The 115,343-nt window shown below is 69.7% G+C and carries 98 protein-coding genes and 2 pseudogenes (2 of these 100 only partly in view); 50 read left to right on the forward strand and 50 right to left on the reverse strand.

Features of this window, described 5'->3' with window-relative positions; genetic code table 11:
- Positions 1 to 388 carry the final stretch of a helix-turn-helix domain-containing protein gene (locus L324_RS07775; protein WP_201769637.1) on the forward strand. It extends 563 nt beyond the left edge of the window, so 388 of the gene's 951 nt are visible here — the last part of the coding sequence; the start codon falls outside the window, past its left edge; the stop codon is at positions 386 to 388.
- A 403-nt stretch (positions 389 to 791) separates the two neighbouring features.
- Here the strand turns inward: L324_RS07775 and L324_RS07780 are convergent, their stop codons facing one another.
- Entirely contained in the window at positions 792 to 1,970 is a 1,179-nt protein-coding gene (locus L324_RS07780) for an aminotransferase-like domain-containing protein (protein ID WP_235783437.1), read from the reverse strand.
- 148 nt (positions 1,971 to 2,118) lie between these two features.
- The gene (locus tag L324_RS07785) at positions 2,119 to 3,342 is read right to left on the reverse strand and encodes an FAD-binding protein (RefSeq protein WP_037305349.1); all 1,224 of its coding nucleotides are present in this window, start codon (positions 3,340 to 3,342) and stop codon (positions 2,119 to 2,121) included.
- Between the two features lie 107 nt (positions 3,343 to 3,449).
- Here L324_RS07785 and L324_RS07790 point away from each other — a divergent pair, with 107 nt between their 5' ends.
- The 3 genes from L324_RS07790 to L324_RS07800 are packed head-to-tail and all read left to right on the forward strand — an operon-like array spanning position 3,450 to position 6,703.
- Positions 3,450 to 4,682 (forward strand): SLC13 family permease, encoded by a 1,233-nt coding sequence (locus L324_RS07790; RefSeq protein ID WP_173426361.1) that lies wholly within the window; start codon positions 3,450 to 3,452, stop codon positions 4,680 to 4,682.
- 39 nt (positions 4,683 to 4,721) lie between these two features.
- Positions 4,722 to 5,495 (forward strand): IclR family transcriptional regulator, encoded by a 774-nt coding sequence (locus tag L324_RS07795; RefSeq protein ID WP_037305350.1) that lies wholly within the window; start codon positions 4,722 to 4,724, stop codon positions 5,493 to 5,495.
- Between the two features lie 32 nt (positions 5,496 to 5,527).
- Positions 5,528 to 6,703, forward strand: a complete 1,176-nt coding sequence (locus L324_RS07800; RefSeq protein WP_037305351.1) for a 4-hydroxybenzoate 3-monooxygenase — start codon at positions 5,528 to 5,530, stop codon at positions 6,701 to 6,703.
- Here L324_RS07800 and L324_RS43985 read toward each other — a convergent pair.
- Positions 6,676 to 9,564, reverse strand: a complete 2,889-nt coding sequence (locus tag L324_RS43985) for a helix-turn-helix transcriptional regulator (RefSeq protein ID WP_081736228.1) — start codon at positions 9,562 to 9,564, stop codon at positions 6,676 to 6,678. The genes L324_RS07800 and L324_RS43985 overlap by 28 nt on opposite strands.
- A 74-nt stretch (positions 9,565 to 9,638) precedes the next feature.
- On the opposite strand from L324_RS43985, the gene L324_RS07810 reads away from it, so the two are divergent.
- Together L324_RS07810 and L324_RS07815 are read left to right on the forward strand one after the other, a co-directional pair.
- Positions 9,639 to 10,805, forward strand: a complete 1,167-nt coding sequence (locus L324_RS07810; protein ID WP_037305352.1) for an MFS transporter — start codon at positions 9,639 to 9,641, stop codon at positions 10,803 to 10,805.
- Positions 10,802 to 12,151, forward strand: a complete 1,350-nt coding sequence (locus L324_RS07815; RefSeq protein ID WP_037305353.1) for a M20/M25/M40 family metallo-hydrolase — start codon at positions 10,802 to 10,804, stop codon at positions 12,149 to 12,151. The genes L324_RS07810 and L324_RS07815 overlap by 4 nt, the downstream gene beginning before the upstream one ends.
- A 479-nt stretch (positions 12,152 to 12,630) precedes the next feature.
- On the opposite strand, the gene L324_RS07820 is transcribed toward L324_RS07815, so the two are convergent.
- Entirely contained in the window at positions 12,631 to 13,827 is a 1,197-nt protein-coding gene (locus L324_RS07820) for an HNH endonuclease signature motif containing protein (RefSeq protein ID WP_051173738.1), read from the reverse strand.
- Positions 13,828 to 13,944: 117 nt separating this feature from the next.
- Between L324_RS07820 and L324_RS07825 the strand changes: the two genes are divergently transcribed.
- On the forward strand, positions 13,945 to 14,865 hold the full coding sequence (locus L324_RS07825; RefSeq protein WP_037305477.1) for an aminoglycoside phosphotransferase family protein: 921 nt from the start codon (positions 13,945 to 13,947) through the stop codon (positions 14,863 to 14,865).
- Here the strand turns inward: L324_RS07825 and L324_RS07830 are convergent.
- Positions 14,862 to 16,649, reverse strand: coding sequence for a bifunctional sugar phosphate isomerase/epimerase/4-hydroxyphenylpyruvate dioxygenase family protein (locus L324_RS07830; protein WP_037305354.1), 1,788 nt, complete (start codon positions 16,647 to 16,649; stop codon positions 14,862 to 14,864). The genes L324_RS07825 and L324_RS07830 overlap by 4 nt on opposite strands.
- On the reverse strand, positions 16,639 to 17,487 hold the full coding sequence (locus L324_RS07835) for a shikimate dehydrogenase (RefSeq protein ID WP_037305355.1): 849 nt from the start codon (positions 17,485 to 17,487) through the stop codon (positions 16,639 to 16,641). Before L324_RS07835 ends, L324_RS07830 begins: the two co-directional genes overlap by 11 nt.
- Positions 17,488 to 17,613: 126 nt before the next feature.
- Here L324_RS07835 and L324_RS07840 point away from each other — a divergent pair, with 126 nt between their 5' ends.
- Both L324_RS07840 and L324_RS07845 read left to right on the forward strand, forming a co-directional pair.
- Complete coding sequence (locus L324_RS07840) at positions 17,614 to 18,255, forward strand: TetR/AcrR family transcriptional regulator (protein WP_037305356.1); 642 nt, start codon at positions 17,614 to 17,616, stop codon at positions 18,253 to 18,255.
- Between the two features lie 121 nt (positions 18,256 to 18,376).
- A complete protein-coding gene (locus L324_RS07845; protein ID WP_051173740.1) occupies positions 18,377 to 19,684 on the forward strand; it encodes an MFS transporter in 1,308 nt (435 codons plus the stop codon).
- A 7-nt stretch (positions 19,685 to 19,691) separates the two neighbouring features.
- Here the strand turns inward: L324_RS07845 and L324_RS07850 are convergent, their stop codons facing one another.
- Positions 19,692 to 20,267: a TetR/AcrR family transcriptional regulator gene (locus L324_RS07850; protein WP_037305357.1), complete on the reverse strand. Its 576-nt coding sequence runs from the start codon at positions 20,265 to 20,267 to the stop codon at positions 19,692 to 19,694.
- An 82-nt stretch (positions 20,268 to 20,349) separates the two neighbouring features.
- Between L324_RS07850 and L324_RS07855 the strand changes: the two genes are divergently transcribed.
- Positions 20,350 to 21,261, forward strand: a complete 912-nt coding sequence (locus L324_RS07855; RefSeq protein ID WP_037305358.1) for an SDR family NAD(P)-dependent oxidoreductase — start codon at positions 20,350 to 20,352, stop codon at positions 21,259 to 21,261.
- Here the strand turns inward: L324_RS07855 and L324_RS07860 are convergent.
- Both L324_RS07860 and L324_RS07865 read right to left on the reverse strand, forming a co-directional pair.
- The gene (locus L324_RS07860) at positions 21,251 to 22,660 is read right to left on the reverse strand and encodes a PepSY-associated TM helix domain-containing protein (protein ID WP_037305359.1); all 1,410 of its coding nucleotides are present in this window, start codon (positions 22,658 to 22,660) and stop codon (positions 21,251 to 21,253) included. The genes L324_RS07855 and L324_RS07860 overlap by 11 nt on opposite strands.
- Before the next feature lie 115 nt (positions 22,661 to 22,775).
- A complete protein-coding gene (locus tag L324_RS07865; RefSeq protein ID WP_235783438.1) occupies positions 22,776 to 23,321 on the reverse strand; it encodes a hypothetical protein in 546 nt (181 codons plus the stop codon).
- A gap of 59 nt (positions 23,322 to 23,380) precedes the next feature.
- On the opposite strand from L324_RS07865, the gene L324_RS07870 reads away from it, so the two are divergent.
- Positions 23,381 to 24,586 carry an MFS transporter gene (locus tag L324_RS07870; protein ID WP_152546723.1) on the forward strand — a complete coding sequence of 402 codons (1,206 nt, stop codon included), beginning with the start codon at positions 23,381 to 23,383 and terminating at the stop codon, positions 24,584 to 24,586.
- 9 nt (positions 24,587 to 24,595) lie between these two features.
- Positions 24,596 to 24,826: an OsmC family protein gene (locus L324_RS44250; RefSeq protein ID WP_235783439.1), complete on the forward strand. Its 231-nt coding sequence runs from the start codon at positions 24,596 to 24,598 to the stop codon at positions 24,824 to 24,826.
- An 8-nt stretch (positions 24,827 to 24,834) separates the two neighbouring features.
- On the opposite strand, the gene L324_RS07875 is transcribed toward L324_RS44250, so the two are convergent.
- The gene (locus L324_RS07875) at positions 24,835 to 27,546 is read right to left on the reverse strand and encodes a helix-turn-helix transcriptional regulator (RefSeq protein WP_037305361.1); all 2,712 of its coding nucleotides are present in this window, start codon (positions 27,544 to 27,546) and stop codon (positions 24,835 to 24,837) included.
- Between the two features lie 189 nt (positions 27,547 to 27,735).
- Between L324_RS07875 and L324_RS07880 the strand changes: the two are divergent.
- From L324_RS07880 to L324_RS07890, 3 genes and pseudogenes are all read left to right on the forward strand, one after another.
- Positions 27,736 to 27,924: pseudogene (locus tag L324_RS07880) on the forward strand (hypothetical protein); the annotation flags it as partial.
- Positions 27,925 to 28,207: 283 nt separating this feature from the next.
- Complete coding sequence (locus L324_RS07885; RefSeq protein ID WP_037305363.1) at positions 28,208 to 29,548, forward strand: alpha-lytic protease prodomain-containing protein; 1,341 nt, start codon at positions 28,208 to 28,210, stop codon at positions 29,546 to 29,548.
- Positions 29,533 to 30,186 (forward strand): sigma-70 family RNA polymerase sigma factor, encoded by a 654-nt coding sequence (locus L324_RS07890; RefSeq protein ID WP_235783440.1) that lies wholly within the window; start codon positions 29,533 to 29,535, stop codon positions 30,184 to 30,186. The genes L324_RS07885 and L324_RS07890 overlap by 16 nt, the downstream gene beginning before the upstream one ends.
- Before the next feature lie 7 nt (positions 30,187 to 30,193).
- Here L324_RS07890 and L324_RS07895 read toward each other — a convergent pair whose 3' ends face one another.
- Positions 30,194 to 30,439 carry a hypothetical protein gene (locus L324_RS07895; RefSeq protein WP_037305364.1) on the reverse strand — a complete coding sequence of 82 codons (246 nt, stop codon included), beginning with the start codon at positions 30,437 to 30,439 and terminating at the stop codon, positions 30,194 to 30,196.
- 203 nt (positions 30,440 to 30,642) lie between these two features.
- On the opposite strand from L324_RS07895, the gene L324_RS43490 reads away from it, so the two are divergent.
- Both L324_RS43490 and L324_RS07900 read left to right on the forward strand, forming a co-directional pair.
- Complete coding sequence (locus L324_RS43490) at positions 30,643 to 30,810, forward strand: DUF6130 family protein (protein ID WP_268871892.1); 168 nt, start codon at positions 30,643 to 30,645, stop codon at positions 30,808 to 30,810.
- Positions 30,811 to 30,828: 18 nt separating this feature from the next.
- Positions 30,829 to 31,920, forward strand: a complete 1,092-nt coding sequence (locus L324_RS07900; protein WP_037305365.1) for an aldo/keto reductase — start codon at positions 30,829 to 30,831, stop codon at positions 31,918 to 31,920.
- A gap of 37 nt (positions 31,921 to 31,957) precedes the next feature.
- Here the strand turns inward: L324_RS07900 and L324_RS07905 are convergent, their stop codons facing one another.
- Together L324_RS07905 and L324_RS07910 are read right to left on the reverse strand one after the other, a co-directional pair.
- The gene (locus L324_RS07905) at positions 31,958 to 32,248 is read right to left on the reverse strand and encodes a DUF1330 domain-containing protein (protein WP_037305366.1); all 291 of its coding nucleotides are present in this window, start codon (positions 32,246 to 32,248) and stop codon (positions 31,958 to 31,960) included.
- A gap of 979 nt (positions 32,249 to 33,227) precedes the next feature.
- On the reverse strand, positions 33,228 to 34,235 hold the full coding sequence (locus L324_RS07910; RefSeq protein WP_037305367.1) for a hydroxyacid dehydrogenase: 1,008 nt from the start codon (positions 34,233 to 34,235) through the stop codon (positions 33,228 to 33,230).
- Positions 34,236 to 34,414: 179 nt separating this feature from the next.
- Here L324_RS07910 and L324_RS07915 point away from each other — a divergent pair, with 179 nt between their 5' ends.
- The 9 genes from L324_RS07915 to L324_RS07955 all read left to right on the forward strand — a co-directional run bounded on the left by L324_RS07915 (position 34,415) and on the right by L324_RS07955 (position 44,223).
- Entirely contained in the window at positions 34,415 to 35,743 is a 1,329-nt protein-coding gene (locus tag L324_RS07915; RefSeq protein ID WP_037305368.1) for a sugar ABC transporter substrate-binding protein, read from the forward strand.
- Positions 35,740 to 36,696, forward strand: coding sequence for a carbohydrate ABC transporter permease (locus L324_RS07920; RefSeq protein WP_037305369.1), 957 nt, complete (start codon positions 35,740 to 35,742; stop codon positions 36,694 to 36,696). Before L324_RS07915 ends, L324_RS07920 begins: the two co-directional genes overlap by 4 nt.
- Positions 36,693 to 37,559, forward strand: coding sequence for a carbohydrate ABC transporter permease (locus L324_RS07925; protein WP_037305370.1), 867 nt, complete (start codon positions 36,693 to 36,695; stop codon positions 37,557 to 37,559). Before L324_RS07920 ends, L324_RS07925 begins: the two co-directional genes overlap by 4 nt.
- 27 nt (positions 37,560 to 37,586) lie before the next feature.
- Positions 37,587 to 38,888 (forward strand): alpha-L-fucosidase, encoded by a 1,302-nt coding sequence (locus tag L324_RS07930; RefSeq protein ID WP_037305371.1) that lies wholly within the window; start codon positions 37,587 to 37,589, stop codon positions 38,886 to 38,888.
- A 13-nt stretch (positions 38,889 to 38,901) separates the two neighbouring features.
- Positions 38,902 to 40,344 carry a polysaccharide lyase 6 family protein gene (locus tag L324_RS07935; RefSeq protein WP_037305372.1) on the forward strand — a complete coding sequence of 481 codons (1,443 nt, stop codon included), beginning with the start codon at positions 38,902 to 38,904 and terminating at the stop codon, positions 40,342 to 40,344.
- Between the two features lie 67 nt (positions 40,345 to 40,411).
- Positions 40,412 to 41,452: a LacI family DNA-binding transcriptional regulator gene (locus tag L324_RS07940; protein ID WP_037305373.1), complete on the forward strand. Its 1,041-nt coding sequence runs from the start codon at positions 40,412 to 40,414 to the stop codon at positions 41,450 to 41,452.
- The gene (locus tag L324_RS07945) at positions 41,449 to 42,210 is read left to right on the forward strand and encodes a sugar phosphate isomerase/epimerase family protein (protein WP_173426357.1); all 762 of its coding nucleotides are present in this window, start codon (positions 41,449 to 41,451) and stop codon (positions 42,208 to 42,210) included. Before L324_RS07940 ends, L324_RS07945 begins: the two co-directional genes overlap by 4 nt.
- Positions 42,207 to 42,839: an SGNH/GDSL hydrolase family protein gene (locus tag L324_RS07950; RefSeq protein ID WP_037305374.1), complete on the forward strand. Its 633-nt coding sequence runs from the start codon at positions 42,207 to 42,209 to the stop codon at positions 42,837 to 42,839. Before L324_RS07945 ends, L324_RS07950 begins: the two co-directional genes overlap by 4 nt.
- 70 nt (positions 42,840 to 42,909) lie before the next feature.
- A complete protein-coding gene (locus tag L324_RS07955) occupies positions 42,910 to 44,223 on the forward strand; it encodes a protein kinase domain-containing protein (protein WP_037305375.1) in 1,314 nt (437 codons plus the stop codon).
- A gap of 96 nt (positions 44,224 to 44,319) precedes the next feature.
- Here the strand turns inward: L324_RS07955 and L324_RS07960 are convergent, their stop codons facing one another.
- From L324_RS07960 to L324_RS07970, 3 genes are all read right to left on the reverse strand, one after another.
- A complete protein-coding gene (locus L324_RS07960) occupies positions 44,320 to 45,339 on the reverse strand; it encodes a LacI family DNA-binding transcriptional regulator (protein WP_037305376.1) in 1,020 nt (339 codons plus the stop codon).
- A complete protein-coding gene (locus L324_RS07965; RefSeq protein ID WP_037305377.1) occupies positions 45,340 to 45,984 on the reverse strand; it encodes a flavodoxin family protein in 645 nt (214 codons plus the stop codon).
- Between the two features lie 90 nt (positions 45,985 to 46,074).
- Complete coding sequence (locus tag L324_RS07970; protein ID WP_037305378.1) at positions 46,075 to 46,779, reverse strand: alpha/beta fold hydrolase; 705 nt, start codon at positions 46,777 to 46,779, stop codon at positions 46,075 to 46,077.
- Positions 46,780 to 46,905: 126 nt separating this feature from the next.
- Between L324_RS07970 and L324_RS07975 the strand changes: the two genes are divergently transcribed.
- Both L324_RS07975 and L324_RS07980 read left to right on the forward strand, forming a co-directional pair.
- On the forward strand, positions 46,906 to 47,466 hold the full coding sequence (locus L324_RS07975) for a TetR/AcrR family transcriptional regulator (RefSeq protein ID WP_037305379.1): 561 nt from the start codon (positions 46,906 to 46,908) through the stop codon (positions 47,464 to 47,466).
- 124 nt (positions 47,467 to 47,590) lie between these two features.
- Complete coding sequence (locus L324_RS07980; RefSeq protein WP_037305380.1) at positions 47,591 to 49,177, forward strand: AMP-binding protein; 1,587 nt, start codon at positions 47,591 to 47,593, stop codon at positions 49,175 to 49,177.
- A 31-nt stretch (positions 49,178 to 49,208) separates the two neighbouring features.
- On the opposite strand, the gene L324_RS07985 is transcribed toward L324_RS07980, so the two are convergent.
- On the reverse strand, positions 49,209 to 50,594 hold the full coding sequence (locus tag L324_RS07985; protein WP_051173741.1) for a M20 family metallopeptidase: 1,386 nt from the start codon (positions 50,592 to 50,594) through the stop codon (positions 49,209 to 49,211).
- Between the two features lie 187 nt (positions 50,595 to 50,781).
- Here L324_RS07985 and L324_RS07990 point away from each other — a divergent pair, with 187 nt between their 5' ends.
- Together L324_RS07990 and L324_RS07995 are read left to right on the forward strand one after the other, a co-directional pair.
- Positions 50,782 to 53,304, forward strand: coding sequence for a LamG-like jellyroll fold domain-containing protein (locus tag L324_RS07990; protein WP_438938442.1), 2,523 nt, complete (start codon positions 50,782 to 50,784; stop codon positions 53,302 to 53,304).
- A gap of 155 nt (positions 53,305 to 53,459) precedes the next feature.
- On the forward strand, positions 53,460 to 54,500 hold the full coding sequence (locus L324_RS07995; protein WP_037305382.1) for an enoyl-CoA hydratase/isomerase family protein: 1,041 nt from the start codon (positions 53,460 to 53,462) through the stop codon (positions 54,498 to 54,500).
- Here L324_RS07995 and L324_RS08000 read toward each other — a convergent pair.
- The gene (locus L324_RS08000) at positions 54,484 to 55,197 is read right to left on the reverse strand and encodes an SWIM zinc finger family protein (RefSeq protein ID WP_037305383.1); all 714 of its coding nucleotides are present in this window, start codon (positions 55,195 to 55,197) and stop codon (positions 54,484 to 54,486) included. The two genes, L324_RS07995 and L324_RS08000, sit on opposite strands and share 17 nt — an antisense overlap.
- On the reverse strand, positions 55,190 to 58,201 hold the full coding sequence (locus L324_RS08005) for a DEAD/DEAH box helicase (protein WP_037305384.1): 3,012 nt from the start codon (positions 58,199 to 58,201) through the stop codon (positions 55,190 to 55,192). The genes L324_RS08000 and L324_RS08005 overlap by 8 nt, the downstream gene beginning before the upstream one ends.
- A gap of 86 nt (positions 58,202 to 58,287) precedes the next feature.
- Here L324_RS08005 and L324_RS08010 point away from each other — a divergent pair, with 86 nt between their 5' ends.
- Entirely contained in the window at positions 58,288 to 58,914 is a 627-nt protein-coding gene (locus L324_RS08010; RefSeq protein ID WP_037305385.1) for a YaaA family protein, read from the forward strand.
- 6 nt (positions 58,915 to 58,920) lie between these two features.
- Here L324_RS08010 and L324_RS08015 read toward each other — a convergent pair whose 3' ends face one another.
- Positions 58,921 to 59,349 (reverse strand): MarR family winged helix-turn-helix transcriptional regulator, encoded by a 429-nt coding sequence (locus tag L324_RS08015; protein ID WP_037305386.1) that lies wholly within the window; start codon positions 59,347 to 59,349, stop codon positions 58,921 to 58,923.
- 70 nt (positions 59,350 to 59,419) lie between these two features.
- Between L324_RS08015 and L324_RS08020 the strand changes: the two genes are divergently transcribed.
- Positions 59,420 to 60,028 (forward strand): TIGR03086 family metal-binding protein, encoded by a 609-nt coding sequence (locus L324_RS08020; protein ID WP_037305483.1) that lies wholly within the window; start codon positions 59,420 to 59,422, stop codon positions 60,026 to 60,028.
- Here the strand turns inward: L324_RS08020 and L324_RS08025 are convergent.
- Positions 60,010 to 60,882 (reverse strand): alpha/beta fold hydrolase, encoded by an 873-nt coding sequence (locus L324_RS08025; RefSeq protein WP_037305387.1) that lies wholly within the window; start codon positions 60,880 to 60,882, stop codon positions 60,010 to 60,012. The genes L324_RS08020 and L324_RS08025 overlap by 19 nt on opposite strands.
- A gap of 90 nt (positions 60,883 to 60,972) precedes the next feature.
- On the opposite strand from L324_RS08025, the gene L324_RS08030 reads away from it, so the two are divergent.
- A complete protein-coding gene (locus L324_RS08030) occupies positions 60,973 to 61,578 on the forward strand; it encodes a TetR/AcrR family transcriptional regulator (protein WP_037305388.1) in 606 nt (201 codons plus the stop codon).
- Here the strand turns inward: L324_RS08030 and L324_RS08035 are convergent.
- Positions 61,562 to 62,281, reverse strand: coding sequence for a TetR/AcrR family transcriptional regulator (locus tag L324_RS08035; protein WP_037305389.1), 720 nt, complete (start codon positions 62,279 to 62,281; stop codon positions 61,562 to 61,564). The two genes, L324_RS08030 and L324_RS08035, sit on opposite strands and share 17 nt — an antisense overlap.
- Positions 62,282 to 62,364: 83 nt before the next feature.
- On the opposite strand from L324_RS08035, the gene L324_RS08040 reads away from it, so the two are divergent.
- A complete protein-coding gene (locus L324_RS08040) occupies positions 62,365 to 63,831 on the forward strand; it encodes a carotenoid oxygenase family protein (protein WP_037305390.1) in 1,467 nt (488 codons plus the stop codon).
- A 49-nt stretch (positions 63,832 to 63,880) separates the two neighbouring features.
- On the opposite strand, the gene L324_RS08045 is transcribed toward L324_RS08040, so the two are convergent.
- The 9 genes from L324_RS08045 to L324_RS08085 all read right to left on the reverse strand — a co-directional run bounded on the left by L324_RS08045 (position 63,881) and on the right by L324_RS08085 (position 75,773).
- Positions 63,881 to 66,637, reverse strand: coding sequence for a DUF5682 family protein (locus tag L324_RS08045; RefSeq protein ID WP_037305391.1), 2,757 nt, complete (start codon positions 66,635 to 66,637; stop codon positions 63,881 to 63,883).
- On the reverse strand, positions 66,634 to 67,746 hold the full coding sequence (locus L324_RS08050) for an ATP-binding protein (protein ID WP_037305392.1): 1,113 nt from the start codon (positions 67,744 to 67,746) through the stop codon (positions 66,634 to 66,636). The genes L324_RS08045 and L324_RS08050 overlap by 4 nt, the downstream gene beginning before the upstream one ends.
- A 19-nt stretch (positions 67,747 to 67,765) precedes the next feature.
- Positions 67,766 to 69,136 carry a VWA domain-containing protein gene (locus L324_RS08055; RefSeq protein ID WP_037305393.1) on the reverse strand — a complete coding sequence of 457 codons (1,371 nt, stop codon included), beginning with the start codon at positions 69,134 to 69,136 and terminating at the stop codon, positions 67,766 to 67,768.
- On the reverse strand, positions 69,133 to 70,545 hold the full coding sequence (locus L324_RS08060) for a hypothetical protein (protein ID WP_037305394.1): 1,413 nt from the start codon (positions 70,543 to 70,545) through the stop codon (positions 69,133 to 69,135). Before L324_RS08060 ends, L324_RS08055 begins: the two co-directional genes overlap by 4 nt.
- A complete protein-coding gene (locus tag L324_RS08065; RefSeq protein WP_235783441.1) occupies positions 70,515 to 71,018 on the reverse strand; it encodes a hypothetical protein in 504 nt (167 codons plus the stop codon). The genes L324_RS08060 and L324_RS08065 overlap by 31 nt, the downstream gene beginning before the upstream one ends.
- Before the next feature lie 258 nt (positions 71,019 to 71,276).
- Positions 71,277 to 72,653, reverse strand: a complete 1,377-nt coding sequence (locus L324_RS08070; RefSeq protein WP_037305396.1) for a GH1 family beta-glucosidase — start codon at positions 72,651 to 72,653, stop codon at positions 71,277 to 71,279.
- A 17-nt stretch (positions 72,654 to 72,670) separates the two neighbouring features.
- Positions 72,671 to 73,555 (reverse strand): carbohydrate ABC transporter permease, encoded by an 885-nt coding sequence (locus L324_RS08075; RefSeq protein ID WP_037305397.1) that lies wholly within the window; start codon positions 73,553 to 73,555, stop codon positions 72,671 to 72,673.
- An 8-nt stretch (positions 73,556 to 73,563) separates the two neighbouring features.
- On the reverse strand, positions 73,564 to 74,493 hold the full coding sequence (locus tag L324_RS08080; protein WP_037305398.1) for a carbohydrate ABC transporter permease: 930 nt from the start codon (positions 74,491 to 74,493) through the stop codon (positions 73,564 to 73,566).
- On the reverse strand, positions 74,493 to 75,773 hold the full coding sequence (locus tag L324_RS08085; protein WP_037305399.1) for an ABC transporter substrate-binding protein: 1,281 nt from the start codon (positions 75,771 to 75,773) through the stop codon (positions 74,493 to 74,495). The genes L324_RS08080 and L324_RS08085 overlap by 1 nt, the downstream gene beginning before the upstream one ends.
- Before the next feature lie 191 nt (positions 75,774 to 75,964).
- Between L324_RS08085 and L324_RS08090 the strand changes: the two genes are divergently transcribed.
- Positions 75,965 to 77,038: a LacI family DNA-binding transcriptional regulator gene (locus tag L324_RS08090; protein WP_037305400.1), complete on the forward strand. Its 1,074-nt coding sequence runs from the start codon at positions 75,965 to 75,967 to the stop codon at positions 77,036 to 77,038.
- Here the strand turns inward: L324_RS08090 and L324_RS08095 are convergent, their stop codons facing one another.
- From L324_RS08095 to L324_RS08110, 4 genes are read right to left on the reverse strand one after another with little or no spacing between them, the layout of a single operon-like run.
- Entirely contained in the window at positions 77,039 to 77,719 is a 681-nt protein-coding gene (locus tag L324_RS08095; RefSeq protein WP_037305484.1) for a haloacid dehalogenase type II, read from the reverse strand.
- 60 nt (positions 77,720 to 77,779) lie between these two features.
- A complete protein-coding gene (locus tag L324_RS08100; RefSeq protein WP_037305401.1) occupies positions 77,780 to 79,957 on the reverse strand; it encodes a xanthine dehydrogenase family protein molybdopterin-binding subunit in 2,178 nt (725 codons plus the stop codon).
- A complete protein-coding gene (locus tag L324_RS08105) occupies positions 79,957 to 80,916 on the reverse strand; it encodes an FAD binding domain-containing protein (protein ID WP_037305402.1) in 960 nt (319 codons plus the stop codon). The genes L324_RS08100 and L324_RS08105 overlap by 1 nt, the downstream gene beginning before the upstream one ends.
- The gene (locus L324_RS08110) at positions 80,903 to 81,355 is read right to left on the reverse strand and encodes a (2Fe-2S)-binding protein (protein ID WP_037305403.1); all 453 of its coding nucleotides are present in this window, start codon (positions 81,353 to 81,355) and stop codon (positions 80,903 to 80,905) included. The genes L324_RS08105 and L324_RS08110 overlap by 14 nt, the downstream gene beginning before the upstream one ends.
- Before the next feature lie 217 nt (positions 81,356 to 81,572).
- Between L324_RS08110 and L324_RS08115 the strand changes: the two genes are divergently transcribed.
- Positions 81,573 to 82,148 (forward strand): TetR/AcrR family transcriptional regulator, encoded by a 576-nt coding sequence (locus L324_RS08115; RefSeq protein WP_037305404.1) that lies wholly within the window; start codon positions 81,573 to 81,575, stop codon positions 82,146 to 82,148.
- Positions 82,149 to 82,217: 69 nt separating this feature from the next.
- Here the strand turns inward: L324_RS08115 and L324_RS08120 are convergent, their stop codons facing one another.
- Genes L324_RS08120 through L324_RS43495 form a run of 3 tightly spaced genes read right to left on the reverse strand, consistent with a single transcriptional unit; the run spans position 82,218 to position 84,399 of the window.
- Positions 82,218 to 82,979: an ABC transporter permease gene (locus tag L324_RS08120; protein WP_037305405.1), complete on the reverse strand. Its 762-nt coding sequence runs from the start codon at positions 82,977 to 82,979 to the stop codon at positions 82,218 to 82,220.
- Between the two features lie 11 nt (positions 82,980 to 82,990).
- Complete coding sequence (locus L324_RS08125; protein WP_037305406.1) at positions 82,991 to 83,782, reverse strand: ABC transporter ATP-binding protein; 792 nt, start codon at positions 83,780 to 83,782, stop codon at positions 82,991 to 82,993.
- Positions 83,779 to 84,399 (reverse strand): DUF1048 domain-containing protein, encoded by a 621-nt coding sequence (locus L324_RS43495; RefSeq protein WP_235783442.1) that lies wholly within the window; start codon positions 84,397 to 84,399, stop codon positions 83,779 to 83,781. The genes L324_RS08125 and L324_RS43495 overlap by 4 nt, the downstream gene beginning before the upstream one ends.
- 141 nt (positions 84,400 to 84,540) lie before the next feature.
- Here L324_RS43495 and L324_RS08135 point away from each other — a divergent pair, with 141 nt between their 5' ends.
- Entirely contained in the window at positions 84,541 to 85,638 is a 1,098-nt protein-coding gene (locus L324_RS08135; RefSeq protein WP_235783443.1) for a glycoside hydrolase family 5 protein, read from the forward strand.
- Positions 85,639 to 85,834: 196 nt separating this feature from the next.
- On the opposite strand, the gene L324_RS08140 is transcribed toward L324_RS08135, so the two are convergent.
- The 3 genes from L324_RS08140 to L324_RS08150 are packed head-to-tail and all read right to left on the reverse strand — an operon-like array spanning position 85,835 to position 91,015.
- Positions 85,835 to 87,628, reverse strand: a complete 1,794-nt coding sequence (locus L324_RS08140) for a family 43 glycosylhydrolase (RefSeq protein ID WP_201769638.1) — start codon at positions 87,626 to 87,628, stop codon at positions 85,835 to 85,837.
- A 4-nt stretch (positions 87,629 to 87,632) separates the two neighbouring features.
- The gene (locus L324_RS08145; protein WP_051173745.1) at positions 87,633 to 89,000 is read right to left on the reverse strand and encodes a right-handed parallel beta-helix repeat-containing protein; all 1,368 of its coding nucleotides are present in this window, start codon (positions 88,998 to 89,000) and stop codon (positions 87,633 to 87,635) included.
- Positions 88,997 to 91,015, reverse strand: a complete 2,019-nt coding sequence (locus L324_RS08150) for a beta-galactosidase (protein ID WP_037305409.1) — start codon at positions 91,013 to 91,015, stop codon at positions 88,997 to 88,999. Before L324_RS08150 ends, L324_RS08145 begins: the two co-directional genes overlap by 4 nt.
- Positions 91,016 to 91,168: 153 nt before the next feature.
- Between L324_RS08150 and L324_RS08155 the strand changes: the two genes are divergently transcribed.
- The 9 genes and pseudogenes from L324_RS08155 to L324_RS43500 all read left to right on the forward strand — a co-directional run bounded on the left by L324_RS08155 (position 91,169) and on the right by L324_RS43500 (position 100,387).
- Positions 91,169 to 92,467 carry an ABC transporter substrate-binding protein gene (locus L324_RS08155; protein ID WP_037305487.1) on the forward strand — a complete coding sequence of 433 codons (1,299 nt, stop codon included), beginning with the start codon at positions 91,169 to 91,171 and terminating at the stop codon, positions 92,465 to 92,467.
- Positions 92,468 to 92,498: 31 nt separating this feature from the next.
- Positions 92,499 to 93,410, forward strand: coding sequence for a carbohydrate ABC transporter permease (locus tag L324_RS08160; RefSeq protein ID WP_037305410.1), 912 nt, complete (start codon positions 92,499 to 92,501; stop codon positions 93,408 to 93,410).
- Positions 93,407 to 94,267, forward strand: coding sequence for a carbohydrate ABC transporter permease (locus L324_RS08165; RefSeq protein ID WP_037305411.1), 861 nt, complete (start codon positions 93,407 to 93,409; stop codon positions 94,265 to 94,267). Before L324_RS08160 ends, L324_RS08165 begins: the two co-directional genes overlap by 4 nt.
- Before the next feature lie 27 nt (positions 94,268 to 94,294).
- Complete coding sequence (locus tag L324_RS08170) at positions 94,295 to 95,341, forward strand: LacI family DNA-binding transcriptional regulator (protein WP_037305412.1); 1,047 nt, start codon at positions 94,295 to 94,297, stop codon at positions 95,339 to 95,341.
- A 442-nt stretch (positions 95,342 to 95,783) separates the two neighbouring features.
- Positions 95,784 to 96,848, forward strand: coding sequence for a glycosyl hydrolase 53 family protein (locus tag L324_RS08175; protein WP_037305413.1), 1,065 nt, complete (start codon positions 95,784 to 95,786; stop codon positions 96,846 to 96,848).
- Between the two features lie 11 nt (positions 96,849 to 96,859).
- Positions 96,860 to 97,900: a rhamnogalacturonan acetylesterase gene (locus tag L324_RS08180; protein WP_037305414.1), complete on the forward strand. Its 1,041-nt coding sequence runs from the start codon at positions 96,860 to 96,862 to the stop codon at positions 97,898 to 97,900.
- A gap of 35 nt (positions 97,901 to 97,935) precedes the next feature.
- The gene (locus L324_RS08185; RefSeq protein WP_037305415.1) at positions 97,936 to 98,355 is read left to right on the forward strand and encodes a DoxX family protein; all 420 of its coding nucleotides are present in this window, start codon (positions 97,936 to 97,938) and stop codon (positions 98,353 to 98,355) included.
- Positions 98,356 to 98,623: 268 nt separating this feature from the next.
- Positions 98,624 to 99,508, forward strand: coding sequence for an alpha/beta hydrolase family protein (locus L324_RS08190; RefSeq protein ID WP_037305416.1), 885 nt, complete (start codon positions 98,624 to 98,626; stop codon positions 99,506 to 99,508).
- A 229-nt stretch (positions 99,509 to 99,737) separates the two neighbouring features.
- Positions 99,738 to 100,387: pseudogene (locus tag L324_RS43500) on the forward strand (glycoside hydrolase family 43 protein).
- Positions 100,388 to 100,454: 67 nt separating this feature from the next.
- On the opposite strand, the gene L324_RS08200 reads toward L324_RS43500, so the two are convergent.
- Positions 100,455 to 101,171, reverse strand: a complete 717-nt coding sequence (locus tag L324_RS08200) for a S1 family peptidase (RefSeq protein ID WP_037305417.1) — start codon at positions 101,169 to 101,171, stop codon at positions 100,455 to 100,457.
- A 330-nt stretch (positions 101,172 to 101,501) separates the two neighbouring features.
- Between L324_RS08200 and L324_RS08205 the strand changes: the two genes are divergently transcribed.
- Together L324_RS08205 and L324_RS08210 are read left to right on the forward strand one after the other, a co-directional pair.
- A complete protein-coding gene (locus L324_RS08205; protein ID WP_037305418.1) occupies positions 101,502 to 102,197 on the forward strand; it encodes a nitroreductase family protein in 696 nt (231 codons plus the stop codon).
- 172 nt (positions 102,198 to 102,369) lie between these two features.
- Positions 102,370 to 103,752, forward strand: a complete 1,383-nt coding sequence (locus L324_RS08210) for a Gfo/Idh/MocA family protein (RefSeq protein ID WP_037305488.1) — start codon at positions 102,370 to 102,372, stop codon at positions 103,750 to 103,752.
- Between the two features lie 41 nt (positions 103,753 to 103,793).
- Here L324_RS08210 and L324_RS08215 read toward each other — a convergent pair whose 3' ends face one another.
- Entirely contained in the window at positions 103,794 to 104,591 is a 798-nt protein-coding gene (locus L324_RS08215; protein WP_037305419.1) for an adenylate/guanylate cyclase domain-containing protein, read from the reverse strand.
- Positions 104,592 to 104,818: 227 nt separating this feature from the next.
- Between L324_RS08215 and L324_RS08220 the strand changes: the two genes are divergently transcribed.
- Together L324_RS08220 and L324_RS08225 are read left to right on the forward strand one after the other, a co-directional pair.
- Entirely contained in the window at positions 104,819 to 105,415 is a 597-nt protein-coding gene (locus L324_RS08220) for a DUF6801 domain-containing protein (RefSeq protein WP_037305420.1), read from the forward strand.
- Positions 105,416 to 105,493: 78 nt separating this feature from the next.
- On the forward strand, positions 105,494 to 106,309 hold the full coding sequence (locus L324_RS08225) for an MBL fold metallo-hydrolase (protein ID WP_235783444.1): 816 nt from the start codon (positions 105,494 to 105,496) through the stop codon (positions 106,307 to 106,309).
- Here L324_RS08225 and L324_RS08230 read toward each other — a convergent pair.
- From L324_RS08230 to L324_RS08260, 7 genes are all read right to left on the reverse strand, one after another.
- Positions 106,302 to 107,615, reverse strand: coding sequence for an MFS transporter (locus L324_RS08230; RefSeq protein WP_037305421.1), 1,314 nt, complete (start codon positions 107,613 to 107,615; stop codon positions 106,302 to 106,304). The genes L324_RS08225 and L324_RS08230 overlap by 8 nt on opposite strands.
- 21 nt (positions 107,616 to 107,636) lie before the next feature.
- On the reverse strand, positions 107,637 to 108,497 hold the full coding sequence (locus tag L324_RS08235) for a DUF3592 domain-containing protein (protein ID WP_037305422.1): 861 nt from the start codon (positions 108,495 to 108,497) through the stop codon (positions 107,637 to 107,639).
- Positions 108,498 to 108,506: 9 nt separating this feature from the next.
- Positions 108,507 to 109,034, reverse strand: coding sequence for a hypothetical protein (locus L324_RS08240; protein WP_037305423.1), 528 nt, complete (start codon positions 109,032 to 109,034; stop codon positions 108,507 to 108,509).
- 58 nt (positions 109,035 to 109,092) lie between these two features.
- Positions 109,093 to 112,125 (reverse strand): tetratricopeptide repeat protein, encoded by a 3,033-nt coding sequence (locus L324_RS08245; RefSeq protein WP_037305424.1) that lies wholly within the window; start codon positions 112,123 to 112,125, stop codon positions 109,093 to 109,095.
- Between the two features lies 1 nt (position 112,126).
- Positions 112,127 to 113,182, reverse strand: coding sequence for a hypothetical protein (locus L324_RS08250; RefSeq protein WP_037305425.1), 1,056 nt, complete (start codon positions 113,180 to 113,182; stop codon positions 112,127 to 112,129).
- Positions 113,179 to 114,492 (reverse strand): hypothetical protein, encoded by a 1,314-nt coding sequence (locus tag L324_RS08255; protein ID WP_037305426.1) that lies wholly within the window; start codon positions 114,490 to 114,492, stop codon positions 113,179 to 113,181. Before L324_RS08255 ends, L324_RS08250 begins: the two co-directional genes overlap by 4 nt.
- A gap of 104 nt (positions 114,493 to 114,596) precedes the next feature.
- Positions 114,597 to 115,343: the 3' portion of an ATP-binding protein gene (locus L324_RS08260; protein ID WP_051173747.1), read on the reverse strand. It continues 1,275 nt past the right edge of the window; only the last 747 of its 2,022 coding nucleotides appear in the window; its start codon lies off the right edge, out of view; the stop codon is at positions 114,597 to 114,599.

Consider the following 115,343-nt stretch of genomic DNA (forward strand, 5'->3'; position numbering starts at 1 on the left):
TCGCGCGGGCGGGCAGGCCCAGTTCGTCACCGCCCCGGTGCCCGACCAGGACGATCATCCGCTCGGCGGCCTGCTCCCCTGGGTGACCGAACGGCTGGACCGGCCGCTGACCGTCGAAGACCTGGCCCGCCGCGCGAACATGAGTTCCCGCAACCTGGCGCGGCACTTCCGGTCAGCGACCGGGACGACGCCGCTGCGCTGGCTGCTGATCCAGCGCATCCGCCGCGCGCAGGAACTGCTGGAGCGCACCGACGACAGCGTCGACGCCATCGCGGAGGCCACCGGTATGGGCACCGCCACGACCCTGCGACGGCATTTCAACCGGACCGTCGGCGTACCACCGGACAGCTACCGCCGCACCTTCCGGGCCGGGTCTCGTGAGTGGTAATGACGGTTATTGAGGGGTAAGGCAAAGATGTTGTGCCCCGGTGAGCGTCCGGCCTGGCTGGCAGAAGCCGGGCCGCGGCTCCGAGAGACACTCTTCTGAAGACAAGTGTCCGGCTTGGGGCGTTTGTGTGGTTTCGCGGGGTGGTCGTGAGTGGCAAGGAGCGTTAGAACGCTCTTTGCCACTCACGACCCCGTTCAGGAACGTGCATGTAGGCATCAACCGGACGCCGAGTCGCCGCAAACTCCCCTTTGTGGACAGGTCCCGGTCTCGTGAGGGAGTCCCATGTAGGTCGCCAAGTAGTGAAGGCCTCCTTCGCTACCTTGAGGGTAGGCAAGGGGACCTTCACGGCATCGAGTCGATCACGCCCCGTTTGCCTTACCCCTCAATAGAACCGTCGGAGCGACTAGGGCACGAGCGCCTTCGCCAGTCTCCGCAGTCCTTCCGCGATCGTCTCCGGCCCGTGCGCGGCGAACGAGAGCCGCAACGCCGAGCGGTCCGGCTCCCCCACCAGGAACGCCGAGCCGGGCACGAAGGCGACGTCGTGGCGCAACGCCTCGGGCAGCAGCAGGTCGGTGTCCATCCCTTCGGGCAGCGTGACCCAGACGAACATCCCGCCGTCGGGATCGGTCCACGTGGTGCCGGGCGGGGTGATCGCGGGCAGTTCGGCCAGCATCGCGTCCCGGCGCAGGCGGTAGGTCTCGCACAATCTCCGCACGTGCGCGTCGAGATCCGCCGCGGCCAGATATTCGGCGGCGGCCGCCTGGTCGACGGTCGAGGTGTGCAGATCGCTCGCCTGCTTGAGGATCGTGACCCGGCGCAGGAGTTCCCGCGGTGCCCGGAGCCATCCCAGTCGCATCCCCGGGGCGATCACCTTCGAGAAGCTGCCGAGGTAGATGGCCCGCTCGGCGAGTTCCGGACGGGCGGAGATCGGTTCCTCGCGCTCGCCGCGATACCGCAGTTCGTGATACGGATCGTCCTCGACGAGCCAGAACCCGTGGCGTGCGATCACTTCCGCGAGCGCGCGGCGCCGTCCCGGGCTGGTCGTGCGGCCGGACGGATTCGAGAAGGTCGGGACGAGATACAGCAGCGAAGGCCGTTCCCTGGCCGCGATCTCGTCCAGCGCGGCCGGATCGATCCCCTCCGCGTCGCCGGGAACGGGCACGATCCGGGCTTCGGCGAGCTGGAAGCACTGCAACGCGGACAGATAGACCGGTTCTTCCACCAGCACGGTGGCACCGGGATCGAGCAACGCGGTACTCAGCAGCTGAAGTCCCTGCTGCGAACCGGTGGTGATCAGCAGATCGTCCACAGTGGTCGGCAGCCCGCGCCCGGCCAGCCGGTCGGCGAGCAGTCCACGCAGGCGCGGATTGCCCTCCGTCGGCGAATACTGCAGCGCGCGGCGGGCGGACTCGCCGTCGAGCGCCCGGTCGAACGCGGCGCGGAGACCGTCCACATCGAACAGTTCGGGCGCGGGGATCCCGCCGGCGAAGGAGATCACGCCGGGACGGGCGGTGAGCGCGAGCAGGTCTCGCACGGGGGAACTGGTGACGCCGTCCATACGACGGGCGAGGGGAAGGGACATGGCCGCTCCTCGGGAGAACACGGATCCAGGGAATCGACGACTCGGACCACGTTTCGGTCCGCAGGCCAGGTGATCAGCACAGTGCAGCTACCGGGGATCCGCCCGTACGAGCAAGCAACTACGGCCAGGATATCAGCCCGGGATCGGTCTAGCGCTCACCGAAGACGTTCCGTCGCACGAACGGGCTCCGGAACTTGCCGTCCGGGTCCAGTTCGTCGGCCAGCGCGCGGAAATCGGCCAGCTTCGGATAGTCCGCGGGCTGGTCGAAGAGCTTGCCCCAGTGCGGCCGGACCCCGAACGGCGCCAGGCGTTCCTCCATCACCGGAAGCAGCGCGCGGACCGCGTCCTGATCCGGCTGCCAGGTGAAGTGCAGCGCCACCCGGTCACCGCCGTGGAACGGGCTCAGCCACAGCTCGTCCCCCGCGACCGTGCGGATCTCGGAGGTGAGCAGTACGGGCGCGAGCCGGTCGCCGAGGCCGCGCATCGCCTCCATCGCGGCGACGGCGTGCCGGACGGGGACGAAGTACTCGGTCTGCAGTTCGTCGCCGACGCTGGGCGTGAAGTCCAGGCGGAAATGCGGGATCCGTTCGTGCCACGGCCCCGGCACCCCGAGCTGCCGCGTGCAGTTGTCCGCCGGGATCCCCGCCGCGTGCGCCGGATGCCGCGGCCCGTCGGCGGCCTTCGCGCCGAAGAGGTCCGCGCCCGGCCGTCCCGGTCCCTTGACCCAGACCTGGTCGATCGTGTCGCGGGCCCAGTTCGTGAACATGCTGACGCTGTAGCCCGAGTCGTGGATCTCCTCGAAGTGCTCGTACGCCGCGTCCCAGGGCAAGCCGTCGAAGACGTCCTGCCGAAGCTCGAAGGCGGGTACCAGGTCGAGGGTCAGCCGCGTCACCACGCCCAGCGCGCCGAGACCGACGACCACGCCGTCGTGACGGGAGTATGTCCTCACCTCGCCGTCGGCGGTGACCAGGTCCAAACCGGACACGGCCGAGGCGAGGCTCTGGTTGCGCCGTCCGGATCCGTGGGTCGCCGTCGCGACGGTGCCCGCCACCGTGCAATGGGGCAGCGAGGCGAGGTTGGCCAGCGCGAACCCGGCGGCGTGCACCTGGACGGCGACGTCGCCGTAGCGCGCCGCCGCCGGAACCGTGACCGTCGCGGACTCCGCGTCGACGACGGTCTCCGCGTCGAGTCCGGAGAGGTCGAGGTGAAGACCGCCCGGGCAGTCGGCGATGTCGTTGAAGCAGTGCCCGCTGCCGAGCGCCTTGACCGCGGCCGCTCCGGCGACGGCCTCCTGTACCTGTTCGACCGTGCGCGGGCGAAAGATCCGTTCCGCGGTGAAGATCTGATTTCCCGCCCAGTTCGTGTCGCGCACCCGGCCTCTTTCCCTTGCGGTGTCCGGCCGCTCAGCCTACCCAAGCTAGATTGCCCGAGTTCGTTTCACACGGAGGAGGGTGCACCCTGACAGGCATTCCCGGCGAGCTGCTGTCCATCGTGCTCTTGCTGGTGGTCTTGGTCTTCGCGGTGATCCGGCCCCGTGGCCTGCCGGAGGCGGTCGCCGCCATCCCCGCCGCCGTGCTGGTGCTGGCGGCAGGCGCGATCCCGTTCGCCGACGCCGTCGACGAGGTGGCCAGGCTCGGCCCGGTCGTCGGATTCCTCGCCGCGGTCCTCGTATTGGCCCGGTTGTGCGACGACGAAGGCTTGTTCAAGGCGGCCGGTTCGCTCATGGCCCGGGTGAGCCGGGGACGGCCCCGGCGGCTGCTGGCCGCGGTGTTCGCGGTCGCCGCGGCGGTCACCGTGGTGCTCAGCCTGGACGCCACCGTCGTGCTGTTGACCCCGGTCGTGTTCGCCACCGCCGCGAAAATGGGCGCGCGGGCCAAACCGCACGCCTACGCCTGCACGCATCTGGCGAACTCGGCCTCGTTGCTGCTCCCGGTGTCCAATCTCACCAACCTGCTCGCCGTCGCCGCGACCGGGATCTCGTTCCTCCGGTTCACCGCGCTGATGACCTTGCCCTGGCTCGCGGCGGTGCTCACCGAATATCTGGTGTTCCGCCGGTTCTTCGCCGCCGACCTGGCCGCGCGGCCGCGGGGCGCGAAAGAGGCTCCGGCCGCGAAGGTCCCGGCGTTCGTCCTGGTGGTCCTCGGCCTGACGCTGGCCGGATTCGTGATCACGTCCCTGCTGGACCTCAGTCCCGCGTGGGCCGCGTTCGCCGGTGCCGCCGTCCTGGCCTGCCGCGCCCTCGCCCAGCGGCGGACCTCCCCGGTCGCGATCGCGCGCTCGGCGAACATCCCCTTCCTCGCGTTCGTGCTCGCGCTGGCGATCGTGGTCCGCGCCGTGGTCGACAACGGGCTGGCCGGGGCGCTCAGCCATCTGGTGCCGACGTCCAGCTCGTTCCTCGCCCTGCTCGGCGCCGCCGCGGTGGCGGCCGTGCTCGCCAACCTGATCAACAACCTGCCCGCGGTGCTCGTCCTGCTGCCGCTCGCCACGGCGGGCGGGACGCCGGTGGTGCTGGCCGTGCTGATCGGGGTCAACCTCGGGCCGAACCTCACCTACGTCGGTTCCCTGGCCACGCTGTTGTGGCGGCGGATCCTGCACCGGCACGACACCCGGCCCGATCTGAAGGAGTTCACCAAGCTCGGGCTGCTCACCGTGCCGGCGTCCATCGTGCTCGCCGTCGCCGGGCTGTGGCTCGGCCTGGCCGTCCTCCCCTGAGCCCACCGCCGTCCTTCCACTCAGTGAGAGAATGACCGGATGGCCGGGAACCTCTCGACGCCGGGGGCGAGCGTCACGTCACGGGTGTTCGCGCTGCTCGGCGCCTTCGACGTCGACCACCGCGAACTGTCGCTGACCGAACTCGCGAGCCGCGCCTCCCTGCCGCTGCCCACGGCGCACCGCCTCGCCCGCGAACTCGTCGGCTTGGGAGCGCTGGAACGGCGCGAAGATCGCTACGCCGTCGGAAGGCGGCTCTGGGACCTCGGCCTGCTCGCCCCCGTCCAGTTCGAACTCCGCCAGGTCGCGGCGCCGTTCCTGCAGGACCTCTACGGCGCGACCGGCGCCACCGTGCACCTCGCGGAACGGGACGGCGGCCAGGTGCTCTACCTCGACCGGCTTTCCGGGAACGCGTCGGTGCCGGTGATCAGCCGGATCGGCGGGCGGTTGCCGCTGCACGCCACCGGCGTCGGGAAGGTGCTGCTGGCCTGGGCACCCGAGGAGGTCCAGCGCCAGGTACTCGGCTCCTTGACCCGCGTCACGCCGTACACGATCACCCAGCCCGGGCGGCTGCGTGACCAGTTGCGGCGCGTCCGCCGGGAGGGCTTCGCGCAGACCGTCGAGGAGATGAGCCGGGGCGCCTGCTCGGTCGCCGTCCCGATCCGGGCCTCCGCCGCGGGCGACGTCGTCGCGGCACTCGGCCTGGTCGTCCCGGATCTGAGCCGTGGCCGCGCGCGCCTGGTCTCCGCGCTCCAGGTGGCGGCCGCCGGGATCGGCCGGAGCCTGCCGATTTCACTGAGTGAAAGCGCACGCTAGGAGTTCGCCCGCCGCGGGACCAGACTCCGGTCATGCGCACCCCAGTCGCCATCGTCGGCGCCGGCCCCGCCGGACTGCTCCTGTCGCATCTGCTCGATCTGGCGGGGGTCGAGTCGGTGATCGTGGAGACCCGCTCGCGCGAGTACGTCGAGGCGCGGATCCGGGCCGGCATCCTCGAACAGTCCACAGTGGACCTCCTCCGCGAGGCCGGGCTCGCCGGGCGGCTCGATCGCGAAGGCGACGAGCATCGCGGCATCTACCTGCAGTGGCCGGAGGAACGGCACCACCTCGACTTCGTGGACCTGGTCGGGCGCACCGTCACGGTGTACGGGCAGACCGAGGTGACCAAGGATCTCGGCAGAGCGCGTGAGGCGGCCGGGCAGCAGATTCACTACGAGGTCAGCGACACCGCCGTGCACGACCTCGAGACCGACCGGCCCTACGTCACCTTCACCGGCCGGGACGGCACCCCGGAAAGGCTCGACGCCGATGTCGTCGTCGGCTGCGACGGCTCCTTCGGCCCCTGCCGCACCGCGATCCCCGACGCCGCGAAGCAAACCTGGGAACGCACGTACCCGTACTCGTGGCTCGGTGTCCTCGCCGACGTCGCTCCTTCTACCGATGAACTCATCTACGCCTGGCATCCCGACGGTTTCGCCATGCATTCGATGCGCTCGGCCACCGTCAGCAGGCTGTATCTGCAGGTGCCCAACGGCACCGACGTCGGCACGTGGTCCGACGAGCGGATCTGGGAGGCGCTCGCGACCCGGCTCGGCCACGGCCAGGACGGCTGGACGCTCGCGCCCGGGCCGATCACCGACAAGAGCGTGCTGCCGATGCGCAGTTTCGTCCAGCAGCCCATGCGCCACGGCCGCCTGTTCCTGGCGGGCGACGCCGCCCATATCGTGCCGCCGACCGGCGCCAAGGGCCTCAACCTCGCCGTCGCCGACGTCGCCCTCCTCGCCCCCGCCCTCGCGGCTTTGGTGCGGGACAAGGACTCCGCGCTCGCCGACGCCTACTCCGACACCGCGTTGCGCCGGGTCTGGCGGTGTACGCACTTCTCCTGGTGGATGACGACGATGCTGCACCAGTCGGGCGATCCGTTCGACCGGCAGCTGCAGCTCTCGCAACTGCGCTGGCTCGCGCGCAGCCAGGCCGGCCGGGCGGGACTGGCGGAGAACTACGCGGGGCTGCCCATCGGCTTCTGATTCGCCTGGCCCGGATTCCGAGTGCCGCCGGCGGGCAGCAGACCGAGCCGGTGCGCGGTCGTCGCGGCCTGGACGCGGCCCGAAACGTCCAATTTGGACAGGATGTTCGATACGTGGGTGCTGACGGTTTTCGCGGAGATGTAGAGCTCCGCGGCGATCTGGCGGTTGGTCCGCCCTTCGGCGAGCAGCCGCAGCACCTCGATTTCGCGTCCGGTGAGGCTGTGCCGGTCGGGCGTGGGATCGCCGGATTCGGCCGGTGAGACGCGAAGTACCTTGGCCAGCCGGTCGATCTCGGCGCGCAACGGGACGGCGCCGAGCCGGTCGGCGAGCGAGGCGGCGTCCCGGAGGCGGGTGACCGCGTCGGCGTGGGCACCGGCCTCGCCCGCGACCGACGCCGCCTCCAGCAGGGCCCGTGCCTGAGGATAGGGCTCGCCCAGCTCCGCCCAGGCGGTCACGGCGCGGTCCCAGGTGGCCTGCGCGGGTTCGATGGTCGCGGCGAAGGTGAGCCGATGCGCCTGTTGTACCGGACCGCTCGCCGGGACCGTCTCGGCCAGCGACCGCAAGCGGGGGCGAAGCCCGGCCAGCCGGGCCCCCGACACGAGGACCGGCCACAGGTACCGCGGGCTCGCCTCGACCTCCGGCAGGCTCAACGCTTCCGCCACCAGCTCGGCGGCTTCGGCGTGTCGGCGTCCGGCCAGTTCGAGGTCGATTTCCAGCCGGGCGAGGGGCAGCAGGTCCTGGTTGTCGGGGTAGCCGTCGGCGAACACCTCACGGGCGTACGCGCAGGCCGTTCGCGCTCCCGCGAGATCCCCTCTGGCCAGCAGGATCGTGCCGTGCAGCACGGTCAGGTAGGCGTCCAGGCCGGGAATCGGAGGGTGGCCGAGCGCGTGCTCGATCGTTTCGGCCGCCTCGTCCCAGTCTCCGGCCGCGATCAGCGATTCGGCGAGGTTCGCCGCATGGACCGGCCCCGCCGTGCGCACCAGACCGGCGGCCGCGCAGACGGCGAGTCCGGTCCGGGCCACCGAGGCCGCCGCCGCGTACCGGCCCTCGCCTTGCAGTACATCGGCTTCGCGGCGCAACACGTGCAGCAGCGCGGCGTCGTCGGCGAGGTGCCGCGCGGTCGCGGCGGCCTGTGCCAGCTTCGGCAACTGGGCGTCGAGATCGCCCGCCCTGGCGCGGGAGTAGGCCAGGTCGGCCGTGGCCATCACCTCGGCGCGGACATCGCCGAAGCGCCGGGCGGCCGTGATCGCCGCCTCGGCGACCAGCCGCCCCTCCTCCTCTCGCGGCACCGTCAGCAGCCGATAGGAAAGGGCCACCAGTGCCGTCGGCGACGCCGGATCCGTTTCCGGGATCAGCGTGGTCGCGGCGCGCAGGTCCTCGATTCCGCCCGGCCGTCCGAGGGCGTGCCGCAGCTCGCCCCGGCGCATCAGCAATCGTCCCGCCCGGCCCGGCTCGGTCACGGCGTCGGTCCCGGCCAGCAGGGACTCGACGAGAGCGAGCGCGCGGGTCACGTCGCCCGCCGCCGCGGCCGCGTCCGCCGCCGCGCCGACCACCGCGTCGTGTCCGGCGCCGACGTGCTCTTCCGCGGTGGGCACGTGCCGCCACAGCCGCAGAACCTCGGTGAGCAGGTGCAGCTGCTCGGCGTACGCCAGTGACCGGCCGGCCGCCTCGGCGGCGTGCCATGCCGCGATCAGCGCCCGAGCGGGATGTTTGCCGGCGACCGCGCCCCAATGACCCGCCAGCTGCGCACCGGCTCGTCCCGGCGGCGCGAGCGACGGAGCGCGTTCGATGGCTTCGGCGTAGCGCACATGCAGCCGGGCGCGTTCCACGGCCACCAGGTCGTCCTGGACGACCTCGCGGGTCAACGCGTGCCGGAACCGGTAGCCCTCGTCGTCGGCGACGAGCAGGTTCGCCGCGATGGCGGGACGCAACGCGGCCGTCAGCTCTGTCTCGTCGAGTCCGGCGACCGTCGCGAGCAACTCGTGTCCGATGCGGACAGTGCAGACCGAAGCCGCGCGCACGACCTCCTGGCTCGGCGCGGGCAAGAGGGTCAGCGGGGCGGTCAACAGGTCACGAATCGTCTGCGGTACCACGGGACCGCGCTGGCCACGACAGCTCATCAGCGCCTCGACGAACAGCGGATTGCCTTCACTGCGCGCGAAGACGTCGTCGCTGAGATCGACGTCCGGCTCGTGCCCGAGCAACTCCCGCAGCTGGGCCGTCACCCCTCGTCTGGACAGCGGGGAGAGGTCGCACCTGCGGACCCAGCCGATCCTGGCCAGCTCCGACGGCACCAGCCTCGCCGCGTGTGCCCGGTCGAGGCCGGTCCGGCAGGTGAGGACGATGAGCAGGGCGGGTATCGCCCTCTGGTTCCCGACGAGGAACAGGAGCAGTTCCCTGGTCGACCGGTCCGCCCAGTGGATGTCCTCGATCAGGAGCACCGTGGGCCGTTCCTCGGCCAGGACCTGCATCATGAACAGCAGCTGCTCGAACAGTCGCGCCTTGGCCTGTTCCGTGTCCCCGGCGGGCGGCGGCCCCAGCACGGGCAGCAACCGCCCGGTCTCACCGGCCACCCCGCCGGGAAGCCGTCGGAGGACTCCGGTGACGCCCAGTTCACCGACCAGGTCACGCAACAGCGAGGTGAACGGCGCGAACGGGAGGCCGCTTCCACCGAAGTCGAGGCACTCACCGGCCAGTACCCGCGCGCCGTCGTCGAGGGTGGCCGCGAACTCCCCCACCAGTGCCGACTTCCCCACGCCCGCGTCCCCGGCGACCAGCACGGTGACCGGCGCGCCTGCCCGGGTCTCGTCGAAAGCGGCGCGCAGCCCGGCGAGCTCCCGATCTCGTTCCACGACTGCCACGGGCCGAGTCTAAGGATCCGAATAGGGCACTTGCCCGATGCCGGACCGTCCGCGCGCGCCGCAGGCTGGGGCCCATGATCGGCAAGCCCCTTTTCACCACGTTGTCACCGAAGACGAGCAGAGAGCTCGTCACGCTGCTGGTCGCCGCCTTCGGTGCGCTGAGCGGGTTCTACCTGCTGGTGTCGGTTGTCCCGCTGTACACGGCCGATTCGGGAGGCGGCGGGTTCGGCGCCGGGCTCGTCACCGGCGCGATGATGCTGTCCACGGTGGTGACGGAACTCGCGGTGCCGCGGCTGCTGGGGCGGCTCGGCTACCGGAGGGTGCTCGCGCTCGGTCTGCTGCTCCTCGGTGTGCCCGCCCTCGCGTTGATCGCCACCCCGGACACCGCGCTGGTGCTGGCGGTGAGCCTGGTGCGCGGGGCGGGCCTCGGGATCGTGGTGGTCGTCGGAAGCGCGCTCGCCGCCGAACTGTCCCCGGCCCGGCATCGCGGCGAAGGGCTCGCCGTCTACGGCGTCGTGGTGGGTGTGCCGGCGGTCGTGGGACTGCCCGCGGGAATCTGGCTCAGCGAGCGGTTCGGCTTCACCGCCGTGTTCGCCGTCGCCGGGGCGGTTGCCCTGGCGCCGCTGGCCGTGGTGTCGGCGTTGCCGTCGAAATCCGGTGACGTGACCGCGTCCGGCTCGGTGTTCGGCGCCTTCCGCGCGGGTGGCCTTGCCCGGCCGACGGTGATCTTCACCGCGATCACGGTCGGCGCAGGTGTTTTCGCCACCTTTCTGCCGCTGGCCGTATCGGCCGAAGCACGCGGGACGGCGGCCTTCGCGCTCCTCGTCCAGTCGCTGACCATGTCGGCCACCCGCTTCGCCGCGGGCCGGTTCGGGGACAGGCACGGTTCCGGACGGCTGCTCGTTCCGTCCGTGCTCGTCTCGGCCCTGGGCGCCGCCTTGCTGCTGTGGGCGGACGACCCCGTCGCGATGGTCGCCGGGATGGCGCTGTTCGGTGCCGGCTTCGGCGCGGCTCAGAACGTGACGCTGGCCCTGATGATGGAGCGGGTCGGCGCGGCCGACTATGGCCGGACGAGCGCGCTGTGGAACGTGGCCTACGACGCGGGGTTCGGCATCGGCGCGGTCGGTTTCGGGATGCTGGCCGGGCCGTTCGGTTACGGGACGGGGTTCGCGTTCACCGCCGCCGTGGTGCTCGCCGCGCTGGTACCGGCGATGCTCGACCGGAGGGTGGACAAGCCGTGATCGACATCGGCGAGGTGCTGCCCGCGGCGCGTGCGGCACTCGAGGAACTGGTGCGGATCCCGTCGGTGAGCGCGGACCCCACCGAGGACGTCCGGCGCAGCGCCGAACTGACGGCCGCGTTGTTCCGCGGGGTGGGCGAGCCGGAAGTCGAGATCCTCGACGACGTGCCAGGTGGCCGTCCCGCGGTACTGGTCAGGTATCCGGCTCCACCCGGACGGCCGACCGTCCTGCTGTACGCGCACCACGACGTCCAGCCCGCCGGTGAGCTCACGCAGTGGAGCAGCGCGCCTTTCGAACCCGTCGAGCGCGACGGACGGCTGTTCGGCAGGGGCACGGCCGACGACAAGTCCGGGATCGCGGCGCACCTCGCCGCGGTGCTCGCGTTCGAAGGCGATCCTCCGGTAGGTGTCACCGTGCTCGTCGAAGGTGAGGAGGAGATCTCCTCGCCGACGCTCGGCGCGCTGCTCACCCGGCATCGCGACCGGCTCGCCGCCGACCTGATCGTGCTCGCCGACTCCGAGAACCTGGAGCGCGGCACACCGGCCTTCACCACTTCACTGCGCGGTACGGCCGCGTGCGTCGTCGAGCTTCGTACGCTGGCGACCGGTGTGCACTCGGGCGGTTTCGGCGGTCCGGCACCCGACGCGCTCAGCACGCTGTGCAGGCTGCTCGCCACCTTGCACGACGACCACGGCGACGTCGCCGTGGCCAGCCTCGAAACCGGCCCGGTTCCCGAGTACGACTATCCCGTTCCCAGGTATCGCGCCGAAGCGGGCGTGCTCGACGGTGTCGAACTGCAGGGAACGGGCGACCTCGCCGAGCGGTTGTGGGCCAAACCGGCGGTGAGTGTCCTCGCCATCGACGCGCCCCCTGTCGCGACCGCGTCGAACACGCTCATCCCGGTGGCCAGAGCCAAGGTCGGACTGCGGGTGGCCCCTGGCGACGACGCGATCCAGGCCGCCACAGCGCTCGCGGAGCACCTGACCAGGCATACGCCGTGGGGTGCGCGGGTGTCGGTCACCGTCTCGGAAATCGCGCAACCCCACCACGTCGACACCACCCACCCGGCCTACGAGGCGGCGAGACGCGCCTACCGCCGGGCTTATGGCACGGACGTGATCGAAATCGGCAGCGGGGGCAGCATCCCGTTCGTCGCGGAGTTCGCCGCCGCTTTCCCCGCCGCCGCCATCCTGATCACCAGCGCGGGCGCGGACACCGACTCCAACCCGCACGGCATCGACGAGAGCGTGGATCTCGCGGAGTTCGGCCGGGCCTGCCACGCGGAGGCCCTTCTGCTGTCCGAACTTGGTCGCGACCGAGTTCGGCGCGATGGTCGTGGCTTGTGATGAGGACCTTGGGCCTGTGTTCGGCTGGTGCCGGGCCTACAGCTTCGGCAACGTGGGCTTTTTGTCCTAGGGTTTTGAAGTCTCTTCCCGAGGCGGTGGAGCGGGGCTGAGCACCTTTGCCTTACCTGTCAACGACAGCTTGGCGTTGCCGCCCAGCGGCAACGCCCCGACAGGCCCACCGCTCGACGCACGAGATGCACCTCCGATCGGAAACGCGGTCCCGGCAAGCGTTGCCCCTCGTCGCCATTATCCGGCAACCAAAACCTCGACAGCCAACAGCTCGGCGTCGCCGTTCAACGGCAACCGCCAAGGCAACCCCACTCCCCGATGCCTCGCGTACCCGCGTCGAAAATGCGGCCCAGCAGCACAACACCCGCCATTGCCGTTTTCTGGCAACAACTCCCTACCCAACGGCAACGACCAAGGCACCCGGCACCCGTCGCCAATTCCCGGTAACGCCCTCAGCCCCGACGAAGACCTCAAAACGGCGGAGCTTCCGGCCGCGGATCGTGCAGCGGCGGCGGAGTGCTGACGTGGGTCTGCCCAGTGGGCGTGGTGACAGTAAGGCCACCGTCGGCATCGAGGTGATAGATCCAGCCGGGTTCGTCCTTCAACCGGTGGTCACGTTTGCAGTAGGTGACGAGATCGGCGACATTCGTTTCGCCCTGGAACTGCCACGGGATCGAGTGGTCGAGTTCGCAGGTGTGGGCGGCCCGGGTGCAGCCGGGTCTTCGGCACTCGCGATCGCGCACCCGGACGAACTCGGCCGTCGCCGCGTCGGGGCGGTACCGTGTTCTGCCCAGGTCCTGGACCTGGCCGCTGAGGGGGTCGGTGATGATGCGCCGGAGCACGGTGTTCGGCCCGGCGGCGATGTGACGGCCCAGCTCGGCCGGGATGTAACCGTGCCCGGCCATTTTCACCGGATCGTGGTTCAAGCCCAGATACGTGGTGAGATCCATGTACAGGAACACTTCCGTGCGCTCGGAGACGCCACCCTGTCCACCGAGGAGCAGGTCCAGGGCGACGTCGGCGCGGAGCTGGTCCATCGTCCGCTCGTCACCCTGATTCCGCAGGGCGCGGGCTTCGCGGTGGATCCGCTGGTAGGCGGCGGTGACCTTCTCCACCGGACCGTCCCTCACCTCGATCGACGCGACTCCGGCCTCGCCCTGCGCCACGGACAGGCGGCGACCTTCCCGGCGTTCGGCCGCCTTCCTCTCGGCACCGGATCGATCGGCCTTCATCGCCGCGTAGCTCGCCGCTTTCCGGACCTGTTCGCTGTTCTTCTTCGGCAGCCGCGCCTCCAGCGCCGCGTCCGCCACCAGAGAGTCCTCATCGGACAGCCAGGCGGTCGCCTCCGCCACCTTCCCCGCCGCGAAACCGGTCAGCTCACCACGGTCCATCAACGACAACGTCCGCGGCAGACGCGACGTCAACGCCACCCCCGTCGCCACCATGGAACCGGCGAAACCATCCACAAGGGACAGTGCCATCGCCACCTCCTGCACCACACTCCGCACCCCGCCACGTAACTCGCTCAACCGTGACAGCGCCCGGTATCGCACCGCCTCGAGACGCGAGAGTGCGGCGGTCATCTCTTGGGCGATCCGGACGGAATCCTTGTCGTCCATGGACTTCACTGCCTCATTGATCTCCTCCAAACGATCCGGATCGGTCATTTCCTTGAGTACGGCCCAGATTTCGGCCTTCGATGCAGCCACCCGACGAACCTACAACCGACCACCGACAAATCCGTGGCGTCGGACGCCGCCTTGGTGAAGGATGCCCTGGTGTCCCTGAACAGCACCCCTCGTCTCGGCCCTCCGCCGCGGCGCCTGACCGTCGACACGGAACAGGTACGACGGCTCGTCGCCGAGCAGTTCCCGCACTGGGCAGGCCTTCCGATCCGTCCCGTGTCCCGAAGCGGTTGGGACAACCACACATTCCACCTCGGTGACACGATGACGGCACGGTTGCCCAGCGCGGCCGAGTACGCGTTGGCGGTGGAAAAAGAACACCGCTGGCTTCCGTCGCTCGCTCCCCGGTTACCGCTCGCCATTCCCGTTCCGCTGGCCCAAGGCCGGCCCGGCGCGGACTATCCCCACCCCTGGTCGATCTACCACTGGCTCGACGGCGAACCGGCGAGCGCCGGCCGTATCGCCGACCCGGTCCGCTTCGCGGTCGACCTCGCCGGGTTCCTGGCCGCCTTGCAGGACATCGACACCGCCGACGGCCCTCGGCCGGGAGCGCACAACTGGTACCGCGGCGCCACCGTGCGCACCTATGACGGGCAGACCCAGCGCGCGTTGGCGAAGTTGAACCGCGAGATCGACGTCGGACTGGCCCGCGAGATCTGGAAGACCGCGCTGGACGCGCCTTGGAACGGCGTGGAGCGCTGGTTCCACGGTGACGTCGCCGAGGGAAACCTGTTGCTCGAGCAGGGAGAACTGGCCGCCGTCATCGACTTCGGGACCTGCGGTGTCGGCGACCCGGCCTGCGACCTGGCCATCGCGTGGACGCTACTGACAGCGGACGGCCGTCGCGCGTTCCGCGAGCGGCTGCCGGCCGACGAGGCGACCTGGGCACGTGGCCGCGGCTGGGCGCTCTGGAAGACCCTCGTCACCTGTGCCCAGACCTCGGGCCGCACCGACCAGGATGCCCTGAACGCGAGGCGGATCCTCGGCGAGATCTTCTCCGAGTACTCCGCCGCGGGCTAAGCCGGACGAGCACTCCTGGCCAGGCTGAGCCGCCGCTCGCGGTGCGCGGTCATGTACACAGGGGTGTTCACGACGCCGTACCCGCGATAGCCACCGATCCGTTGCACCACCTCGAAGAACACCCTGGAGCCGATCAGTTCGGTGTGGAAGTGCAGGAATTCGCCGTGCTCGTCACGGTCGTACAGCACCGAGTTCTCCCGCAACCGCGTGGAAAACGGCAGATCGAACCGGGCATCGAGATCGTCGTAGTAGTTGCCGGGGATCTCCAGCAAGGGCGCACCGGCCTCCCGCATCGCCTGTGCGACGGCAAGTGCGTCCTCGCAGGCGAAAGCGACGTGCTGCGGCGAAGGAACACCCGGCGCCCACTCCCCTCGTCGCACCAGTGCGCTGTCCAACGTCAAGCGGACCTCCCCCTCGCCGACCGCCCGGCTGCGCACCAGCCCGAACGGCGCCGCGAACTCCGAAACGGGTTCGGGCCGCAGACCCAGCACCGATCGGTAGAACAGCGTCGCCTCGTCGAAGTGATCGAAGGGCTGGGTCAGGGCGACGTGGTCGATGCCGGTGATCCCCATTCCGGCCGGGACAGCCCCGGTGGGAACGAAATCGCGAAGCCAATCATCGTTGCCACAGAAGAAGATCTCGGTCCCGTCCGGCGCGGCGACCGCGGAAAGGGCCGCCTCGTCCGGGCCCTGTTCACGCGGCAGCACGGGCGCGAGCAACGTCTCCGCGCGCCGCGCCGAACCGGCGGGGTCGGCGCTCGTCAACCCGAGCGCGCCGATCGCACCGTCCACTGTGGTCTCGCTCACCAGCACCCGCGCCGCACCCTGCTGCCAGAGCTGCACCGGCTTGGAGCGATGTGTCCCCACCCGCGCGAATCCGAGACTCGCGAGTGCCGCTCCCGGCACGGCGAGTTCCGCGAAGGCGTGCCCGGTCAGCCGTGGCGCCTCGGGAACCTCCAGTGCCCCCACGGATTCCCGCAGCGCCACCAGTGACCGCATGGCGTCGACGGCGGCGGGACGCGGATCCGCCTGCCGGAAGACGTCGTTGAACACCTCCAGTGACAGTGGCCCCGCATACCCCGCCGCCAGCACGTGGCCGGTGAACGCGGCCAGATCGAAGGCGCCCTGCCCGGGGAAGAGCCGGTGATGCCTGCTCCAGTGCAGGACGTCCATGTTCAGGAGCGGCGCGTCGGCCAGCTGCAGGAAGAAGATCTTCTCCCCCGGGATCGTCCGGATCGCGCGGGGATCACTGCGGCGCGACAGGATGTGAAAACTGTCGAGGCACACCCCCAGGGCCGGGTGGTCGGCCCGCCGGACGAGGCGCCAGGCGTGCTCGTAGGTGTTCACGTACCGGCCCCACGCGAGCGCTTCGTAGGCGACCCGGATCCCGCGCTCCCCGGCCACCTCGGCCAGCTCACGCAGCTGCGAGGCGGCGAGTTCGTCGTCATCGACGGCGTCGGGCGAGACCGACGAGCAGACCAGGACGGTCTCCGCCCCGAGTTCGGCCATGAGGTCGAATTTCCTGCTCGCCCGGCGGAGGTTCGACCTCAGCACGTCCGGCGGCACGGCTTCGAAGTCACGGAAAGGCTGGTAGAGATCGATCGTGAGCCCGAGATCGCCACAGAGCCGCCGGATCTCCGACGGCGACCTCCGTGACGCGATCAGGTCGTTCTCGAAGATCTCGACACCGTCGAAACCGGCCGCCGCGGCCGCGGCGAGTTTGTCCTCGAGCGTCCCGGACAGGCACACCGTCGCGATGGCGGTCCGGATCCGGTCACCGGACATGGGCGGGTTTCCCTTCCAGCGCTTCGAAATGCCGGATCATCCGGTCGGCGTCCGGCTCCGCGCCGGTGAACAGGCGGAACGAGTCGGCCGCCTGGAAGACCACCATCCCGCCGCCGTGCAGCGTCCGGCAGCCCCGTTCTCGCGCCAGCTTCAGCAGTTCGGTCTCCAGCGGCCGGTACACGATGTCGGCGACCCACATCCCCGGCCGCAGTGCTCCGGCGGGAACCGGCGAGCCCGGATACGCGGCCATCCCGGTGGGGGTGGCGTGGACGAGACCGTCAGCTGTCCTCAGGTCGTCCAGCGAACCCGCGCGGGCGCGCTCCTCGCCGAACCGCCTCCGCAGTCCGGCCACGAGGATCCCCGCGCGCACGGAGTCGACGTCGTGGACGATCAGCCGTCCGGCGCCGAGGGACAGCAGGGCATGGGCGACGGCCGCGCCGGCGCCGCCCGCCCCCAGCAGGACGACCGTGTCCAGATCCGCGTCGGGCAGGCCTTGGGTGAGATTACGGGCGAAGCCGGTCATGTCGGTGTTGTGCCCGGTCGCCAGCCCTTCGCGGAACACCACCGTGTTGACCGCGCCGAGCGCGGCGGCCTCGGGCGCGATCTCGTCCAGATACGGCAGCACTCGCTGCTTGACCGGATGCGTGATGTTGAGCCCGTCGAAACCCGCGGTCCGCGCGGCGGCCAGCACCTCCCCGATCGGCATCGCCAGCGCGTCGAGGTCGAGCCGCCGGTAGAGATAGCGCAGCCCGAGTTCGTCGGCTTCCCGCTCGTGCAGCGCCGGGCTCAGTGACGGCCCGATGCCGGTGCCGACCAGGCCGATGAGGTAGCTGGTCACCAAGATCCTCCATGGAACGACCCGAATTTAATGTACGAACTAGTGAGTTCACTGTAGCGCGGACAGGCCGGTACGAGAAGGGCTGCGCTAGAGTGGGGCCCCCACCAGCGGTTCGAAGGGAGTCAGGTGGCCGCACCGTCGTCCGAGGTCGAGCGCCAGCGCGACAAGGAACGCACCCGCGCCGAGATCCTCGCGGTGGCCACCAGGGAGTTCGCCGACAAGGGTTACGCCGGCGCGAGAGTGGACGAGATCGCCGCCCGCACCAGCACCACCAAGCGGATGATCTACTACTACTTCGGCGGCAAGGAACAGCTCTACGTCGCCGCGCTGGAACGGGCGTACGCCACCATCCGCGCCCTCGAGCGGGATCTGGACGTCGACCACCTCGAGCCCGAGGAGGCGATCCGGCGGCTGGCCGAGCTGACCTTCGACCACCACGAAGCGAATCCGGACTTCATCCGGCTGGTGAGCATCGAGAACATCCACCACGGCGAGCACATCGCACACTCGGAAGCCTTGTCCGGCATGGCGAATCCAGCCCTCGACGTGCTCACCCGCATCCTCGACCGCGGGCGCGAGGCCGGCCGGTTCCGCGACGACGTCGACGCGCTCGACATCCACATGGTGATCAGCTCGTTCTGCGTGTTCCGCCTCGCGAACCGGCACACCTTCTCCGCGATCTTCGGCCGCGACATGCTCGACCCGAAGCGCCGCGCCCACTACCGCCTGATGCTGGGCGACCTGGTGATCGAGTACCTGACCGCCTGAAACACCCGCTCTTGACAACCGGGGCACCGTCTCGCACGCTGTATTAACTAACTAGATCGTACATTGCTGGATCGCACCTTGGAGCGTCGACGTGGCCCCTCCTTCTCCTGTCACGCAAGGCATGCCCCGCAAAGCCGCACTGGCCGCCTGGATCGGCAGCGCGCTGGAGTACTACGACTTCTTCATCTACGGCACGGCCGCCGCACTGGTGTTCAACAAGGTCTTCTTCCCCGCCTCCTCCCCCGCCACCGGCACGCTGCTCGCGCTGGCCACCTTCGGCGTCGGATACCTCGCCCGCCCGGTCGGCGCGTTCGTGCTCGGGCACGTCGGCGACCGGCTCGGCCGCAAGAAGGTCCTGGTCTTCACGTTGCTGTTGATGGGCGCCACGACATTCCTCGTCGGCTGCCTGCCGACGTACGCCTCCGTCGGTGTGCTCGCACCGATCCTGCTGGTGGTTCTTCGTCTGCTGCAAGGACTTTCGGCCGCCGGCGAGCAGGCGGGCGCCAACTCGATGTCGATGGAACACGCGCCACCGCACCGGCGTGGTTACTACACGAGCTTCACCCTCAGCGGTACGCAGGCCGGCCAGATCCTCGCCACCGCCGTCTTCCTGCCGATCGCCGCGCTCCCGCAGGAGCAGTTGCTCACCTGGGGCTGGCGGATCCCGTTCTGGTGCAGTGCCGTCGTGGTGGTCGTCGGCTTCGTGATCCGGCGCAAGATCGACGAGACCCCGGTGTTCGAACAGAACAGGGCCGAGGTCGCCAAGCTGCCGGTCGCCGTGCTCTTCCGGACACACTGGAAGGACGTGCTCCGCGTGGTCGCCGCGGCCACGATCGCCTCCGTCAGCACGATCTTCACCGTCTACGCGCTCAGCTACGCGGTCAACACCGTCGGACTGGAGCGGGGACCGATCCTGTGGGTCGGCGTGCTGGCCAACGTCGCCGCGCTGCTCGCGATCCCTTTGCTGGCCGGGCTTTCCGACCGGATCGGCCGCAAACCGGTGTTCGTCGCGGGCTGTCTCGCCTGCGCGGTCCTGATCTTCCCGTACCTGTGGTCGATCTCGGGCGGTTCGTACCCGCTGATCTTCGCACTCGGCATCCTGCTGTTCGGGGTGGCCTACAGTGCCGTCAACGGGGTGTGGCCGTCGTTCTACGGCGAGATGTTCAGCGCCAAGGTCCGGCTTTCGGGGATGGCGATCGGCACCCAGATCGGCTTCGCCATCGCCGGGTTCGCCCCGAGTGTGGTGGCCGCGATCGGCTCCGGGAAGGACGACTGGCTCGGCGTCGCCGTCTTCACCGCCGCCGTCTGCCTCCTCAGCGCGACGGCCGCGCTCACCGCACGCGAGACCCACGACGTCCCGACGGAGGATCTCGGCGCGGCGCACGTCCGGCGGGTGAAAGAGCCCGCTTCCGCGACGCGTGGCGGATGAAAGCCGCTCAGAACCCCGGCCAGCCCCGGCGGAGGAAGGCGAAAGCGGCGTCCAGCGCGGCGGACGGATCGGGTTCCGTACCGGCCAGATCCGGGATCTCCAGGACGTAGCGGGCCAGGAGCCGCACGGAGAAGTCGTCTTGGCCCGCCTGTTCGGCGATGACCTTCGCGAGCGCGGCCTCGCAGCCCGTCCACAGCGTCCTGGCGTAGGCACGCAGCGCCGGAGTGGCGATCACGAGGTCCGCGACCCGGCGCGACAGCGGATCGGGATCCGGGTCGAAGGGGCCGCGTGTCGCGAGAAAGTCCCGCAGCGCCTGCAGGATCGAGACGCCCTCGGCGCGGTTTCGCACCGCGGCGGCCAGCGTCTCCTCGCGTTCGGCCCCGTGGCCGAGGATCAGCGCCTCCTTGCCGCCCGGGAAGTGCGCGAACAACGTCGACACCGCCGTGTCGGCGGCGTCCGCGATCTCCGCGACGGTGACGTTGTCGAAGCCCCGCTCCAAAAAGAGGTCGCGCGCGGCCTGCGACAGGGCCTGCCGGGTCGCCGCCTTCTTGCGCTCCCGCCTGCCCGGTTCGGTCTGTCCCATGCCGCCACCTTACATCGGATGCACTTCGAAATCGAAGTGGGTATATATTCGAAGTCACTTCGACTTTTGACCGGGAGCCATCATGACCCACTGGGACGTCCACCACCCGCCTCGCGCCGACGGCAAGACCTTCCTCGTCACCGGCGGCAACGCGGGTATCGGCTACTTCGTCGCCGAACAGCTCGCCGGAACCGGGGCCACCGTGCTCCTCGGCAGCAGGAACGCCGCCAAGGCCGACGCCGCGATGACGTCGATCCGGTCGCGTGTCCCCGACGCGACCCTCGGGCATCTGCCGCTCGACCTCTCCGATCTCTCGTCCCACAAGTCCTCTGTGGACGCTCTGGAGATCGAACGGCTCGACGCCGTCGTCTGCAACGCGGGCGTGCTCCTGGAGGAGCCGCCGAGGCGGGAGACCGCCGAGGGACACGAACTGACGTTCGCCACCAACCATCTCGGGCATTTCGTGCTGGTGCACCACCTGATGCCGTTGCTCGAAGCGGCGACGGCGGGCCGCGTCGTCACCACGGGCAGCTTCGTCGGCAAGTCCGCGGAACTCGACCTGGACGACCTCCAGAGCAAGCGGGACTACCAGCCCAAGCGCACCTACTCGCGTTCGAAGCAGGCGCAGATGCTGTTCGCCTTCGAACTCGACCGGCGGCTGCGCGCGGCCGGGAGCACGGTGCTGAGCGTCGTCGACCATCCGGGCGGCGCGCTCGACTCCCTGACCCCGCCGAGGCCGGTGCACGAGACGCCAGGCGGGCGGAAGTTCCCCGCCGGACTTCTCTTGCAGGGCAAGGAAGCCGGGGCCTGGCCCGCCGTCCGCGCCGTGCTCGACCCGGAGGTGCGCGGCGGTGAGATGTTCGGCCCGCGCGTGTTCGGTCTCCGCGGTGAACCCCGGCGGGAACCGGTTCGCGGGCGGCTGGCCGACACCGAGCTCGCCGCCCGATTGTGGGCGGCGAGCGTCGGCCTCACCGGCGTCGAGGTCACACGGTGACGTCGGTGGAGTCCGCCTTGGCCCGGGATCGCAGGCCCAGCAGCAGGTCCACCACCAGGAACACCAGCAGGCTGATGCCGAACAGCGGCACGAACCAGCCGATCGCCGCGGCGAGGAGGACGAGTCCCGCCACCAGGACGGGCGGCGCCTTTCGCCACTGACCCCGGGGAATGGGCCGCCCGAAGGTCAGGCCGGTTGCCCGGGTCGGCCTGCGCCGCCACCACATCCGGTAGCCGAGTACGACGAGCGTGACCAGGCCGGCGCCGAGCAGGAGCAGCGCGAGCTGGTTGGCCCAGCCGAAGAGCACTCCCATATGCGCGTCGATCCCCCAGCGGGCGAGCTTCGCCATCAGCGGATAGTCGGCGAAGCGGACCTCGCCCAGGATCTGCCCGGTGGTCCCGTCGACCGCGACGGCGTCGACCTGGGTCGGCCAGCTCCGTTCGACCTCCGTCACCTGCCAGGGAGTCCCCGGCTTGGCCGGCAGCCCGATCTCCACGGAAGCCGCGTCGATCCCGGCGGCGCGGGCCGAGGCCAGCACCGCGTCCACGCTCTCGGGCCGGGCGGGGGCGGGTGCGGCCGGAGCGTCCCCGTGTCCAGCGTGCCCGGTGTGCCCCGCGTGCTCGCCGCTCCCCGTCACCTTCAGTGCCGGGGTGGCCCAGCCGAGGGATTCACGCAGCGTCGAGACGTTCTCGCCCGCGTACGCCGACCACGTCAGCCCCGTCGCGGAGAGGAACACCGCGCCGAGCAGTACCCACAGACCGATCGTGCCGTGCCTGCGCACCGACTTCCCGCGGGCGGACTCGGTTTTCGCGGCCTTCTCCGCCTTCTCGGTCCGGCGGGCACGGCGACGGCTCACCCATAACACGAGGCCGCCCAGCGCGACCACCCAGAGCCAGGACGCGGCCAGTTCGCTGTAGAGCCGTCCCGGTTCGCCGAGCAGCAGGTTGCGGTGCAGCTGGTCGAGGACGGTCCGGAACGGCAAGGCGCCGCTGCTGCCGTACGCGACGAGGTCCCCGCGCACCTGGGCGGTGGCGGGGTCGACGAAGATCGCGCGCCGTTCGGACTCACCGAGTCCTGCTTCGTTGAACAGCACCCGGGTCGTGTCGCCCGGCTCGGCGCCGGGCCGGACGGCGGCCAGTTCGCCGCCGGGGTTGGCCGCTTGCGCCGCCTTGACCTGGTCGGCGAGCGAGGCCTGCTTCAGGCCGACGGGCGCCTGAAGCTGGTCGGAGTAGATCCACGACTCCATCTGGGGAGTCGCTGCGTACAGGACGCCGGTCAGCGCCGCGACGAGCACGAACGGCCCGACGAGAACGCCGGCGTAGAAGTGGAGCCGGAGGAACAGCCCGCGCCAGCCGGATGTGCGTGGCGGGCTCGCGGCCTGCTCGGTTTGTGTTGCCATGAGGGAACTCCTGAGGCGTCGGTGGGGAGGCGTGCGCCTGCGCCGCGCGCCGGAACGGTCACGGCGCGCGTGCTGAACCCTGCCGGGACATCGGGTCCTGGCAGGGTTTCGGGGTTCAGGCGAACGACACCGGCGGACCGCGCCGGGAAAGCACGTCCCGCAGGAGCGCCTCACGCGCGGGATGCTTCACCGCGAGCGGGACATGGAGCCGCAGCGGCGCCGTCGCGGGCCGCGGCGTGAGACGGCGCGGGAGCACCGCGGCGATCAACGCGGTCAGCGCGAACAGCGCGTGCTCGGCGCACGCCAGCACCGTGACCACCACCAGGGTCGCGGCGGCGTGCGCGGCCGTCATGAGCAGGCCGCCACCCGGGGTACCGGCATGTTCGGAATGCGACTCCCAGGCCAGGTACGCGAGGGAGCCGTGCATCGCCAGCTGTCCGCCCGCCACCAGGCAGAAGAGGACGAACGGACCGCGCCTGCGCCCCGCGAAGGCGTAGGCCACCCAGCTCAGCAGGGCGACGAGCAGCACGACCACGCCGAGATCCGGGACGCGCCCGCCCGCGCTCAGGTGGGCCCCGGTCGCCAGGACGCCGGTCAGGACCCCCACGGCCACGCCCCGGAGGCGCCGGACCGGGCCTCGGGTCGGGGTGGGTGTGCGCACGGAAGGCAGAGTAGAGCGCGATCGCGCCTTCTGTCGCGTCTCACGGGAGAGGACCTGAAGTGAAATACGCGTTCGCCCGGCTCTGGACCGGCAACACCGCCTCCGGGCTGGCGACCTGGGCACTGCCGTTCATCCTCGGGCTGGCGGTGCTCGAACGGTCGCTCTCGGCCGTCGACCTGGGCATCGTGCTGGCCACCCGGACGGCGGGGTTCCTCGTGGCCGTCCCGGTGGCCGGAGTCCTCGCCGACCGGCACTCCCGCCGTCAGGTCGTGCTCTGGGCCGGCCTCGTCGCGGGTCTGGCCACTCCCCTGATCGCGGCCGGGATGGGCCGGTCCGTTCCGCTGATGGCCACCGCGGCCGCCGTCGTCGGGATCGGCCAGGGCGCGTGCCGCCCGGCGTTCCAGGCCCTGACCGCCGAAGTGATCGCCGAGGACCGGCGTCAGCGGGCCAACGCGGCGATGACCCTGGCCGTGCGGGTCACGACGCTGGTCGCGCCCGGTCTCACCGCGCTGCTCGCCGTCGTCGCCTCGACCCCGGTCCTCGTCATCGGCACCGCCGTGCTGTGGCTGGCCGCGGCGCTGATCCCGCCCCGCGGCACCTTCACGCCGGTCCCTGCCGCCACCAAGAGCCGCTTCGTCGGCGATTTCGCCGACGGGCTCCGTGAGGCTCGCCGTCACCCCTGGTTCCTGGCCGGGCTCGGCGCGCTGACGGCCGTGATCGCGACCGGCTACTCGGCCACTGGTGTCGTGCTGCCCCTGGTCAGCCGCGACCGGTACGACACCGAAGCCGTCCTGGCCGGCGGGCTGACCGCGTACACGGTCGGCGCGCTCGTGGGCGCCGTCGTCATCGCGCGCTGGCGACCGCGGCGGCAGGGCTGGGCGGCGCTGATCGGGCTCGGCTGCTACGGCTTCGCGCCACTGAGCCTGCTGCTGCCGGTGCACCCGGCGTTCGTCATCGCCGCGTACGCCGTCGCGGGGCTGGGCATCGAACTGTTCAACGTCCCGTGGTTCACCGCGACCCAGCGGGAGGTCGAGCCGGGGAAGCTCGCCCGGGTGTCCTCTTTGGACTTCCTGTTCTCCTACGGCCTGGCCCCCGCCGGACTGGCGTTCATCGCGCCCGCGATCGGCGAGTTCGGCGCGGTACCGGTGCTGGCGGTGTGCACGGTGGTCTGTTTCGCCGCACCGGCCGCCGCGGCACTCGTTCCGTCGTCGCGTGACTTCCGGGTGACACGGGTTCCCGCCGCACCGGTCAACGGCCGGTCGTGACGTACAGGAATGACGTCATCCGACGGTCGCCGCGGTCAGCGCCGGATTCCTAAGGCCTTCGGCGGCTCCGGCGACGGCACGAACCCCGGGCAACTGTTCGCCGCCGGCTGGGCGTCGTGCTTCGTCGGCGCCGTTCGCCGGGTCGCGGGCGTCAAGAAGGTGAAGGTGGACGACGCGGGGGAACATCGAGGTCACGCTGGACGCGACGGTCGCGTGAGGTGCCCGGCTCGTGAGTGGTAAAGACGGTTCTAACCGTCTTTACCACTCACGAGACCCAGGGCTCCCTTGAGTTCCGCCCTCGAACTCACGCCCAGCTTCGGGAAGATCCGGTGCAGATGCGTGCCGACCGTCCGGTGGGACAGGTAGAGCCGCTGCCCGATCTCCCGGTTCGTCAGCCCTTCCGCGGCCAGGTGCACGATGCTCAGCTCGTGCGGGGTCAGCTTCTCGCGCGCGTCGGGGCCGCGGTTGGGGCTGGACTCCCCCGCGCTTCGCAGCTCACGGCGCGCGCGTTCGGCCCACGCGGTCATGCCGAGCGCGTCGAACGTCTCCCGCGCGGTGCGCAGATGCGCCCGCGAGTCCACCGCGCGCCGCTGCCGCCGCAGCCACTCGCCGTAGGCCAGGTGCAGCCGCCCGCGTTCGGCGGGCCAGCCGTCCAGCTCCGCCCCCAGCGCGGTCGCGAACAGTTCGTCGCTCGGTTCGAGGACGGCACGGGCGTACCGCAAGCCGATGTGCAGGGCGGGCGCCGGGGTGATCAGGGCGAGCCGTTCCATCTCCGCGACGATCTCGCGCAGGGCCTCGACCTGTCCTGCCCGGATCGCGACCTCGGTGAGCTCCGCGACGAAGTAGACGCGCAGTGCCGGCTGGCAGGCGGGATCGGCGGGATCGAAGAGGCGCCGCAGGTCGGCGAACGCGTCGTCGAAGCGGCCCTCGCTCGACGCGGCGATCCCCCTGGCGAGCCGCACGGTCGCCAGTACCGGCCGGGCACCGGCGGCGAGCGCGGTCCGTTCGGCCTCGTCGGCCAGCGTTCTGGCCTGTTTGTGCTCGCCCCGCAGCGCGGCGATCTCGGCCTGGACCGCGGTGGCGAAGCCGTACATGAACGGCTGCCCGGTCTCCCTGGCGAATTTGGCCGCTTCCGCCGCGACCGGCACGGCCCCGGCGAGATCCCCGAGCCGGACCCTGCTCCACGCCTGGACCGCCAAGGCCCGCGGCAGCAGCCCGAGCCTGCCTTGCGCCCGCAGTCCGGGTGCCGCGGCCGCGGAGAACCGGGCGGCCAGATCGACCGCGCCGACCTGCAGGGCCGCACTGCCGAGAAAGCGGTCGACCTCGGGGTCGGCACCGGTCCCGGCGGCGAGCGCACGCAGCCCGGCGAGCACCTCCCCGGCCCGCTCGAACGGCGCCACGTAGGCGGCGACCGCGACCAGGCGCGGGTCCGAGTTCTCCACCGGGAGACGGTCCGCGACGGCCAGCAGGGTCCGCCGGGTGTCGGCGCCGGGTTCGGTCCAGAAGCACCGCATGGCGGCACCCCACAGCACGCGCATCGCCGGATCCGGCTGCCCGTCCTGCGCGACCGACTCGGCCAGCCGGGCCAGTTCCGCGATCCGCGAGCGGTCCTCGCGGACGCCGTCCTCGAACCCGCTGAGCAACCAGCTCGCCGTCGCCCGTTGCCGGGGCGTGAGTTCTCCGGCGCGGGCCTCCAGGACGAGCCGTTCCGCCGTCTCACGGCCGCCGGATTCCACGGCCAGCTCGGCCGCGCGCAGCAACCGGTCCGCCCGGCGCTCCGGATCGACGCTCATCAGGGCCGCTCGCTCCAGCGCGGCGACGGCGGCCGTCGCTCCGCCGCGGTGCCGCGCGCGGTCGGCGGCGTTCTCCAGTTCCCGTGCGACGTCTTCGTCGGCGCCGGTCGCGGCGGCGGCCAGGTGCCAGGCACGGCGATCCGGCTGCTCGCGGAAGACCTCGGCGAGGCTCAGGTGCGCGCGCCGCCGTTCCTCGGCCGGTACCGAAGCGGGAATGGCCGAGCGCATCAGCGGATGCCGGAACGAGACAGCGCTGGCTTCGAAGTCGATCAGGCGGGCCTCGGCGGCGGGTGCCAGCGCCGACGGCTCGACGTCCTCGCCCAGTAGCGCGCCCGCCGCCGCGAGTGTCCCGGCGAGCGAGCCGGTCTCGCTGAGCGCGGCGACCAGCAAGGTCGTGCGGGCGGGCTCGGGCAGGGCGGTGAACCGGGCACCGAACGTGCGCTCGAGCCGCTGGGTCAGCGGCAGCACGGGATCCGATGCCCTGGTCACGGCCGACGGCAACTCGGTCAGGGCCAGTGGATTGCCGTCGGCTTCGGCGAGGATCCGGGAGCGGACCGGCGAGGCGAGCCCGGGGGCGACGGAGTCGAGCAGCTCCGCCGCCACCTCTCCGGGGAGGCGTTCCAGGTCCATTGAGGACAGTCCCGCGTCACACAGGGGCGACGGCACCCCGTCCCGGACGGTCGCGATCAGGACGATCGGTTCCGTCTCGATCCGCCTCGCCACGAACGCGAGCACGTCGGCGCTCTCGCGGTCCATCCAATGGACGTCGTCGGCGACGATCAGCAGCGGTTTGGCCGCCGCCTCCTCCGAAAGCAGCGTCAGCGCGGCGAGCCCGGCGAGGTACGCGTTCGGCTCGGCCGCTTCGGCCAGCCCCAGCGCCGCCCAGAGCGCGGAACGCAGCGGCGCGGGCAGGGTGTCGGCACCGGCCCGGACTGGATGGAGCAGCTGGTGGAGAGCGGCGTACGGGAAGTTCCGTTCGGCCTCGACACCGGTCGCGCGCAGCACGCGCACTCCCCCGAGCGTCGCCGCGGCGACGACCTCCGCGACGAGAGCCGACTTCCCGGCGCCGGGTTCGCCCTGGATGAGCACACCGCCGCAGCCCGCGGCGGGACCGTCGACGAGCTCACTCAGGTCCTTCAGCTCGGCATCCCGTCCGAAAAGCGGCATGGTGGCGCATTCCTCCCCCGGCCATGGGCGGCCGCCCGTCCGACGATACCCAAACGGTCCGATCTGGACCGGTGATGGTGGCGGCGTCCACAGGATGTAGACGGCGTGTCAACACGACCGGCCTAGCTTCGGGAAAGTGATGAGACGCAAGAAGTTGTTCCTGGCGGCGGCACCGCTGGCCGCCCGGTGCTGTTCCGCCAGTCGGTGCGGGAATACGACGACGTCATCGGGACGTCGGACCCGGATCTGTCGGACTTCCGCCGGGCGGCACGCTGCGGTACCGCCACGTACCGCGGTCACGGTGATCCCGCGGTGGCGTCGAGCTATCGCTGCACCGGCCGCCCCCACCGGTACGACGGGCACTTCCTCATACTGTGAGAAGTTCCGGCGTTCCCTTTGCCATACCCCTCAAAAGTACGGTATTGACGACAGTGGACATCGCGACCGGCCGAATCGGACACGTCCGCGCCGCCCTGGTCCACGGCGCCTGAAACCCTTGCACCGCAACGAAACCACCGGCCCGTCCGGCAGGACCGGCCGCCATATCGCGCTGCGCTCAGCCCGGCCGATATGACCCAAATGGTATGTACCAGTCGCGTGATCCGCCTCGTACGGTCGGGATCGACTCTCCCTCCCCGCCCGTTTCGAGGAAAGCGTTGACATGAACAGAAAGATCCTCGCCGCCACAGCCGCGGCCATCACCGGGGCAGGCTTGATCACCGCCATCGCCCTCACGCCCAGCGCGAGCGCCGGTCAGCAAGCCTCCGCCGGCGACCAGGCCCAGTCCGAAATGCTGGCCGCGATGTCCCGCGATCTGAAGATCAGCCCCGAACAGGCCAAGATCCGGCTCGCGAGCGAGCAGCGCGCCGCGATCGCCGACAACACGCTGAAGAAGCAGCTCGGCATGTCGTACGCCGGGTCGTGGCTGGACGCCACCGGGACCGCGCTGACCGTGGCCGTCACCGACGCCGCCCAGGCCGACCTGGTGCGCGCCGCGGGCGCCACCCCGAAGACCGTCGCCCGCAGCGCCGCCGATCTCGACGCGGCGAAACTGCGGCTGGACGCCAAGTCCACCAAGGCACCGAAGACCGTGCCCGGCTGGTACACCGACGTCGTCACCAACTCGATCGTCGTACTGGCCAACGCCGGTGGCGAGGCCGCCGCGAAGGCGTGGGCCGCGGAGTCCGGTGTGCAGGCCGATCTGGTGCGCGTCGAGACCAGCACGGAGAAGCCGCGGGCGCTGATCGACATCATCGGCGGCAACGCCTACACCTTCGGCTCGGGCCGCTGCTCCATCGGTTTCCCGGTCGAGGGCGGATTCGTGACCGCCGGCCACTGTGGCACCACGGGCACGCGGACCTCGAACCCCAGCGGGACCGTCGCCGGCTCCAGCTTCCCCGGCAACGACTACGCCTGGGTCCGCGCCGACGCCGGCAACACCCCGCGCGCGCTGGTCAACCGCTACCCCGGCACCGTGCCGGTGGCCGGTTCGACCGAGGCCGCGGTGAACTCGTCGGTCTGCCGTTCCGGCTCCACCACGGGCTGGCACTGCGGCACGATCCTGCAGAAGAACACCTCGGTCACCTACCCCGAGGGCACCATCACCGGCCTGACCCGGACCAACGTCTGCGCCGAACCCGGTGACTCGGGCGGTTCGTGGATCACCGGCGACCAGGCGCAGGGCGTCACCTCGGGTGGCTCCGGCAACTGCACCTCCGGCGGCACCATCTACTTCCAGCCGGTCAACGAGATCCTGGGCGTCTACAACCTGCGCCTGATGGTCACCGGCACCCCGCCGTCCAGCACGACCACCACGCCGACCACCACCCCGACCAGCCCGACGACCTCGAACCCGCCGGGCGGCACCTGGGCGCCGTACACCTACTACGGCTCCGGCGCGACCGCCACCTACGGCGGCAGCACCTACCGGGTCATCCAGCCGCACACCTCCATGCCCGGCTGGGAACCGCCGAACGTGCCGGCGCTTTGGGAACTCGCCTGACCTGGACCGCCCCCGGCGAACGCACCTCGCCGGGGGCGGCTCCTCCCCCTGACGACGGCGCACTGACGGCGGATCTGGAGTCCCTCGTCCCCCGTGCCCGCGACGGCGATCCCGCCGCGACCCGGGAGCTGATGGGCATCGTCGAGCCGGTCGTCGCAAGCTATTGCCGGAGCCGGATGGAGGGGACGGACGCGCGCGTGATCGGCGCGGAGGACGTCGCACAGGAGACCTGTCTCGCGGTGCTCACCGCGCTTCCCACCGCCAGGACCACCGGTCGCTCGTTTCTCACCGCCGTCCTCGGGATCGCCGCCCGGAAGGTCGCCGCTGCCTTCCGGAGGCGGGCACGGGACCGCTCGGAACCCACCCCGGACGTACCCGACCGCGCGACGCCCGAGCCCAACGAACCCGAACGGCAGGCCCTCGCCGCCGACGGCCACGACCGGCTGACCCGCCTGATGAGCACCCTTCCCGGACTTCAGCAGGAGATCCTCCGGCTGCGGATCACCGTCGGCATGTCGGCGCCCGAAACAGGTGCGGTCCTGCGGGTCAGCCCTGGACTGGTCCGGGTCGCCCAGCATCGCGCCCTGCACCGGCTCCGCGCGATCCTGAGCGAGGGCGACCCGGGAACAGCCCCGTGATCGGCGTTCAGCGCTGGATACAGTCGAGCCCCAGCCCGAACGTGGTGAGTACGTACTGACAGACGTGCGTCGCGTGCACTTCGTCGGTTTCCAGGCAGCCCACCGGAATGCCCAGCAGATCGACGGCGCACGAGGCGTAGAACAGATTCGGGCTTCCCGGCACCGGGTCCGCGACGGCGGGCGAAGCGGCGACGGCACCCGCCGACACCATGAGCGCGACCGTGGCCGCCAAAGCGGCGATACGAGTCTTCATCGTTCTCTCCTTCTCTTCGGCCCCCGCCTGACGCCATCGGTATTCCCCGCTTGATGTGGCTTCACCTGGCGATCACCGGAAAGTGTCACGGGTGACGTACACCGATGACGTCGTCCGACGGGCGCGGCGGCCCGGCAGGCCCTCCTAGCGTGACCTCATGCCCGTTCTTGGGAAGCTCGCCCTGACCGCCGCCTTCGCTGGTCATCGACGCGGCGTGGCACAGGGCGGACGGCAGCGGCGAGCCCCTCATCATCCAGGCCCTGCCGCCGGGTCCGCACAAGGTGTGGATCGGGCTCGCCGATCCGACCCACAAGATCCTCGACCAGAAGACGGTGAACTTCGTCGTCCCTGTCCACAGTGGACACCACTGAAAGCCTGGAGTTCCTTCCATGACACTGGATCAGTACTATCTGCTCGGCCGGTCCGGCCTGCGCGTCAGCCGGATCGCGCTCGGGACGATGAACTTCGGCACCGGCGGTTTCCATGCCGCGTACGGGAAGACCGAGGACGAGGTCCGCCCGATCTTCCGCAGGTACCTGGAAGCGGGCGGGAACTTCATCGACACCGCGGACTTCTACACCGCGGGCGAGAGCGAAACGATCCTCGGCAGGCTCATCGCCGAGGCGAAGGTGCGCGACCGGGTCGTGCTCACCACCAAGTACACCAACAGCGTCGACCCCGGCGATCCGAACGCGGGCGGCAACGGGCGGAAGCATCTGATCCGGGCCTTGGAGGCGTCGCTGCGGCGGCTGGGCACCGACCACGTCGACCTGTTCCTGCTGCACACCTGGGACCGCATAACGCCGCCGGAAGAGGTGATGCGCACCTTCGACGACCTGGTGCGCGCGGGAAAGATCCGCTACGCCGGACTTTCCGACGTGCCCGCCTGGTACGCCGCGCGAGCACAGACCTTCGCCGAAGCGCACGCGCTGACCCCCGCGGTCAACCTCCAGCTGCCCTACTCTCTCGTGGAGCGGACGATCGAGACCGAACACGTCCCGATGGGCAGGCATCTCGGGCTCGGTATCACCGCGTGGAGCCCCTTGGCGGGCGGTTTTCTCACCGGCAAGTACCGCCGGACCGGCGAGACGCCGTCCGGCGAGGGCAGGCTGAGCGACCCGGGGAACCCCGGGAAATCCTGGACGGACCGGGACTGGGCGCTGCTGAAACCGCTGGAAGAGGTCGCCGGCAAGCTCGGCGTCACGATGGCCCAGGTCGCGATCAACTGGGTCGCGACCCAGCCGGGCATCGCGGCCGCGATCGTCGGGGCCGGCAGCGCGGATCAGCTCGGCAAGAGCATGGCCGCTCTGGACTTCGAGCTGCCGCCGGAGCTGCGCGCGCTCCTCGACGAGGCGAGTGCCGTGCCGCCGGAGTCGGTGTACCGGATGTTCACTCCCGAGTACCAGAACTGGGTGATCAGTCCTGGGGTGCGGGTCGGGGACAAGCCGCAGGGCTACGCGCCCGCTGTGCGGAACTGGTGATCGTCGCCGTTTTGCGGCAACGGCACTGGGCTGCGGCTCAAACGCCTTCGACGATGCGGAAGTCGCGTTCGACGCCGTCGGACAGGGCGATCAGCGCCTGCTGGTAGGCCTCGCTCGCGTGAGCCGCGACGGCCTGTTCGAAGCTGTCGAACTCGATCAGGATGACGCGCTCGGCGACGCCGTCGTCGTGGGCGACGACCTGCCCGCCGCCGACGAGAACCCGTCCACCTGCGGCCTTGACGGCCGGAGCGGCAAGCTTGTTGTAGGCGGCCAGCTTCTCGGGGTCGGAAATGGTGCGGTAGACGCTGACCCAGTAGCCCTTGGCCACGAGAACCTCCAGTGTTCGGAAAGCGCGCGTCCGGGAATGCGCGCTTGGCGCCGGATTCATCGGCGTGAGCGAGCGTACCCGGTGAAGATCATCGGGGTGGGTTGCGGGAAGGTGCCGGTCCGCGACGGGCTTCGAGGGCTGGGTTCGGTCGTTGTTGGGATTGGCCGGTTGGACTTGGCGCGAGCTGACGGCCGTGGTCGTTTTGCGGCAACGGAGCCCGGCTGCACCTGAGCGATCCTGGTTTCCGCTCACCGCGGGCGCAACGTCGAGGACAGGCTGTCTGGCCACACTGCGGGGCTGGGGGCCGTCGCCGTTTCGCGGCAACGGCCCTCGGTCAACCGGACGCCACAGCGCACCGTCTTGAACAACCCGATAAGTCTTGCCGCCCCGGCGCGGGGCTAACGGTCGTAGCCGTTTTCCGGCAACAGACCCGGCTGCACTTGCGGCGCCCCTGGCTTCGCTCACCGCAGACGCAACGCCGAGGACAGGCCATCAAGCCACGCTGCGGGCTGGCGACTGTCGCCATTTTGCGGCAATAGCCCAGACGGACAGTCACCCCAGACACAACGCCTCGGAGCCGCGGGCACAGGCCAAACCGACGGCCGTCGCCGTTTCGCGGCAACAGACCCCGGCCCCCGCCTGGGGCACCCCTGGTCTCCACTCACCGCAGCCACAACACCGAAGACGAGCCATCAAGCCACGCTGCGGCACTGACCGCCGTCGCCATTTCGCGGCAATGGCCCCAGACGACCGGTCACCACAGACACAACGCCTCGGAGCCACGGGCACAGTCCAAAACCGACGGCCGTCGCCATTCCGCGGCAACAAACCAAAGCCAGTGCCCCAGCCCTCGGCCACGAACCCCACACCGCCCAAGCCGCGCGGTATAGGCCGTTATACAAAACCAGCAACACCCACCCAGTCACAGATCACCCGTAGCCACCACGACAGCCCCAGCCGAGCCCACCCCGAAAACGCGTCAGGCCCGCAAATGGGCCCGATCCGGCGCAACAGCGTGCTGAAGCGGCTGCCCAAGCACGAACCGCCGCAGCTCCCGCGCGACGAGTTCACCCATCCGCGCACGCTCCGCACCTAGAGCCCCCGCCAGATGCGGGGTGAGCACCACGTTCGGCAATGTGTAGAGCGGCGAGTCCGGCGCGGGCGGCTCTGGCCAGGTGACGTCGAGGATCGCCGTGAGGTCCGGCCGCTCACCCAGCACGGGGATGACCGACGGCTCGTCGACCACGGCGCCGCGGGCGGTGTTGATCAGGGTCGCGCCGACGCTCATCCCGGCCACGAGCTTCCCGTTCACCAGTCCCTCGGTCTCCGGCAGCAGTGGCGCGTGCAGGCTGACCACCGCACAGGTGCCGAACAGCTCGTCGAGATCCACCAGCCGCACACCGAGATCGGCGGCGGCCGCGGCGTCGACGACGGGGTCGCTCGCCAGCACCTCGACGTCGAAACTCCGCAGGTGGGAGGCGACGAGAGCACCGATCTCGCCGAGGCCGAGCAAGCCGACCTTGGATCGGTACGCCCCGGCGACCCTCGGATCACCCGGGTAGGCCCGCCGTTCGCGGATCTCGCGGGAGATCCGGTGCACCTGTTTCAGTCCCAAGAGGATCTGGGCCAGGGTGAACTCGGCGACGGGGACGGCGTTCGCGGCCGCCGCGGACACGATCGGGATCCCGCGCGCCCAGAACTCGGGCGTGGTCAGGGGCCGGACCGATCCGGCGGCGACGAGCACCGCGCGCAGGTCCGGCGCGTGTCCCAGCAGGCCGGCGTCGAGGACGGGCGCGCCCCAGCCCGAGAGCAGGATTTCGACGCCGTCCAGGGCCTCCGGACGGTCCGCCAGCCGCTCGCGGGTGAGCGGCTCACGCAGGTCCACCAGCGCCCCGATCTCCGCCAGGACGGCCTCGGGGTAAACGTCGTCACGGCGGCGTTCCTCCATCACGAGGAGCGCCGTCGGCCGGTGTTGCAGTTCCGTCATCCCTACCTCCGCGGCGACCATACATCGGATGCTTAGACCGGTCCACGGGCGGTGAGTGCCACGCAGGGGCAAACCCGGCCGATTGAAATTCGTAATCATCGGACCATTGACCCCGGGTCCGGAAAGCGCTTACCGTCCCTGCGGATAGACAGCGTGGTCCACAGTGAACAGGAGAAGCGATGCGGAAATCGCGGTGGATCGGCGTGGGACTCACGGTCTCAGCGCTGGTCCTTTCGGGCTGCTCGGCAGGCCCCGCCGGAACGAACGTCGCGCAGGACACCAAGGCGCCACTGGAACTGTGGACCCGGACGACCCCCGGCGGCGCCGGTGAGCAGGCCACGAAACGGCTCGCGGAAGCCTTCGAGAAGGCCACCGGGTTCAAGGTCCAGGTCACCGCGATCTTCGACGACTTCGAGACGAAGCTGGCCCAGCGCGCCGCCCAGCGCGACCTGCCGGACATCGTGATGAACGACGTCACGCAGGTCGGCACGTTGAAGAGCCAGGGCCTCGTCCGCGAGGTCGAGCAGGGCAAGATCAAGCACGCCTCGGAGCTGACCGAGCAGGCGCTGAAGTCCAACCAGACCCCGGACGGCAAGCTGTACGGCCTGCCCTACAGCGCGCAGGCCTCGGCGCTGCTGATCCGCAGGGACTGGCGCGAAAAGCTCGGCAAGAGCGTGCCGCAAAGCTGGCCCGAACTCGTCGACCTCGCCAAGGCCTTCACCACCGGCGACCCCGACGGCAACGGCAAGAACGACACCGCGGGCCTGAACGCGACGCTGTCGACCAAGCGGGGCTACGCCTCCTGGTACTTCTCCAACTTCCTGTGGGCCGCGGGCGGCGACTTCATCACCGAGGCCGGTGGCGGCAAGTACAAGCCGTCGATGAGCACCCCCGAATCGCTGGCCGCGGTGCAGTGGTTCCGCGACCTCGGCTGCAAGGACAACGTGATCCAGCCCGGTTCGGTCACCATGCCGACCCCGGCGACCAACGAGACCTTCGAAGCGGGCAAGGCCGGGATGTACGTCGTCGGCCCGTACCTGCTGCCGCGGTTCGACAAGGCGCTCGGCAAGGACAAGTACGAGGTCGTCCCGATGCCGAAGGGCGCCAAGAACGCCGACGTCCTGGCTGAGGGGCTGTCGATCTACATGATGGCCGGTTCGCCGAACCAGGCCGGGCAGGACGCCTTCGGTGACTTCGCGATCTCGGCCGACGGCCAGAAGATCGGCATGGAGGGCGACACCGCCTTCATCGTCCAGCTCCCGGTGAACAAGAACGTCGACATCACGCAGGTCCGCCCGGACCCGCGTTGGAAGACCTACGCCGAGATCTACGCCAAGTCCGGCCACTACGCGCCGTCCATCCCGAACTGGACGCCCGTCCGCCAGGACACCGCCGACACGGTCAGCGCGCTCATCGCCGACTGCAAGCTAGACCTCAAGGCCGAACTGGCCAAACTCGACACCAAGCTCACCGCGACCTTGCAGCAACAGGGGATCAGCGCGTCATGACCGTAGATCACGCCAAGCCGGCGGCCGTCGGCGCGGACCGTCCCGCCACCCGGCGGGCGCCCGCGCCGAAGGCCCGCGGGCGCAGCGACCGCGACGGGAAATGGTGGACGCCGTGGCTGTTCCTGGCCCCCGCCCTGATCCTGTTCGTGTACTTCAAGTTCATCCCGATGATCACCGCGGTGACGATGTCCTTCCAGGACGTCCAGCCGTATCTGGGCAACCAGTGGGTCGGTGGGCAGAACTACGGCACCGTCCTCGGTGACGAGGCGTTCCACTCCGCCATCTGGCACACCGTGATCATCGCGGTCGGGCAGACGGTCGGGTCGATGGTCATCGGCCTCGCGCTCGCACTGCTGATGGAGGGCCAGAGCAAGCGGCTGAAGTTCCTGCGCTCGGCGGCGTTCCTGCCGGTGGTGGTACCGATCGCGGTGGTCGCCGAACTCTGGCGGATCATGTACCACCCGACCGAGGACGGGATGCTGAACTCCATCCTCGGCCTGGTCGGGCTGGGACCGTCGGGCTTCATCAACGATCCCGACACGTCGATGGTCTCGGTGATCATCACCGGCATCTGGCGTGGCGCGCCGTACGACATGATGATCTTCCTGGCGGGCCTGGCCGGGATCGACCGCGGTCTCTACGAAGCGGCCACTGTGGACGGTGCCTCCCGCTGGCGCAAGATCCTCCACGTGACGCTGCCGGGCCTGCGGTCGGTGTTCTCGATCCTGTTCGTCCTCGCGGCGATCCGCGGTCTGCGGGTGTTCACCGAGGTGTTCCTGCTGACCAACGGCGGGCCGAACGGCTCGACCGAGGTGGCGATGACCCTGATCTACAAACTCGGCCTGGAACAGAACCGGCTGGGCGTCGGCGCGGCGGGAGCGGTCCTGCTGTTCCTCGCGACGCTCGTGCTGACCCTGTTCGTCCAGGTGCTCCGACGGAGGCGAGACGCATGACCGCGGCCAACGATTCGGCACTCGGCCTCGACGCCGTCAAGTCGCCGGGCGGACGGATCCTGAAGTTCGTCCTGTACGCCCTGCTGCTCCTGGTGTTCGCCGGACCGCTGCTGGCGCTGCTGGTCAGCGCGTTCAACGACGTCTCCGATCCGACGGCGCTGAGCGTCGTCCCGTCGAGCCCCACCCTGGACAACTTCGGCATCGCCTTCGACCTCGGCGTCGGGAAGTACCTGCTCAACTCGTTCCTGGTGGTCGGTTTCGGCCTGCTGCTGCAGGTCATCGTCTCGGTGCTGGCCGGATACGCGTTGGCGCGCAAGAAGTTCCGGTTCATGACCTTCGTGCTGGTCGCGATCCTGGCGACGCTGATGCTGCCGGAGGAGATCCTCGCGATCCCGCTCTCGCTGATCCTGTCGGATCTTCCGGTGGTGCATTTCAACCTGATCGGCAGCCTCGCGGGCATGATCGTGCCGCTGGGCGCGTGGGCCTTCTCGATCCTGGTGATGACCGAGTTCATGAAGGACGTCCCGCGTGAACTCGAAGAGGCCGCCCGGATCGACGGCGCCGGAGATCTGCGGATCTTCGCGCAGATCATCCTGCCGATGTGCAAACCCGCGCTCGGCGTGATCGGCGTCTTCGGCTTCACCATGATCTGGGATCAGTACCTGCTGCCGCTGCTGGTGTCGACCGACGCGTCGACCTACACCCTGCCGCTGGCCCTGCGGACACTGCGGATCGACACGAACGTCACGCCGGGCGTGATCATGGCCGCGTCGCTGCTGGCGCTGCTCCCGTCGGTCGCCGCGTTCCTGTTCTTCCAGCGTTCGTTCGTCCGCGGGCTCGCCTCGGGCGCGCTCAAGGGCTGACCGAGACAATCAAGGAGCGATACTGAAGTGAGTTCCACCGCCTGGTTCACCCACGACCGGTTCGGGATGTTCGTCCACTGGGGACTGTATTCGCTGGCCGCCCGGCACGAATGGGTGCAGAACCGCGAAGAACTGACCGACGAGCAGTACCGCGTCTACTTCGACCACTTCGAACCGGACAAGTACGACCCGCGTTCCTGGGCGCGGGCCGCGAAGACCGCGGGCATGACCTACGTCGTGCTCACCACCAAGCACCACGACGGTTTCTGCCTGTGGGACAGCGATCTCACCGACTTCAAGGTGACGAACACGCCGTATGGCAAGGATCTGCTCGGCCCGTTCGTCGACGCCTGCCATGAAGAAGGCTTGAAGGTCGGCTTCTACCATTCGCTGATCGACTGGCACCACCCGGCTTTCCCCGTCGACGGCACCCATCCCCGCCGTGACGACGCGGAGTACATCGCCGCGCACCAGTACGCCGACATCGCCGAATACCGGCTCTATCTCCACGGTCAGGTCCGCGAGCTGCTCACCCGCTTCGGCACGATCGACTACCTGTTCTTCGACTTCTCGTACCAGGGCCGCAAGGAATGGTGGGGCGGCAAGGGACCGGACGACTGGGACTCCCCCGGCCTGCTCGCGCTGGTCCGCGAACTGCAGCCCGGCATCCTGGTCAACGACCGCACCGGCATCCCCGGCGACTTCATCACCCCGGAGCAGTACCAGCCGTCCGGGCCGATGACCCGCGACGGCGTCCCGGTGGTGTGGGAGGCATGCCAGACCCTCAACGGCAGCTGGGGTTACGACCGCGACAACCTCGACTACAAGAGCCCCGAACTGCTCATCCGGATGCTGGTCGACGGCGTGTCCAAGGACGGCAACCTGCTGCTCAACGTCGGGCCGAACGGCCGGGGCGAGATCGACCCGCGAGCGCTCGAAGTGCTCGCGGAACTCGGCCGCTGGATGGACCGGCACGAACGCTCCATCCGCGGCTGCGGCCCGTCGGAGTTCACCGCGCCCGCGGACTGCCGCTACACCCAGCGCGGGGACCGGCTCTACCTGCATCTCTTCAGCTGGCCGATGAACCACGTCCACCTGCCCGGGATGGCCGGGCGGGTGCGCTACGCCCAGTTGCTCGACGACGCCTCGGAAATCCGGCAGGTGCACACCGATCCCGGCCAGACCGCGCAGAACACCCAGATGGGCGGGCAGCCGGAAGGCACGCTCACCCTCAAACTCCCCATCCGGAAACCGGACACCCCGGTGCCGGTGATCGAACTGTTCCTGAGCACACAAAGCCCCGCCGCCGAAACCCTCCCCACCGATTGAGCACGGAGGCATCATGGATCGCAGAAGGTTCCTCAGCGGCGCCACCCTCGGCGCCGCGCTGATCACCGTCCCCTGGGTCACCGCGGGCACGGCGTCGGCCACCCCGCAAGGGCTGTGCGCCCTCACCGTCAGTTCGCTGACCGAACTGCAGAACGCGATCGACCAGGCGGGCCCCGGTGCCGTCATCACCGTGAACGACGGCGCGTACACCGTACCGACGGGCAACCCGATCAGCATCAAGGGCAGGCGCGGCACGAAGGATCAGCCGATCACGATCGTCGCCCAGTCCCGAGGCGGGGTGACGTTCAACGGCGAGCAGAGCTTCGTCTTCGACGACTCCACCGGCGTCACGCTCAGCGGGTTCAATTTCCGGCAGAGCACCACGCTGGAGATCCCGGCGAACTGTTCGCGGATCCGCCTGACCCGCAACGACTTCCAGCTGGCCGACATCGAAGGCCTGCACTGGGTGATGGTCCGCGCCGACTACAGCAAGGTCGACCGCAACCACTTCCACCACAAGACGACGCTCGGCGTCATGCTCTGCATCGAGGGCGCGGACGAAGACAAGATGGCGGTGGGCGTCCACGTCGTGCGGAACTACTTCTCCGACCACACCTTCGCCGGCGACAACGGCGGCGAGCCGATCCGGCTCGGCGTCAGCCCGCGCGCGCTGAGCACCGCCGGCGCCACGGTGGAGTACAACCTGTTCGAACGCGCGAACGGCGACCCGGAGGCGATCTCGATCAAGTCGTCGGGCAACTTCATCCGCAACAACACCATCCGGAACAGCCTGGGCGGCATCGTGCTGCGCCACGGGAACAAGACCGTCGTCGAATCCAACTTCATCCTCGGCGGCAAGGAAGGCATCCGGATCTACGGCAACGACCACAAGATCCTCAACAACTACGTCGCCGGGGTGTCCGGCACCGCGCTGGTCGTCGGCAGCGGCACCGTTCGGGACCACTTCCCGGGTGAGTCCAAGGAATCCCGGCGCGGCAACGACGCGGCCGACCGCGTGCTCATCGCGCACAACACGCTGCTGAACAACAGCGGCACGCTCGCCGGCGAGACCAAGCGGACGATCGAACCGCGTGACTGCACGATCTCGGACAACATCTTCGTCGGCGGCAACGGCGACCTGGTCGCGATGAGCACCACGGGCAACTTCACCTGGTCGGGCAACATCCTGTGGGGTTCGGGCGGGGACGGCAACATCCCGGCGGGCACCTTCCGCCGCGTCGACCCGAAGCTCGTGCAGGGCGGCGACGGCATCTCGCGGCTCGCCGCGGGCAGCCCGGCGATCGACGCGGCGACGCTGAGCACCGCGCCGACCACCTTGGACCTCGACGGCCAAGCCCGCGGCAGCCTGCGCGACGTCGGGGCGGACGAGTACTCGACGGCCGCCATCGCCAACCGGCCGCTCACCACCGCGGACGTCGGACCCGGCGCTCCGTAGCGAAACCGGGCTCACACCGGCGGCCGTCCCCGCCGGTGTGAGCCCGCCGCACCCCCGAGGAGGAACCATGGCGCAGCGCGCCGCGGGGTCGGCCACCTTGGCCGACGTCGCCCGTGAGGCGGGAGTGTCGCTCGCGACCGCGTCGAGGGCGCTCAACGGCGGGACCAGACAGGTCAGCGGCAACCTGCGCGAATCGGTGCTGCGGGCCGCGGAACGGCTGCGGTACACCGCGAACGTGCCCGCGCAGGCGATGGCGCGCGGCCGCGGCAACGTCGTGGGGCTGCTGGTGCACGACATCGTCGACCCGTACTTCTCCTCGATCGCTTCCGGGGTCATGCGCGTGGCCGCCCGGCACGGGCTGACAGTCACCATCGCGAGCACGGAAAACCGGCCGGAGAAGGAACTCGAATACGTCACGACGTTGCGCGGGCAACGGGCGCGGGCGGTCATCCTGGCCGGTTCGCGCAACGAGGACAGTGCCCTGCAACAGAATCTGACCAAGGAGCTCAAGGCGTTCGAAGCCGCCGACGGCCGCGTGGTGGTGATCGGGCAGCGGAAACTGCCGTTCGACACGGTCATGCTGGAGAACCGGCCGGGAGCCGCCGCCCTCGGCGAACAACTCGCCGGGCTCGGACACCGCGACTTCCGCGTGCTCGCCGGGCCGCCGGGACTGCTGACCTCGCGCGATCGCGTCCTGGGCTTCCGCGACGGACTCGCCCGCCACGGCGTCTCCCTTCCCGAAACCCAGGTCCTGCACGCGGAATTCACCCGCGACGGCGGCTACGCGGCGATGGTGCGGGCGCTCGAAGGCGGGTTCAGCCGGGGCTGCGTCTTCGCGGTCAACGACGTGATGGCCGTCGGCGCGATGGCCGCCTGCCGCGACCGCGGGGTGGAGGTGCCGTCGCCCATCGCGATCGCGGGGTTCGATGACATCATCACCTTGCGCGACATCAGGCCTTCACTGTCCACCGTGCGCGTCCCGATCGAGACGATGGGGGAACAGGCGCTCGACTTCGTCCTCGCCGACCGCGCGGGCAGCCCGCGCGTCAAGCCGGTCACCGGCGAGGTCGTGCTGCGGGAAAGTACACAACTGCTGGAGGAACGATGATCCGCCCTGGACTGTGTTCGGTGACGCTGCGGCGGCTGGACGCCGACGAGGTCGCCCGCCGTGCCGCGGAAGCGGGTCTGCGGGTGATCGAGTGGGGCGCCGACGTCCATGTGCGCCCCGGCGACGACTGGGCCGCCGACCGCGCGCTGGAAGCCATGGCACGGCACGGGCTGACCTGCGATTCCTATGGCTCCTACTTCCGCGCCACCCCGGTGGAGGCCGGGAAGTTCGGGGACATCGCCGCCACCGCGGTCCGGCTCGGCGCCACCAGGATCCGGGTGTGGGCGGGCAAAGCGGGCTCGGCGGACGTCGACCCCGAGGAACGGGAGCAGATCGTCACCGGTCTCCGCGAGGCCGCCGACGTCGCGAACGAACACGGTCTCGAAGTGGCGCTGGAGTTCCACGGCGGGACGCTGACCGACACCGCCGAGTCGACAGTGCGGCTGCTCGAAGAAGCCGGCCGCGACAACCTCGGCACCTACTGGCAACCGCCGCAGGACCTGCCGGACGAACCGGCGCTGGCGGGACTCGAACTCGTCCTCGACCGGGTCCGCGCGGTGCACGTGTTCTCGTGGTGGCCCAGTAACGAGCGGCATCCACTGACCGCCAGGGCGGAGTTGTGGACGCGGGCGTTCGCGCTGCTCGCGAAGACCGGGCGGCCGCTCGACGCGCTGCTGGAGTTCGTCCCGGACAACGATCCCGCCCTGATCCCGGGCGAGGCCGACTCCCTCCGCAAGCTGATCGAGGCGGGCGCGTGAGGTTCACCGAAGCCGACCGCCTGCTGTTCGCCGGCGACTCGATCACCGATTCCGGCCGCGACCGCGAGGATCCCGCGTCGCTGGGCAAGGGGTACGTCCGGCAGATCGCCGACCGCCTCGGCGAGGGCCCGGAGGTGCTCAACAAAGGCCTCAACGGCAACCGGATCTACGATCTGGAGGCCCGCTGGACCACCGACGTCCTCGCGTTACGGCCCACCGTGCTGACCGTGAAGATCGGCATCAACGACACCTGGCGGACGTTCGACCGCGGCCTGCCGAGCCCGGTCGGAAAGTTCCGCGCCGCCTACTCCCGGCTGCTGGCCGATGCGCGGCAGCACCTCCCGGCGGAGCTGTACGTCATCACGCCGTTCCTGCTGCCGGTCGAGCCGGAACAGCACGAATGGCTCGACGACCTGGCTCCCCGGATCGAGGTCGCGGTCGACGTGGCGACGGAGTTCGGCGCGCGCCTGGTGCGCGCGGACCTGTTCATGCCCAGGGCGGCGGAAGAACACGGGGCCGCGACGCTGGCGCCGGACGGCGTCCACCCCAGCCCACTCGGTCACCGCCTGCTCGCCGAGGCGTGGCTCGCCACGGCCGGTGCTCCGGTCGAAGGGGCCCCGCTCTCCTAGCGGATACAGTTGCCCTGGTGAACCTGAATGCCATCGGATCCGTGTGCACTCCAGGAGATCAGGGGGCGGCGTGACACGTGAAGGTGAGCTCGTCGCCGGCCGGTACCGGCTGGAGCGCAAGGTCGGCCGGGGCGCGATGGGCGTGGTGTGGCAGGCGCGGGACGAACGGCTCGGCCGGACGGTCGCGGTCAAGCAACTGCTGCCGGGCACCGTGCCGGACGACGCCCCGTTCCGCTCGATCGTGCGCGCGATGCGGGAGGCGCGGGTCGCCGCGAAGCTCAAGCACCCGCACGCCGTCACCGTGTACGACGTCGCCGAGCAGGACGGGACGCCGTTCCTGATCATGGAGTTCCTGCCGTCGCGGCCGCTCACGGACCTGCTCGCGGACGACGGCCCGCTCCCGGCGGGGCGGGTGGCGGAACTCGGCGCGCAGATCGCGTCGGCGCTGGCCGCCGCCCACGCGGACGGGATCCTGCACCGCGACGTCACCCCCAACAACGTCCTGATCACCGAGGACGGGCAGGCGAAGATCGCCGACTTCGGGCTGTCCCACGCCGCGGGCGAGGGGACCATGACCGGCGGCGGGCTCGTCGTCGGTACTCCGGCGTTCCTCTCCCCCGAGGTCGCCGACGGTGCGGAACCCGGCTATCCGTCGGACGTGTTCTCCCTCGGCTCGACGCTCTACACCGCGCTCGAAGGCGCGCCGCCGTTCGGCACCGACGGCAACCAGATCGCGCTCCTCAAACGGGTCGCCCGCGGCGAGATCACCGCGCCGCGCAACTCCGGCCCGCTCACCGACGTCCTGCTGCGGCTGCTCCGGCACGCGCCCGGCGAGCGGCCGGACATGGCCGAGGCGGAGCGGATGCTGACCGCGGTCGCCGAGGGCCGTCCTGCGGTTCTCGCCGGTACGAAACGACTTCCCGCGCCGACCGGCCCTTCGAAGCTGCCGCTCGCCATCGGTGGTGGTGTGGCGGTGGCCGGTGCTGTCTTGGCGGGAATCCTGCTGTTCGACGGCGGCCCGGCCGAGAAACCCGTGGCGGCGCCGCCCGTGCCCGGGCAGAGCACCAGCGTCGAGCGGCCGGTGTGCGAGGCGCGCTACGAGGTGACCAATCGCTGGCCCGGCGGCTCGGAGATCCGGGTGTCGGTGCGGAACGCGAAGGACACCCGGCTCACCGGCTGGGAGGTCAGCTGGACCATGCCGCCCGGCACCCGCATCGCCAATCTGTGGAACGGTTCCCTGGCACAGGACGGAGACCGCGTGCGGGTGTCCGAACTGGACTGGAACGCGGTCCTGCCCGCCGGCGGGACGACCACCTTCGGTTTCATCGCGACCACCGACGACGGGGGCGGGAGTCCGCCGGTCGCTCAGTGCCGCAGCTCCTAGGACGGGCTGAAGGGGACTTTCCCCTCATCTCACGCGGTGAAGGGCGCTTTCCTCGCATCGCATGCGGGGAAAGCGCCCTTCAGCTCCACCGGGCACCTAACGGGCGGTCGATTCCCGCGCGTTCAGCCGAACGGGGACCTCGATCCGGCGCGGCCCGTCGTCCGGCGCCACCCCCTCGATGAGGTCCATCAGTGCGGTGGCCGCACGGGAGCCCACTTCGCGGGGATGCACGAACATCCCGGTCACCTGCGGCGAAGTGAGCCGGAGCGAGCCGCTGTCCACCGCGCTGCAGATGCCGAGTTCGGCGGGCACCGTGAGCCGCCGCCGGCGTGCCTCGTGGAGGACGCCGAGCGCGAGGTTCTCCGACGTCGTGAAGACGGCGTCCGGGCACACCGGCCGGTCGAGCAGTCTGCCCAGTGCCGCCGCGGTGCCTTCGGTGGTCGGTGGTTCGTCGATCTCGGCGACCACCGGCTCCAGGCCCCGCTCCCGAACCCAGCCGGTGTATCCCGCGACGAGGTCGGCCGCGTAGGAACGGCCGGTGTCGGTGGTGATCATCGCCGGTCGCTCATATCCGTTTGCAGCCAGGTGATCCAGCATCAGCCGGGCGGCCGCGACCAGGTCGTTGTCGACGACGACCGGGACGGGACACGGCGCCGCCAGCGGGCGGCCGGTGGTGACCAGCGGCCGGTCGCGGCACCAGCCGGTGGCGAAGAACGGCTCGTCACCGCGGGGATCGACGAGGATCGCGCCGTCGACGGCGAAGGCGTTCAGCCGGTCGAGGTCCGCGTCGGCCGGTGTCAGCAACAGCCCGTAAGAGCGTTTCGACGCGGCTTCGGCCGCGCCGTTGAGGACCTCGAGGAAGTAGTCCGAATTGGGCACGAGGGCACAGGCACTGCTCGCGTCGACCGAGTTCGCGAGCTGGATCGCCAGGGTCCGGCTGCGCCGGGTGACCAGCTGCCGCGCGTGGACGCTGGCCTGGTAGCCGAGGTCGGCCGCCGCCCGCGCGACGCGGCGCCGGGTGTCCTCGGAGATCCGGCCCTGGCCGTTGAGCACATGGGACACGGTCGTGATCGACACCCCCGCCGCGGCGGCGACGTCACGGATGGTCGGCGACACTCAGGCCTCCACGGGCGGTCCCCAGACGCGGTTCGGCCGGTCGGTGTCCAGCCGGTAGTCGGTGACATGGGCGGCGCCCAGCCTACGGCCGAGATCCGCCGCCGCCTCCAGCGGCCGCGCGGGATCCCGTTCCACCTCGCCCCGGCTGTTGCCGACGCCGACCACGATCCCGGCGAGGTCCTGACGCAGGTACCGGGTCAGTTCCTGGAACTGGGCTTCCAGGCCGAGCGTCGCGCCGCGATAGCTCTCCTCACACGAGATCACCACCGCCGCGCGTTTGTTCATCAACCCGGGCACGACCTCGCCGGTATGCGGCGAACTGCCCGAGGTGTAACAGAAAAGCCGGTCGAAGAACGTTTTGAGCCGCCCGGTCATGCCGTACCAGTGCAGCGGCGTCGCGTACACGATCGCGTCCGCCGGGAGGACGTGGTCGAACAACAGCCGCTCGTAGCCGTCCCCGATCCCACACGAACGATCGCTCAGACGGCAGCTGCGGCAATCCCCCAGCGGCGCTTCGACGAAGTCGGCGAGGTAGACGAAGTCGATCGTGTGGCCCACCTCCTCCGCGCCCTTGGCCAGCGCTTGGGCGAGGGCCCAGGAATTGCCTTCACGACGCGGGCTCGAACTGAGCACCAGGATCTTCACTCGGATCTCCCCGGAGAGACTGCAAAAACGCTTTTGCAGTCTCTCCGGGGCGGTTTCCCCTGTCAAGCGACCCAGGTCAGGTGACCAGGGTCAGGAGACCTTGGCGGCCGCCGCCAGGATGACCTCCGCGACGACGTCCGGCCGCGAGACCGACACGGCGTGCGAGGCGTCGACCCGGGTGACCTCCGAACCGGCACGCTCGCTCATGAACTCCTGCGCGGCGGCGGGGATGGCGTGGTCCTGCCCGGCGACCAGCGCCCAAGACGGCACGGTCTTCCACGCCGGCTCGCCGTCGAACGGGGTCGCCAGCGCGCGCTCGGTGACCGGGCGCTGGGTGACCGCCATGACCGCGGCGGTCTCGGCGGGGACGTCGGCCGCGAACACGTCCGAGAAGTTCTCGGGCTTGATCGACAGCTCACCCTGGGCGGCGAGGACGTTCGTGGTGTCCGGGCCGAGCTTGCTGCCCTCGAACCGGCCGGACAGCTCGAACACGCTCTCCCCCGCCTCCGGCTGGAAGGCGGCGATGTAGACGAGCGCCTTCACGTTCGGCGCGGTGGCGGCCGCGCGGCTGATCACCACGCCGCCGTAGGAATGCCCGGCCAGCACCACGGGGCCGGACACCCCGTTGACTACATCGGCGACGTAGTCCGCGTCGGACTCGATCCCGCGCAGCGGGTTCGACGCCGCGAGCACCTGATAGCCCTGCTCACGCAGCTTCGGGACGACACCGTTCCAGCTGGACGAGTCGGCGAAAGCACCGTGGACCAGGACGATGGTGGGCTTCTGGACGCTCATGGTGGCTCCTTCAGAGCTAGAGAGAACGATCGGTCTTTCTGCCTGAACAATGCTCGATCCGGAGGCCTTCCGCAACGTGACGAAGGCGACCTCGCGGAATGACCGTTCTTTCTCTAAGGTTGGGGAATGCCGACTGTCGACCGGGGCGTACACCCGAAGGTCCGGCTGCTCGAGACCGCTTCGCGGCTGTTCTACGCCGAGGGCATCCACGCCGTCGGGGTGGAGCGCCTGGTCTCCGAGGCGGCCGTGACCAGGGCGACCTTCTACCGCCACTACCCCACCAAGGACGACCTCGTCGCCGCGTACCTGAGCATGACGAGCGAGCGGATCCGCGAAGGCGTCCACGCCGTGACCCAGGGCAAACCCGCCCGCGAAGCGCTACTCGCCGCGCTGGGCATCATCGGCGACCGGACGCTGGACGACGACTTCCGCGGCTGCCAGTTCCTCAACGCCGCCGCCGAATACCCCGACCCCGCGCACCAGGTCCGCCAGGTGATCGACGACCACCGTGAGTGGTTCTTCGGCGCGCTCCGGGACCTCGCCCGCGACGCGGGACATGCCGATCCCGACCACGCCGCCCGCACCCTCGTCCTTCTCCGCGACGGCGCGCTGCACGGCGGGCACCTCGACGACGCCGGGACCGTCCGCGACACCTTGCGCCGTGCCGTGACCGACGTCGTCGGCTGACTTCTGCCCCTGTCCATGTCCTGTCCGATGTCGTCGTCACCGGCAGGACATTGCGTCTTCTCGACGGTCGTAACAAGTGCTACCTTCGCGAAAGGGGGCACGGCCGGACCGAGGAGCGGCGACGATGAGGCTTTCTCCCAGCGCGCACGCCGACCCGTTCTGCCGCGACCGGCTGCCTCCCGAAGACCACTGGCCCGTGCTCGAGTTCGAACTTCCGGAACTGCGCTATCCCGACAGGCTGAACGCCGCCACAGCGCTGCTCGACGAGACCGTCGCGCGTTTCGGCCCGGACCGGCCTTGCCTGCTGTCACCGGCCGAAACGTGGACCTACGGCGAAGTCCTCGCCCGTGCCAACCGCGTCGCCCACGTCCTGACCGCCGACTTCGGGGTGGTGCCCGGAAACCGGGTGCTGCTGCGCGGCACCAACACGCCGTGGCTCGCGGCGGCGTGGCTGGCGGTGCTCAAGGCGGGCGCGGTGGCCGTCACGACCATGCCGATGCTGCGGCGTGCCGAACTCGACAAGATCGTGGACCGCGCGCGGCCCACGATCGCCCTCTGCGACGAACGCCTGCTGGACGAACTCCCGCCCGGCCTGCCTGTCGTGTCCTACGGAACGGACCTCGCCGCCCGCGCGGCACGGCATCCGGCGACGTTCGCCGACGTCCGGACCGCGGCCGACGACGTCGCCCTGCTCGCCTTCACCTCGGGTACGACGGGATCACCGAAGGCGACGATGCACTTCCACCGCGATCTGCTCGCGATCGCCGACACGTTCTCGCGGCACGTCGTGCGGCCGGTGTCCGGCGATCTCTTCAGCGGCACGCCACCGCTGGCCTTCACCTTCGGACTCGGCGGGCTGCTGGTGTTCCCGTTGCGCGCGGGAGCGGCGACGCTCCTGATCGAACGCGCGACGCCGGCGGAACTCGCCGCCCTCGTCGCCGAGAAGGACGTCACCGTCCTGTTCACCGCGCCGACCGCGTACCGGGCGATCCTGAACTCCGGCGACGGGCGGCTCCTGGCCGGGGTGCGCCGCGCGGTCTCGGCGGGCGAGTCGCTGCCCGCCGCCGTGGCCGAGCGGTTCCGGGAGACCGTCGGAAGGCCGCTCATCGACGGCCTCGGCAGCACGGAGATGCTGCACGTCTTCATCTCCGCGGCGGACGAGGCGGCCCGGCCCGGCGCGACCGGGAAGGTGGTGCCCGGCTACCGGGCCGCCGTCCTGGACATCGACGGCACACCGGTTCCCGACGGCACACCCGGCTTCCTCGCGGTGCGCGGCCCCACCGGCTGCCGCTACCTGGATGACCCGCGCCAGCGCGACTACGTGCGCGACGGCTGGAACATCACGGGCGACACCTACCTCCGTGACGCCGACGGCTACTTCAGGTTCGTCGCGCGGAGCGACGACATGATCATCTCGTCCGGCTACAACATCGCCGCCCCCGAAGTCGAGGAGGTCCTCCTCACCCACCCCGACGTGGCCGAATGCGCGGTGGTGGGGACGCCGGACCCGGACCGCGGTTCGGTCGTGACCGCCTTCGTCGTGCTCCGGCCGGGGATCCCGGCGGGCCCCGCCGTCGCCCGCGCGCTGCAGGACCACGCGAAGGCGACCGCGGCGCCGTACAAGTACCCGCGGCGCGTCCGGTTCATCGACGCGTTGCCGCGTAACGCGAGCGGGAAGCTGCAGCGGTATCTGTTGCGGTCCTCCGCCTGAGCCCTTTCAGCGGATACCGCGGCGCTGATCGTCAGTCCTCGTTCCCGCGCCGTCCGAGCGCGTGGAACAGCGCCGTGGCGAGGACGAGGCCTTCGCGGGCGATACCGGCGAGCAGATGCTCGTCGGGCGCGTGCTGGAGGCAACCCGGATAGGAATGCGGCACCCACAGGGTCGGCAGGCCGAGGATGTCGGTGAACACGTGATTCGGCAGACCGCCGCCGAAACTGGGCAGGATCGCGACCGGTCGGCCGGAGACCTCGTCGAGCACGCCCTTCGCCCAGCCCACCCAGGGGTCGTCGACCGGCGTGCGGCTGGCCCGGAAACTGCCTTCCGCGGTGACGTCGACCATCGAAAAGCCGTGTGCGGCAAGGTGTTTCGTGACCTCGTCCGCCACCGCGCCGACGTCGGTGCCCGCGACGTACCGGAGTTGCAGCATCGCGCGGGCGCGGCCGGGGATGGCGTTGACGGGCCGGTCGATGTCCGCGGCCCCCAGCGAGAGGACTTCGAGCGTGTTCCAGCCGTACAGCCGCTCGGCCACGGTCAGCCTGGTGTCGCCCCAGCCGTCGTCCGGCACCGGATCCCCGGGCCCGTTCGCGATCTCGAGGCCGGCGAGGGCTTCGCGGACGCTTTCGGGAAGTTCGGGCGGCAGGAGCCCCGGCACCTGGATGCGGCCATGGCCGTCGACGAGACAGGCGATCGCGCCGGCGAGGGTGGTGGCGGGATTGCGCAGCACGCCACCCCAGTTCCCCGAGTGGTAGGCGTCGGGGCGCAGATCGACGTCGAGGGTGAGGTGGACACTGCCGCGCGCGCCGAGGAACACCGTCGGCGTCGCGGCGTCCAGGCGGGGGCCGTCGGAGGCGATGAGGAGGTCCGCGCGCAGCGCGTCCCTTTGCGCCGCCACGAATTCGTCGAGCCCCGGGGAGCCGATCTCCTCGCCGGTCTCGAACAGGAACTTGAGGTTGAAGCCGAGGGAACCCTGTTCCGCCAAGAGGAACCTCAGCGCGGTCAGGTTGATCAGGTGCTGTCCCTTGTTGTCCGCCGCACCGCGGCCGTACCAGCGCTCGCCGTCGGCGGTCAGCGTCCACGGGTCCCGGCCTTCGCTCCACCTGCCCTCGTGCCCGTCGACGACGTCGGCGTGCCCGTAGCACAGGAGGGTCGGCAGCTCCGGGGATTCGATCCGGGTGCCGATCAGGAAGGGGCCGCCCGCCGGGTCGGGATTGGGATGGGTCGTCACCGAGCAGCCGAGCGTGGTCAGCGCCGGGGTCAGCACGTCGTCAAGGTATGCCTTGATGGCAACGCGGCCGTCCGGATGGTCGCTCACGGTCTGATACCGCACCAGCTCGGCCAGCTCGGCGAAGAAGGCCCCCGAGTCGACGTGTTCCCGGGCCTTCGAAACCAGTTCTGCGGGGACTGCCACGTGTTCTCCCGAGTCGCTCGCCGCTCGTGAGTGGTAATGACGGTTCTAACCGTCATTACCACTCACGAGCCGTTTGCCGCTTTACAACGTTGTATCAACGATGTAAAAAGGCCCTGACGGCTTGCCGTGGCCCGCCTCACACCGGTTCCCCCGGCCGCGGCTGTCCCCGGAGAAGGGTGTCGAGCAGATGTTGTCAACGTTGTCACCTCATCGCCCCCGAGGCAGATCCCGCGGTGCCACCCGGTTTCGGAAGTCACTGGCCACCGCGGTCGCGGTGGCCTCCGCCCTGGCGGTGACGTCGGGGGCCGCGACGGCGGCGGAGAGCGGCTGGAAAATGGGCAAGCCGCGCCTGACCACCCCGTGGACGAACCAGGTGTCCCCCTCCAACGCGTTGCCCGAATACCCGCGACCCCAGCTGGTGCGCGAGAACTGGCAGAACCTCAACGGGCTCTGGGAGTTCGCCGGCGCCGCTCCCGGCGAGGTCCCGCCGTTCGGCGAGCGACTCGCCGAACGGATCCTGGTCCCCTACCCCACCGAATCGGCGCTTTCCGGGATCCAGCGGCACGAGGACCACATGTGGTACCGGCGCACGTTCACCGTGCCGAAGAACTGGCATGTCGGCAAAGACAACACCCTCCGGATCAACTTCGGCGCCGTGGACTACAAGGCGAAGGTCTACGTCAACGGCAAGGAGGTGGCCGCGCACCAGGGTGGCTACGGCGCGTTCTCCGCGGACGTGACGCCGGCGCTGAAGCCACAGGGAGAGCAGGAGATCATCGTCGGCGTCGAGGATCGCGCCGACGCGACCTGGCAGCCCGTCGGCAAGCAGCGCCTGGTCCCCGACCGCGGGATCTTCTACGAAGGCGCCTCCGGCATCTGGCAGACGGTGTGGATGGAGCCGGTCGCGGCCCGGCACATCGGCTCGCTCGGCATGGTCCCCGACCTCGAATCGTCCGCGCTCAAGCTCACCGTCGACACCGGCGGGAGCGCCGGGCTGACCGTCGAGGCCGTGGTCCGTGACGGCAAGAAGGTGGTCAGCCACACCAAGGCGCCCGCTGCCGGGACGATCTCGCTGCCGGTGCCCCAGACGAAGCTCTGGTCGCCGGACTCCCCCTTCCTCTACGACCTCGACGTCGAACTGAAGGACGGCCGCCGCACCGTGGACAGGGTGTCGTCCTACTTCGGCATGCGGGAATTCGGCACCACGAAGGGGGCCGACGGCAAACTCCGGTTCACCCTCAACGGCAGGATCCTCTTCCTGCAGTCCACTTTGGACCAGGGTTACTGGCCGGACGGCATCTACACCGCGCCGACCGACGCCGCGTTGCGCTTCGACCTCGAACAGCACAAGGTCCTCGGGTTCAACACCGTCCGCAAGCACATCAAGACCGAACCCGATCGCTGGTACCACCACGCCGACAGGCTCGGCCTGCTCGTCTGGCAGGACATGCCGTCGATGCGCACCGGTGGCCGCCCGCCCGTCGACGCCCAGCGGCAGTTCAAGGCCGAGTTGACGGAACTGGTGGAGCAGAAGAAGAACTGGACCTCGATCGTGGGCTATGTGCCGTTCAACGAGGGCTGGGCGGAGTGGTCGCGCGAGGAGACCGGGAAGATCGCCGACAGCGTCAAGGCCCAGGACCCGACCAGGCTGGTCAACGCGCACAGCGGGGTCAACTGCTGCGATTCCCTCGGCGACTCCGGCAAGGGTGACGTCCTCGACTGGCACGCCTACCCCGGCCCCGCGAAGCCGATGCCCGACGCCAAGCGGATCTCGATCGACGGCGAACACGGCGGCTACGGTCTCGAGGTCAAGGACCACATGTGGTTCGGCGAGGGCCACGCCTACGAGATGGTGAAGGACCAGGCGACCTTGAACAGCCGCTACGTCCAGAATCAGCGTGACGTTCTCGCGTCCGCTCAGAGCTGCGGCATCAGCGGCTCGATCTACACGCAGATCACCGACGTCGAGCACGAGGTCAACGGCTTCTTCACCTACGACAGGCAGGTGAAGAAGATGGACTTCGCGCAGGTGCGCGCGGTCAACCAGGCGATCATCTCGGGCGCCGACGGCAGCGGCTCGGGCGCGCCGGACCCCGGGCCCGGCACCCCGGGCCTCGACGGCGTGCACGCGTACAAGTTCGACGAGGGAACCGGTTCCCGTGCCGCGGACTCGGTCGGCGACGCGGACGCGACGCTGACCAACGCGCACTGGGTGGACGGCGCGCTGGCCTTCACGGGTAACGGGCAGGCCGACACCGGAGCGAATCTCGTCGACACGGCGGGCAGTTATTCGGTTTCGGCGCGGGCGAAACTGGACGAGGCGGGCGGAGCGTTCCAGACAGTCGTCAGCCAGGACACCGGCCGCGACAGCGCGTTCTTCCTGCAGTACTCCGGGCAGGACCAGCGGTGGGCGATGAGCTTCGTCGGTCTCCGCGCCCTGTCGCCGGAGAAGCCGGAAGCCGGTCGCTGGTACCACCTGACCGGCGTCCGCGACGCCAAGGCCGGCACGTTGTCGCTGTACGTCGACGGCGTGAAGGTCGCATCGCAGAACGCCTGTTCCGCCGCGCGCAGCACCGGCCACACGGTGATCGGCCGCGGCCAGTACGGCGGTCAGCAGGTCGACTTCCTGCGCGGGGCGGTGGACGACGTCCGGCTCTACGACCGGCCGCTGTCCGACGCCGAGGTCGCGACGCTCGCGAAGCGGGACTGAGCGGTGAGCGCGGCGCCGGGAATGGTCCCGGCGCCGCGTGCGGTCACCCCTCGCATCTCCACCGGTCTGGCCGGTGTGACCGGACCGGTTCCGCCGCGGCCGGGCCCCCGCAAATTGGTCGGACTTCCTACTTTAGGATGTCCACGGGAGGCTTCATGAACGACGTCCTGTTCTTCGTCCACAGTGGAATCGGCCGGATCACCCTGAACCGGCCGCGTGCGCTCAACTCGCTGAACCACGGCATGGTCCGCGCGATCGCCGGACAGCTCGAGGCCTGGCGTTCCGATCCGGCGGTCCACGCCGTGCTGATCGACGGAGCCGGGGAACGCGGGCTCTGCGCGGGCGGCGACATCCGCGCCATCCACGAGGACGCCAAGGCGGGCGGGACAGCCTCGTTGCGGTTCTGGGCCGACGAATACCGTCTGAACGCGCTGATCTCGCGTTACCCCAAGCCGTACCTGGCGCTCATGGACGGTCTCGTGATGGGCGGCGGGGTCGGCGTCTCCGCGCACGGCAGCCACCGGATCGTCACCGAACGCTCCCGGATCGCCATGCCCGAGGTCGGCATCGGCTTCGTCCCCGACGTCGGCGGCACGTACCTGCTGTCCCGCACGCCCGGGCAACTCGGCACGCATATCGCCCTCACGGCCGGGTCGATCGGCGGATCCGACGCGATCCACTGTGGACTCGCCGATCATTTCCTGCCCAGTGCCCGGATTTCCGAGCTGCCCGACGCGCTCGCGTCCCACGGGCCGGACGCCGCACTGGAGCTGCTCACCGAACCCGCGCCGCCGAGCGATCTCGCCGCGGACGCCGCGTGGATCGACCACTGTTACGCGGCGGACACGGTCGAGGAGATCCTCACCCGGCTCCACTCCGCGGGCAGCGCGGCGGCCACCGCCGCCAAGGAGATCGAGGCCAAGTCACCGACGGCGGTGAAGGTGACCCTGCGCGCGCTCCGCACCGCGGCGACGCTGCCCGATCTGGAATCCGTGCTGGCGCAGGAATACCGCGTCTCGTACCACCTGCTGCGCACGGCCGAGTTCGCCGAGGGGATCCGCGCGCAGATCATCGACAAGGACCGTTCCCCGCGCTGGTCCCCGGCGACCTTGTCCGAAGTGGACGACACGCTGGTCGGCTCCTGCTTCGCCGATCTCGGCGACGACGAACCGGGACTTTTCATTCCTGGCCGGTGAGCGTCCGGTACAGCGGCCGCAGCAGTTCGGTGACCGAGGTCCCGTCCACCGTCGCCGCGAGCGGCGGCACCTCCCCGAGCAGCCCCAGCGCCGCCCCGGCCTGAGGTCGTCGCGCGCTCACCCGCGTGACGTCGCCCGCCGGGCCCCAGCCGAAGAAGTCGTCCATGACCTCGGCGAGGCCCGGTGCTTCCGCGTCGGTGGACGGGGCCGTGACCCGCGCGCCCGCCTGCCGTCCGAGGTCTTCGAGCAGGGTGGCCTGGTCACGGCCGCGGAGCGCGAAGATCGTGAACGGATCGGTGTCGTTCTGCTCCGCCAGCGCCATCAGAGCGGCGATCAGGTGGTCGCACGGGACACGGGTGCCGGGGCACGTGCAGTCGAGCGACAGTTCCCGAGCCCCCTCGGGGAACAGCGGCACCTGCTCCGCGAAGAAGAAGCGTTCGATATCGTCCGGGACCCGACCGTCGAGCAGGGCCACAGTCGTGTCCTCGTCTTCCGCGAAGGCCGCGGTCACCGCTGTCCACACCTGCTTGCCGAAGGTCGGGAGTCCGATGCGGACCTCGTAGAACCGTTGCCGGGTCACGCGTATCCGGGCGACGGCGGCGGCGGGCCCGACCGTGAGCGTGTCGACGCGGCAGGGCGGGACGAGTCCTTTGTGGACGCCGAGTTCGTCTAGGGCGCGACGGAACCGGTCAGTCATCGGCCGCCTCCTGTCCCAAGGTGAAGACTTCCCGCAGCGAATCGGCGGACAGTCCGGTGAGCCAGTCCTCCCCGTCGGTGACGACGAGTCCGGCCAATGACTCCTTCTTGGTGATGACGGCGTCGATCCGTTCCTCGATGGTGCCGGGGCAGACGAACTTCCGCACCTGGACGCTCCGCCGCTGGCCGATGCGGAAGGCGCGGTCGGTGGCCTGCTCCTCGACCGCCGGATTCCACCACCGGTCCAGATGCAGGACGTGGGTGGCGGCGGTGAGGGTCAGGCCCGCTCCCCCGGTCCTCAGCGACGCCATCAGGATCGACGGCCCGGTGCCGGACTGGAAATGCTCGACGATCGAATCCCTGCGCCGCTGGGACAATCCGCCGTGCAGGTAGGCGATCTTCGCGTTGAGCCTGGCCGACAGATGCGGCACGAGCAGATGCCCGAACTCGGCGTACTGCGTGAAGCACAGCACGCGGTCACCCGAATCCAGGATCTCGGCGAGGAGTTCTTCGAGCCGGGTGACCTTGCCGGAGCGGTCCCCGAGCGGTGACCCGTCGTGCAGCAGATGCGCGGGATGGTTGCAGATCTGCTTGAGCTTGGTGATCGCGGCGAGGATGTTGCCGCGCCGTTTCACCCCGGCACTGTCGGTGATCTTGGTCATCATCTCGTCCACGGTCGCGCGGTAGAGCGTCACCTGTTCGCGGGTGAGGCGGTATTCCTGGACGATCTCGATCTTCTCGGGCAGGTCGGCGAGCACGGTGGGATCGGTTTTGAGCCGCCGCAACAGGAACGGTCGGGTCAGCCGGCGCAGTTCGGTGGCCGCGGCCGCGTCGCCCCGGCGTTCGATGGCCACCTCGAACCGCTCGCGGAACTCCTGCCTGCTCCCGAGCACGCCGGGGTTGAGCAGATCCGACAGGGACCAGAGATCGGCGAGCCGGTTCTCCACCGGTGTCCCGGTCAGGGCGACCCGGTGGCCCGCCGGGATCCGGCGCAGCGCCCGCGCCGGACCGGTGTTCTGGTTCTTGACCGCCTGCGCCTCGTCGAGAACGAGCCGGTGCCACCGGGTGCCCGCGAGTTCGTCGGCGTCCCGGGCGGCGGTCGAGTAGGTGGTGACGACGAGATCGGCGGCGGCGACACGCGCGGCCAGCCGGGCACCGTGCTCCCGGGACGCCCCGTGGTGCACGGTGACCCGCAGGTCAGGGGCGAACTTCGCCGCTTCCCGCTGCCATGTCCCGAGCAATGACATCGGGCAGACCAACAGCGTCGGGCCGACGTCGGCGCGCGCCCGCTCGATCGCTTCGAGCGCGAGAAGCTGGACGGTCTTGCCGAGGCCCATGTCGTCGGCGAGGCAGGCGCCGAGGCCGAGGGAAGCCATGAACGCGAGCCAGGCGACGCCCCGGTTCTGGTACGGCCGCAGGGTCGCCAGGAACGTCGGCGGCGGTTCGACCGGTTCGACGACCCGGTGCACGCGCCCGGTGAGGAAGTCGTCGATCCAGCCGTCGGTCGTCACCTCCGTGACCGGCAGCGGTGCGTCGTCGAACCCGTGGAGCAGCGCCAGCATCTCCGCCGGGGTCGGCAGGGGCGGCTTGTCACGGCCCGGGTCGCGGCGCAGGTATTCGAGGCCGGCACGCAGCAGTTCCGGATCGACGCTCACCCACCGCCCGCGCAGCCGCACCAGCGACGACTTCGCGGCGGCGAGCCCGGCCAGTTCCTCGTCCGTCAGCGCGTCCTCCCCAACGGCGAGCGACCAGCGGTACGAGGCGAGCTGGTCACGGCCGAGGCGGTGCACCGCGGCCTGGTCGACGGGCGCGCCGCGGACGGAGAGCTTGAGCGCGAGCTTCCGCCTGCCGCCCCAGCTCGCCGGGAGCTGGACGTCGAAGCCGGCCGCGACCAGCTTTTCGGCACCACCGTCGAGGAACTCCACGGTTTCGGCGACGGTGAGGTCGTAGAGGCCCGGTTTCTCGGCCTGGACCGCCGGGCCGAGCATCGGCAGCACCGCCGCGGCCCGGTCCAGTTCGGCGGCAAAAAGGCCTTCCGGGTCGGTGAACTTCGCGCCCGCCTTGCCGGACCAGACATCTTCGGCCGGGAGCAGGAGGCTGGGATCGGCCGTGGAGCGCAACAAGAACCGCAGCTGCCATTTGGTGCCGTCACCGGTCTGGTCGTCGGGGTCGTCGACCGGTCCGTACAGCGTGGGGACCTCGTCGAGCCGGAGGCAGACGGTGCCCTCGGTGAGGTCGGTGTCGCCGACGGCGTCCCAGGCCGCGATGCCCTCGGCGACGATCCCCATCCGGCCCGGCGCTTGGCTGACCCGGTCGTCCGCGCTGGTCAGCGCGTGGAGCCACGATCCGAACGGCCCCTCGCGGCCGTCGCTTTCCGTGGCGTGCCCCGCGGCGGCCAGCCGCTCGCGGACGGCGGCGTCGACCAGGGTGCGGAGGGCGTCGGTGACGAGCGCCGCCGGCTCCGCTCCGGGATGTTCGGCCCGGCCGACCGGCGGGGTCGCCGCGATCAGGGTCCGGAGCGCGACCGCGTCGCCGCCCCTGGCCACCGGCCGCCAGCGTGCTCGCGCCACGAGCTCGGTGCGCACGAGGGTGGGCAGCACCCGGCCTCGGCGCACCAGGTCGTCCGCCAGCCGGACGACGGCGCGGAGATGCCGGACGGAAGAGCCGTAGCCGACCGTCTCGGCCAGGTCTTCCAGCTCCGAGGGGTCGATCAGGAGCGCCGGCACCGACCAGGGTTCCAGTGTCAGTTCCCGTTGCGGGCGGCCACGGACGCCGAGCTCGGGTGAGGCGACCGGGCCGCCGGGCCGCGACGGCAGCAGCAGGACGGCCGACGCCGGCTTGCCGGGGTGCAGGGCGGTCAGATCCGCGACCGACGCGGCGAACGGATGCGGCCGGGCCGCGTTCGACGGCCGCATCGACGTCGTCGCCGGGCGGTCGCCGTGTTCGCCCCAGAGCACGATCCCCCGGCCAGGGGACCACAAACCGTGCACGACGAGTGGCGGCATGCTCCCCCTTCCACGATATGGTCCCTCCAGCATGCCCGTGGCCGATCAGCGTCCGGTCAGCGCCTCACCCCGATAGGCTTCCTCCGGTGGGCGCATCCGTACTGAACGCGATCGATCCGCGCGAGGCGCTGACGATCCTCGGCTGTTCGAAGGGCAAGAACCGGGGCGGTGACGCGTCCGGCGGGACCGGCACGGTCTGGTCCGAGACGATGCTTCGCGCGCGGGCCGGGGTCCTGGCGAGGTCCCGGGTCGACGACGGTGGGCTGCGGCCCGCGTGGCTCCGCTACACCGGGCATTTCTACCGGAACGTGGGCCCCGCGCTGGGCGAGGCCGTCGAGAACGGGCGGACGCTGATCCTCAGCGGCGGCTACGGCATCCTGCGCGCCGACGAGCCGATCTCGTACTACGACCGGAAACTCAAGCTCGGCGACTGGCCCTCCGGCGTACTGGAAGACGCCGTCCTCGGGGAAGCCCGCCGGATCAGCGCGACGAAGGTGGTCACGTTCGTGTCCGCCAGTGCCGACTACGCGAAGCTGATCCGGCGCATCCCCTGGGGCGGAACGGAGTTCTCCGCCGTCCTGGTGACGATGGACTTCCACGGAGGCGGTGCGCAGATCGAGGTGCCGCGGCGGCTGGCCCGGGCCTTCAGCGCGTGGTGGCGCCGCTCGCCGTCGGACTACCCGCCGGGCATGGTCACCGAAGTACTCGGGTGAACGCCGTCACGGCCACTCGGCTTCGGACAACAGGCGCGCCGCACGGAGGAACGCCCCACGGTCGCCCGCGGGCAGCCGTCCGAGCAAACGTTCTTCCTGCGCCTGGATCTTCGACTGGGCCGACCTTCGCGCGGCGCGGCCCGCGTCGGTGATCCCCAGCAGCCGTACGCGGCGGTCCTTCGGATCCGGCTCGCGGGTGATCAGGCCGTCGTCCTGGAGCGTGTCGAGGGTGCCGATGATCCGGGTCTTGTCCGCGCCGATCGCCTTGGCGAGCGCGGCCTGCGTGCGGACCGGCCCGTCGTCGAGCGCGCTCAGCACCACGTAACCCCACATCGTCAGCCCGTGCTCGGCCAGCACCGGCTGCTCGGCGTTCATCAGCCGTCGCATCAGCCCGCCGAGCATCGCCGCGAGATCCGGCCTCCTCTGCTCCGCCATGCGCAGACCATACCGACCGGTGTCGCGGAACCGGTTGACGAACTCGTACGCATATGTAGATGATATGCGCATGCCTATCGATGAACTCCGCATCCTCGACGCCATCGTGACCCGGACGAGCCTGGACCTCGTCGCGAAGATCACTCCCCCCGACCTGACGAAGCCGACCCCGTGCAGCGCCTGGACCCTGCACGGCCTGCTGGCGCACATGGCGACGCAGCACCACGGTTTCGCGGCCGCGGCCGAGGGGGAAGGCGGTCTCGAACACTGGCGCCTGATCCCGCTGGGCGACGACCCCATCGCCACCTACCGCGCGTCGGTCAAGCGGGTGCTGAACGCCTTCGTCCCCCACGACCTCACCGACCGGAGGTTCCTGCTTCCCGAGTTCTCCACCGAAGTCACCTTCACCGCCGAACAGGCGCTGGGGTTCCATTTTGTGGACTACCTGGTGCATTCGTGGGACGTGGCGAAGACCCTGGGCCTGCCGGTCGAGTTCCAGCAGGAGGTGCTCGACGCCGGACTGAGGTTCGCCAAGTCGATCCCCGACGGGAAGAACCGCAAGGCGCCGGGCGCCGCCTTCGGCCCGGCCGTCGCGGCGACCGGACCGTCCGATTTGGACACGATCGTCGCACTGCTGGGCCGTTCGCCGTCATGGCCGGATCAGGTGGCCGCGGCGTGACGCACAGCCTCGAGGATCCGGGCGGTGACCAACTCCGGTTTCTCGAGGGACAACCCATGTGTGGTCTTGGGAACGACTTCGACTTCGATGTGCGGATTCAGCGAGCCGAGCCGGGCCGCCACCTCGCGGGCACGGTGGATGACACTGCGTTCGGCGACGATGATCCGGGTGGGTACGTCGATCGCCGACAATTCCTCGTCGCTGAACAGGTGCATCTCGGGTAGCCGCTGTTTGTACTTGAGCGCGGCGAACAGCAGGGGTCGCACGGTGTGCCGCACGTCCGGATCGCCGGACGCCACCAGCCGGAGCAGCCACCGGGGCAGGAACCAGAGGAAGATCTCCCGGAAGCTCCACCAGATGAAGCTGCGGCCGATCGTGCCGAATCCCGCGGCCTCGATGGTGACGACACCGGCGATCCGGCCGGTCGTCCGGGAAGCCAGGTTCAGCGCCAGCCAGCCGCCCCGCGAAACGCCCGCCAGGTGGACCTTTTCGTGACCGGTTCCCGCAAGGACCCCCTCGACGACCTCGGCGAGCCAGTCCGCGCAGTCCTCTGTGGACTCAATGGGGGCGGTCTGGATCGACCGCCCCGGCTCGCCGATCGAGTCGACGGCGTGGATCCGGTGCCGGGCGGCGAGTTCGGCGATATGCGGATACCAGGACAGCGAGGTGCCCATTCCGCCGGAAAGCAGCACGATCGGCGGACCGTCCTCCGGACCGCAACTCCGGACCCGGGTCGGGCCGAATCTCGTCTCGATGTCCCGTTCCTCGGCGGGCACCGGCCACTTCCGCAAGATCGCGTCATAGGTCGCGAAGAAGCGCTCCTCGGCCTTCTTGTCGGTGAACTCCCCCGGCATCGGACCTCCTCGAAGTTTTTATGGTGCACTTGCACCATAACAGCGGGTGGCCGTTCCTGCCAGCCCTCGCCGGCATGGCAGAGTGATCGCGTGCCGAAACGTGTCGACCACCAAGCGCGCAGGCGCGAAATCGCGGAGGCCCTCTTCCGGATCGCCGCCGCCCAAGGCCTGCAGGCGGTCACCCTGCGTGCGGTGGCCGCGGACGCGGGCATCTCGATGAACCTGGTCCAGTACTACTTCCCCACCAAGGAGGAGATGCTGCGGTTCGCCTGGCAGCGGGTCGTCGAGCTGACCGGCGAGATCGCCGGGAAGACCATCGGCGAGGCGATGAAGACGGGGGACGAACGCACCGTCGTGCGCGCCTACCTGACCGCCGTCCTGCCGGACGGCGAGCGACGCCGCATGCTGGCCGCGGTCCAGATCGCGTACTTCGCCGTCGACGTCACGCGCGGGAGCCAAGCTCCCGATCAGGAACCACTTCTGCCCCACCTGGTCCACGCGATCGCCGGCCTGCTCAAGGCGGCCCAGGAGAAAGGTGCCGTCCCGGTCCGCCTCGACCCCCTGCTCGAGGCGGACGCGCTCGCGACGATGTCCGCCGGTCTGGTCACGGGGATCATGGTCGGCGCCTACACGGCCGAGCGCGCGGCAGAGATCGTCGACTACCGGCTCGACGGAGTGTTCACCGGCGTTCGATGAGCGCCTCGATGCCGTCGAGGATGCGGCCGAGGCCGAACTCGACGTCGGCTTCCTCCATGCCCTCCTCGCCGTACGCCTCACCGGAAATCACGGCGGCGACGCGCGCATAGCCCCGCCCTTCGAGGCGCGGGCTGAGGAACGCGCTCAGCGCCCGGACCTGATCAGGCGGGCTCGCGTTCACGTCCCGGAGCAAGGAAGCCGTACTGCGAACCCAGCCGTCGACCAGTACGGCGCAGCCGGTCACGTCCTGGGCACTCAGCCCCGAGTCCGCCATCCCCGCGAGGAAGTTCTCCAGCCACCCGAGCAGATTCGGCGTACTCGGCGCCCTCCGCACCGGCAGGTCGATCAGCCACGGATGGCGGCGGCAGCGTTCGAGGAGCGCCCGCGCCCAGGCGGTGACCGCGGCGCGCCAGTCGCCGGACGGCGGCTCCGGCGGCGGCCCCCAAGCCGCCTCGGCCACCAGGACGAGCAGTTCCTCCTTGGAGCTCAGGTAGCGGTAAAGCGCGTTCGCGGTGATACCGAGTCGCTTGGCGATCGACGGCATGGACAGTGCGGCGTAGCCCTCCGCGTCCGCCTGGGCGATGGCCGCGTCGACGATCTGCTCGAGGCTGTATCCCGGCTTCGGCCCACGCCGGGGCGCCGGGGCGTGACCCCACGCCAGCGCGGTGCCCGGCGGCAGCAACTCGATCTCCACGTCGTCCATGGCCGCATTGTTGCACCCAAAACAGGTAAAGGCATACACTGTTCATGGCATACACAGTTACTTGACGAGTTGGGGGATCGACCATGACCGAACCGACCAGGCGGAACGTGCTCCGCGGGGCGGCCGCGCTGGCCATCGGCGGAGTCGCCGCGACGGCCGGCAGCAGGGGGACCGCGTTCGCCGCACCGGCACCGGCGACGCCGCGGTACCCCTTCGTCGAAGGTGCTTTCACACCGGTGAAAGAGGAGGTGACCGCGTTCGGCCTGCCCGTCACGGGCCGCATCCCGAAGGACCTCTGCGGGCGATACCTGCGCACCGGGCCGAACGTGCTCGGACTCGAAGACCCGCGCGCCCACCACTGGATGCTGGGCGAGGGGATGGTGCACGGCGTCCGGCTGCGCGACGGGAAGGCCGAGTGGTACCGCAACCGGTGGGTGCGTTCGTCCGGTGTCGCGGCGAAACTCGGCGAACGGTACCCGTGGCCGGTGCCCGCCGAAGACTTCGCGCCGAACACGCATGTGATCAGCCACCACGGCCGCATCCTCACCCTGCAGGAGTCCGGCGCACCGCCGTACGAACTCGACGGCGAGCTGAACACGTTGGGGCCGTTCGACTTCGGCGGTTCGCTCGAGGGCTCCTACACCGCGCACACCAAGTTCGACGCCCGCGCCGACGAACTGCACGCGGTGACCTATCACCCGACGTGGGATCACGTACGGCACCTGATGGTCGACCGGACCGGCCGCGTCGTGCGGACCACCCGGATCCCGGTCACCGACAGTCCGATGATGCACGACTTCGGGCTCACCGAGAACTACGTGGTCGTCTTCGACGTGCCGGTCACCTTCGACCCGCGGCCGGGCAAGGTCGTTCCCTACAAATGGAACACGGCCCATCCCGCCAGGGTGGGGGTGATGAAACGCGACGGCGGCCCGGTCCGCTGGTTCCCCGTCGACCCGGTGTTCTACTCGCACACCCTCAACGCCTACGAGCAGGGTTCGACGGTGGTGATCGACCTGACCACGATGCCGGCACCCTTCGAGGTGGCGGGCAACCAGGGCTTCGGCGGCCCGTCGGCGTCCGGTCCGCCGGTGCTGGAGCGCTGGACGATCGACCTGGCGCGCGGCCGGGTGCGGCGCCGTGTCCTCGACGACCGGCCGCAGGAGTTCCCGCGCGTCAACGAAAGCCTGGTGTCGCGGCGGCACCGGTACGGCTACTCGGCTTCGCCCGGTGAGCTCTTCGACGTCTATCTGGACAAGCCCGCCGGTTCCTTCGGCAACGCCCTGATCAAGCACGACCTGTACAACGGGCGCTCGGAAGTGCACCGCTTCGGCAAGGGCGCCGACGCGAGCGAAGCGGTCTTCGTGCCGTCGTCACACAGCCGGGCCGAGGACGACGGTTATGCCCTCGCCTATGTGAACAACCCCGACCGGAACGCCTCGGATCTGGTGATCCTCTCGGCCCAGGATTTCACCGCGAAACCGCTGGCGCGCGTCCACCTGCCGAGGCCCGTGCCGCTGGGCTTCCACGGCAGCTGGGTGGCCGACTGACGATCGGCGTGGTCACCGGCGTACGCACGCCGGTGACCACGCCGTCGGGTCACACCCCGGTCAGCACCTCCTCCAGCGCGGCGGCGGAATCCGGGTACCGCTCGATCAGGTCCAAGCCTCCGGACACGGTGCTCCCCCACGGCTCGTCACAGCCCAGCAAGCTCGCGACGGCGTCGCAGGCCGCCGGATGCGCGGCGAGGAGCGCGAGGCCGCTCCCGCCCGCTTTCCTCGGTGCCGCGGGGAGTTCCGGCTGGGTCTTCCATGGCGGGACCCATTCGTCGAGCGCCGCCAGACGGCCAGGGAAGAGCCGTCCCGCCTCGCGGACGAGCAGCGGCACGAGTTCCGCGCCCCGCGACCGCAGTGTGGTGATCAACGTCGGCAGCCAGGGAAGCAGCAACCTGTCCGGGAGTTCGGCGAAGGCGCTCGACACCGCCTCGACGACGAAGTCGGCCAGCCCCGGCGCCGGTTCCAGCGCGTGGACGAACCCGCTGAGATACTTCGGATAGGCGGGCAGCACCAAGGGATTGGCCAGCAGCCCGGCGCAGCGCTCACGCAGTTCCGCGCGCGACAGCCTGCCGAGCTGGACCTGGGCCGCCCACAACAGCGCCACCTTCGACGGCTCCCGCGGATGCGAACCGGCGATCGCCAGCTCCAGCTGCGTGCGGTCGCAGCCCAGCGACAGGGCGAGCGCCTCCATGCTGAACAGGAAGCCGAGCATCGCGGCGACCTGCTCGACCCCCGCCTCCTCGTCGGCGAAGGCCACCGGCAGCAGGGTGCAGTAGTGCGCGTACCCCGTCCTGACGAACTCCTCGATCCACCGGGGCAGGACCGGTTCACTGGTCCGGTAGTGCGCCAAGAGGCGGCGCACCCGCCGCAGCACTTCCGGCGCGCCGTCGACAGTGCGTTCCGTCGCCAGCACCTCCAGCGCGCGGGTGCCCAGCTCTCCCGCCAGCCGGGCGCTGCGAAGATAGAGCGTCGCGTCCTCGACGGCACCGAGCACCTTCGCCGCGGTGGCCCGCGGGTGGTAGGCGGCGCGCCGGAGCCGCTGCTCCAGCACCTGCTCGATGCTGACGCCCTCGTAACCCAGCTCGATGAGGGCTCGCTGATGGGTGCCCAGCGCCAGATCCCACGATTCCTGGATCGGCCGCTCCCCGAGCCGCCGCTCCCCCATGATCGGGCGGGCCGCGCCCTGGGGCATCAGGTACCGCAGCATCCACAGCAGATCGGAGCAGGGCTCCAGCTCCGGCCGCGAGGCGATGTCGAGCAGCGCCCGCTGCACGCCTCGTTGCTGCAGCTTGAGGTTCAGCGGTTCCAGCCTGTCGTGCACGTCGCGCGCCAGCGGCGGGAGCGCGTCGTACCCGACCTGCCCGATCCGGTCGCCGCCCATCATGATCTCGACGAGACGGCGCACGTCGCGCCTGCCGGGTACGACGTCCTTCTCGATGCAGGTGACCGCCGCGTCCTGGAAGTCGTACGGCGTCGGCTTCGCCCGGTCGCGCAGGCCCGCCAGCAGGATCGACGTCTCGAACACCGCGATGGCGTCCGCCGTCGAGGACAGGTATCCGTTGCGGCGCGCCGCGCGCACGATCTCGACCGACCAGCCCAGCAACTCGGCCTCGTCCAGCTTGTCCAGGACCGGTGGCCGCCGCAGGAATCCGGACAGGTGATCCGAGGGCGCCGGATCCTGCGCGGGCGAGGGCAGCTCCACGGTCTTCTTCCGCTTCGGTCCGCCCACCTGACCGTCGAGCTGGAACTGCTTCACCCGGGTGCGCTTGAGGTTCTTCGCCCACTCGGTCGCGGCGATCGACACCGAACCCCCTGCCAGGCCGAACTGCGCCTCGATCGACGCGTGGCTCGACGGGATCAGGCCGTACTGCCAGGTGCTCGCGCTGCGCGGGCTGATCACGAACCCGTCCGCGCCCTCGGCACCGAACTCCGCGACCCGGCTGGCCGCGTGGAAAGCGCCACAGACGTACAGGCAGTCGGCGGGATCGGCGCCCGACGCGGCCAAGTGCTCGCGCATGCGGGTCCACATGTAGCGCTCGCGGTCCTCGTCGACACGCACCTGGCGGGTGTCGCCGGGTGCGAGCCGCCGGAACAGGCTGCCGATCAGGAACATGACCTGGCGGTAGGTGTCGTGGTCGCTGTCCCCGAGTGGCAGTTCGACGTACTGGTGCCACCACTCCGACCAGTGCCGCACCCGTCCGTGCCGCAGCAGGTGATCCTCGAGTTCGGCGAACCGTGGCCGCAGGTCGCCGATCTCGACACCGACCGCGTCACCGTGTAGTGCGGCCTCCTCCTCGGCGGGTGCCGCGTCCGGCTCCGCGGGCGGTTCGCGTTCGTCCCACTGGAAGACGTGGTCGGCCGACCGGTCGACGAGGACGAGCTCGACACCCGGGGTGTCCAGCGCGTAGGCGATCGCCTGGTACTCGGCGGAAGCCTCGGTGATCGGCGCGACAACCGACAGCGGAGCCCACTCGGCGGGGAAGCCCTTCACCTCGGTCGCGAACGCCTGCACCGCCACGGGAAGACGGCAGTTGCGCAGCTCGGTCAGCAACGGGGCCATGTCCTCGCACAGTTCGAGGTAGACGACCTTCGGCTGCTTCTCCCGCAGCCGCCGTGCCATCGCCACGGCCGAAGCCGGGGAATGGTGGCAGACCGGGAAGATCTCCAAGGGCTCCCGCACGGCCCTGTCGACGTCGTCGACGAGGCCGAGCAGGATGCCCTCCAGCGCGCCCGGCCCGTCGGCGAAGGCGGCCGCGGCCTCCTGCAACTGGCCGCGTAGCGCCTCGAAGGCGCCGCTCACGAGAGGGTGGCGATCGCGTCGCGGCCGCCGTCGAGGAACTCCGGCCAATCCCCGCCTTCGTCCTTGCTGCGCGGCTCGACCACGCCGTGCAGGTACTTGTTGAGAATCGCCAGATCCTCCGGCTCACGACGGGCGAGCGAGCCGACCAGCGACGACGCGAGCGTCCGGGCGGTCAAGGCCCGCTCGCCGAAGAAGTTGCTGTGCAGCACCGCGTCTTCGAGTACGCCGATCTGTTCGGCGGTGGACAGCGCGGACTCCAGCTTCTCGTCGTCGCTGCCCGCCGAGGCCGCCGCGGCGCGCAGGTCGCCGAAGCTGCGCAGCAGCACGTCGAGCAGCGTCGGCGGCACATCCAGCTCGATCTGATGGCGGCGCAGGAGTTCCTCGGTGCGGAACCGGACGATCTCCGCCTCGCTCTTCTTGTTCGTCACCACCGGGATGCGGACGAAGTTGAACCGGCGCTTGAGCGCGGAGGACAGATCGTTGACGCCGCGGTCGCGGCTGTTGGCGGTGGCGATCACGGAGAAGCCGGGCTTGGCGAAGACGATGCCGTCACTGTCCAGTTCCGGCACCGAGATGTACTTCTCGGACAGGATCGAGATCAGCGCGTCCTGCACGTCGCTGGTGGACCTGGTCAGCTCCTCGAAGCGGCCGATCGATCCGGCCTCCATCGCGGTCATGATCGGCGACGGGATCATCGACTCGCGGGATTGTCCCTTCGCGATGACCATCGACACGTTCCACGAGTACTTGATGTGGTCTTCGGTGGTCCCCGCCGTGCCCTGCACGACGAGCGTCGAGTTGCGGGAGATCGCCGCGGCCAGCAGTTCGGCGAGCCAGCTCTTGCCGGTGCCGGGGTCGCCGATCAGCAGCAGCCCGCGGTCGGAGGCGAGCGTGACGATGGCGCGTTCGACGATGCTCCGGTCGCCGAACCATTTCTGCGAGATCTCGCGGTCGAGGCCGTCGGCGCGCTCGGCGCCGAGGACGAACAACCGCACCATCTTCGGGGACAGACGCCAGGCGAACGGTTTGGGGCTGTCGTCGATCGACTCCAGCCAGTCCAGCTCTTCGGCGTACTTGAGTTCGGCGGGGGCGCGCAGGACGTCGGACATGTCTTGCCTTTCGGGAAGTTCAGGAGGTGAGGAAGGTCTTGAGTTCGTGGACGAGCTTGGTGATGTGGCCGGAGATCACCGGCGTGCCCAGATCCTTGAAGCGCTCGCGGAACCACGGGTTCACGCTGCCGCGGCCGGCACTGGTGACCGAGCCGACCGGGATGAACTTCGCCCCGGACCGGTGGATCGCGGCCATGTTCTCGAAAAGCTGCTCGACGCGGGTCTCGTAGAAGTCGGAGATCCACACCACCACGGTGTTGGCGGGTTCGGCGATCTTCGGCCGGGTCAGCTCCATCGCGACCATGCCGTCGTTGCCACCGCCGAGATTGGTGCGCAGCAGGGTTTCGAACGGATCGTGCACCCATGGCGTGAGGTCGAGCGCCTGGGTGTCGTAGGCGATCAGATGAACGTCCACTTTGGGCAGTCCGGCGAAGATCGAGGCCAGCACGGCGCAGTTGACCATCGAGTCGACCATGGAACCGGACTGGTCGACGACCGCGATGAGCCGCTGTGGCGTGGTCTTCTTCGCGGTCTGCTTGTAATACAGGCGATCGACGTAGAGCCGCTCCTCTTCCGGGCTCCAGTTGGTGAGGTTCTTCCAGATGGTGCGATCGAGGTCGAGATTGCGGAACACGCGTTTGGGCGGGACCGACCGGTCCACCTTGCCCGTCGACGCCTTCTCGACCTGGGTGCGCAGGACCTCCGCGATCTCGTCGACGTAGCGGCGGATCAGCGATTTGGCGTTGGCCAGCGCCACCCCGGACAGATTGTCCTTGTCCCGCAACAACTGTTCGATCAGTGACATACTCGGGGTCAGCTTCGCCGCGAGCGCGGGATCCGCGAGCACCTCGCGCAGGCGCATCCGTTTGACGAGGTCGGCCTCGATCGAACCGAGTTCCGGGCCGATCGCCGGAAGCAGCGTGCTCAGATCGGGAGTCCCGCCCCCGCCGGTGCCGCCGAGCCCGGTCGGGGTCCCGCCGGGACGGCCACCGCGCAGTTCACCCGGACGGCAGCCCAGCGCGCGTTCGAGCCAGCCCGCGTCGGCCTGCCAGCGGGACAGCTGCCCCGCCGTCACCGTGGCGGGTGCCGCGGCGAAGACGTTGAGCAGCACCTTCGACACCAGCGCCGCACGCCGTACTTCCGCGGCCTTGTCCCGGCCTTCCCCGGCTTCGGGGACCATCAGCCCGTCGAATTCGGCGGCGAGGCCGGGATGGCGCTGGACGATCGAGTCGACGGCGACGTTCGGGTCCAGCACCGCGGAAGGCAGGCCGATGTCCTCGACCACGGCCATGCCCGCCGATTCGAGGGTGGCCTGCTCGTTGGTGTCGAAGAGCCGGGCGAGCAGCCGCCAGTACAGGACCTGGCGGCGGTTGTCCTCGGGTTCGGTCATTTCCGCAACAGCCTTCCGGCGCGTTCCCGCAGTACGGCCGCGGCGTCGGTGGCCGCCTTCTCGGCTTTCACCCCGGCCTTGTCCGTGGTGCCGCCCGCCCACGCTCCCGCGTGCACGGCCGTCGTCTTCTTGCGCACGGTGGTCTCGACGGCGAGCGGCTGGAGCCGGAAGCCACCGTCGTCCCAGCGGATCAGGCCGACACACGCGCCGGAACCCGCGACCGCTTTCGGGGTCAGTGGACCGGCGGCGGGGATTCGATCGGTGTCGACGGCCAGGCGGTTCCCGGCGAACACGAAGGTGAGCGCGTCTTCGTCGCCCTCGGTGGTGTAGCCCTCCAGGAAGACCGGAACGGCGATGCGCGCCGGATGCCGGTCCAGTGGCGCGACCACCGGCGCGGTGGCGGTGGACAGGGCGACCCGCGCGGTGGCGAAAGCGTCCGCCGCCTCACCGGGCCGGGCCTGCTCGTCCCCCCACAGAAGATCGCCTTCCGCGGTGACCGACATGTCGACGATGTCCATCGAGCGGCCCTCGCTGACCGCCGCGAGCAGGGACAGCCGCGGGCGCAGCAGCTGCCAGATCCCCGCACCGATGACCGTGTCCGGTTTCGGCGCCGTCACACTCGCACGCACGAGCCGCGCCGCGCCGCCGTCTTCCGGTTCGAACACCGCGTGGACCTGCGCTTGTGCGGCTGTCGCGTGTTCGAGCAGGTCGACCCCGAGCGGGAGGAGGCGGCCCGTCACCGTGCCGGCGACAGGCGTCGCCGCGACGCCGGGCACTGTCAGCAGCATTCCGCGTGACCAGAGATCACCCCAGCGCCGGACCGGGACGCGGTCCAGCGCAGCTCCAGGACAGGACGCGGCGAGTTCGGCCGCGAAGCCGTCGAGCAGGACGGCCGGGCGGCGCAGGCCGGGTTCGGCGAGCAGCGCGGAAATCACCGGTGCCGAGGCCGAAACGAGGTCGTGCTCGAGACCCCGCCATCCGGCGCGGGCCAGATCGGAGAGCCAGGACCGGGCGGCCGCCAGCAGATTCGGTGACCCGGCCTCCCCGGTGCCCGGGACGACCTCCTCGCCGGACGGGCGCCCGGTGGCCTCGGCGAGCCGGGTGAGCAGCGCGTCGTGCACCGAGCCGAACACGGCGATCCTCGCCGCGGCAAGGGAAACGAAGTGTTCCTCCCCCGCGGCCCCGGCGGCGGCCTTCTCGGCGGCCTCGGCGACCCGCGCGGCCAGCGGCGAACCCGCGACGGCGTCGGCCAGTTCGGTCAGCCCGGCGACGTTCTGTGGCCGCGACAAGCCGCCCACCAGCACGTGATCGAAGGCGTCGACCGCCGCCAAAGCCTCGTCCAGCCCGGCGACGGGATCGGTGAGCAGATCGATCCGCATCATCCCACCGCCCTGGTCGGCGGGAACCACTGCAGCTCCGGCACCGGCGCCGTCGAGGGCTCGAACTCCAGATACGCCAGATGCCGCAGGAACTGGCTGAACACCGACGCGGCGGCGGTGCTGTCCCCCTGCGACGGACGTGCGGCGATCATGACCTGCGAAACGGCCTGCGCCGTCAGCTCCTCGGCCGCGACCTCCACCCGCAGGTACCGCGCGACCCGTTCGACGCCGTACTGCAGCGCCGCTTCGTTGAGCAACGCGAGGATATGGTTGCAGAACATGCCCCTCGCGCCACCGCAGGGACGATTGTTGTTGGTACTACAGGCGAATTCGTACGTACCGGCGGCGACCGACGAGACGTACACCCGCCCGATGTCCGATCCGCTGGACACCACGCCCTGCACCCGTCCGTCGGCCAGTTCGACGAACGGGACCTTCGCGAGCTTGCGCGGGCGGGCCGGTGGCAGCACCCTGGCCGTACTCGCTCTTTCCCAGTCTGACAACGCATCTTCTCCTTGCGGGCGCCTCGGTGGGGACTGGGAAGAACCTAGCGGGAGGCACCGACAATTCCGATCAGGTCCGCCGCGAGCCCTCCTGAGGTGCGCGCTCGCGCCCGGCGGCGGGGGCAGCTGCGGGGTGGCGTGGGCTGAAGGGGCCCTTCACCGCATCGCATGCGGCGAAAGCGCCCTTCACCGCATCGCATGCGGCGAAGGGCCCCTTCAGCCCCCCGCGGTCAGGACCACAGGGCCCACATCACGGGATCAGGGGGTGCGGTGCGCCGCGATGTGGTCGCGGTACCAGTGGTAGCTGGCCCGCGGGGTGCGCCGCTGGGTCGGATAGTCGACGTGCACCAGCCCGAATCGGTGCTTGTACCCATGCGCCCACTCGAAGTTGTCCAGCAGGGACCAGCAGAAGTACCCGCGCAGGTCGACCCCAGCCGCCACGGCCGCCCGGGCCGCTTCGACATGCTCGCGCAGGAAGGCGATGCGCTGGTCGTCGGCCACCAAACCCCGCTCGTCGGCGAGGTCCGGGTACACGCAGCCGTTCTCGGTGACGTACATCGGAGGCAGCCCCGGATATTCGTCGCGCAGGCCGACCAGGGCGTCGGTCAGGCCGTCGGGCTCGACGGGCCAGCCCATCCCCGTCCGCGGCACGTCGGGCAGGCGGGTCGTGTCCACCCCGATGTCGGCCGCCGTGCGCCGGGCCGGGTCCGGCTCGCGGTGCGGCGCGTCGGCGACGTGGAGCCGGTAGTAGTAGTTGACCCCCAGGTAGTCGAGCGGCTGCCCGATCGTCTCCAGGTCTCCGTCGCGGCGGAAGGAGAAGTCCGAGACGCCGTCGAACATCGCGGTGAGCCCGGGCGCGTACCGGCCGCCGAACAGCGGGTCCGTGAACTGGCGGCGCAGCAGCGTGTCCTGCCGGGCGGTCGCGGCGATGTCCGCCGCCGACGGGGACACCGGCACCGCGGGCGACTGGTTGAGCACGATCCCGAACCGGTGCCCGGGCCTCGCCTGCGCCCGCATCGCCCGTGTCGCCAGACCGTGGCCGAGCAGCAGGTGATGGGCCGCGGCGAGGGCGCCGTGCCCCTCCCGCGCACCAGGCGCGTGCCGTCCTTCGCCGTAACCCGCGATCGCACACGGGTACGGCTCGTTCAGTGTCGTCCACTGGTCGACGACGTCGCCGAGTTCGTCGTGCACCAGCGCCGCGTACTCGGCGAACCGCTCGGCGGTGTCGCGCGCACGCCAGCCGCCTTCGTCCTCCAACGCCTGTGGCAGGTCCCAGTGGTACAGCGTCAGGAACGGCTCGATCCCCCGCGCCCGCAACGCTTCCACGACGCGCCGGTAGAAGTCGATCCCCCGCCGTTCGACGCGGCCGCGCCCGGACGGCTGGATCCGGGGCCAGGACACCGAAAACCGGTAGGAGTCGACGCCGAGGCCGGTGAGCAGGGCGAGATCACGCGGCCAGTGGTGGTAGTGGTCCGCCGCCGGTTCGCCGGTGTCGCCGCCCGCCACCGCACCGGGCACGGTCGCGAAAGTGTCCCAAATGGACGGTCCGCGTCCATCGGATCGGGTGGCGCCCTCGATCTGGAACGCCGAGGTGGCGACGCCCCAGCGGAAGCCGGGCGGGAAGGTGGATGTCACGGTCAACTCCGGGAGGGTCAGCCCTTGAGCGCGCCCTGCATGATGCCGCCGACGATCTGGCGGCCGAACAGCAGGAACACGACGAGGACGGGGATGGTGCCGATGGTCGCGGCGGTGAGCACAAGGGTGTAGTCGGTGGTGTAGCCGCTGGCCAAAGTGGACAGTGCGGTTTGGACGGTCGGGTTCTCCGGCACCAGCACCACCAGTGGCCAGAAGAAGTCGTTCCACGCCTGCATGAAGGTGAACAGGCCGAGTACCGCCGCGGCCGGGCGGGCGGTGGGCAGGGCCACGTGCCAGAACAGCCGCAACGATCCGCAGCCGTCCATCCGCCCGGCCTCCAGCAGTTCCAGCGGCAGCGCCCGTTCGAAGTACTGGCGCATGAAGAACACGCCGAACGCGGTGACCAGGCCGGGCACGATCACCGCCTCCAGCCGCCCGGCCCAGCCGAAATCGGCCATCATCATGTAGAGCGGGACGACGCCCAGTTCGGTCGGGATCGCCTGGGTGGCGACCACGAGCAGCAGCAGCGCGGTCCGTCCCCGGAAGCGCATCTTGGCGAAGGCGAACCCGGCGAGCGTCGAGAACAGCACCACCGAAACGGTGATGGTGCCCGCGACGATGAGCGAGTTCCCCAGTGCCAGCGCGAAATCCGTCTCGTCGAAGACGCGGGCGATGTTCTCGAACAGATGCCCGCCGGGTACCAGGACCGGCGGCACGCTGCCGACGGCCTCCGGGGTCTGCGACGAGACGACGAGCGACCAGTACACCGGGAAGGCGGAACCGGCCAGGATCGCGATCAGCGCGGCGTAGGTCCACGGGCTCGCGACCCGCCGCACGAGCCGCCGGGCCCGCCCTGGCGGGACCGGCGGCGCGGGCGCGGCGGGGGTCAGCACGGAGGTCATTTCGCTCCTCAGTCCGTTTGGATGCGCCGGGTCACCAGGTACGACACGCCCGCGACGAGCATCGTCGCGACCGCCAGCACCAGCGCGATCGCCGAGCTGTAGCCGAAGTCGTACTTGGTGAAACCCTGCTCGTAGAGGTAGAGCGCGGCCGTCTGGAACTGCCGGTCGGAGCCACCGGTCGCGGCGGCGGTGCCGGGGTTGAACAGCAGCGGCTCGGCGAGCAGCCGCATGTTCCCGGTCGTCGCGATCACCGTCGAGAAGATGATCTGCGGCCGCAGCAACGGCACGGTGATCCGCCAGAACTGCTGCCACCCGCGGGCGCCGTCGAGGGTGGCGGCCTCGTACAGGGCCGACGGGATCGCCTGCATCGACGCGAGGAAGATCAGCGCGTGGTAGCCGGTCCAGCGCCACACCACCATCGCCGCGATGGCGGTGTGCGAGCTGGCGGTGCCCGCCTGCCAGTCGATCTGGCCGGCACCGAACCAGCCGAGCACCCAGTTGACGAGGCCGAAGTCCCGGCCGAACAGCTGCGCGAAGATGATCGTCACCGCCGCCACCGAGGTGATGTTCGGCAGGATCATCCCCATCCGGAACAGCGTCCGCCCGCGCAGCCGGCGGTTGAGCAGGTGCGCGATGCCGAGCGCGAACAGGATCTGCGGGATCGTGGTCAGCAGCCACAGGCTGACCGTGTTCCCCATCGCGTTCCAGAAGTACGGGTCGTGGAACAGCAACTGTTCGTAGTTCCCGAAACCGATGAACGTGGCGCCCTCGGCGTCGAGCAGGTTGCGCTGCTGCAGCGAAACGAACGCCGTGTAGAGCAGCGGGAACAGCCCGAAGACCCCGAAGATCAGGAAGTACGGGCTGATGAAGCCGAACGGCGACAGCTTGACGTCCCAGTTGTGCCGCCGGTCGGCGAAGCTCAGCGTCTTTCCCGCCATCACTTGATCTTCGCGACGTCACCGACCAGCTGCTGCCACGCCGCCGCGCCGTCCTGCTTGCCCTGCTCGACGCGCTGCATCGCGCTGCCGAACTCCGTCTGCACGTCACCGGCCTTCGGGCCCTGGTACTGCGGCTTCAGCTTCTTCGCCGCGTCGGTGAAGAGCTTGCCGACCGGTGCGCCCGAGAAGAACGGGTTCGTGTAGCCGGTGATCTTCGGATCGTCGTAGAGCGACGGCGTCGAGGGAAGCAGGCCCTGGCTGGTGAAGACCTTCGCCTGCTGTTCGGGCGCGGTCAGCCACGCGGCGAGTTCGGCGGCCTCCTTGGTGTGCTTGCCCTGCTTGGGGACGGTCAGGTACGAGCCGCCCCAGTTGCCGCCCCCGCCGGGCACGGTCGCGACGTCCCATTTACCCGCCGTGTCCGGCGCCTGGTCCTTGATCTTGGTCATCATCCAGGCGGGGCAGGTGACGGTGGCGAACTGGCCCTGGGTGAAGCCGGTGTTCCAGGTCGGCGTGCTGTAGAGCAGCCCGGCGCTCAGGTTCGCCTTGACGGCGTCGACGACAAGGTCCCAGCCCTGCCGCAGCGCCTGGTTGCCCTCCAAGACGATCTTGTCGCTCTGGTCGTAGTACCCGACCGGCGCCTGGCCGACGATCGCGTTGAGCACGGTCGGGCCACCGTCCATCCACTTGACCCCGTTCGGCGCCTTGGCCTGGAACCGCTTCCCGGTGTCGAAGAACGCCTGCCAGGTCGGCCAGAGCGCGGAGACGGCGTCGCGATCGGCGGGCAGTCCGGCGTTCTGGAGCAGGTCGCGGCGGTAACAGATGGCCAGGCCGCCGACGTCGGTGCCGTAACCGATCTGCTGTCCGCCCTTGGCCAGCGACGCCGACCATTTCCAGTCCAGCCAGCGATCCTTGAGCTTGTCGCCGCCGACGGTGTTGAGGTCGACGAACTTGTCCGGCGTGGCCTTGAACTGCGCGACGTATCCAGTGTCGACCGCCTCGATGTCCGCGGCTCCCCCGCCGGTGGCGAGATGCGCGGCGATGTTCTTGTGGTGGTCGGAATAGGCCGCGGTCCGTTCGGTGATCTCGATGTCCGGATGCGCCGCCTGGTACTCCTTGAGCAGCTCGCTGTAGCCGAAGTTGCCGAACAGGCCGAGGCTGAGCTTGATCTTGCCGCCGCCGGCGCCGTCGTCACCGCAGGCGCTCAGCGCGGTGACCGCGGCCAGGGTGACGCACACCCCGGCGAGCAGGCGGGTACGGCGGTTCCTCGTTTTCGGGCGCATGAGATCTCCGTTGTTCTGCGGGGCGCACGGGGACACCGCGGCCGGGGACCGGCCGGGGCGGGAAACGTGGCACCCATGAGAGCGCTCCCAACGTTGAACAGTCAAGTAACGAACTTGTAACGGCACTGAGCGTTTTCGCTGTAGGAGATCATGTGCTAGAGATGTAACCGGTTACACGCCAGGAGGTCAGCATGGTCACCGCCCGCGAGGTCGCCCAGCTCTGCGGGGTCTCCGTCGCCACCGTCTCGCGGGTTTTCAACCGCCCCACCACGGTCAGCGCGCCGACCCGGGAACGCGTCGAACGCGTCGCCCGTGAGCTCGATTTCTCGCCGAACGAATCGGCGCGGGCGCTGTCGCGGCAGCGGTCGGCGATGATCGGGCTGGTCTGGGACACCGACCACCGCCGCCCCGGCTGGCGGCATCCGTTCCTGCAGGATCTGTTGCTGGGCCTCAAATCAGCGTTGAGTTCGCACGGCTACCACCTGCTGCTGCTCGCCACGAGCGACGACGCCCGCAACCGCACCGCCGGCGTCTCCCTCGCCGACCCGATCGCCTACGTCGGCATGACGCGCCGCCACCACCTGGCGGGACTGGTGCTGATCGACAGCGGCTCGGACGCCGAGGCGTTCACCGCGTTCGCCCAGTCCGGGCTGCCGTGCGTCGCGCTCGACGTGGCCGTTTCGGGGCCGAAGGCCACGTACGTGACTTCGGACAACGCCGCCGGTGCGAGCGAAGCCGTCCGGCATCTCGCCGCGCTCGGGCACGAACGGATCGCCACGCTCACCGGCCCGCACGGCAACGCGCCCGCCACCGCCCGCACCGAGGGCTATCTGCGGGGACTGGCGGACGCGGGCCTGCCGGTGCGCGACGACTACGTGGTCACCGGCGACTTCTACCGCGGAAGCGGCTTCGCCGGGATGCGGCGGCTGCTCGCCCGCGAGAACCCGCCGACGGCGGTGTTCGCCGCCAGCGACGAAATGGCGATCGGCGCCCTGCTCGCCGCCCGCGCGGCCGGGCTACGGGTGCCTGACGACCTGGCCATCGTCGGCTTCGATGACATCGAGGTCGCGGCACTGGTCGACCCCGCGCTCACCACGGTCGCCCAGGACAAGGCGGAGTTCGGCACCGCGGCGGCCGGGGCGCTGCTGGGCATGATCGAGAACGCGGCGGCGCCGGAGCCGGTGCTGCTGCCCACCCGCCTGATCGTCCGCGACTCCTGCGGCGCTCCCCATCGTCAGGCGACGGCCGCCGGGCCCCTGCTCTGATCACCTCCCGCGTTCGCCCAGCTGGGCGGCCAGATCGAGAAGATTCTCGGCGTGGAAGTCGAAGTGATCGGCCGGTGACGGCGGATCACCGACAGGCCTGGCGACGTAGGCGGTGCGCAGCCCGACGCGCTGCGCACCCCGCAGGTCCCACGCGTGGGCGGCGACCATCAGCAGCCGATCCGGCGGGGCACCGGACACCTTGACGGCCAGTTCGTAGACCGCCGGATCCGGCTTGTAGGTCCGTGCCTCTTCGGCGGAGAGCGCCTGATGCCAGCGGAGACCCGCGTTGGCGTTGATCCGGAGCAGGGTTGACCGGCAGGCATTGGACAAGCCGATCAAGGGGTGGTGTTCCGCGAGCCGGGCCAGCCCTTCCACAGTGTCCGGCCAAGGCGGCAGCCGTTGTCCCGCCGTGGCGAGCGCTTTTCTGTCCTTTTGGGACAGCTCTCCTCGGGATGCTTCAGCGACCAGCCGGGCCGCTTCGCGGTCGAGGACGTCGCTGGCGGCGAAGGCCCGGTCGCCTCCGACGATGCGCCGCTGCTCGGTCGCGATATGGCCTTGCCACAGCGCGACCAGCTCGTCCGGTTCGGCTCGCGGGGCGACCTCTGCGATGGCGGCGCGGATCCCCGCCGGTTCGTCCACGAGCGTGCCGAGTACGTCGAACACCAAAGCGTCGATACCCATGGACGTCACGATAGTGAGGTCCATGGGTACTCCCCCCGCGTGAGGCCCCGGGCCGCCGTCCTACGGCTGGTCGAGGAGGTCCTCGATCTGGATGGGGATGTGCCGGACGCGGATGCCCGTGGCGTTGTGGACCGCGTTGGCGACCGCCGCCGCCATCCCGACGGTGCCGATCTCCCCCAGCCCCTTCGCGCCGACGGAGTTGTGCAGGGTGTCCGGGTACTCGACGAAGTGGACACCGACCTCGGGGATGTCCGCGTTCACCGGGATCAGGTAGCCCGCGAGGTCACCGTTGGCGAAGCGTCCGTTGGCCTCGATCTCCAGCCCTTCGTGCAGGGCGGCCGACACACCCCAGATCATGCCGCCGATGATCTGGCTACGGGCCGCCGTCGGGTTGATGATCCGGCCCGCGTCGAACACGCCGAGCATGCGGGACACCCGGATCTCGCGCGTCCACCTGTGCACGCGGACCTCGCAGAACTGGGCGCCGAACGAGCTGAACGAATGCTTGGTCAGCTCCTCGCCGGGGGCCGACGAACCGGTCACCGTGATCGACGGGCGGTTCAGGGCCCGCAGCAGCTCGCCGAAGGTCATCGTCCGGTCGCCCGCCAGAACCCGGCCGTCCGCATAGGACACGTCCATCCCGTCGAACGGCGCGCCCGGGGCCGCCGCCAGGGTCAGCAGGTCGTCGATCGCCTTGGCGGCGGCGATCATGATGGCCGATCCCGCGCTCGCGGTGGCGGTCGAACCACCGGAGAGCCCGCCGGACGGCAGCGCCGAATCACCGAGCCGCGGCACGACCCTGTCCGGTGAGATGTCCAGCGATTCCGCGCCCACCAAGGAAAGTACGGTCAGCAGGCCGGTTCCCGGATCCGCACCGCTGGTCGCGACGACGGCCGTGTCGTCGGGCCGCAGGGTGATCTCGATGGTGGCCGGGAACCGCAGAGCGGGGAACATCGCGGTGGCCGTGCCCAGCCCCACGAGCCAGTCGCCGTCGGTCCGCCCTCCGGGCGAGCGATCCGCCCAGCCGAACCGGGCCGCGCCGACGCGGAAGCATTCGTCGAGATGCTTGCTCGACCATTGCAGGTCTTTGCCGGGCGGCGCGGTGGAGTTGTTCCGCAGCCGCAGCTCGATCGGATCCATGCCCAGCGCGACCGCCAGCTCGTCGATCGCGCTCTCCAGCGCGAAGGATCCGGGCGCCTCACCGGGCGCCCGCATGAAGGTGGTCGGCGGGATGTGCAGCGGCACCATCTTCTGGCTGATGGCGAGATTCCGGGTGGCGTACCACTCCCGCGACGTGCCGTGCGAAGTCGGCTCGACGAACGACCGGTCCGCCGCGGTGCTGCACCACGAGTCGTGCCGCAGCGCGTTGAGCGTGCCGTCATGGTCCGCGCCGAGGGCGATCTTCTGCACGGTCGCGGCCCGGCCCGCGGTCGCGGTGAAGACCTGCTCCCGGCTGAGCGCGGCCTTGACCGGCCGGTCGAGGACCCTCGCCGCCGCCGCGGCCAGGAACGCGGGCGCGGACGTACGGGCCTTGCCGCCGAACGCGCCGCCCACGAACGGGTTCACGGCGTGCACCTCGGACGGTTTCAGGTCCAGTGCCCCGGCCAGCTCCGCCGCCTGCAGGTCGGATCCCTGGTTGCCGCTGTGGATCGTCAGGCCGTCGGGGCCCCAGACCGCGACCGCGGAATGCGGTTCCATCGCGGCGTGATGCTGGGTCGCCGTGGTGTACGTGGCCTCGACGACCACCGGGCTCGCCGCCAGCGCGTCCTCGATGGACTCGACGCCGGGGGCGAGTACCTCCAGCGACGGCGGCGCGCCGTCCCTCGCGGCGGGTGCGTCTTCGGCGGAGGCGAGGCCGTCTTCGAGTGACGTCAGCGCGGGCCTGGTCCGGTAGGAGACCTTGACGAGCATCGCCGCGTCGCGGGCCTGTTCGTAGGTCTCGGCGACCACGAAACCGATCGGCTGGCCGTAGCAGGCGACTTCCTTGTCCTGCAACGGAACCCACGTCTCGCCGAAGAACGGCGACACCGGGGTGCGCAGCTCGAGCGGGTCGAACGGCGAATACACGCCGAGCACGCCCGGAGCGCTCTTCGCGTCCGTGACGTCCATGGCCTCGATCTCGCCGTGGGCGATCGTGCTGAGCACGACATAGCCGTGCGCCATCCCGGGGAAGGTGTGGTCCGCTCCGTACTCGGCCCGGCCGGTGACCTTCAGCGGCCCGTCCACCCTGCTGGTCATCAGCGGCTCCCCTCGGTCAGTTCGAGCAGTGCGCGGACGATCGTCCGGCGCAGCAACGGCACCTTGAACCCGTTCGCGGACAACGGCCTGGCGCCTTCACCGGCCCGCGCCGCGGCGGCTTCGAAGGCGGCGACGGTCGCGGGCGCGCCGCGCAGGGCCGCCTCGACCTCGGGCAGCCGCCACGGCACGGTCCCGACGCCGCCGGCCGCGATCCTGGCGTCGACGACGCGCGAGTCCTCGACGTGCAGCGCGACCGCGGCCGAGCACAGCGCGAATTCGTAGGACTGGCGGTCCCGCACCTTGACGTAGGTGGAGTTCGCCGCCCACTCCAGCGGCGGAACCACGACCTCGGCGATCAGTTCACCGGGACGCAGGTCGTTCTCCACGTCGGGGGTGTCCCCGGGCAGGCGGTAGAACGAGCCCAGCGCGACGGTGCGGCTCCCGGTGGCGCCGACCAGCCGGAGTTCCGCGTCGAGCGCGACCAGGGCGACCGCCACGTCGCTGGCGTGGGTCGCCGCGCACGAGTCGCTCGTACCCAGCACGGCGTGCATCCGGTTGGCGCCCGAGAGCGCCGGGCAGCCGCTGCCGGGCTCACGCCGGTTGCACGGCATGGCGACGTCGCGGAAGTACGTGCAGCGCGTGCGCTGCATCAGGTTCCCGCCGATACTGGCCATGTTCCGGATCTGCTGGGACGCGCTGAGCAGGAGCGCCCGGGAGATCACCGGATACACGCCGGGATGCCCGGCGATGTCGCTCATCCGTTCCAGCGCGCCGATCCGCAGCCCGTCGGCGGTGTCGATACCGCGTAACGGCACCTCGTTGATGTCCAGGACCCGCTGGGGTGCCAGGACATCGAGCTTCATCAGGTCGACAAGGGTCGTCCCGCCCGCCAGGAAGGTGCCCGGCGAGGCGACCGCGGCTTCGACGGTCGCGGGAGCGGTCAGCTCAAAGGGTCGCATCGGTCCGCCTCGCCTGCTCGACCGCCGCGACGATGTTCGGATAGGCCGCGCACCGGCAGAGGTTGCCGGACATGAACTCCCGGACGTCGCGGACGTCCTGCTCGACGGCGGCGACCGCCGACATGATCTGGCCGGAGGTGCAGAAACCGCACTGCAGGGCGTCCTGGTCGACGAAGGCCTGCTGCACCGGATGCAATTCGTCCCCTGTGGACAGTGCTTCGACGGTGGTCACCGGCTGTTTCACGGTGGCGGCCAGGGTGAGGCAGGCGAGCACCGGCCGTCCGGCGACGTGCACCGTGCAGGCGCCGCACTGCCCCCGGTCACAGCCCTTCTTGGGGCCCGTGATCGCGAGCCGCTCCCGCAGCGCGTCCAGCAGCGTCACACCGGGATCGACACTCAGGTGTTCCGTCCTGCCATTGACTTCTAGTGAGATGTCCACTGGGTCCCTTCCGCGGATCGTCGCGGCCGGGTGGCCGGACGGCGTAGGTTTGTGGTGGGTGAGCCGGTCTCGGAATGAACCGGATATTCATCCGCTTCGTTTTTCACGCTATCGGATCGCAATCCGCTTCGCAACGCCGCTTTTCCTGGAGTCGCTCCAGGTCGCGCGGGTCCCTCGGCTACATTCACGGTGAAGGGATCGGCGGACGGGAGAGACCATGACGACGGGATCGGTCAGCCCCCGGCGTGCGGACACCCGGCGCAACCACGAGCGCATCCTCGCCACGGCGGCGAAGTCACTGGCCCGCTCGGGCGAGGTTTCGTTCAACGCCATCGCGAAGCAGGCCGAGGTCGGGGTCGGCACGGTGTACCGGCACTTCCCCACCCCGGAGGCCCTCATCCTGGCGGTCTACCGCCGCGAAGTGAGCCAGCTCGTCGACGTCGTGCCGAAGCTGCTCAAGGAGCACGCCCCGGAAGAGGCCTTCCGGGTCTGGACGACCGATCACCTGGCGCACTACATGATGACCAAGCGCGGCCTGGCCGACGCCCTGCGCACCGCGACGGCCTCACGCGGGCAGCTGCCCGCGAACGCCTACGAGGCCATGGTCGGCGCGGTCGCCACCCTGCTGAAGGCCAACGTCGAGGCCGGCACCGTCCGCGCGGACCTGGCGCCCGAGACCGTGCTGCGCGGACTGGGCGGCCTGCTCTACCTCGATCCGGACGGCGAGTGGCGACGCGACGTCGCGAACCTCGTGGACCTGCTGTGGCACGGAATGGGCACCGGCAGGAGCTGAAGGGCGCTTTCCCCTCATCACATGCGGGGAAAGCGCCCTTCACCGCATGCGATGCGGGGAAAGCGCCCTTCAGGAGACCTTGCGGCGGTAGGTGACCGTGGCGAAGAAGTACGCGACGACGAGGATCCCGACGCACCAGGCGAGCGCGATCCAGATGTCGTCCCCGACCGGCTGCCGCGCGAACAGGGCGCGGATGGCGTTCACGATCGACGTGACCGGCTGGTGCTCGGCGAACCAGCGCACCGGGCCGGGCATGGTGCCGGTGGGCACGAACGCCGAGCTGAGGAACGGCAGGAAGATCAGCGGGTAGGAGAACGCGCTCCCGCCTTCCGCCGTCTTCGCCGAAAGACCGGCGATCACCGCGATCCACGTCAGCGCCAAGGTGAACAGGAGCAGGATGCCGGTGACGGCGAGCCAGGCCGTCACTCCCGCGCTCGACCGGAAGCCCATGAGGAGCGCGACGCCCACGACGATCACGAGCGAGATCAGGTTGGCGACCATCGACGTCAGCACATGCGCCCACAGCACACCCGACCGGGCGATCGGCAGGGACTGGAAGCGCTCGAAGATCCCGCCCTTCATGTCGTTGAAGAGCCGCAGCGCGGTATAGGCGACGCCCGAGGCGACCGTGATCAGCAGGATGCCGGGCAGCATGTAGTTCACGTACGAACCCGACCCGGTGTTGATCGCGCCGCCGAACACGTAGACGAACATCAGCATCATGGCGACCGGCATGACCGCCGTCGTGATGATGGTGTCCGGGCTGCGGGTGATGTGACGCAGGGACCGTCCGGTCAGGACAGTGGTGTCGCCGAGGACATGAGTGGCCATCGTCGTTTCCCTTACTTTTCCGTGCGGACGGCGCCGCTCTTGCGGCCGTCACCGACAATGGCGAAGAAGACGTCTTCGAGGGTCGGCTGTTTCTCGACGTATTCGACCTTGGCCGGCGGCAGGTGCCGCTTGAGTTCGGCGAGGGTGCCGTTCACGATGATCCGGCCTTCGTGCAGGATCGCGATCCGGTCGGCGAGCTGCTCGGCCTCCTCCAGATACTGCGTCGTGAGCAGCACCGTGGTGCCCCGTCCGGCGAGTTCCTTGACCGCCTGCCACACCTCGACGCGCGCCTGGGGGTCGAGGCCGGTGGTCGGCTCGTCCAGGAAGATCACCGACGGGTTCCCGATGAGGCTCATGGCGATGTCCAGCCGCCGGCGCATGCCGCCGGAATAGGTCGACGCCTTCCGCGCGGCCGCGTCGGTCAGCGAGAACCGCTCCAGCAGTTCGTCGGCGATCTTGCCCGGCTGCTTCAGATGCCGCAGCTTGGCGACGAGCACGAGGTTCTCCCGGCCGCTGAGGATTTCGTCGACGGCGGCGAACTGGCCGGTGAGGCTGATGGACTCCCGCACGTCCGCCGCCTGGGTGGCGACGTCGAACCCGTTGATCCCCGCCGTTCCCGCGTCCGCCTTGAGCAAGGTGGACAGGATCCGCACGACGGTGGTCTTGCCCGCCCCGTTGGAGCCGAGCAGCGCGAAGATACTGCCCTTCTCCACGCCGAAGTCCACACCGCGCAGGACTTTCAGTGTCCCGTAGGACTTCTCCAGACCCCGCACTTCGATCGCCCGGGCTTGCCGTGTCGTCATCGGGTGCCCCCGTTCTCTTTCCCAGCGGCCCGGTCGATGGCCCCGATCAGCCGTTCCCGCTCCCGGGCGACGTAGCCGCCTTTCTCGTGGTTCCGGATCAGCGCGTCCACGAATTCCACCGGGTCGTTCCCGACGATCCGGCGGATCGGCGCCCCGTCCGCCGCGGCCCGCTCGAACAGGTCGGCGACCTCCTCGAACAGCGAAGTCGCACTCTCGCCGTCCGTCGGCCCGAAGTGCATCAGGTACCGCTCGATCCCGTCGACTGCCGCCCGGTAGTCCGGCGGAAGCTGCTTCACGCGCGCCTTGTACTGACGCCATCGCCGCTTGTCCCCGATCACCTGCGAGAGGAACCTCGAGATGAAGTTGCCCGTTTCCGTGTCGGACGTAGTCACTTTCGGGGTGCCACCCGTGCCCGCTTCGTTCATGCCGCCCACCATCACCTGGCGTCCTGACACGGCGCTGACACGGCACTGACACCGCCCCGGCACAGTGCGGCGTAGACGGGCGAAATCTTGACCTTCGATGTGACGGGTGCCATAGTTGTCGAAGCGCTTCGAAACTGCCCCGCATCCCATCCGCGCGAAGTCGCTTTTCGCAGGAATCACGATGCCAGCCACAAGGCACATACCTCACCGAAAGTGAGTAAACGACCTATGGGTTCGCGAGCAAGAAAGATCAGAGTCGCTCTCCTTGCCGCCGCCATGGCGGCCACCGGATCCTTCTCCGGCGTGGCAAGTCAGGCATCAGCCGAGACAAGAATGCAGCTCAACGCCGCCCAGATCGTGGCGGACATGGGCGCGGGCTGGAATCTGGGAAACCAGCTGGAAGCCAACTCGAACGGATATCCCAGCGAAACGGCCTGGGGCCAGCCCACGGTGACGCAAGCACTCATCGACAAGGTCAAAGCGGCCGGATTCAAAACGATTCGCATTCCGGTCTCCTATTTGAACAACATAGGACCAGGGCCGGACTTCACCATAAGCCCAGGCTGGCTGAACCGGATCCAGCAAGTCGTGAACTATGCCTACAACCGCGGCCTCTACGTGCTGATCAACATGCACGGCGACGGCTACAAGACCATCAACGGCTCGTGGCTGATCTGCGATTCGTCCGCCCAGGCGGCGATCAAGGCCAAGTACCAGAAGGTCTGGCAGCAGATCGCGACCAGGTTCCAAGGCTATGACCAGCACCTGATCCTGGAATCGATGAACGAGGAGTTCGACGGGCAGTTCGGCCGCCCGACCCAGCCGTGTTACTCGAACATCAACGCCTACAACCAGATCTTCGTCGACACGGTGCGCAAAGCAGGTGGGAACAACACCACGAGGTGGCTGCTCGTCCCCGGCTGGAACACCAACATCGACTACACCGCCGGGAACTACGGCTTCACGCTGCCGACCGACCAGTATCGGTCCCCTTCCATCCCCAGCACCGAACAGCGGATCATGATCTCCGTTCACTACTACAGCCCGTGGGACTTCGCCGGGGAGGAAAGCGGCACCATCACACAGTGGGGCCGGGCGGCGACCAACCCGGCGAAGAAGTCCACCTGGGGGCAGGAGGACTACCTGGACTCCCAGCTGAAGCTGATGTACGACAAGTTCGTCACGCGCGGGTATCCGGTGGTCGTCGGCGAATACGGGTCGATCGACAAGTCGTCGTTCGATTCCTCCAACAACAGGTACCGCGCGGACTTCGCCCGCGCCATCGTGTCCACCTCGAAGAAGTACGGAGCGGTCTCCGTGTACTGGGACAACGGCGCGAACGGACGCTACGGCTTCGGCCTGTTCGACCGGCGCTCGTACGCGGTGACCCAGCAGGGCATCATCGACGCCGTCATGGCGGGACTTCGGTAGCAGCAGTTCGTCGCACACCGGCACCCTGGCGACATCCGCCCGCGCGCCGCGAGTCCAGGCTGACCAGGGATCGTGCCCACCCGGCTACGCGCGGCTGTGTCCTGAAGGCCCCCTTTGAGACGGTGGACCAAAGGGGGCCTTCGAGACGCCTTCCACCCGACCCTCTGCCGTGCAAGGGCGCACCTTCAGATCGGCCTCAGGAGGGCGACGATCCGCCGTCGGGCACCTTGACGAGTGACAAGCCGTCGACGAAAAGGTATCCGTTGCCGCTCGCCGCGCGCACGGTGACGGTCACGGCGCCCGCGGACAACGGAATGGTGCCGAGTTCGCGGCGAGTCCAACCACTGGACGGCGGGATGCCGAGCGTGCGAGCACTACCCGTGGCATCGGTGACCGTGACCTGTGCGGCACTGAGCTGTCCCGATGTCTTGGCGGAAAGGGCCAGCTGGTAAGTACCCGCCGGCACCGTAATCCGTTGTCGCACACCACCCGCATAGGATTGCGACGCGCCCACCCGCAGTCCGAAGCGACTTCCGTTCGCCCCACCGTTGACATTGGTCACGATCGAACTCGGGCCGGTCTCCCGGAAATTGGTCCACCCGGTCACCTGCGGCACGATGATGCGATCGGCTTGGAAGTCGGGATTGAGGAGGTAGTTGTTCTGCGGTCCGATCCGCCACTCCCCCGTCGTGGCGTTGAACTGCCACTGGCTCACCGAGTGGAACCGAGGCCTCGCGCCGCTCTTGGTCACCGGCATCCACTGGTTGTAGCCGATACCGTTCCATGCGAAATCCGCCCAGCGGTCACCGGCGAAGATGACCGTGTTCTGTTTGGTGCCTTTGACCGTCACGAAGAACCCGGTCTGGGTCACGTGGCTGTAGTCCATCTCGGTGCCGGCGAGGGTGTACTCCCCCGAGTACGAGCCTTGGATGTCGCCACCGGTCGACTCGAGGACGTGCGTCACCGAAGTGTTCCAGCCGTGCAGGTCCGACGCCGCGTGGTAGTACTTGCCGTCGAGCTTGAACATGGCGTTGCCTTCGCGGCCGGAGGAGTTGGTGCCGATCAGCACAGCGGGCTCCACCCGCAGCGAGTCTGACTCCCTGAGCTTGGCGACGAAGGCGCGAGAACGCCCTTCGCGATTGGAGAAGATCAGGTAGTCCTTGCCGTTGTCGTCGGTGAAGACGGTCTGGTCCCCGGTTCCGGTCGTCGGCGAGTTCGCGATCTGGGTCTGGAAGTAGCCGTAGTCGAAATTGTCGGTGGGCGAGTCGCCCTGCAGCAGGAGAACTCCATGCCCGCCCCTGCCTGTATGCCACATCTGCACGGCGAGCACGTACTTGCCGGTGTTCTCGTTGTACGAGACACCGAGGCGGCCGACCCAGCCCGCACCACCCAGGGTGGCGCCGCTGCCCACGCCGGTGGACCGCGTCGCGACACGATTCTCGAACTTCCAGTTCACCAGGTCCTTCGAGGAGTACACCGGGATCGAAACGAAGGTGACGTCGTTGTTGTACAGCCTCGTCGGATTCGCCCGGTAGAGTTCTGCGCCGGTGTAGTGCACGCCGTACCAATAATAGGTGTCGCCGAACTTGACTACGCCACCGCCCTGCGAATAGATGGGGTTTCCCTCGGTGTCGTTCCAGAACGTGTTGTTCGTGATCGTCTGGAACGTTCCCTCGTCGGCAGCCTTCAGCCCGGCGGCGGCGGTCATCAGAGCCGTCTTCGCGGTGGCGACTTCCGAAGCGGTGGCCGACGCGCGGACGGCGACGTCGGTCGCGGTGGTCAAAGCCTTGGCGAAGGGTGCCCAGGAATCCACTGTGTACTTGGCCGGAACGCGCGTCTTGTAGTCGGCGACCAGTGTCTTGAGGCCCCTGTCCGTCGCCGGGCCCGCCGCGGCGACGGGCGCCGAGAACGGTGCGGCTGCCGCCACGAGCAGCACCACGGCTGCCGGCAATCCCCAACGCCGCGCAACCGCACGGACTGTTCGCTTCATGATGTCACCTTTCCTCATTCATCCGGGAAAGCGATACGGTCTGCTCGAAGGCGCCGAGATCAGGCGCCTTCCCGTTGTAGGGAAGGCCGACGTCGGTGCCTTTGTCGATCAGGGCGCTGTTCGCGGCCAGACGGAGATGGGGCAGGACAGGCAAGTCGCCGCCCGCTTGGCGGGGCGCGTTCCAGCCCGTGGTCGAAACGCTGCGGAACTGCGCGTCCGACAAGGGAACCCCGAGGTCCCAGGAGTTGTGCGAGGCCGTCGTGCCGTTCATGTTCGCCACCAGCGTGCCGGTGTATGCGAGGTTGTTGCGCAGGTTGCCTTTGCCTACCGAGGCACCACTCGAGTTGATCCCCCTCATGTCGAAGTCGGGGCGGTTGCCGTAGCTGGTGTTGCCGAAGTAGTCGTTGGCCACCGGGTGATGGTTGGCGTAGAAGCCCGCGGCCTTGTTGAGGAACGCGACCGAGAAACGGACGGTGTGCTTGACCGCCCTGGCGTCGTACTCGCCGCCGAAGCCGCCCATTTTGAAGCCGGCTCCGTTGCCGGCGCCCGTCGTCGTCCCCGGCACGTAACCGTTGCGCCAGGCCCAGGAGTTCTCGATGAGCACGGGCGAGTAAGTGGAGATGAGGTCGAACCCGTCATCGGAGTTCCACCACGCGCGGCAACCACGGAACACGTTCGAGGCCCGGCCTGCCGGTGTGTAGTGCGAGCCGAACCCGTCGCCGCTCTCCCCCGCCCCGTTGGAGCTGCGCCGGTCGTAGTTGTCGTGAGAGTCCGAGTTCAGCACGAGGTTGCCGCTCCCGCCGCTGATGAACAGGCCGGCACCCATGTGGTGATGGGTATTGATCAGCTCGAAGATGTTGTCGTTTCCCGAGATCCAGAGTCCCCATGACTCATGGTTCCGGTTGTTGTTCTGCGGCACGCCGACCACTTCCAGCCCCTTGAGGTGGAGATGACTGCCGGAGATGTTGAAGCCCTTGATCCGGCAGTCGTCCTTCATGCCGGAGAACGTGAACACCGGCTTCTCGTCCGGATAGGCCCAGTAGCGGATCGGGTTGCCCGCGCCACCGCTCTTGCCCAGGGTGATCGCGTTGACTTGAGCCGTTTGACTCGGGCAACCGCTCTCGGCACGGGTGTAGGCATAGGTGCCGCCCCGGAAGTAGACCGTGTCCCCTGGCCGAGCGGCCTGTTGCGCACGGGCGATCGAGGCCCACGGAGCAGCCTGCGTCCCCGCCGCGGCATCATCGCCGTTCGGGGCGACGAAGTAGGTCGTCGCGGCCGCCGCGGTGCTCACCGGGACGGTGACCACCGCCATGGAGACCACCATGGCCAGTACGACCAGGAAGACACGGATGACCGTCGTGACAGTTCTCATCGTTCACTCCAGATGGTTCGGGCGACGACACGGACCTCACCGGCCGGTACCTGGATGTGCGCGGTGACGTTTTCACCGGTGAGCAGTTCGGTGGCCGGGCCGGTGACGGGGACCGTGGTTTCCTCGTCGGAATGGTTGATCACGAACAGGTACCGGCCTTCAATCCCGGCGCGCTCGACGACTTCGATGTCGCGGGGCAGGTCCCGGCCGGGCAGCATCGCGTCCGCGGCGGCCTGCCGCAGCACGGTGACGAGACCGTCTTGGCCCAGGCAGGTCGAGACGTACCAGGCTGTGCCGCGTCCGGTCGTGTGCCGGGTGACCGCGGGGTGTCCGGCGGCCGGACCGTTCGTATAGGACCAGATCCGTTCGGCGCCCTCGAGCGTGATGACCTCGGCCCAGATATCCGCGGTCGTTCCGTTGTCCAACCGGACTCGCTCCCCCTCGAGCAATGGGGTGAACTCGTCGACCGTCAAGCCCAACACGTCGCGTAGCGCGCCAGGGTAGGGTCCGGGGTGCACGACGTCTCGTTCGTCGACGATTCCGGAGAAGCACGACACGACCAGGACGCCACCCTTTTCGACGTACCGCCGGAGGTTGGCCGCGACGGACTCGGACATCGTGTACAGGGCGGGAACGACGACCAGCGGATAGCCGCTCAGCTCGGCATCGGGATGCGCGAAATCGACCGTGAGGTGCCGGTCGTAGGCGGCGGCGTACCATGCGTCGGCTCGTTCCCGGGCGTCGAGATCGACGCTCGGCCGCCATTCCAGGCGTTGTGCCCACCAGGACTGCCAATCCCACAGCATCGCGATATCCGCGACCACGCGACTGCCGCGGACCGGGGCGAGCGCGCCGATGGCACGGCCGAGCCGGACGACCTCCCGCCAGATCCGGCTTTCCGTTCCCGCGTGGGGCAGCATCGCCGAGTGGAACTTCTCGGCGCCGATGCGGGAAGCGCGCCATTGGAAGAACATCGCACCGTCCGAGCCGCGCCCCACGTGCGCCAGGCTGTTCCGGCCCATCTCCCCTGGCCGTTTGGCGATGTTGCGGGGCTGCCAGTTCACCGCGCCGGTGGAGTGTTCCAGAAGCAGCCATGGCCGTCCGTTCGCCAAGGAGCGGGTGATATCGGCGGACATGGCGAGGTTGATGTGGTTCCGATCGGTTTCGGCGACGAGGTAATGGTCGTTGGTGACGACGTCGACTTCGCGCGCCCAAGCCCAGTAGTCCAGTGACTCGCACTGGGACAACGCCGCTTGGAAGTTCGTGGTGACCGGGATGCCGGGTGACAGGGCGTGGAGCACGTCCCGCTCCCGGATGAAGTTCTCCAGCAGTTCGTCGCTGGTGAACCGCGCCCAGTCCAGTTGCTGCGCGGGGTTGCACGCCGTCGGTGTCAGCCGCGGTGGTTGCACCTGAGTCCAGGAGTTGTAGGTCTGACCCCAGAACGTCGTGCCCCAAGCCTCGTTGAGTTCCTTGAGCGTGGTGTAGCGGTCGGCCAGCCACCGGCGGAACGCGGCGGCGGTGGCATCGCAGTAGCACGCGCTGACGGGGACGCCGTACTCGTTGTGGACATGCCACAGCGCCACGGCGGGGTGTCTACCGTAACGACGACCGAGCTGCTCGGCGATCGAGACGATGGCCTGCTGATACGCGGCGGAACTGTGGCAGATGGCGCCACGGCTGCCGAAGGCGAGACGCACGCCCTCGCGGGTCACGGGGAGCGCCTCGGGGTTTCGCTGGTAGAACCAGGCGGGCGGAACGACCGTCGGCGTTCCGAGTGCGACCCGGATCCCAGAGTCATGCACCAGATCCAGCAGATGATCCAGCCACCCGAAGTCGTATTGGCCTGGCTCGGGCTCCAGCAACGACCAGGTGAAGATCCCGATGCTGACCATGGTCACGCCGGCCTCGCGCATGAGCCGCACGTCCTCCCGCCACACGGTCTTCGGCCATTGCTCGGGGTTGTAATCACCGCCGTACGCCAGGGCGTCCAATCCGACCGGCCACTGCGCCGCCATCCGCGCCCCCAGTTTCTGTGATCGTGCACAGATTGGTGCTCTCAAGTTCACCAAGGTAACCGCAGATATCCTGTTCTTGACAAGAGTCAGCCGGGAAACCGTACTGTGTACGTGCACAGTGATGACTCCCATCACCTGACTCCGGAGGACCGGATGCATCGTCGCGCCGCCCTCGCAGCAATCGCCCTGCTCGGCTCACTGGCCCTCACGGGATGCGACGGTGGCGATCAGCCCGACCCGGCGGCCGGACCGATCGAGCTGACCCTGTGGTCCTGGGCGCCCAACATGGAGAACGCCCTCCGGCTGTGGAACTCCGGCCACCCCGATGTCAAGGTCACCGTGCACAAGCAGGCAGGCGGCGACGACCTGATCCCCAAGGTCATCACCGCGGAGCGGGCGGGCACGGGGCCGGACCTCGTGCAGGCGGAATACCAGATGATCCCGACGCTGGTCTCCCATGACGTCCTCGCCGACATCGCGCCGTTCGTGGGCGACGCCAAAGGCAAGTTCGCGGAGAACGTCTGGAGCCAGGCCACCCTGGGATCGGACGCGGTGTACGCGATCCCGCAGGACATCGCACCGCTCGCCCTTTTCTACCGCGACGACCTCTTCGCGCACTACGGTCTGCGAGTGCCGACGACGTGGGCGGAGTTCGCCGACACCGCGCGGGACCTCAAGCGGAAGGCGCCCGACCGTGCGCTGACCACCTTCTCCAGCAACAACGGCGGCCTGTTCGCCGGTTTGGCGCAGCAGGCGGGATCGACATGGTGGACGACCTCGGGCGACACCTGGAAGGTCGCCATCGACGACGAGGCGTCCCGCAAGGTCGCCGGGTTCTGGGGCGACATGGTGGCGGAGGGAGTGATCGACAACCAGCCGATGTACACCCCCGCTTGGAACAAGGCACTCGACGACGGCACCCAGCTCGCCTGGGTGAGCGGGGTCTGGGCACCCGGCACGTTGACCACCGCCGCCCCGGCCACGAAGGGGAAATGGAAGATGGCGCCGCTTCCACAGTGGACGGCCGGTGCGGGCAAGACCGGCAGCTGGGGCGGCTCGGCCACCGGCGTCACCGCCGGCGCGGCGAAGAAGGGGCGGGCCGAGGCCGCCACCAAGTTCGTCACCTGGCTGAACACCGACCCCACGGCGATCGCCGCGCTGGTGAAGGAAGCGGGCGTCTATCCGGCGGCCACCGCCGCGCAGACCGGGGGCGCCTTGACCACTCCGGAGTTCTTCCCCAACCAGCCCGAGTACTACCGGCTGGCCGCGGCCATCGCCAAGGGCACCGCCGCGGCGGGCTGGGGCCCGAACGTCAACGTCGCGTACTCGGCGTTCAAAGACACCTTCGGCAAGGCCGCCCAGGACAAGTCGAGCTTCCTCTCCGCGCTCAAAGCCGTACAGGAAGCCTCGGTCGGCGACATGCGGAAGAACGGCTTCAAGGTAGAGGGCTGACCGGCCCGTCCCGACGTCCCGAGGAAGTGCCATGGCGTCTCCCCGCACCGCCAGACGGCTTGCGCCGTATGGTTTCCTCGCTCCCGCGATCGTACTGTTCGGACTTCTGTTCGCCCTGCCGATCGGCTACGCGATCTACTTGAGCCTGCACACTTTCCAGGTGAAAGGCCTCGGCCTCGGCACGAAGGCCCGCGAGGAGGTGTGGGCTGGGTTGAGCAACTATTCGGCAGCGCTGTCCGATCCCGAATTGCTGGCGGGCGCGGGCCGGGTACTGCGCTACGGTGCGACGCTCGTGCCCTTGATGCTCGGCCTGGCCTTGCTTTTCGCGTTGCTGCTGGACAACGCGCGAACGCGCTGCCGGGCGGTGTCCCGGCTCGCCATCTTCCTGCCCTATGCCGTGCCCGGCATCATCGCCTCGCTGCTGTGGGGCTTCCTGTATCTGCCGAGCATCAGTCCCGGCTACTTCCTGCTGCGGGCGGCAGGTCTGAGCGGACCGGATCTGCTGCACGGGGACGGGTTGTACCTGGCGCTGGCCAATATCGCGGTGTGGGGCGGCACGGGCTTCAACATGATCGTCATCTACACCTCACTGCGGGCCATCCCCGCCGAACTGTACGAGGCCGCCCGGCTCGACGGTTGCTCGGAGACCCGGATCGCGCTGTGGATCAAGATCCCGATGGTGATGCCCGCGCTCGTGCTCACCTTCTTCTTCTCGACCATCGCGACGCTGCAGGTGTTCGCCGAACCGATGACGCTGAGCCCGCTGACGAACTCGCTGAGTTCCACCTGGAGCCCGCTGATGAAGGTCTACCGCGACGCCTTCGTCCAAGGCGGGACGCATTCGGCGGCCGCGACCGCCGTGGTGATCGCGGTGGTCACGCTCGTGGTGTCCTTCGGGTTTCTCAGCCTGGCCGGCCGGCGCACCAGGGAGCCCACGCCGTGAACGCGACACCGCCGGAGCCGCGGACCGCCCGCCGGACCTCGTGGGTGCCGACGTCGGTGTTGCTACTGGGCACGGTCTACTGCCTGATCCCCGTGCTGTGGGTGGTCATGGCGGCGACGAAGAGCCGCGACGAGCTGTTCAGTACCTTCACCTTCCTGCCGGGTACCGGACTGTGGGACAACCTGGCCGACCTGACGGCCTACCGGGGCGGAGTGTTCTGGCGATGGATGGCCAACTCCGTCCTGTACGCCGGGCTCGGCGCGCTGCTGTCCGCCGCGGTGTCCGCCGCGAGCGGGTACGCGCTGGCGAAGTTCCCGTTCCGCGGCCGGAGCCTGATCTTCGCGGTGCTCCTGACCGGGGTGCTGATGCCGCCGATCACCCTGGCCGTGCCGCAATACCTGCTGCTGGCCAAGGTCGGCCTCGCCGGGACGTACTGGTCGGTACTGCTGCCCGGCGTCCTCAGCCCGTACGGCATCTATCTCGCCAGGGTCTACGCCGCGGCGGCGTTGCCGGACGAGGTGCTGGAAGCCGCGCGCGTCGACGGCGTGCGTGAGCTGCGGTTGTTCACCTCGATCGCGCTGCCGATGATGCGGCCGGGGCTGGTGACGATCTTCCTTTTCCAGTTCGTCGCGATCTGGAACAACTTCCTGTTGCCCTACATCATGCTCGGTGAAGACAAGCTGTTCCCTGTCACCGTCGGCCTCTACAGCCTCCTTCAGCAAGGTGCCGGCGTTCCCGCTCTCTACACGCTCGTGATCACAGGGGCGCTGCTCTCGATCATCCCGCTGATCGCGCTGTTCCTGAGCCTCCAGCGCTACTGGCGCGTCGATCTGCTCTCCGGAGCCGTAAAGTCGTGACCAGGAGTCGCGACAGATGAGGGGCCGATGACGGACACAACACCGCACAGGCGTGCGAGGGGAAAGGCCAAGCGCCCGCCCACCATCCACGACGTCGCCGCGGAGGCGGGGGTCTCCCGTGGCACCGTCTCCCGCGTGCTGCAGGGCGGGCACAACGTCAGCCCCGCCGCTCAGGAAGCGGTCAACACCGCCATCCGCAAGCTCGGCTACGTGGTGAACCGCGCGGCCAGGAGCCTGGTCACCCAGCGCGCGGGCTCGGTGGCGTTCCTGCTGTCGGAAACGCAGGACAAGTTCTTCGAGGACCCCAACTTCACGACCCTGCTGCGTGGCTGCACTCAGGCACTGGCCGAGCACGATGTCCCGCTCGTCCTGATAACGGCGGGTACCGACGCCGAACGCCGCCGAGTCTCCCGTTACCTCTCGGCGAGCCCCGTCGACGGCGTCCTGCTGGTCTCCACGCACCGCGGGAGCCCGATGATCGATCATCTGCGTCGTGTCGACCTCCCGCTCGTGTGCTGCGGCAAGCCGCTGGGCCAGCGCGGCGCGTTGTCCTACGTGGCCGTCGACGACCGTGAGGGCGCCAAAGACATGGTGCGCCATTTGCTCGAATCCGGTCGCGAGCATGTCGCGACCATCGCCGGGCCCGACGACACTCCCGGCGGGCTGGAACGGCTGGCAGGTTATCGCGAGGTACTCGCCGAATACGACATCGCCTACGACGAGCGGCTGGTGGAGATCGGCGACTACAGCCGGGAGAGTGGCGAGGCGTGCATGCAGCGGCTGCTCGCCCGCGCGCCGGAGCTCGACGCGGTCTTCGTCGCCTCGGATCTCATGGCCCTCGGCGCGTTGACGGCCCTCGAACGGGCGGGCCGCCGAGTGCCCGAGGACATCGCCGTCGGCGGATTCGACGACGCACCGATCGCGCTCGGCGCTCATCCGCCGCTGACCACGATCAGGCAACCGTGGGACCGCATCAGCGAGGTGATGGTGCGCCTCCTGCTGGCCCAGATCAACGGAGACGGGCCCGCCACGGTGATCCTGCCGACCGAACTCGTCGTCCGCGACTCAACCTGAAACCGCGGTCGCCGGCTCAGCGCCACGCGCCGGTATCGGCCACCTGGGGTCCGACTGTGCACGTTCACAGAAATTTTGGTTAGAGTCTTGAAACAAGCTCGCATATGCGGTTCTATCTTCACAGAACCGTGTGTGGTCGAGTGTGTACGTTCACAGAACCAGCTCGTACTCGGTTCGTCATGTCGTCGATCAAGGGAGATCGAATGACCGCGAACGCCCCCTCGGAGTCAAGGAAAGCCGCGCTCTCGCAGACGAGCGTGTCTCCTTCCGCGACGCTGCCCGGCATCCGTTGCCTCTCCTGACCTCCCTGCTTCTCGCTGACCTTTCTCCACCCATCCCCGCTGAAGCCAGGGGCGCTGTGTCATGCCCCGAAGCCACCACCGAACGCGAGGATGTCGCTCGACCCGCCTGAGAAACCGCATCCAGGAAGAGGAGCTTCGCCATGACCGAAACGACGAATACCGGCGGCGTTTCACGGCGCGGTCTGCTGATCGGCGCCGCCGCCGGTGCCGGCGCTCTCGCGCTGGGCACGGGCAGCCTGGGCCCGGGAGCGTCGGCCGCCCCTGCCGAGCAGTCCGGGGCCGCGGCGACGTTCGTCAAGGGCGCCGACATCAGCTGGATGCCGCAGATGGAGGCCAACGGCTATTACTGGCTCAACAAGTCGGGCCAGCGGCAGGATCTGTTCACCATCCTCAAGAGCTACGGCATCACCGCGATCAGCCTGCGCACCTGGGTCAATCCGTCCAACAGCCCCACCGACGGGCACTGCGGCATCCAGGAAACCGTCAAGATGGCGCAGCGCTGCCGCGACGCGGGTATGCAGGTCCTGCTCGGCTTCCACTTCGGCGACACATGGAACTCCGTCGGCGTGCAGAAGCCGCCCAAGGCCTGGGCGAACATGAGCTACCCGCAAATGCGCGACGCCCTGCGCAAGTACGTCGACGACTCGCTGAAGCTGCTCAAGGCCGGCGGTGTGACACCGGGCTGGGTGAAGATCGGCAACGAGCAGAACAGCGGCATCTGCTCCCCCGTCGGCAGCGTCAGCAAACCGGCCCAGATGACCGGCCTGCTCAACGGCGCCTACGACGTGTCCAAACAGGTCTTTCCGACCACACCGGTCATGGTGCATCTCGCCCAGCCGCAGAAGATGGACAGCATCCAGCGGTTCTTCAACGCCTACCGCGGCAATGGCGGCAAGTGGGACATCACCGCGCTGTCGTCCTACGCCCAGGCCGGCAACGTGTCCCCGATCCTGAGCAGCATGCGGACGATCCAGTCCACCTACGGCAAACCGGTCATGCAGGTCGAGTACGGCGGTCCGATCGACAAGGCAGGCCAGGTCCGCGACTCCCTGCGCCGATTCATCACCGGCATCAAGGCTTTCGGCGGCCTCGGCACCTTTTTCTGGGAGCCCGAAGGCTATTCGCCGTTCACCGGGTACAACATGACCGCTTGGGGCCGGGACCGGCGTCCCACCGCGGCCATGGACGGCTTCCTCACCGCGTGAAAGGACAATCCGTGTTCTTCAACCGTCTCGCGATCCTCGCTGCCGGAACGGCCGCGGCGGCTCTTGTCCCGATCCCGGCCGTGGCGGCGACAACGGCGTTGCCACCGCAGTGCTCCGGTGCCGCGCCGATCAGATGCAGTTTTCCCTTGGCGCCCGGCAATTACGACGTCTCGGTGGAACTCGGCAGCACCACCAAGGCGGCCAGCACCTCGATGTCGGTCGAGGCACGCAGGCAGGTCCTGAACGCCGTCTCCACCACCGCCGGTCAGGTGGTCCGCACCACCGCGACGGTCAATGTCCGCAACCCCGAGGGCCAGCCGACCGGCCAGGGCGGCAACGGCACACCGGGTCTGCAGATCACGTTCAGCGGTACCGCTCCCGCCATCGGTTCGCTGACCGTGACCCCGGCCAGATCCCCTCTGGTGACCTATCTCGCGGGCGACTCGACCGTCTGCGACCAGCCGACCGCGCCCTACACCGGCTGGGGCCAGTACCTGCCGACCCGGGTACGCGACGGCGCGGTGGTCGCGAACTACGGTGACTCCGGCGAGAGTTCCGGCAGCTTCCTGTCCAACCGCGCGCTCTTCCCGGCGATGAAACCCCTGATCAAGAGCAAGGACCTGGTGCTCATCCAGTTCGGGCACAACGACAAGACGACCAACGCGACCACCTTCCGCGACAACCTCACCAAGTTGGTCAACGGGGTTCGCGAACGCGGCGGCGTTCCAGTGCTGGTGACGCCACCGGTGCGGAGGCAGTTCAACGGCACCAAGCTGACGCCCACCGCCTTGCACGTCAACGGTGTGGGCGTTGACCTGCCGGCGGTGATGCGGGCGCTCGGCCGGAGCGCGAACGTGCCGGTGATCGACCTGACCGCCAAGAGCAAGGCGCTGGTCGAGTCGATGGGCCCGACGGCGTCCCAGCAGCTCTACCTCACCAGAGAAGCCGGCGACAACACCCACTTCTCCGCCCAAGGCGGGGCGGAGATGGCGAACCTCGTCGTGCAGGGGGTTCGCGAGCTGGACCTCTCCCTGGCCGGTTACCTGCGCTGACAACGCTGTTCCGATGTCCACAATGGAGGTACACAGTGCACCGTCTGGACGCGGCCCGGGAACACATCATCGGGCTTCACCGAATCGTCGTGGGGTTCCTGTTCGCCTGCCACGGACTGAAGACCCTGTTCGGGTTGTTCGGCGCCAAAGCCCCGGTGCCGGTCGGCACCTGGCCCGGCTGGTGGGCGGCGGTGATCCAGCTGGTCTGCGGCGTGCTGGTCGGCCTGGGCATCTTCGTCCGGCCCGCCGCCGTTCTCGGGGCGGGTTCGATGGCCTACGCCTATTTCGTCGTGCATCAGCCGTCGGCGCTCTGGCCCATCCAGAACGGCGGCGAGGCAGCCGCGTTGTTCTGCTGGGCGATGCTCGTCATCGCGGCCATCGGGCCCGGCCGGTTCGCCCTCGTCCGGAGCACCGCACGGCGCCGGACCGCCGCGGGCATGCCTTCCTCGGTCTGACCGACGACCGGGACACTTCGTCGGCCCAGCCGATCACCTTCGACCTGAGCCGGTTCACCATCTTGCCCGCCGGCCCGATCACCCGCTGATCGACGTCGACGACCAGCGGCAGTGACAAATACGTCCAGCGCACCGATGTCCGGGCTCGAAGGCAAGCTGCTGCGTGCCTCCTTCGCGGCCGGGCAGGTGCAGACGTTCCAGCTCGACGGCGTTTCCGTCTGACCCGACACCACCACCTTCACCCCTCCCCACACCCAAGGAGTCATCCATGACCATGCAGCGACGGACCTTCCTCAGTGCGACCGCGGCCGGCGCGGCGGGCGTCGGCCTGACCCTGCTCGGCGCGGGACAGGCACTGGCCGCCATCGGGCCGCTGGGCACGGCGCCGACCACGCCCTTCGCGGTCGGCGTGCGGCGGTACAACTGGACTCGCGGCAGCCGACCGTGCACCACATACGTCTACTACCCCGCTACCGGTACCGCCGGCGGCAGCCCGGTGACGAACGCCCCGGTCGCCACCGGTGTCTTCCCCGTCTACAACTTCACGCACGGCTTCGGCAGCAGCCCGCAGAACTCGCTGTTCATCATCCGGGCACTGGCCTCGGCGGGCTTCATCGTCCCTGCCCCGCATTTCAACCACAATTTCGGTGACGTCAACAACGGCAACTCGTCCAAGGACGTCTCGCAGATCCTCACCAACACCCTCGCGCTCAACACGAGCGGACCGCTGGCCGGGCATATCAACACCACCATCGGCGTCGGCGTCTCGGGGCACTCCTTGGGCGGCATGATCACCCACGGCCTGCTGACCTCCTGGCCCGACCGCCGGATCATCTCCGCCAACCCGCAGTCCTGCGTCGACATGGGGAATCCGTCCAGTTCGGTTTCCGCCAAGGTCCTGTTCGTCCACGGCGACCGGGACTCGACCACGGCGTACAGCTCGGCCCGCCAGGCCTACAACGAGATGACCTGGCCAAAGGCGTTCCTCACCTTCGTCGGCGGCAGCCACACCAGCTTCTGGAGCGACCAGCGCTTCCCCAGGACCGTCGTCGACTGGGCCCGCTGGACCATGTACGGCGACACCGCCGCACGGGACCGCCTGCCTGCCGACGCCGCCGGATCCAACACCCGGTGGGAAGCCAAGCTGGGCTAGGCCCGCGTCCTTACCGCGCTCATCCTGGTCGCCGCACTGATCACGTGCGGCGTCGCGGTGCCGTCGGCGCCGGTCGCGGCAAGTGTCCGGGCGGCCTACGCCGGCTACCTGTTCAGCGGCGGACGGCCGGTACTGACCTCCGCCATCGGGACCCGAGGCGTCCGAGACCCGTTACATCCTCCGCTCGCCGCGGGGCGACAAGTTCTACCAGATCGCCATCGACCTGCGGATGTACGGGAACGGCACCTGGGACCAGGTCCAGCGGACCGGGAGCAAGTCCATCGTGGTGCGGGAATCGGCCGACCTGGTGAACTGGAGCGCGCCGCGCCTGGCACGTGTCTCGCCGGATACCGCCGGGAAAACGTGGGCACCGGAGGCGTACTACGACGAGAGTCTCGGGAAGTTCGTCGTGTTCTGGGCCTCGAAGCTCTACTCTGCCACCGATCCGAACCACACTGGCACCACCTACAACCAGATGCTGTACGCCACGACGTCCGACTTCCTGACCTTCAGCGTCCCACAGGTCTGGGTCGACAAGGGCTACTCGACGATCGACTCGACGCTCACCGAGCACAACGGCACCTACTACCGGTTCACGAAGGACGAGCGAAGCTCCTCGCAGTCCGCGTGCGGCAAGTTCGTCCTCGCGGAGAAGTCGGCGAAGGGCCGCTGGTCTTCAAGTCGAACACCGAGGAACGCTGGTACCTGTTCATCGACGAGTACGGCGGACGCGGCTACGTCCCGTTCACCACCACCGACCTGAACACCCGTCAGTGGACGCCCGTCTCGAGCTACACCCTGCCCGGCAGCTCGCGGCACGGCACCGTCCGGCAGGTCACCCAGGCCGAGTACGACCGGCTGTTGCGACGCTGGGGCTGAGCCCGACCGAGGGGCGGAACCGGTGCCCTCCCCGAAAAACTCGGGGAGGGCACCGGTTTTACGAGGATCAAACCCCGGCCACCTGCTGGATCCAGGGCCGGTACCGGGTGATGTTCGTGTACGCCGTCGTGGTCTGCCGGTCGCTGGTCGAGGCGACACCGACCTGACGGCCGGAGGCGAACATCGGGCCGCCCGAGTCCCCTCCGGCGGTGATGCCGTCGCCACGGCTGGCGCAGACCGCGATACCGCCGTTGTAGTCACGGCACGCGACCGAGGTGACCCGGACGTTCGCGTACTTCAGGTACCGCGACTGGCAGTTGATCTCCGAACCGCACTGACTGGTCGCGCCCCAGCCGTAGACCTGCACGGTCTGCCCCACCGCGACGTCGCTGGTGGTGCCCAGCGGCGAGTAGGTGGCGTTCACCGGCGCGGTCAGCCGCACGATCGCGAGGTCCGCGCTGGCGTGCCGGGTGACCGTCGAGCCGGTGGCCATCGTGCCACCACTGGTCTGGTCCAGGCTGCCGATCCGGAAGGTGAACGTGCCGCCGCTCGCCACGCAGTGCTTGGCGGTCAGGATGTACTGCGGCGCGATGATCGTGGAGGTACAGGTCTGCCTGCCGTTGGCGAACAGCCTGGCCGCCCACGGGCCGCTCTGCGCGTTCTGGCCACCGATGATCATCGGCTGGACGTCGGACGGTTCCGCGGCGGACGCCACGGGTGCGGTCGCGCCGAGCAACGCCAGGAAGGCGGTGCCGGCGATCAGGACGAAGGAACGCAGTCGCATGGTTCCGACTCATTTCTGCGGCCGGGGTCCCAGCCGCGCGATAGGGACGGGGTGTGCCGATTCTGGGACGCGGCAAGAGAAATCGGACACCGACGAAAGTCGTGCAGTAGGTACCTATCTCTTCGCCGCGAGGACCGCTAAGCACTACCCCTAGGTAAAGCGACGGGACGGCGGCTGGGCCGACCGGCGTCCGTCCACTGGGGACAGATGGCGGCATAACCCGAGGGGCATAACGTGCGGTCGTGAGTGGTAAAGACGGTCAGAACCGTCATTGCCACTCACGAGACTGAGGGCTTCCGGAAAGTCACGTCCGCCACCACAATCGGGATCATGACCGCAGCACACTGGACCCCGACCTACGGCGACCCCTTCGAGCCGGTGCCCTACCGTCCCGCGCGGATGCCCGCGGAGGAATCGCTGGCCACCGCCGCCGATCTGCGACGCCGCATGGACGCCCGCCGCACCGTGCGGATGTTCTCCACCGACCCGGTACCCGAGCAGGTGCTGGTGGACGCCATCGCGGTGGCCGCCACCGCGCCCAGCGGCGCGCATCAGCAGCCGTGGACCTTCGTGCTCATCGAGGACCAGGAGACCAAACAGCGCATCCGCGAGGCCGCCGAAGAGGAGGAGCGGATCTCCTACGAGGGCAGGCTCGGCGACGAGTGGCTGTCCGCCCTGCGCCCGCTGGGCACCGACGCCGTCAAGACCCACCTCACCGACGCCCCGTACCTCATCGTGGTCTTCCAGCAGCGTTACTTCCTCGACGAGGACGGCACGAAGCACAAGCATTACTACGTCGACGAATCCGTGGGCATCGCGGTGGGCATGCTGATCACGGCGCTGCATCTGTCCGGGCTGGCCGCGCTGACGCATACGCCGTCGCCGATGCGGTTCCTCGGCGAGCTGCTCGAACGGCCGCAGAACGAGAAGGCGTTCGCCGTCATCCCGGTCGGCTATCCGGCGGACGACTGCGTGGTGCCGAACCTCGTGCGCAAGTCTCTCGATCAGGTGCTGATCCGCCGCTGACCATCCGCGCGGCCCGGGTGTCCGCGCACCCGGGTTGCGCGAAACATCCCATTTCACACAGCCATATTGCGCATTAGTGCAGTTTACTGCGCACTTTGACGCATCTCTTGACATATCCGGCGGCGATTGGACACAGTCTGGGCACCGAAGGCGACACGAAGGAGTGTTCTTCATGGCCGACCTGCCCTCTGTCTCCCGGCGGACACTGTTCGGTGGCGCCCTCGCCGCCGGGGCGCTCGCCGCGATCCCGGTGAGCGCCACCGCGGCCGAGGCCGCCGATACCGGAAGCGCGCCCCACCGTCCGGGCCGTCGCAGCATGATCGGGGTGCCGTTCGAGCGGCACCAGACCGTCCGAATAGGACTCATCGGGCTCGGGAACCGTGGTATGTCCATGATCGGCGGATGGAGCGCGGTCCCGGGTGCCGTGGTCACCGCGGTCTGCGACATCCGCGCGGAGCGCGCGAAGGCCGCCGCGGACAAGCTCGCCGCCGACGGCAGGCCGCGCCCGGCCGAGTACGGCGGATCCGACGACGCCTACCGGAAGATGCTCTCCCGCACGGACATCGACCTGGTCTACATCGCCACGCCGTGGGAATTCCATTACCCGCAGGGCAAAGCCGCGCTGATGGCGGGTAAGCACGTCGGCGTCGAACTACCCATCGCCACCGAACTCGATCAGCTGTGGGACCTCGTCGACACCAGCGAGCGGACCCGCAAACACCTGTTCCTCGCCGAAAACTGCAGCTATGGCCGCAACGAGCTGGCCATCCTCAAGATGGCGCACGACGGCGTCTTCGGCGAGATCACCAACGGGCACGGTGGTTACCTGCACGACCTGCGCGAACTGCTGTTCTCCGACACGTATTACACCGACGCGTGGCGCCGCAAATGGCATACCCGCAGCACCGCGAGTTTCTACCCGATGCACGGTCTCGCCCCCATCGCCGCCTGCATGGACGTCAACCGCGGCGACCGGTTCGCCACCCTGCGCGCCACGGCGACCGAGCCGAAGGGCCTCGCCGACTACCGGGAACGGCATATGCCGCCGGGCCACCCGTCGTGGAACGAGACCTACATCAACGGCGACCTCGTGACCTGCCTGATCGAGACCGCGCAAGGGCGCGTCATCCGCGCCGAGCACGACGTCAGCTCACCGCGCCCGTACAGCCGGATCAACAGCCTCGCGGGCAGTCGCGGCATCGTGGAGGACTACCCCGCGCGCATCTACCTCGAGCCCGACCACAGCGGTCACGCGTGGAAGGACTTCGGGCCGTACCGCGACCGTTACGACCACTGGCTGTGGAAGAAGCTCAAGGACGATCCGAACCTCGGCGGGCACGGCGGGATGGACTACGTGCTGCAGTGGCGGATCGTGCAGCAGATGCGCGCCGGGCTGGTACCGGACATCGACGTCTACGACTCGGCGACCTGGTGCTCCCCTGTGCCGCTGAGCGTCGTCTCACTGGCCAATGGCGGGAAACCGGTCGCGGTACCGGACTTCACCCGCGGCGCCTGGTCGAAGCCCCGGGCGGGCCTGGACTCGCAGCCCCTTTGAGACTCGTGAGTGGTAATGACGGTTAGAACCGTCATTACCACTCACGAGTAGCGGGGCACGACGCGATAGACCCGGAGATCCTTCGGGGTGCCCTTGGCCCGGAAGTTCCGGCGCGGACGCGCGATCACGGCGTCCGCGTCGAGTTCGTCGACCACACTTCCGCTGGCCAGTACCTCGTCGCCGTCCGCGGCCGCCATGATCCGGGCCGCGATGTTCACGTCGACGCCGAAGTAGTCGTCGCCGACCCGCTGCGGGCTCCCCCGGTGGAGACCCGCCCGCAGATGCGGCAGGTACCCCTCGGCCTTGATCACGCTCACCGCGGAGCACGTCTCGTAGGCGGCGTTCACCGCTTCGGCCGGATCGGCGAACACCGCCATCACCCCGTCACCGAGCCCTTTGACGACACTGCCGCCGTGCCCGGTGACGATCGACCCGGTGACGTCGGCGACGGCGCGGAGCAGCTCGAGGACGCGGTCGTCACCGGCCTCCAGCGCCCAGGTCGAGAAGCCGACGAGGTCGGTGAACAGGACGGTGATCCCGCTCGTGGCCCGCGGTCGCGCCCCGGAACGGCGGGTGGCGGCCTGCCAGGCCTGGACCGCGGCCAGCCCCAGCTCGCGGGTGGCGCTGGGCCGGTCGGCGCCCGCCTCGGCGAGCAGCCGGGCCAGCCGGTCGGACGAGCGGCCCGTGGACGGCGCCAGCGGGTCGCCGGGAGTGTCGTCCCCGGGGACGAGCCTGCGAAGGAACCGCGCGCCGCGCACCAGCTCACCGCGCTGATCCGTGGCGCGCAGGAATCTGCGGGTCCGGAGGTGCCACGGCTCGGGTCGTTCGGTCACGATCAAGACCTTAGCCGCCCGCCGTCCGGCAGGCGCACCTGTCACCGGGGTGACAAGAAAGCGGCCCGAATTTCCCCTTGACTCTTTTCCGTGACAATTCACGATCGGCCGATTCCGCATACGCGTGACAAGATCGGCGCGTAAAGAAAACGCGAGAGATCTTTTCCTTTCCTCGTTGGTGACTTTCCACCTACATTCGGCTCCGAGCCCATTCAACGACGAAAGGACCAGACATGACGGAAACCCTCGTGCGGAAGGGCGTCCGGCGGTTCCGCGCGGCCGGGATCGCCGCCGCGATCGTCGGCACGGTCATGCTTTCCGCCGCCGGGACCGCGGCCGCCGTCGAAAAGAACCTCACGTACAAGGGCGGCTTCCCCATCATCGGCGACCAGCAGGTCGCGGTGGTCGTGAAGGCGGAAATCCCGGCGACGGCGAAGGCCGGCGAGCCGATTTCGGTGCCGTTCACCCTCGACGTCGATTCCGGTCAGGCCGCGGGCGACGGGCTGCGGCTGGTCGGTGCCAAGAAGCTCTCCGGCACGATCAGCTCGAAGGTGAACATCGCCCTCGGCGAGCAGAAGGTGGCGATCCCCATCGAGCTGCCGATCCCGGACACCGAGGTGCCCGCCGAGGGGCCGCTGAAGTTCACCGCGACGGGCAAGGTCGACTTCACCATCCCGGCGGGGACCCCCGCCGGTGAGGCGACCAGCAGCGTCGACGCCGCGGCGACCTCGCACATCGTCACCGACAGCTCGCTCGGCGAGTTCGACGTCAACCTCACGCTCGACCCGCCGGACCAGGACGCCGTCCTGGGCAAGACGACCGTCGGCTGAGCATCGCCTGCCCCCGGCTCACCGAGCCGGGGGCAGGCTTCTTGACCTCCACCGGACTCGAGGTCGCAAGCTGCTGACATGTGGATCTGCGACAGGTGCGGTATCGAACATCCAGCCACCCCGGAACCTCCCCGGTGCGTTCTCGACCGCGGGGAGGTCGGCATCGAAGAAGCCGGGGACCTCGGCCCGCACACCGGACGATGGTGGACGCACGAGGAACTGATGTCCGTGCCCCACAAGACCCTGCACCGCGACCACGGCCGCGGCCCGCACAGCGTCGCACGGGAGCCGCGGTTCGCGATCGGGCACTGGTCGTTCATCGCGGTGACCCCGGCGGGCAACTTGCTCTGGGACCCGCCGTCCTGGCTGGACACCGAGGTGCTCGACATCGTGCGCGGTCTCGGCGACGTCGCCGCGATCGCCACCAGCCACCCGCATGTGTTCGGCGCCCAGCTCGGCTGGAGCCGCGCACTGGGCGGGGTCCCGGTGCTGGTCAACGAACGCAACCGCGAATGGCTGCCCGCCCCCGATCCGGCCTTCGAGTTCTGGGACGAGCACAGCGAACCCTTGCCCGGCCTCGAACTCGTCCGGCTCGGCGGGCATATGCGCGGCAGCGCCGTGGCCAGGACGCCGGACGGCAGCATCCTGGCCGGTGACACGATCAGCGGCGGGCTCGCGCCGGACTGGGTGTCGTTCCAGCGCAGCTTCCCCAAGCACATCCCGCTGTCCGCGGCCGTGGTCCGCCGCATCGTCGACCGGCTCGACGACTTCCCCTACGACCGGCTCTACACCCTCGGTGGCGACACCATCGACCGGGACGCCCGCGCGGTCGTCCGCCGCAGTGCCGAAACCCATGTCCGGTGGGTGAACGGCGACTTCGACCACCTCACTTGATCGCGCGTTTCTCCTTGCTGCGGAAGGACAGCGCGATGAAGCCCGCCATCGCCATGAAGAACGCGACGACCCACATACCGGCGCGGAAGCTGCCGGTCAGCCCCTGCAACCAGCCGGTGAGGTAGGGACCGACGAAGCCCGACAGATTGCCGAACGAGTTGATCAGGCCGATCCCTGCGGCGGCGCCGACCCCGGTGAGGAAGGCGTTGGGCAGCTGCCAGAACACCGGGATGGCGGTGAACACCCCGACCGCGCAGATGGTCACCGCGATCATCACCAGCAGCGGCGAGCCGAGATACAGCGCGCCGGCGATCGCGACCGCGCCGACGAACGCGGCGATCGCGACGTGCCCGGCGCGTTCGCCGGTGCGGTCCGAATGGCGTGCCCACAGGACCATGGCGACCGCGGCCACGGCATACGGGATCGCCGTGATCAGCCCGATCTCCACGATGCTGTAGGAGGTCTGGAACTGTTCCTGGAAGCCCTTGATCACCTGCGGGAGGAAGAACGCGAGCACGTAGAGGCCGAAGATGATCCCGAAGTAGACGGCGCTCAGCGCGAGCACGCGCGGATCGGTCAGCGCCGACCGCGTGCTCACCTCCTCGCCGACCTCACGGGTGTCCTCCGCGTCGATGGCCGACTGCAGCGCCGTGCGCTCGTCCGGGGTCAGCCATTTCGCGTCCTTCGGTTTGCTAGGCAGCAGGAAGAACACCGCCACCCCGAGCAGGATCGAGGGCACCCCTTCGGCGAAGAACATGAAGCGCCAGCCCGCGTCGAACCCGAGGACGCCGTCACCGTGCTTGATGAGCAGGGCGGAGATGGGGCTGCCGAGGACCGACGAGAGCGGCACGGCGAGGAAGAACAGCGCGACGATCTTCGCCCGCTGCTTACGCGGGAACCAGTAGGTCAGGTACAGGATGATGCCGGGGAAGAAGCCGGCCTCGGCGATGCCGAGCAGCACCCGGACGATGTAGAAACTGACCTCGCCCTGGATGAACGCGGTGGCCGAGGCGACGAGGCCCCAGGTGACCATGATCCGCGCGATCCAGATCCGGGCGCCGACCTTGTGCAGGATGACGTTGCTGGGCACCTCGAAGAAGAAGTACCCGACGAAGAACAGGCCCGCGCCGAGCCCGTAGGCCGCCGCGCTGATGCCGAGGTCGGCGTTCATGGTGAGCGCCGCGAACCCGACGTTGACCCGGTCGAGATAGTTGAGCAGATAGAGCAGTCCGAGTAACGGGACCAGCCTGATCATCGCCTTGCGCACCGCCGGCGCGGTGGGCACCTCTGCCGTCTGTTCGTCCATCCGCGGGAGTGTAGGGGGCGGTCAGAACAACGGAGGCAGGAACGCGCCGAAATTCCCGCCCGCGGCCCGGTCGGCCGGATCGGGCTCCACCTGGACCGAGTCGGGGTTCCGCGGATCGTAGGTGACCTTGACCGTCGAGCCCCGGGACGGGGTCCGCATCGGCGAGGTGGTCATGCTCGTCACCACCGTGTGCTCGCCGGTTTCCGTGGGGAACCGGACCTGCACGGTGAACCGCGGATTCCCCATCACCCAGACGTTCGTGAACTCGACGCCGACGACCTTCCCGATCACCTGAAGACCGGTCTGGGCCAGCGCCTGCGCCTGGTCGTCCGCCTCCGCCCTGGTGACGAACGCCCGCCCCAGCACCATGAGCATGACCAGCGCCGCCGCCCCGGCGACGCCCGGCACGAGATACGGCTCGTAGTAGATGATCCAGTCGACGTCGGTCCAGGGTTCGGCGGCGCCACGGCCGGCGGGCAGCCGCTGCCCCACCGCCTCGGGCGGCGTCCACGAGGGAATCGCGAAGCCGCTGCCCAGCGCCACGCCGAGTGACGCCGCGAGTGAGCTCGCCCGGAAGCCGACACCCAGTCCTCGCAACGACATCCCGTCACCCCACAGCATCGCGAAGCCGAGCGACGAAGCGATCGTGATCGAGACGCTGAAGAACAGGACGAGCGAAACCGCCGGACCCGCGTCGGCGCCCCACGCGTCGACGCGGTTCAGCGACATCAGCCGGAAGCCGTCCAGCAGGCCGAGCGCGCCCGACCAGCCCACGGCCGCCCACGCGAGTGTCGTCGGCACGCCGAGCAGCCACAGGCGCGCGCCGGGGCGCCGTCGTGGCCGCGAGTCGTCCGGCAGGGCGAACTCGAAGGATCCGAACATCGCCGCCCCCTACGCGATCGGGCCGAAGACAGCGACCTTGGCCGGGTCGGCGGGGTCCACCCTGGCCTCGTGCCGGGTGCCGGGCGCGTACTGCTGGACCGTCGCCAGCGGCGCGATCAGCTGGGCCACCGTCTCGTAGGTGGTGCCGTCGGCGCGGGTGACCTCCAGCGTCGCGGTGTACTGCGCCTGTCCGGCGATCTTCCGGCCGGTCGGCTCCAGTGCGCGGATCACCAGGGTGGCGGGCTCGCAGGTGTCGTAGAGGCGCCGCAGTTCGGTGCCGTAGTCCTGCAGTTCCCGCTGCTGGCTCAGCTGCTCCTCCATCGGCAGGGCCAGGAACGCCGCCATGTCCGGGTCGGCGTTCAGGTCCCGGAACGCCTGCGCGGCCAGCTGCGGCGTCGGCAGCTGCGGGGTGATGTCGTGCCCCTGCGCGGCGGCGGCCCGCCGGAACTGCTCGGCGTGCCGCTGGAAGTCCTGCGCGCCCCGGGCCATGCCCTGCTGCGTCGCGTCGTTGATCTTGTCGCGGATCTTCTTGAACATCGGGTCCCGCCTTTCGCCGTGTCGTTCGTGCTGGACACAGCTTCGGCGGCGCGATCCGCTACCGAACCCAGGTTTTCCCGTCGTCGGTGGCGTCGAGGCAGGTCAGGGCCGCCCAGAAGACCGGCGAGCCCGCCGGTTCGGGCTTCTCGCGCCAGCGCGCGAGCCGGGCCCGCTGCCATGCGCACAGCTCGGTGACCGGGTCTTCGGCGCCGAGGGCGGTGTCGACGGCGATGATCAGCTCGGACATCGGGTCCGCGCCGGGGACCGCGGCCGACGTCGGCAGCGCCCAGACCGTCGCCGCGACCAGGCCCGCTCCGGCCGCGACGGCGGCGAGCAGCACGCCGAACGGTTCGGCGAGGCCGAAATCGCTCGCGCTGGCGCAGCCGATCAGCGCCACCCTCGCGGGCATGGTGTCCACTTCGGACAGTGCGAGATCGGCGGCGGTGAACGGCCGGTGCGCCCCGATCGGCGCGGCGGTGCCGGGGAGATCGGCGCCGCAGGACAGATGCAGCGCGGTCTGCGCCCCGTACTCGTCGCGGACGCGGCTGACGTGTCCCACGAACACCAGCCGCGAACAGGGCCCGGCCAGGAGTTCGGCGAGCAGACGGCGGTCGGTGTCGGTGCGGCGGACCAGCTCCAGCCCACGTGCGGCGACGGGAAGGACCGGGCCGTCGGCCAGCCGCGCGTCCAGATGGCGGATCAGCGGCGACGTCGCGTCCTGCTTGCCGAGTACGGAACCCAGCTCGCCGAAAGCGCTTTGGCCGGGGATACGCGGATCGAGCAGGTAGACCGGCGGGCCGTCGGCGGCGGGCGGACGGCGCGGGATGCCCGCCGGGGCGAGCAGCGAGACGTCGGCGACGTCGAGGACGCGTTCGTCGCCATCGAAACAGGTCCCGATCCCGGCGTTGTCCAGGACGCGGTCGGGGCGGCGATCGGGCAGGGCCAGCAGTCCCCACGGGACCCCGGCGAGGCTCGGCGACGGCTGCACCCGCAGGAGCGGGCGGCGTCCTTCGGCGGCGGCACGCCGGAGGCGTTCGACGAGGTCGGCGGGCAGGAGGTTGAGGGCGAGAACCCGGGCCAGACGCTGCTCGCCCTCGAAGCCGCCGAAGGCGTTTTCGCCCAGCGAGCGCCCGACGGCGTCGGCCACGCTCTCGCCCTCGTGCGGGGTCGGGGAGGCGGCGTCCAGATACTCGCGGGCGGTCCCGACCAGGGCGGCGTCGATCGGATGGAGGTGGACCGTGTCGAGGTCCGCGGTGGTCCGCCAGGTGAGAAAGGTGTGCCCGGCCTCGGCGAAGCGCAGGACGAACGTCTCGCGCCCCGGCCGGGCGGCGGGCCAGGTCTCGACCGTTTCGGCGGCCTGCCGGGGCAGGCGGTACCGCTCGGCGGCGAGGCCGAGCCACGGGTCCAGCTCCATCGGCGACGCGGGAGACCAGCGCAGCGCGGGCGGCGGGGCCAGCCGGAGCGGCAGCGACGCCGTGACGGAACCCAAGGCCGCCAACGGAAGCCGATCGTCCTCAGTGGACGGTGTCAGGCCGAGGGCGGGCAGCGCGCCGGTCAGGTCCAGTGACCGCTCCGCCGCGCCCGTGTACGCCCCGACCGCGCAGAGGCGCTCGATCAGTTCCGCCGCCAGCCTGCGCTCCCCCAGCTGGGACAGCAACGCCATCAGCAAAGCCGTCGCCGGGCCCGCGACGTCGCGCGCCCAGGCGGTGCGCGCCCGCGGGTCGGCGAATTCGAACCGGTACTCCGCCGCCGCGAGGGTCAACGGCAGCAGCAGATCCAGCACCGACCGCGGGTCCGCCCCTCGGGCGAAGCCGATCGTGGCCGCGACGAAATCGGTATGCAGGCGGTCCGGCCACTCCCCCGACGTCCGCGCCGATTCCCGCGCGCGGGAGGCGTGCTCCTCCGCCATCGCCCAGTCGCCGTCCATCGCGGCACAACGGGCCAGTGCCACGTCGAGCCGTCGCAGGCCCGCGGTGTCACCATTGGCCGTCCACAGCTTCCCCGCGTGCTCGAACTGGTCACGGGCCTGACCCGCGTCACCCGCCATGAGCAGCAAAGTGCCCAGCGCGTGGCTCGCGTCGGCGACGTCCCCGGTCAGGCCCGCCGTCGCGAGTTCGTCGCGGGCGGCGGCGATCGCCGCGATCGCGCCCGGAAGATCACCTTCGAGGGCGCGGACTTCGGCCAGCCCGATGTCGGCCTTCGCGGCCATCGGACCACCCGTGTGCCGGGCACTCAGCCGCAGCAGGTCGGTCCGCGCGTCGGCGTCCTCACCACCGGCCTGGCGGACCCTGGCCCGTTCGGCGACGGCCATCGCCTGCAGCGAGACGACCTGCTCGCGGACCTCGTCGATGTCCGCGATGGCCTCCAGCGCCGCGAGGATCTCTTCGAGCGCGGCCCGCGCGCCGGCCGGATCGCCGTCGGCGATCTGGACACGTGCTTCGAGGATCCGCAGTTCGAGTTCGTCGGCACCGTGCGGGTCGAGCAGCTCGGGCGGGAACTGCCCCGGCCCGGCCGCCTTGCGGCTCGCCGCCCGCGCCCGCTGGCCCGCGATCAGCTCACGCGCCCTGGCGACGTCACCTTCCTCTGTGGACAGTGAGATGAGCACGCGTTCCGCGACTTCCCGCGAACCCTCGATCATCCGCAGCTCGGCGTACTGTCCGAAATGGACGATGGCGGCGGTGCTCACCTTGAAGACATGGAGGACGGCCTCGGCACACTGCCGCGCGTTGCGCAGATCGCCCGCGGAATAACAGACGGTGGCGAGGTCGCTGACCGCGGCGAGGTCGATGTCGGTCCGGTCGAGCTGTCGCGCGACCTGCCGCATCCGGCCGTACGCCCGGTGCGCGCCCGCGACGTCCCGCGCCGCGGCGAGCCGCTTGGCCTTGTCCTGGAGCCTGGCCGCCTCGGCCAGCAGGCGCCGATACTGCCGCTCGGACAGGGAGCACGCCGGCAGTTCGCCGTACGGAGCCGGGTCGAGACCGAAATGTCTTGCGACGCAACGGCAGTTGTAGCCGTGCGAACTCGCTTCGGAGAGTTCGGCCGGAAGCGGCCGGTCCGGCGGGGTGAGCGGTGGCGGCATGCCGACGAGCACGTCAGAACTCCTCGTCCTCGGCCGCGGCCGCCGCCCGCTCGGCGAGTGTGCGGGCTTCCGGCGGGCGTGCCCGCACGAGCGCGACCACCTCCGCCCGGTCCTCGGCCGTGGTCCCGGCGACCCCCTCGCCCGCCACCCCGACGACGAGCGCGATCCGTCCACTCCGGACATTCGCGGCGAGCCGGGCCGAGGCCTCGTCCAGCTCGGCCGTCCCGGTGAAGCGTCCGGCGCCCAGTGACAGGGCCACCTCCGCGAACGGCTCGCCGTCGTGGGTCGCGACAGCGGTGAGGGCGGCGTCGGCGAACGCTCCCGCGACGTCGACTTCGAGCCGGGCGGTGGCCCCGGACGCGACGATCCGCCAGGTCACCGTGTCTTCGGCCGCGTCCAGGATGCCCGGCGGCACCCGTGCCCAGTCGACGCTCTCCCGCCCCTGTGCCAGGACGCCCTCGCCCGCCGCGGCGGGGCCGGTGCCCGCGGCCAGCGCGTACGCGCGTTGACCCGGTGCCGCGGTTTCCAGTCGTGCCACCACTTCCGTCGCGGTTTCGGCGCGCACGACGTCGTCCTGGTCGTCGAACCAGGACGCGAGACGGCCGCACAGGCCACGGACCTCATCGGCGACCGGGGACGCGGCGGCCACGAGGGCGCCGTCCGCGACGGCGGTGTCGAACAACTCCGCCGGGGTGGCTTCGAACCCGTCGAGGAGGCCCTCGGCCAGCTCTTCCACCGCGGCTGTCGCGACCGCCGTTTCGAGGTCCAGCAGGGCCGGGTCGAGCGCGGGGACACCGAGCGAAGGACTGACAGGCCACCAACGGCGGATCCACAGCAGCGAGGCGAGTCTGGCGAGTTCCGGCCGGGCGGGGAGGTCCACCCCGCCCTCGCCGAGCGCGGCCAGGCAGGCTTCCGCGCCGGCGAACCGGGTCAGCCACGGTTCGGCGGCTCCGGCGTCGGTCAGGTCGATCCGCATCGAGGCCGTCCGGCCGGTGAGCAGTTCGGCGAGGGTGAAACGGATGAGGGCGCCGTCCGCCGCGACGACGGGGGTGTGCACCGGATGCGTCACGACACGGCCTCCAGTTCCGGGAGGCGGGCCACGAGCGCGCGCCGCACCTTCGTCCGCAGATCCAGCGAGGTCGACCGGACGACACCAGTGACGAGGTCACGCACGTCTTCGGCGTCCGCGGGCAGATCGCCCCGGACGTCGAACCCGTGCAGCCGGACCCACAGCCTGCTGAGGAACTGCTTGGCGAACTCCCGCAGATCGCGCAGGAGTTCGGCGTCGGGCCGCGGGGTGAGCGGCGTGGCACCGGCGAGGGCGCGGCGGGCGTGCAGCACATAGCCCTCGCGGGCGACCTGGGCGTTGAGCCGCCGCGCGAATTCGGGGACCCCGGCGGGCGCGGCGCCGTCGAGCGGCCGGAGCGCGGGCGCGAGCACGACACCGAGCGCGAAACAGGCGGCCAGCGCGGGCAGACCGAGTCCGAATCCGGCGGCGACGCGGGTGAGTTCGTCGTCGACGAGGTCCGCGACCGGAGACCGCTCGTCGGCGGGGAGCCGGCGCAGGGTCGCGCGCACCCGCCGTTCGACACTGCGTTCGAGGAGTTCGGGGCCGGTTTCGTCGCGCCGGTTCAGCGGCGGGATCGCGGTGCGGTCCCCGCGTTGCAGACCGAGGTCCGGTGCGGGGAGCCCGGAGATCTCCTGGACGGCCTGCTCCAGCGCGCCCGCCCCGCCCGGGCGTCGCAGTGTGAGACCGAGAGCGTGCCCGGCGGCCGAACCGGCGAGGGTCCGCCACGCGGCGTCGGAAAGGTCTTCGACGAACGCCCGGAGCGCCGGGATGTCCTGCGGTACGGCGGGTTCGGCGTGCCAGCGGCGATGAAGCTCCGCGGTCAGTTCCGCCGACGTCCGGGGGTCGGTGAGATGCCCGGTGAGCTGATCGACGCCTGCCGCGCCGCCCTCGCCGTGCAGATCGCGCAACGCCGCAGCGGCCATCGCGGGCGCCTCCGGCCCGGGCGCGCCGGAACCCGTCGCCAGCTCGTAGGCCAGCGGGAAGCACACGTCCTGGACGTCGCCCGCCGTGATGCGCAACGCGCGGCGCTGCCGCTTCAGCTGCGTGAACCACGCGGCCGTGGCACGCAGCCGGTCCGCGTCGGCCAGCAGCAGCTCCGTCAGTTCCGCCGCCGCGACCGGGTCGAGCACGGGACGGCCGAGCCGGGGACACGCCGCCGTGCGGATGACCAGCGGGTCGATGATCTTCTTGATCGTCCTGGTCAGCGGGCCGCCGTCGGCCGAGGACAGGACCTCGACGCCGTCGATGCGTTCCCACGCCTCGGTGAGGACGGCCGAACGCAGCCGGGGCCCGCCCGATTCCGTCGTCATCGCCCTCCCCCTTCGCGCCGCGGTCACTCTATCCGAGACCGGCCCTCACCCCGTTGCCCGAAGCGGTCGAGCCTCGTGAGTGGTAATGACGGTTAGAACCGTCTTTACCACTCACGACTCTGGATCCGCCGGAGCCGGGCGTGCACGTCCGCGGCCCTCGGTGCGCCGAGTTCGGTGAAGATCTTCAGCGCGTCACTCCAGCAGGCCGCGGCCGAGCCGAGTTCGCCCCGCGCTTCCCAGAGCTGGCCGAGATGGTCCAGCGCCGCCGCTTCGCCGTAGCGATCCCCCATGTCCCGGCGTAACTCCAGCGCCCGGTTCAGCCGGCCCGCCGATTCCCCGCTCCTGTCGATCTTCTGGAACACGAGGGCGAGTCCCACCAGCGTTTCCGCTTCGCCATAGCGGTAACCGATCCGATGACGGATCTCCAGTGCCTGCCGGAGGTTCTCGTAGGCCTGCTCGAATCTGCCCAGCCCGTGGTTCGTGAGACCGACGAAGTGCAGGGTCTGCGCCACTCCCCATTCGTCGCCTAGCCGGCGGAAGACCGACAGCGCGTCGGCGTGATGGTCGAGGGCCTCGGTGAACCGTCCCTGTTCGTGGTAGGCGATCCCGAGGCTGACCAGCGCTTGGCCCTGCCCCCAGGAATCACCGATCCGCCGCCGGATGGCGAGCGCGGACTCCAGGTACTCCAACGCTTCTTCGAACCGGCACAGGTCCCGGTGCGCGATCCCCAGCCCGGCAAGGAGGGACGCTTCGCTGAATTCGTCGGAACATCGCCGGGCGGCGTCCACCCCGGCCTTGTAGGTCGCGATCCAGTCCGCCCACGGTTTGCGCAGGGTGAAGAACGCCCACAA

It is taken from the genome of Amycolatopsis orientalis DSM 40040 = KCTC 9412 (assembly GCF_000478275.1).
GTDB classification, from domain to species: domain Bacteria; phylum Actinomycetota; class Actinomycetes; order Mycobacteriales; family Pseudonocardiaceae; genus Amycolatopsis; species Amycolatopsis orientalis.

Excerpts from the sequence above, each read along its gene's own strand:
- L324_RS07780 (WP_235783437.1), bottom strand. The coding sequence starts at position 1,970 with ATGTCCCTTCCCCTCGCCCGTCGTATGGACGGCGTCACCAGTTCCCCC.
- L324_RS07795 (WP_037305350.1), top strand. The coding sequence starts at position 4,722 with ATGGCCGGGAACCTCTCGACGCCGGGGGCGAGCGTCACGTCACGGGTG.
- L324_RS07800 (WP_037305351.1), top strand. The coding sequence starts at position 5,528 with ATGCGCACCCCAGTCGCCATCGTCGGCGCCGGCCCCGCCGGACTGCTC.
- L324_RS07810 (WP_037305352.1), top strand. The coding sequence starts at position 9,639 with ATGATCGGCAAGCCCCTTTTCACCACGTTGTCACCGAAGACGAGCAGA.
- L324_RS07820 (WP_051173738.1), bottom strand. The coding sequence starts at position 13,827 with ATGACCGATCCGGATCGTTTGGAGGAGATCAATGAGGCAGTGAAGTCC.
- L324_RS07830 (WP_037305354.1), bottom strand. The coding sequence starts at position 16,649 with ATGTCCGGTGACCGGATCCGGACCGCCATCGCGACGGTGTGCCTGTCC.
- L324_RS07845 (WP_051173740.1), top strand. The coding sequence starts at position 18,377 with ATGCCCCGCAAAGCCGCACTGGCCGCCTGGATCGGCAGCGCGCTGGAG.
- L324_RS07850 (WP_037305357.1), bottom strand. The coding sequence starts at position 20,267 with ATGGGACAGACCGAACCGGGCAGGCGGGAGCGCAAGAAGGCGGCGACC.
- L324_RS07855 (WP_037305358.1), top strand. The coding sequence starts at position 20,350 with ATGACCCACTGGGACGTCCACCACCCGCCTCGCGCCGACGGCAAGACC.
- L324_RS07860 (WP_037305359.1), bottom strand. The coding sequence starts at position 22,660 with ATGGCAACACAAACCGAGCAGGCCGCGAGCCCGCCACGCACATCCGGC.
- L324_RS44250 (WP_235783439.1), top strand. The coding sequence starts at position 24,596 with ATGACGTCATCCGACGGTCGCCGCGGTCAGCGCCGGATTCCTAAGGCC.
- L324_RS07875 (WP_037305361.1), bottom strand. The coding sequence starts at position 27,546 with ATGCCGCTTTTCGGACGGGATGCCGAGCTGAAGGACCTGAGTGAGCTC.
- L324_RS07885 (WP_037305363.1), top strand. The coding sequence starts at position 28,208 with ATGAACAGAAAGATCCTCGCCGCCACAGCCGCGGCCATCACCGGGGCA.
- L324_RS07895 (WP_037305364.1), bottom strand. The coding sequence starts at position 30,439 with ATGAAGACTCGTATCGCCGCTTTGGCGGCCACGGTCGCGCTCATGGTG.
- L324_RS07900 (WP_037305365.1), top strand. The coding sequence starts at position 30,829 with ATGACACTGGATCAGTACTATCTGCTCGGCCGGTCCGGCCTGCGCGTC.
- L324_RS07910 (WP_037305367.1), bottom strand. The coding sequence starts at position 34,235 with ATGACGGAACTGCAACACCGGCCGACGGCGCTCCTCGTGATGGAGGAA.
- L324_RS07915 (WP_037305368.1), top strand. The coding sequence starts at position 34,415 with ATGCGGAAATCGCGGTGGATCGGCGTGGGACTCACGGTCTCAGCGCTG.
- L324_RS07920 (WP_037305369.1), top strand. The coding sequence starts at position 35,740 with ATGACCGTAGATCACGCCAAGCCGGCGGCCGTCGGCGCGGACCGTCCC.
- L324_RS07925 (WP_037305370.1), top strand. The coding sequence starts at position 36,693 with ATGACCGCGGCCAACGATTCGGCACTCGGCCTCGACGCCGTCAAGTCG.
- L324_RS07935 (WP_037305372.1), top strand. The coding sequence starts at position 38,902 with ATGGATCGCAGAAGGTTCCTCAGCGGCGCCACCCTCGGCGCCGCGCTG.
- L324_RS07940 (WP_037305373.1), top strand. The coding sequence starts at position 40,412 with ATGGCGCAGCGCGCCGCGGGGTCGGCCACCTTGGCCGACGTCGCCCGT.
- L324_RS07945 (WP_173426357.1), top strand. The coding sequence starts at position 41,449 with ATGATCCGCCCTGGACTGTGTTCGGTGACGCTGCGGCGGCTGGACGCC.
- L324_RS07970 (WP_037305378.1), bottom strand. The coding sequence starts at position 46,779 with ATGAGCGTCCAGAAGCCCACCATCGTCCTGGTCCACGGTGCTTTCGCC.
- L324_RS07975 (WP_037305379.1), top strand. The coding sequence starts at position 46,906 with ATGCCGACTGTCGACCGGGGCGTACACCCGAAGGTCCGGCTGCTCGAG.
- L324_RS07980 (WP_037305380.1), top strand. The coding sequence starts at position 47,591 with ATGAGGCTTTCTCCCAGCGCGCACGCCGACCCGTTCTGCCGCGACCGG.
- L324_RS07990 (WP_438938442.1), top strand. The coding sequence starts at position 50,782 with ATGTTGTCAACGTTGTCACCTCATCGCCCCCGAGGCAGATCCCGCGGT.
- L324_RS07995 (WP_037305382.1), top strand. The coding sequence starts at position 53,460 with ATGAACGACGTCCTGTTCTTCGTCCACAGTGGAATCGGCCGGATCACC.
- L324_RS08000 (WP_037305383.1), bottom strand. The coding sequence starts at position 55,197 with ATGACTGACCGGTTCCGTCGCGCCCTAGACGAACTCGGCGTCCACAAA.
- L324_RS08005 (WP_037305384.1), bottom strand. The coding sequence starts at position 58,201 with ATGCCGCCACTCGTCGTGCACGGTTTGTGGTCCCCTGGCCGGGGGATC.
- L324_RS08015 (WP_037305386.1), bottom strand. The coding sequence starts at position 59,349 with ATGGCGGAGCAGAGGAGGCCGGATCTCGCGGCGATGCTCGGCGGGCTG.
- L324_RS08020 (WP_037305483.1), top strand. The coding sequence starts at position 59,420 with ATGCCTATCGATGAACTCCGCATCCTCGACGCCATCGTGACCCGGACG.
- L324_RS08025 (WP_037305387.1), bottom strand. The coding sequence starts at position 60,882 with ATGCCGGGGGAGTTCACCGACAAGAAGGCCGAGGAGCGCTTCTTCGCG.
- L324_RS08035 (WP_037305389.1), bottom strand. The coding sequence starts at position 62,281 with ATGGACGACGTGGAGATCGAGTTGCTGCCGCCGGGCACCGCGCTGGCG.
- L324_RS08040 (WP_037305390.1), top strand. The coding sequence starts at position 62,365 with ATGACCGAACCGACCAGGCGGAACGTGCTCCGCGGGGCGGCCGCGCTG.
- L324_RS08050 (WP_037305392.1), bottom strand. The coding sequence starts at position 67,746 with ATGTCCGACGTCCTGCGCGCCCCCGCCGAACTCAAGTACGCCGAAGAG.
- L324_RS08055 (WP_037305393.1), bottom strand. The coding sequence starts at position 69,136 with ATGACCGAACCCGAGGACAACCGCCGCCAGGTCCTGTACTGGCGGCTG.
- L324_RS08075 (WP_037305397.1), bottom strand. The coding sequence starts at position 73,555 with ATGACCTCCGTGCTGACCCCCGCCGCGCCCGCGCCGCCGGTCCCGCCA.
- L324_RS08080 (WP_037305398.1), bottom strand. The coding sequence starts at position 74,493 with ATGGCGGGAAAGACGCTGAGCTTCGCCGACCGGCGGCACAACTGGGAC.
- L324_RS08085 (WP_037305399.1), bottom strand. The coding sequence starts at position 75,773 with ATGCGCCCGAAAACGAGGAACCGCCGTACCCGCCTGCTCGCCGGGGTG.
- L324_RS08090 (WP_037305400.1), top strand. The coding sequence starts at position 75,965 with ATGGTCACCGCCCGCGAGGTCGCCCAGCTCTGCGGGGTCTCCGTCGCC.
- L324_RS08095 (WP_037305484.1), bottom strand. The coding sequence starts at position 77,719 with ATGGGTATCGACGCTTTGGTGTTCGACGTACTCGGCACGCTCGTGGAC.
- L324_RS08100 (WP_037305401.1), bottom strand. The coding sequence starts at position 79,957 with ATGACCAGCAGGGTGGACGGGCCGCTGAAGGTCACCGGCCGGGCCGAG.
- L324_RS08105 (WP_037305402.1), bottom strand. The coding sequence starts at position 80,916 with ATGCGACCCTTTGAGCTGACCGCTCCCGCGACCGTCGAAGCCGCGGTC.
- L324_RS08115 (WP_037305404.1), top strand. The coding sequence starts at position 81,573 with ATGACGACGGGATCGGTCAGCCCCCGGCGTGCGGACACCCGGCGCAAC.
- L324_RS08120 (WP_037305405.1), bottom strand. The coding sequence starts at position 82,979 with ATGGCCACTCATGTCCTCGGCGACACCACTGTCCTGACCGGACGGTCC.
- L324_RS08125 (WP_037305406.1), bottom strand. The coding sequence starts at position 83,782 with ATGACGACACGGCAAGCCCGGGCGATCGAAGTGCGGGGTCTGGAGAAG.
- L324_RS08135 (WP_235783443.1), top strand. The coding sequence starts at position 84,541 with ATGCAGCTCAACGCCGCCCAGATCGTGGCGGACATGGGCGCGGGCTGG.
- L324_RS08140 (WP_201769638.1), bottom strand. The coding sequence starts at position 87,628 with ATGAAGCGAACAGTCCGTGCGGTTGCGCGGCGTTGGGGATTGCCGGCA.
- L324_RS08145 (WP_051173745.1), bottom strand. The coding sequence starts at position 89,000 with ATGAGAACTGTCACGACGGTCATCCGTGTCTTCCTGGTCGTACTGGCC.
- L324_RS08150 (WP_037305409.1), bottom strand. The coding sequence starts at position 91,015 with ATGGCGGCGCAGTGGCCGGTCGGATTGGACGCCCTGGCGTACGGCGGT.
- L324_RS08155 (WP_037305487.1), top strand. The coding sequence starts at position 91,169 with ATGCATCGTCGCGCCGCCCTCGCAGCAATCGCCCTGCTCGGCTCACTG.
- L324_RS08160 (WP_037305410.1), top strand. The coding sequence starts at position 92,499 with ATGGCGTCTCCCCGCACCGCCAGACGGCTTGCGCCGTATGGTTTCCTC.
- L324_RS08170 (WP_037305412.1), top strand. The coding sequence starts at position 94,295 with ATGACGGACACAACACCGCACAGGCGTGCGAGGGGAAAGGCCAAGCGC.
- L324_RS08175 (WP_037305413.1), top strand. The coding sequence starts at position 95,784 with ATGACCGAAACGACGAATACCGGCGGCGTTTCACGGCGCGGTCTGCTG.
- L324_RS08190 (WP_037305416.1), top strand. The coding sequence starts at position 98,624 with ATGACCATGCAGCGACGGACCTTCCTCAGTGCGACCGCGGCCGGCGCG.
- L324_RS08200 (WP_037305417.1), bottom strand. The coding sequence starts at position 101,171 with ATGCGACTGCGTTCCTTCGTCCTGATCGCCGGCACCGCCTTCCTGGCG.
- L324_RS08205 (WP_037305418.1), top strand. The coding sequence starts at position 101,502 with ATGACCGCAGCACACTGGACCCCGACCTACGGCGACCCCTTCGAGCCG.
- L324_RS08210 (WP_037305488.1), top strand. The coding sequence starts at position 102,370 with ATGGCCGACCTGCCCTCTGTCTCCCGGCGGACACTGTTCGGTGGCGCC.
- L324_RS08220 (WP_037305420.1), top strand. The coding sequence starts at position 104,819 with ATGACGGAAACCCTCGTGCGGAAGGGCGTCCGGCGGTTCCGCGCGGCC.
- L324_RS08225 (WP_235783444.1), top strand. The coding sequence starts at position 105,494 with ATGTGGATCTGCGACAGGTGCGGTATCGAACATCCAGCCACCCCGGAA.
- L324_RS08230 (WP_037305421.1), bottom strand. The coding sequence starts at position 107,615 with ATGGACGAACAGACGGCAGAGGTGCCCACCGCGCCGGCGGTGCGCAAG.
- L324_RS08235 (WP_037305422.1), bottom strand. The coding sequence starts at position 108,497 with ATGTTCGGATCCTTCGAGTTCGCCCTGCCGGACGACTCGCGGCCACGA.
- L324_RS08240 (WP_037305423.1), bottom strand. The coding sequence starts at position 109,034 with ATGTTCAAGAAGATCCGCGACAAGATCAACGACGCGACGCAGCAGGGC.
- L324_RS08255 (WP_037305426.1), bottom strand. The coding sequence starts at position 114,492 with ATGACGACGGAATCGGGCGGGCCCCGGCTGCGTTCGGCCGTCCTCACC.